Annotated in this window: 96 protein-coding genes and 3 pseudogenes (2 of these 99 only partly in view); 34 read left to right on the top strand and 65 right to left on the bottom strand. The window is 41.4% G+C overall.

The features are described 5' to 3' along the window. A protein-coding gene (locus ACQY3F_RS04105; protein WP_428353699.1) for a helix-turn-helix transcriptional regulator crosses the window boundary here: on the bottom strand, positions 1-9 show its 5' end (the start). 1035 nt of this gene lie to the left of the window's left edge; the window shows 9 of its 1044 coding nt (coding positions 1-9); its start codon is at positions 7-9; its stop codon lies off the left edge, out of view. Between the two features lie 272 nt (positions 10-281). On the opposite strand from ACQY3F_RS04105, the gene ACQY3F_RS04100 reads away from it, so the two are divergent. Beyond that, a complete protein-coding gene (locus ACQY3F_RS04100; protein WP_428353697.1) occupies positions 282-2513 on the top strand; it encodes a hypothetical protein in 2232 nt (743 codons plus the stop codon). A gap of 152 nt (positions 2514-2665) precedes the next feature. Next, positions 2666-5347, top strand: coding sequence for a hypothetical protein (locus ACQY3F_RS04095; protein ID WP_428353695.1), 2682 nt, complete (start codon positions 2666-2668; stop codon positions 5345-5347). Between the two features lie 1433 nt (positions 5348-6780). On the opposite strand, the gene ACQY3F_RS04090 is transcribed toward ACQY3F_RS04095, so the two are convergent. The 4 genes from ACQY3F_RS04090 to ACQY3F_RS04075 form a co-directional block, all read right to left on the bottom strand. Then, positions 6781-7077 (bottom strand): type II toxin-antitoxin system RelE/ParE family toxin, encoded by a 297-nt coding sequence (locus tag ACQY3F_RS04090; protein WP_428353693.1) that lies wholly within the window; start codon positions 7075-7077, stop codon positions 6781-6783. After that, a complete protein-coding gene (locus ACQY3F_RS04085) occupies positions 7065-7337 on the bottom strand; it encodes a CopG family ribbon-helix-helix protein (protein ID WP_428353691.1) in 273 nt (90 codons plus the stop codon). Before ACQY3F_RS04085 ends, ACQY3F_RS04090 begins: the two co-directional genes overlap by 13 nt. Before the next feature lie 409 nt (positions 7338-7746). Then, complete coding sequence (locus tag ACQY3F_RS04080; protein WP_428353689.1) at positions 7747-8592, bottom strand: IS3 family transposase; 846 nt, start codon at positions 8590-8592, stop codon at positions 7747-7749. 33 nt (positions 8593-8625) lie between these two features. Beyond that, a complete protein-coding gene (locus tag ACQY3F_RS04075) occupies positions 8626-8922 on the bottom strand; it encodes an ISAzo13-like element transposase-related protein (RefSeq protein ID WP_428353687.1) in 297 nt (98 codons plus the stop codon). Between the two features lie 79 nt (positions 8923-9001). On the opposite strand from ACQY3F_RS04075, the gene ACQY3F_RS04070 reads away from it, so the two are divergent. After that, positions 9002-10198 carry an ISAzo13 family transposase gene (locus ACQY3F_RS04070; RefSeq protein WP_428353685.1) on the top strand — a complete coding sequence of 399 codons (1197 nt, stop codon included), beginning with the start codon at positions 9002-9004 and terminating at the stop codon, positions 10196-10198. A gap of 18 nt (positions 10199-10216) precedes the next feature. On the opposite strand, the gene ACQY3F_RS04065 is transcribed toward ACQY3F_RS04070, so the two are convergent. The 11 genes and pseudogenes from ACQY3F_RS04065 to ACQY3F_RS04015 form a co-directional block, all read right to left on the bottom strand. Continuing rightward, positions 10217-11143, bottom strand: a complete 927-nt coding sequence (locus tag ACQY3F_RS04065; protein WP_428353683.1) for an ISAzo13-like element transposase-related protein — start codon at positions 11141-11143, stop codon at positions 10217-10219. A 43-nt stretch (positions 11144-11186) separates the two neighbouring features. Next, the gene (locus ACQY3F_RS04060; RefSeq protein WP_428353682.1) at positions 11187-11462 is read right to left on the bottom strand and encodes a hypothetical protein; all 276 of its coding nucleotides are present in this window, start codon (positions 11460-11462) and stop codon (positions 11187-11189) included. Beyond that, positions 11459-11962, bottom strand: a complete 504-nt coding sequence (locus tag ACQY3F_RS04055; RefSeq protein ID WP_428353680.1) for a transposase — start codon at positions 11960-11962, stop codon at positions 11459-11461. Before ACQY3F_RS04055 ends, ACQY3F_RS04060 begins: the two co-directional genes overlap by 4 nt. 22 nt (positions 11963-11984) lie before the next feature. Next, entirely contained in the window at positions 11985-12242 is a 258-nt protein-coding gene (locus ACQY3F_RS04050) for a hypothetical protein (RefSeq protein ID WP_428353678.1), read from the bottom strand. A gap of 275 nt (positions 12243-12517) precedes the next feature. Next, the gene (locus tag ACQY3F_RS04045; protein WP_428357602.1) at positions 12518-14272 is read right to left on the bottom strand and encodes a putative transposase; all 1755 of its coding nucleotides are present in this window, start codon (positions 14270-14272) and stop codon (positions 12518-12520) included. 38 nt (positions 14273-14310) lie between these two features. Then, positions 14311-14775, bottom strand: a complete 465-nt coding sequence (locus ACQY3F_RS04040) for a hypothetical protein (RefSeq protein ID WP_428353676.1) — start codon at positions 14773-14775, stop codon at positions 14311-14313. A 174-nt stretch (positions 14776-14949) separates the two neighbouring features. Next, positions 14950-15135, bottom strand: a complete 186-nt coding sequence (locus ACQY3F_RS04035; protein WP_428353674.1) for a hypothetical protein — start codon at positions 15133-15135, stop codon at positions 14950-14952. A gap of 482 nt (positions 15136-15617) precedes the next feature. After that, entirely contained in the window at positions 15618-16979 is a 1362-nt protein-coding gene (locus ACQY3F_RS04030; RefSeq protein WP_428352972.1) for an IS1380 family transposase, read from the bottom strand. A gap of 267 nt (positions 16980-17246) precedes the next feature. Next, positions 17247-18215 (bottom strand): hypothetical protein, encoded by a 969-nt coding sequence (locus ACQY3F_RS04025; RefSeq protein WP_428353672.1) that lies wholly within the window; start codon positions 18213-18215, stop codon positions 17247-17249. Between the two features lie 390 nt (positions 18216-18605). Next, positions 18606-19957: pseudogene (locus ACQY3F_RS04020) on the bottom strand (magnesium transporter). A gap of 200 nt (positions 19958-20157) precedes the next feature. Next, a complete protein-coding gene (locus ACQY3F_RS04015; protein ID WP_428353670.1) occupies positions 20158-21735 on the bottom strand; it encodes a SulP family inorganic anion transporter in 1578 nt (525 codons plus the stop codon). 274 nt (positions 21736-22009) lie between these two features. Between ACQY3F_RS04015 and ACQY3F_RS04010 the strand changes: the two genes are divergently transcribed. After that, the gene (locus ACQY3F_RS04010) at positions 22010-23371 is read left to right on the top strand and encodes an IS1380 family transposase (RefSeq protein WP_428352976.1); all 1362 of its coding nucleotides are present in this window, start codon (positions 22010-22012) and stop codon (positions 23369-23371) included. A 301-nt stretch (positions 23372-23672) separates the two neighbouring features. Then, on the top strand, positions 23673-24158 hold the full coding sequence (locus ACQY3F_RS04005; protein WP_428353668.1) for a CinA family protein: 486 nt from the start codon (positions 23673-23675) through the stop codon (positions 24156-24158). A gap of 993 nt (positions 24159-25151) precedes the next feature. Here the strand turns inward: ACQY3F_RS04005 and tnpA are convergent. The 6 genes from tnpA to ACQY3F_RS03975 all read right to left on the bottom strand — a co-directional run bounded on the left by tnpA (position 25152) and on the right by ACQY3F_RS03975 (position 30955). Further along, a complete protein-coding gene (gene tnpA, locus ACQY3F_RS04000) occupies positions 25152-25592 on the bottom strand; it encodes an IS200/IS605 family transposase (protein WP_428353666.1) in 441 nt (146 codons plus the stop codon). Between the two features lie 84 nt (positions 25593-25676). Continuing rightward, positions 25677-26147: a Uma2 family endonuclease gene (locus ACQY3F_RS03995; RefSeq protein ID WP_428353664.1), complete on the bottom strand. Its 471-nt coding sequence runs from the start codon at positions 26145-26147 to the stop codon at positions 25677-25679. 265 nt (positions 26148-26412) lie between these two features. Further along, positions 26413-26814, bottom strand: a complete 402-nt coding sequence (locus ACQY3F_RS03990) for a hypothetical protein (protein ID WP_428353662.1) — start codon at positions 26812-26814, stop codon at positions 26413-26415. Between the two features lie 279 nt (positions 26815-27093). Further along, positions 27094-29346, bottom strand: a complete 2253-nt coding sequence (locus tag ACQY3F_RS03985) for a polysaccharide biosynthesis tyrosine autokinase (RefSeq protein ID WP_428353660.1) — start codon at positions 29344-29346, stop codon at positions 27094-27096. Positions 29347-29795: 449 nt separating this feature from the next. Next, positions 29796-30200, bottom strand: a complete 405-nt coding sequence (locus ACQY3F_RS03980; protein WP_428353658.1) for a hypothetical protein — start codon at positions 30198-30200, stop codon at positions 29796-29798. 41 nt (positions 30201-30241) lie between these two features. Further along, entirely contained in the window at positions 30242-30955 is a 714-nt protein-coding gene (locus tag ACQY3F_RS03975) for a polysaccharide biosynthesis/export family protein (RefSeq protein ID WP_428353656.1), read from the bottom strand. Positions 30956-31051: 96 nt separating this feature from the next. Between ACQY3F_RS03975 and ACQY3F_RS03970 the strand changes: the two genes are divergently transcribed. Beyond that, entirely contained in the window at positions 31052-32413 is a 1362-nt protein-coding gene (locus tag ACQY3F_RS03970) for an IS1380 family transposase (protein WP_428352972.1), read from the top strand. Positions 32414-32739: 326 nt separating this feature from the next. Here ACQY3F_RS03970 and ACQY3F_RS03965 read toward each other — a convergent pair. The 10 genes and pseudogenes from ACQY3F_RS03965 to efp all read right to left on the bottom strand — a co-directional run bounded on the left by ACQY3F_RS03965 (position 32740) and on the right by efp (position 44321). Beyond that, positions 32740-33189 (bottom strand): annotated as a pseudogene (locus ACQY3F_RS03965) (low molecular weight protein-tyrosine-phosphatase). Between the two features lie 548 nt (positions 33190-33737). Continuing rightward, positions 33738-34532, bottom strand: coding sequence for a hypothetical protein (locus ACQY3F_RS03960; RefSeq protein WP_428353654.1), 795 nt, complete (start codon positions 34530-34532; stop codon positions 33738-33740). A gap of 14 nt (positions 34533-34546) precedes the next feature. Then, positions 34547-35857: a hypothetical protein gene (locus ACQY3F_RS03955; protein WP_428353652.1), complete on the bottom strand. Its 1311-nt coding sequence runs from the start codon at positions 35855-35857 to the stop codon at positions 34547-34549. Next, positions 35854-36477: a hypothetical protein gene (locus ACQY3F_RS03950; protein WP_428353650.1), complete on the bottom strand. Its 624-nt coding sequence runs from the start codon at positions 36475-36477 to the stop codon at positions 35854-35856. The genes ACQY3F_RS03955 and ACQY3F_RS03950 overlap by 4 nt, the downstream gene beginning before the upstream one ends. Before the next feature lie 586 nt (positions 36478-37063). Beyond that, positions 37064-37951: a hypothetical protein gene (locus ACQY3F_RS03945; protein WP_428353648.1), complete on the bottom strand. Its 888-nt coding sequence runs from the start codon at positions 37949-37951 to the stop codon at positions 37064-37066. Continuing rightward, the gene (locus ACQY3F_RS03940; RefSeq protein ID WP_428353646.1) at positions 37948-38856 is read right to left on the bottom strand and encodes a bile acid:sodium symporter family protein; all 909 of its coding nucleotides are present in this window, start codon (positions 38854-38856) and stop codon (positions 37948-37950) included. Before ACQY3F_RS03940 ends, ACQY3F_RS03945 begins: the two co-directional genes overlap by 4 nt. A gap of 587 nt (positions 38857-39443) precedes the next feature. Beyond that, entirely contained in the window at positions 39444-40133 is a 690-nt protein-coding gene (locus ACQY3F_RS03935) for an SDR family oxidoreductase (protein ID WP_428353644.1), read from the bottom strand. 193 nt (positions 40134-40326) lie between these two features. Beyond that, positions 40327-42687, bottom strand: coding sequence for an outer membrane protein assembly factor BamA (bamA, locus tag ACQY3F_RS03930; RefSeq protein ID WP_428353642.1), 2361 nt, complete (start codon positions 42685-42687; stop codon positions 40327-40329). Positions 42688-42735: 48 nt separating this feature from the next. After that, positions 42736-43713 (bottom strand): EF-P lysine aminoacylase EpmA, encoded by a 978-nt coding sequence (gene epmA, locus ACQY3F_RS03925; protein ID WP_428353640.1) that lies wholly within the window; start codon positions 43711-43713, stop codon positions 42736-42738. A 38-nt stretch (positions 43714-43751) separates the two neighbouring features. Further along, a complete protein-coding gene (efp, locus tag ACQY3F_RS03920) occupies positions 43752-44321 on the bottom strand; it encodes an elongation factor P (protein ID WP_428353639.1) in 570 nt (189 codons plus the stop codon). Between the two features lie 1475 nt (positions 44322-45796). On the opposite strand from efp, the gene ACQY3F_RS03915 reads away from it, so the two are divergent. From ACQY3F_RS03915 to epmB, 3 genes are all read left to right on the top strand, one after another. After that, positions 45797-47764 (top strand): FG-GAP repeat protein, encoded by a 1968-nt coding sequence (locus ACQY3F_RS03915; RefSeq protein ID WP_428353638.1) that lies wholly within the window; start codon positions 45797-45799, stop codon positions 47762-47764. A 229-nt stretch (positions 47765-47993) separates the two neighbouring features. Beyond that, entirely contained in the window at positions 47994-48560 is a 567-nt protein-coding gene (locus ACQY3F_RS03910) for a hypothetical protein (RefSeq protein WP_428353637.1), read from the top strand. Positions 48561-49098: 538 nt separating this feature from the next. Then, complete coding sequence (epmB, locus tag ACQY3F_RS03905; RefSeq protein ID WP_428353635.1) at positions 49099-50091, top strand: EF-P beta-lysylation protein EpmB; 993 nt, start codon at positions 49099-49101, stop codon at positions 50089-50091. A gap of 63 nt (positions 50092-50154) precedes the next feature. Here epmB and ACQY3F_RS03900 read toward each other — a convergent pair whose 3' ends face one another. The 12 genes from ACQY3F_RS03900 to uvrD all read right to left on the bottom strand — a co-directional run bounded on the left by ACQY3F_RS03900 (position 50155) and on the right by uvrD (position 62110). Continuing rightward, on the bottom strand, positions 50155-50628 hold the full coding sequence (locus ACQY3F_RS03900; protein WP_428353634.1) for a discoidin domain-containing protein: 474 nt from the start codon (positions 50626-50628) through the stop codon (positions 50155-50157). A gap of 322 nt (positions 50629-50950) precedes the next feature. After that, positions 50951-51349 carry a CBS domain-containing protein gene (locus ACQY3F_RS03895; RefSeq protein ID WP_428353633.1) on the bottom strand — a complete coding sequence of 133 codons (399 nt, stop codon included), beginning with the start codon at positions 51347-51349 and terminating at the stop codon, positions 50951-50953. A 74-nt stretch (positions 51350-51423) separates the two neighbouring features. Further along, complete coding sequence (gene nqrM / locus ACQY3F_RS03890) at positions 51424-51606, bottom strand: (Na+)-NQR maturation NqrM (protein ID WP_428353632.1); 183 nt, start codon at positions 51604-51606, stop codon at positions 51424-51426. Continuing rightward, complete coding sequence (locus tag ACQY3F_RS03885) at positions 51603-52616, bottom strand: FAD:protein FMN transferase (protein WP_428353631.1); 1014 nt, start codon at positions 52614-52616, stop codon at positions 51603-51605. Before ACQY3F_RS03885 ends, nqrM begins: the two co-directional genes overlap by 4 nt. 406 nt (positions 52617-53022) lie before the next feature. Next, positions 53023-54243, bottom strand: coding sequence for an NADH:ubiquinone reductase (Na(+)-transporting) subunit F (gene nqrF, locus ACQY3F_RS03880; protein ID WP_428353629.1), 1221 nt, complete (start codon positions 54241-54243; stop codon positions 53023-53025). A gap of 12 nt (positions 54244-54255) precedes the next feature. Beyond that, complete coding sequence (gene nqrE, locus ACQY3F_RS03875) at positions 54256-54864, bottom strand: NADH:ubiquinone reductase (Na(+)-transporting) subunit E (RefSeq protein WP_428353627.1); 609 nt, start codon at positions 54862-54864, stop codon at positions 54256-54258. Further along, the gene (locus ACQY3F_RS03870; RefSeq protein ID WP_428353625.1) at positions 54864-55544 is read right to left on the bottom strand and encodes an NADH:ubiquinone reductase (Na(+)-transporting) subunit D; all 681 of its coding nucleotides are present in this window, start codon (positions 55542-55544) and stop codon (positions 54864-54866) included. The genes nqrE and ACQY3F_RS03870 overlap by 1 nt, the downstream gene beginning before the upstream one ends. A gap of 9 nt (positions 55545-55553) precedes the next feature. Then, positions 55554-56429, bottom strand: coding sequence for a Na(+)-translocating NADH-quinone reductase subunit C (locus ACQY3F_RS03865; protein ID WP_428353623.1), 876 nt, complete (start codon positions 56427-56429; stop codon positions 55554-55556). After that, positions 56422-57624 (bottom strand): NADH:ubiquinone reductase (Na(+)-transporting) subunit B, encoded by a 1203-nt coding sequence (locus ACQY3F_RS03860; protein WP_428353621.1) that lies wholly within the window; start codon positions 57622-57624, stop codon positions 56422-56424. Before ACQY3F_RS03860 ends, ACQY3F_RS03865 begins: the two co-directional genes overlap by 8 nt. Further along, positions 57624-58973 carry a Na(+)-translocating NADH-quinone reductase subunit A gene (locus tag ACQY3F_RS03855; RefSeq protein WP_428353619.1) on the bottom strand — a complete coding sequence of 450 codons (1350 nt, stop codon included), beginning with the start codon at positions 58971-58973 and terminating at the stop codon, positions 57624-57626. The genes ACQY3F_RS03860 and ACQY3F_RS03855 overlap by 1 nt, the downstream gene beginning before the upstream one ends. Positions 58974-59158: 185 nt before the next feature. Continuing rightward, positions 59159-59764, bottom strand: a complete 606-nt coding sequence (locus ACQY3F_RS03850; protein WP_428357601.1) for a Uma2 family endonuclease — start codon at positions 59762-59764, stop codon at positions 59159-59161. A 180-nt stretch (positions 59765-59944) separates the two neighbouring features. After that, positions 59945-62110, bottom strand: a complete 2166-nt coding sequence (gene uvrD, locus ACQY3F_RS03845; RefSeq protein WP_428353617.1) for a DNA helicase II — start codon at positions 62108-62110, stop codon at positions 59945-59947. Between the two features lie 456 nt (positions 62111-62566). On the opposite strand from uvrD, the gene ACQY3F_RS03840 reads away from it, so the two are divergent. From ACQY3F_RS03840 to ACQY3F_RS03760, 17 genes and pseudogenes are all read left to right on the top strand, one after another. Further along, positions 62567-62785, top strand: coding sequence for a YgaP family membrane protein (locus tag ACQY3F_RS03840; protein ID WP_428353615.1), 219 nt, complete (start codon positions 62567-62569; stop codon positions 62783-62785). A 186-nt stretch (positions 62786-62971) separates the two neighbouring features. After that, positions 62972-63499, top strand: a complete 528-nt coding sequence (locus ACQY3F_RS03835) for a YihY/virulence factor BrkB family protein (RefSeq protein WP_428353613.1) — start codon at positions 62972-62974, stop codon at positions 63497-63499. A 43-nt stretch (positions 63500-63542) separates the two neighbouring features. Further along, positions 63543-64739: an ISAzo13 family transposase gene (locus tag ACQY3F_RS03830; RefSeq protein ID WP_428352931.1), complete on the top strand. Its 1197-nt coding sequence runs from the start codon at positions 63543-63545 to the stop codon at positions 64737-64739. Positions 64740-64751: 12 nt separating this feature from the next. After that, a pseudogene (locus tag ACQY3F_RS03825) lies at positions 64752-65165 on the top strand (YihY/virulence factor BrkB family protein); the annotation flags it as partial. 60 nt (positions 65166-65225) lie between these two features. Continuing rightward, positions 65226-65519 (top strand): hypothetical protein, encoded by a 294-nt coding sequence (locus tag ACQY3F_RS03820; RefSeq protein ID WP_428353611.1) that lies wholly within the window; start codon positions 65226-65228, stop codon positions 65517-65519. A gap of 285 nt (positions 65520-65804) precedes the next feature. Continuing rightward, on the top strand, positions 65805-66179 hold the full coding sequence (locus tag ACQY3F_RS03815; RefSeq protein ID WP_428353609.1) for a type II toxin-antitoxin system RelE/ParE family toxin: 375 nt from the start codon (positions 65805-65807) through the stop codon (positions 66177-66179). A 3-nt stretch (positions 66180-66182) separates the two neighbouring features. After that, entirely contained in the window at positions 66183-66455 is a 273-nt protein-coding gene (locus ACQY3F_RS03810; protein WP_428353607.1) for an addiction module antidote protein, read from the top strand. Between the two features lie 529 nt (positions 66456-66984). Next, a complete protein-coding gene (locus ACQY3F_RS03805; RefSeq protein ID WP_428353605.1) occupies positions 66985-67479 on the top strand; it encodes a low molecular weight protein-tyrosine-phosphatase in 495 nt (164 codons plus the stop codon). Beyond that, positions 67476-67859, top strand: coding sequence for a Dabb family protein (locus ACQY3F_RS03800; protein WP_428353603.1), 384 nt, complete (start codon positions 67476-67478; stop codon positions 67857-67859). Before ACQY3F_RS03805 ends, ACQY3F_RS03800 begins: the two co-directional genes overlap by 4 nt. Before the next feature lie 9 nt (positions 67860-67868). Next, positions 67869-68588 carry a dienelactone hydrolase family protein gene (locus tag ACQY3F_RS03795; protein ID WP_428353601.1) on the top strand — a complete coding sequence of 240 codons (720 nt, stop codon included), beginning with the start codon at positions 67869-67871 and terminating at the stop codon, positions 68586-68588. Between the two features lie 517 nt (positions 68589-69105). Next, complete coding sequence (locus tag ACQY3F_RS03790) at positions 69106-69825, top strand: rRNA pseudouridine synthase (RefSeq protein WP_428353599.1); 720 nt, start codon at positions 69106-69108, stop codon at positions 69823-69825. Positions 69826-70824: 999 nt separating this feature from the next. Then, on the top strand, positions 70825-71115 hold the full coding sequence (locus tag ACQY3F_RS03785) for a hypothetical protein (RefSeq protein ID WP_428353597.1): 291 nt from the start codon (positions 70825-70827) through the stop codon (positions 71113-71115). Between the two features lie 182 nt (positions 71116-71297). Next, a complete protein-coding gene (locus ACQY3F_RS03780; RefSeq protein ID WP_428353595.1) occupies positions 71298-72638 on the top strand; it encodes a dockerin type I domain-containing protein in 1341 nt (446 codons plus the stop codon). A 272-nt stretch (positions 72639-72910) separates the two neighbouring features. Continuing rightward, entirely contained in the window at positions 72911-74620 is a 1710-nt protein-coding gene (locus ACQY3F_RS03775) for a proline--tRNA ligase (RefSeq protein WP_428353593.1), read from the top strand. A 57-nt stretch (positions 74621-74677) separates the two neighbouring features. Continuing rightward, on the top strand, positions 74678-75244 hold the full coding sequence (gene efpL / locus ACQY3F_RS03770) for an elongation factor P-like protein EfpL (protein ID WP_428353591.1): 567 nt from the start codon (positions 74678-74680) through the stop codon (positions 75242-75244). Between the two features lie 73 nt (positions 75245-75317). After that, on the top strand, positions 75318-75518 hold the full coding sequence (locus ACQY3F_RS03765; protein ID WP_428353589.1) for a hypothetical protein: 201 nt from the start codon (positions 75318-75320) through the stop codon (positions 75516-75518). Between the two features lie 114 nt (positions 75519-75632). After that, positions 75633-75800 carry a hypothetical protein gene (locus ACQY3F_RS03760; protein WP_428353587.1) on the top strand — a complete coding sequence of 56 codons (168 nt, stop codon included), beginning with the start codon at positions 75633-75635 and terminating at the stop codon, positions 75798-75800. 157 nt (positions 75801-75957) lie between these two features. Here the strand turns inward: ACQY3F_RS03760 and ACQY3F_RS03755 are convergent, their stop codons facing one another. From ACQY3F_RS03755 to ACQY3F_RS03710, 10 genes are all read right to left on the bottom strand, one after another. Next, positions 75958-76734, bottom strand: a complete 777-nt coding sequence (locus ACQY3F_RS03755; RefSeq protein WP_428353585.1) for an alpha/beta fold hydrolase — start codon at positions 76732-76734, stop codon at positions 75958-75960. Continuing rightward, the gene (locus ACQY3F_RS03750; RefSeq protein WP_428353583.1) at positions 76727-77155 is read right to left on the bottom strand and encodes a secondary thiamine-phosphate synthase enzyme YjbQ; all 429 of its coding nucleotides are present in this window, start codon (positions 77153-77155) and stop codon (positions 76727-76729) included. Before ACQY3F_RS03750 ends, ACQY3F_RS03755 begins: the two co-directional genes overlap by 8 nt. Before the next feature lie 73 nt (positions 77156-77228). After that, the gene (locus tag ACQY3F_RS03745) at positions 77229-77543 is read right to left on the bottom strand and encodes an H-NS family nucleoid-associated regulatory protein (protein ID WP_428353581.1); all 315 of its coding nucleotides are present in this window, start codon (positions 77541-77543) and stop codon (positions 77229-77231) included. Positions 77544-77654: 111 nt separating this feature from the next. Next, positions 77655-78515: a DUF2914 domain-containing protein gene (locus ACQY3F_RS03740; protein WP_428353580.1), complete on the bottom strand. Its 861-nt coding sequence runs from the start codon at positions 78513-78515 to the stop codon at positions 77655-77657. Between the two features lie 268 nt (positions 78516-78783). Then, a complete protein-coding gene (locus ACQY3F_RS03735) occupies positions 78784-79461 on the bottom strand; it encodes a transaldolase family protein (protein ID WP_428353578.1) in 678 nt (225 codons plus the stop codon). 24 nt (positions 79462-79485) lie between these two features. Next, positions 79486-81579, bottom strand: a complete 2094-nt coding sequence (gene pta, locus ACQY3F_RS03730) for a phosphate acetyltransferase (RefSeq protein ID WP_428353576.1) — start codon at positions 81577-81579, stop codon at positions 79486-79488. A gap of 404 nt (positions 81580-81983) precedes the next feature. Then, positions 81984-84284 (bottom strand): acyl-CoA dehydrogenase, encoded by a 2301-nt coding sequence (locus tag ACQY3F_RS03725; protein WP_428353574.1) that lies wholly within the window; start codon positions 84282-84284, stop codon positions 81984-81986. Between the two features lie 219 nt (positions 84285-84503). Further along, positions 84504-86816 (bottom strand): 3-hydroxyacyl-CoA dehydrogenase NAD-binding domain-containing protein, encoded by a 2313-nt coding sequence (locus tag ACQY3F_RS03720; protein WP_428353572.1) that lies wholly within the window; start codon positions 86814-86816, stop codon positions 84504-84506. After that, the gene (locus tag ACQY3F_RS03715; protein WP_428353571.1) at positions 86813-87955 is read right to left on the bottom strand and encodes a thiolase family protein; all 1143 of its coding nucleotides are present in this window, start codon (positions 87953-87955) and stop codon (positions 86813-86815) included. The genes ACQY3F_RS03720 and ACQY3F_RS03715 overlap by 4 nt, the downstream gene beginning before the upstream one ends. Next, a complete protein-coding gene (locus ACQY3F_RS03710) occupies positions 87952-89391 on the bottom strand; it encodes an alpha/beta hydrolase (protein WP_428353569.1) in 1440 nt (479 codons plus the stop codon). The genes ACQY3F_RS03715 and ACQY3F_RS03710 overlap by 4 nt, the downstream gene beginning before the upstream one ends. A gap of 75 nt (positions 89392-89466) precedes the next feature. Here ACQY3F_RS03710 and ACQY3F_RS03705 point away from each other — a divergent pair, with 75 nt between their 5' ends. Next, positions 89467-90663, top strand: a complete 1197-nt coding sequence (locus ACQY3F_RS03705) for an ISAzo13 family transposase (RefSeq protein ID WP_428352931.1) — start codon at positions 89467-89469, stop codon at positions 90661-90663. Between the two features lie 2406 nt (positions 90664-93069). On the opposite strand, the gene ACQY3F_RS03700 is transcribed toward ACQY3F_RS03705, so the two are convergent. Next, positions 93070-93300, bottom strand: a complete 231-nt coding sequence (locus tag ACQY3F_RS03700) for a hypothetical protein (RefSeq protein WP_428353568.1) — start codon at positions 93298-93300, stop codon at positions 93070-93072. Positions 93301-94143: 843 nt separating this feature from the next. On the opposite strand from ACQY3F_RS03700, the gene ACQY3F_RS03695 reads away from it, so the two are divergent. From ACQY3F_RS03695 to ACQY3F_RS03680, 4 genes are all read left to right on the top strand, one after another. Continuing rightward, on the top strand, positions 94144-95148 hold the full coding sequence (locus ACQY3F_RS03695) for an IS630 family transposase (protein WP_428353111.1): 1005 nt from the start codon (positions 94144-94146) through the stop codon (positions 95146-95148). An 8-nt stretch (positions 95149-95156) separates the two neighbouring features. Then, positions 95157-96116, top strand: a complete 960-nt coding sequence (locus tag ACQY3F_RS03690) for a GlxA family transcriptional regulator (protein WP_428357599.1) — start codon at positions 95157-95159, stop codon at positions 96114-96116. A gap of 473 nt (positions 96117-96589) precedes the next feature. After that, complete coding sequence (locus tag ACQY3F_RS03685; RefSeq protein ID WP_428353567.1) at positions 96590-98761, top strand: hemerythrin domain-containing protein; 2172 nt, start codon at positions 96590-96592, stop codon at positions 98759-98761. A 191-nt stretch (positions 98762-98952) separates the two neighbouring features. Continuing rightward, positions 98953-99717, top strand: a complete 765-nt coding sequence (locus ACQY3F_RS03680; RefSeq protein WP_428353565.1) for an AAA family ATPase — start codon at positions 98953-98955, stop codon at positions 99715-99717. Between the two features lie 100 nt (positions 99718-99817). On the opposite strand, the gene ACQY3F_RS03675 is transcribed toward ACQY3F_RS03680, so the two are convergent. The 5 genes from ACQY3F_RS03675 to ACQY3F_RS03655 are packed head-to-tail and all read right to left on the bottom strand — an operon-like array spanning position 99818 to position 104486. Next, positions 99818-100651: a quinoprotein dehydrogenase-associated SoxYZ-like carrier gene (locus tag ACQY3F_RS03675; RefSeq protein ID WP_428353564.1), complete on the bottom strand. Its 834-nt coding sequence runs from the start codon at positions 100649-100651 to the stop codon at positions 99818-99820. 20 nt (positions 100652-100671) lie between these two features. Continuing rightward, the gene (locus ACQY3F_RS03670; protein ID WP_428353562.1) at positions 100672-101319 is read right to left on the bottom strand and encodes a response regulator; all 648 of its coding nucleotides are present in this window, start codon (positions 101317-101319) and stop codon (positions 100672-100674) included. After that, positions 101316-102662 (bottom strand): ATP-binding protein, encoded by a 1347-nt coding sequence (locus ACQY3F_RS03665; protein ID WP_428353560.1) that lies wholly within the window; start codon positions 102660-102662, stop codon positions 101316-101318. The genes ACQY3F_RS03670 and ACQY3F_RS03665 overlap by 4 nt, the downstream gene beginning before the upstream one ends. Beyond that, positions 102650-103531: a quinoprotein relay system zinc metallohydrolase 2 gene (locus tag ACQY3F_RS03660; RefSeq protein ID WP_428353558.1), complete on the bottom strand. Its 882-nt coding sequence runs from the start codon at positions 103529-103531 to the stop codon at positions 102650-102652. Before ACQY3F_RS03660 ends, ACQY3F_RS03665 begins: the two co-directional genes overlap by 13 nt. A gap of 58 nt (positions 103532-103589) precedes the next feature. Then, the gene (locus ACQY3F_RS03655; protein WP_428353556.1) at positions 103590-104486 is read right to left on the bottom strand and encodes a LysR family transcriptional regulator; all 897 of its coding nucleotides are present in this window, start codon (positions 104484-104486) and stop codon (positions 103590-103592) included. A 206-nt stretch (positions 104487-104692) separates the two neighbouring features. On the opposite strand from ACQY3F_RS03655, the gene ACQY3F_RS03650 reads away from it, so the two are divergent. The 3 genes from ACQY3F_RS03650 to fdhF are packed head-to-tail and all read left to right on the top strand — an operon-like array spanning position 104693 to position 109608. After that, positions 104693-106378 carry an NAD(P)H-dependent oxidoreductase subunit E gene (locus ACQY3F_RS03650; RefSeq protein WP_428353555.1) on the top strand — a complete coding sequence of 562 codons (1686 nt, stop codon included), beginning with the start codon at positions 104693-104695 and terminating at the stop codon, positions 106376-106378. A gap of 12 nt (positions 106379-106390) precedes the next feature. Next, complete coding sequence (locus ACQY3F_RS03645; protein ID WP_428353554.1) at positions 106391-106828, top strand: DUF29 domain-containing protein; 438 nt, start codon at positions 106391-106393, stop codon at positions 106826-106828. Positions 106829-106833: 5 nt separating this feature from the next. Further along, on the top strand, positions 106834-109608 hold the full coding sequence (gene fdhF, locus ACQY3F_RS03640; protein WP_428353553.1) for a formate dehydrogenase subunit alpha: 2775 nt from the start codon (positions 106834-106836) through the stop codon (positions 109606-109608). Between the two features lie 404 nt (positions 109609-110012). Here fdhF and ACQY3F_RS03635 read toward each other — a convergent pair whose 3' ends face one another. The 5 genes from ACQY3F_RS03635 to ACQY3F_RS03615 form a co-directional block, all read right to left on the bottom strand. Next, on the bottom strand, positions 110013-110144 hold the full coding sequence (locus ACQY3F_RS03635) for a hypothetical protein (protein ID WP_428357597.1): 132 nt from the start codon (positions 110142-110144) through the stop codon (positions 110013-110015). An 85-nt stretch (positions 110145-110229) separates the two neighbouring features. Further along, a complete protein-coding gene (locus ACQY3F_RS03630) occupies positions 110230-110595 on the bottom strand; it encodes a YigZ family protein (protein WP_428353551.1) in 366 nt (121 codons plus the stop codon). 47 nt (positions 110596-110642) lie between these two features. Then, positions 110643-111776 (bottom strand): methyltransferase, encoded by a 1134-nt coding sequence (locus ACQY3F_RS03625; protein WP_428353549.1) that lies wholly within the window; start codon positions 111774-111776, stop codon positions 110643-110645. A gap of 150 nt (positions 111777-111926) precedes the next feature. Beyond that, positions 111927-113519, bottom strand: a complete 1593-nt coding sequence (locus tag ACQY3F_RS03620; RefSeq protein ID WP_428353547.1) for a protein adenylyltransferase SelO — start codon at positions 113517-113519, stop codon at positions 111927-111929. 353 nt (positions 113520-113872) lie between these two features. After that, a protein-coding gene (locus ACQY3F_RS03615; RefSeq protein ID WP_428353546.1) for an FAD-dependent oxidoreductase crosses the window boundary here: on the bottom strand, positions 113873-115343 show its 3' portion. It continues 194 nt past the right edge of the window; 1471 of the gene's 1665 nt are visible here — the last part of the coding sequence; its start codon lies off the right edge, out of view — the gene reads right to left on this strand; it ends in the stop codon at positions 113873-113875.

The following is a 115343-nucleotide window of genomic DNA, read 5'->3' as shown; positions in this document are numbered from 1 at the left end:
AATTGGCATTGATACCACCTTTAATTAATGAAGCTAAATGATAGTTTAGAGCAGTATATACTAAATTCATAAAGTTGGGACGTAGGGTCAAACTACTATATCAAGTTTAAGGTATACTTATATAAAAAGTTCCGTCAAATAACTATACAACGTTGGCATCGGACATAGGTGCCCTCAAAATTCTGCACCCCCTTTGCAATTGATACTGAGTTAATCGCGTGGTTTTTATTGACTTTTGTATTATTGAAATGAATCAGTAAGTATATATTGTGGAGTCCGTCATGAAATTCAGTATCTTAGAGGCATCATCTGCTTGTTCTCCAATATTAGTCAGCGGTGATTCGCAGACTGAGGATATTAATTGCTATCGATGGTTACATCGCAGCCTATTCGCTTTTATCCTTTTATCCTTGCTTTTTTCACCAGTCGTACACAGCTCAACTACATCCACCTTATTTGAGGCGGTGGGGAAAAGTGCGGCAAATGAGGTTGGTGGTGCTGCTGCTGGTTGGGTTTTAGGTGCTTTGGGTTTAACCAGTGGGAATGATAGCAGCGAAATTGTGAAGCAACTAAGCGAAGTTAACAGTGATCTCGTTGAGATCGAAAATACATTAAAAGATATCGATGCGGAACTCGTCAATATTCAAGATGCCATCGATCAGCTAAACTGCGATGCGGTCAGCAGTAATACGAACGATGCCCGTGCCTTGATTGACTCCCTTGCCAGTGATTATATGAGTTTCGTGGAAACCTCGTCGGGCAATGGACCGGATGGCAATCCACCTGCACTGCCACCTACAGCATGTACCACCGAACAAAAGGACCCTAGCGATTGCCTGGAAAATTGGGCAAACGCGGTATTAGATGACGCCACCGAAACCAGTGGGATACTGAATGCAGTCAACCAGATCAATCAGGCGTTAATTACCGTAGGTTCCGCTCAAGGCGTCATCGCTGCCTGTCTTGATTCCAGCGTACTTCCACCACCGACTGCCGGTGAATTCGACGACACAAAGTATTACGATCAGGTCGCCAACCTGATCAATTTTTATTACAGTTACCAGACTCGGGGACTGCTTCTGCTAGTCGAAGCCTATCATTTTAAAGCCTGGCTAAATGCCGGCCAACCAGCCGGACAACCGGGTAGCGTCCCTGATGCTACGACGGACATTTGTACTTTAGCAACAAAAGGTTCTGTAATTACCAACTGCAACAATGCGATTGTCGACACCAATTCGGTCTACAGTAATCTGCAGGAACAGTTCGAGCTGGGTGGCGCGCCCTATACCAACACCAACACCCTGCTCCAATACGACGCCGATGTCGGTGTGTCTAATGCTTCTGCAACATTGTTCGTACGCTCTCTTGAGGCATTTACTGAGGTGGCCGGGAACGATTGCTCATCCCCTTTGACCTCGGCGGATCCTTGTGGAGTAACTGCAGGTATAGCCGATTTGGGCTTCAGCAAACAGGTAATGTTCTCGGGTTATACTGAATGGACCCCAGCAAACGCTGCGCAACTTGCAACAGCCCTCGATGCTCAGAATTCTTCGCAGACGCCAGCAGATTATCTCAATTCCATTGGCTTTCAGAACATGGCGGATAAAATCGTCTTAACCCCAAGCACGGCCGAAGCTAACATTGGTCAAGTCGGCTCAATACTTGAACCCGTCAATCCCAATGTAATGTTTTGTTTCATGGATACGGGAATATTAAAGAGCTTTTCATCCCAGCCGTTTTGCAGCAATGATGCTGCCGTGAATCGATTGGTCACAAAAACCGGAACGATGGTAGCGGAATGCGGATCAACCCCTTTCACATTTGACATTTTAGGAACTCACCCATCGCTGCCGGAAAACCGAAACCAATTCTATGATCTAAGGGTTGTTCCCTTTTCGGGTGACCCTTGTCGTAATGAATTTGAACTGGCTCCTGGCTGGTGGCCCCCTGCTAATGGAGAGCAGTATCGGTGGCCGGTCATCGCCGTTGAGAATTTGAAATGTACTAGCAGTCGTTCCCCAAAGAACCCTGGCGGAGCTTTCACGCTATGCGGCAGTGATTTTGACGCTTGGTTCAATGTTCAGGTGCCGATTGCTCCAACTGCCACAATTTCTCAAACTTTGAATGCAGCCGATTTTCAAAGCAGTGATACTTTATCCGTGAACGTTTCTATAAAGAATAACGTTCCGCTATACGATTTTTATTTGGGCGGGATTCTGCCAGATGGTAATACCATGTTCTTTGTAACAGCCTTGAATCCGCTGACGCTGGCCGAAGGTTTTCTGGATGATCCTGCAACTTTCCACCCTCTAAAATTATCGACAGACGTGATTCCATTGGGGGTAAAAGTATATTTGATAAATTTACTAGCTTATACCTTTATTGGCACCGAACCCATTGGGAATCACCAGATATTCTCAGCCATCACCTGGGCTGGCGCTTTTTCCGACGGCAGCATGGATGATCAGGACATTATTGCGCTTGATCTTGACACGATTACCTTTATAAAGTAAGGTTAGGGCAAGTTTTGGGCATATAGTGAGTATAGGGATAAGTAGTACTAGTAAATGGCAAGTGTAGGTATCTTACTGTAAAGAAACTATACTTTTGATACCGCTATAGTCTTATCTACTGTTACACCATTTCAAATATAGAGGATATGTAAATGAAAAATATCATAGCAACAGCATTATTAACTATTGTAATTGCTGCAAGTAGTGTAAATGTTGCATTTGCAGCTAATGGTTTTTACGATATTCATGAAAAAAAATTATCAATAAATAGCCTTGAATATCAAGGTCAATCTTATCAAGTTGTTCTCCTGGATAATGGAGGTTTTAATTTTTCTATACTTAGTGTTGATTTAGCAAAAGAGCGTGGAACTGGTGTCTACATAATCGATACTGGGGAGCTTTTTATTGATGTTGAATACAATGGAGAGATGTTTGATGTAGTGCTTAAAAATATAGGTGATTTTTCTTTTGTGATAAAAGAATATCACAAGATCCCTACAGCAAAGGCTGACGACGACATCCGACATGTCTGCCCGTTGCCCAATGTGCTTATCGATATGGAAACGCTTCTAGGGGAGAGGGAGACAAAAAGCCGCTGCGTCAATACAAGAGTGGCAAATCGGCTGGTGCAGCAGCTTGGGTGGGCCTACCGGCCGACCTTGCCATCGGCTGTCGGTGCAGCAGTGGGGCCCGCGGGTGACCTTGCAACCCAGCTGATGCTGACAGCGGCGAAAATGGCAGGTGCCAAGGCTGGCGGCTTAACTGCGGGTTGGGCTCTCAGTGCGCTTGGCTTCACCACAGGTGTGGGTAATACCAACCAAGTACTTGGCCAGATATCTGGCGAGCTGCAAGGGATTAACCAAACGCTGGTAGAAATGAACCAACAAATTGCGAATTTCACCGCAGCGACCCGTGCCCAGACTTGTAATGATTCTATTGACGCTTCTAATAATGCTCGCAGTTTGATCGATGGACTGGCGGATGATTACCAAGACTTCCTAACGACGGCGAGTGAGGCAAAAGTGATTCCACCGCTGACAAACTGTCTCATCCCGGGTTCCGCGTTCTGTGTTGAAGACTGGGCAAACGCTGTTCTCGACAACTCGTCCACGACGACCGGGATCATGAATGCGTTATTTAAGATCAATAATTCAATGACTTCGCTTTCCTCCATCGACGGGGTGATTGCGACTTGTCTCGACCCAAATGTTCTGCCCTTGCCGGTAGGGGGCGAAGACGACCAGAACTACTATGCCAGTGTTTCATCGCTCATGAATGCATTCTATAATTATCAGGCTCGTGGGTTGATTCTACTCGTCGAGGCCTACCAATTCAATGCCTGGAAGGCTACGGGTGAACAGGGTGGCGACCCGGTGACAGACCCCTTTATCGCCGATGATCTCTGCTTGACACCTCCGAATTCGATGGTGGCGCTTGCTTGCCAAAAGACGGTATCTAGTGTGGCGACGGTGCACCAGAATCTCGTGCGGCAATTTACCATGGGAGGGGTAGGATACTCAGACGAGGATGTTTATATCCACTATCGACATGATTCGCCTATCCCACTTATTTTCGTGCGCTCCCTCGAAGACTTCACTGCTGAGGCGTATCAGCAGGGTACGGGTGAGTCCTGTTCGAGCCCCCTTAGCTCTAATGCTCCCTGTGGCATTACTGTTGGTAATCCGTCTCCCGGGGGAGAGTTTTTCTTTGATGTCACCTACGAATATCAGGATGAGTGGCGTCCCGTATCCTCAGTGGAGTTCGCGGATATCCTAAGGTTCTCGATCGGCCAGACACCCGCAACCTTTCTCGAAGTTGTTGGTTTAAAGAATCCGCAAGACAAGCTCATATTTCATCACGACTTCTTCGCGAATAAGATGGCAGCTCCTGATTTTAAAACATTTAATCAAGACGTAACCTGCTTTGCTGATCTCGATATACCCCAGACCCCACTTTCAATACAGCCCGTTTGCGAGCCAACGAGCTTCAGAAATTACTGGGATTTGAAGCGCCAAGGAGTAGAATCTTGGTTTGAACAGAACCCTAATATCCCGACGTTGGGAACACGCAATGGATTCTATGACTTCACGACGAATATCAATAGAAATGCTTGGCACTTCGTTTCATACCCTGGCTGGTCGCCACTAATGTACCAAAGCCCAAACGCGCAACAGTTTCGTTGGCCAGTCATTGCCGCGGATAGGATCTCGTGTACCAAGGGGCGATCTGCAACCAATGTTGCTGGCGCCTACACACGCTGCGCGGATGATCTCGATATCTGGCTAACGCAACATGTGCCAGGACCTACTGTGAATAATGGCCGGCAGCCAACGTACCATTATATTGGGGAGCAACCTTGGAGCACTTTTGTTCCAGGTTGGGCAGATCTAACAGGAGAGCAACTTACAGACGGCGTGATACCCGCTATTGATGGAGATCGTGAGAGTGATGAATGGGTTGCTTTTAAATTTTCGGTTACGGGAATCCCCCAGACGAGCGTAGCGTTCGATTTTGGTAGTGAGACTGATATCGGCCTCATCAGTGTCACTTACTATGATAAGAGCGGTAATGATAAGGGCGGTAATTTAGGACCTGATCGGGTCGAAATTTTCGTTAGTAACGATGGAGGGGTTACCTACCCAACTGATCCTGTCGCAGTGTATACCGACTTTGAGCGTGACAGCCAAGACCCCAACGTAGGTACGTATACTGCTTTTATTTCAGTAAATATAAAGAATGCTACCGCTATTCGAATGGATTTTTATCAGGGTGAGACTACCCCTGACACTCTTAGTAGAACAGTTTTTCTTGCTGAGGTGAACTTCTATGAGTAAATCATGGGGTTGGCCAACTTGAAATAGCAGAAAGAAAGTAAAATGAGACAATTATACTTCGCGCGGTCACGACTGCAGATTTCTAACGGCTGAGTTTTGCCGATAACTACGTTGCTGAAACCGTTACGTAGCCAGCTATGGGAGCGGCCGACAAGGCTGCAAATCTTGAAGGGTGAAAGTCCCTTCACCGTCAGTTGCCCGATAACGGACGGTTAGTATATCCCCTGTTCAGCGAGGTAACAGACTGAAATATGCGGGGAAGTAAAAGCCCTGACTGCCTGGAGTTAAAGCATTCTGCGGTAGGAGCAATTTGGGGGGCGAGCAAATCTACGGGCTGGAACATTAGAGAATGACTGCAGCCTCGAAAACTACGCCACACAGAAGTTGCAGTGTGGGTTTTGCCAAGCGCCGACCGGCTCATAGCACCGGGAAGGCCGTTGTCTTATGGGAAGAAACGGGTAAATGCACCATAAGAGCAGTCGGGGTAGGGGTCCTTGCACGCAGAGAAAGATTTGTAGAGATAACGTCGGGAAGGTCCTAGTTCCAGCAGGGTTTGACAGCAACCTGCAAAGACCTTATGTTCAAGGATAATTCCGTAGGCATAAGGAGGATTTAGGATTGTCGCATGAGTTCGTATGAGCGATGAAGGTAGGGTAACTCCTGTCGACGAGGTACTTGATGCCTTGATGTGAAAGGTAACACCTTGAGCATGCAAAGGGGCTCTGGGCACTTGATAGCCTTTTGAGTACTCGGACAATGTAAGGCCGAGGAACATAGTAGAGGTAACCTTGGAAGCAAACTAAGAAATAGAGGGGCGTATGTGGGTCAACACTTAAGTTTCATGTTCTTTAGAAAGGCGACCGAAGGTATAATCAAGGTCAGAATCGGACTCGGACTCGGACTCGGGAAAACCGACCGTCCGGGATCGTAGGGGGGGGCTTGTGGAAACGTGATGTATGGCTAATAGCTATTTGCTACTAATCCGGAAACAGAGGATACCATGGATAAACTATTAGCCTAAGCTTGTGTGCGCGCCACATTTCTACCCCGACCGCCAGTTTCAGCGCCTTGCTATCGACAAAAATCAGCTCACTATACAACCGCATCCGTGACCGCGCGAAGTATATCAAGATTTTTATAACTTGGCATTCAACCAGCCAAGTTCTGCTTCTGCGTAGTTTGTGGCGGAGAAAATAAGCCAGTTGCTTGCCAAGCTTTGGATGTGAAGCAGGCTGGTTAATTCATGGTTCTCCTGTAGGTCTCAAGGGGTAACTCCGACCCCTTGAACTTTATCGGTGAAACTCATCGGCGTTCTGAATCTATTGATCTATTCCAGGAATTAATAAAAGATTACCTAAAAAATAATAAGCGTCTCGACATTGCACTGCAAAGTTTTCACACGAGGAAGAAGGCAGGAATGAGGGGGAATATGGCTATTGATAACCTGCTTCTTTCTGATGGCGGAAGGCAAGTATATAAACGATATCAGATGGTATCTCGTAACGATAAAGTGCCACGTAGCCAGAGTCACCGAAAGGTATGATTAATTCGCGAAGTTCTGGAAGTTCATCAAAGGGCCTGCCTATTTCAGGTTCTGATTCCAAAAGTAAGAATTGTTGTTCAATTGCAAGTGCAGCTCTTTTCATTGTCTGATGATTTTTCTCAGTTAAAAACTGTCTACAATTCTCTAATCCCAGTGCTGCACCTTTGGTTATAATTACTCGTGGCATGGAGGTATTTCTTTGTTGTTTTCTGTCCCCCAGTCCTTTAACCAGCCTCGTACTTCTTCACCAGTCAGGTGTTCTCCTGTTTCCTGATAAACCTTCCATGAAGCCAGCGCGTCTTGTTTAAAGCTTTCTCGCGACTCTTCACGAATAACGTAATCCCGGATGGCTTCCTTCATAATCCAATGTGCTGAACGGTGACGCAAATCGGCAAGGTGCTGAATACGATGTTTTAAATCATCATCAAGTTTAACGGATGTAGCCATATAAAAACCCTTATTATTACTAGGTAGTACCTTTTAATACTATAGCATATAAAATCAATGGAATCCTATGACCCTTTCCTTTGGTTTTTATTTTATTATTGTTCCCTGTTCTCTCTGTAGCAGGGAGTATCACTCCCATTCTCGATTCTATAAAGCCCATTCCATTACAATTATCGGTGAAACTCACCAGCATTCAGAGTTCGTTAATCTCTATTCCGCTAAATGTCAACCAACCTGTCGCATTATTGTGATATAAAACTTGCTGTGCAAGTACATGGGGGCTTTGCCCCCAAACCCCCAAGGTATTTTTACAACGGTAATGATATAATTCCATTACGGTACAGGCTGAGGAGCCGATGACCGTCAACGGTAATAGGCGGCCCATGTCGCCTTTTGCTTTATTGTTCGCTTAAGCTACATTTTTCAACTTTAATTCGTTTTCTTCCGAGTTAATATCATCCTTGTCAGGGTTCAGAAAAACAGTCTTTATGGGACTTAAATTCCTTGTATTACGCCCATTCCAGCGCTCAGGATGACGCACCTTCGCTTGTTCAATAACTTTCTTTCTGTTCTCCAGTATTGCCCTATCTAAGCCATTATGACGTTGATTAGGTGTTACAAATTTAATCGCGCTGTGTTGGTGTTCATCGTTATACCAATCCACAAATCCTTCCACCCAATCTCTTGCTTCTTTTAAACATGTAAACGGATCTTCTGGGAAGGTATAATGATATTTGACGGTTTTAAATAAGGACTCCGAATAAGGGTTGTCGTTGCTAACGCGCGGCCGGCTATACGAAGGACTGATGTCTAAATCAATCATTTTTGCTCTCAATGTTGCACCTTTCATCGGGCTTCCATTGTCAGAATGAATCACCAACTGGTTTTTATCTATTTTTTCTCGGCAGGCAATATCTTCTATCAAATCAGCGGCATGAGCACTTGATTCACAATCATGAACCTGCCAGCCGACTGTTTTCCGGCTGTAAATATCCATCACCATATACAAATAGTAGTATTGCCCCTTTACCGGGCTTAATAAATAGGTAATATCCCAGGAATAGATTTCATTGGCTGCAGTCGCTTTTAGTGACCGGGGTTTCTTACGCTGAGCTGCTGTCCCTTTATCTCTGTGTTTAAGTTGATTATACTCTTTCATTACTCGGTAAAATGTTGATTCTGATGCAATATATTCACCGATGTCTAATAAAGTAGGCACTATTTGGTAAGGGGTTAATGTGCTATATTCAGGCAAATTAATAACCCTTAGGGAGATGGAAAGAAATAATCATCCAGAACAACCAGGAGAAATGGTCAAAAACCATTTCTCCAACGATGGCATTCGGTCAACAAACTGATAATACGTCTTCATTGCTTTTTTACCTACCTTTACTCCTGTTTCATATATTTTTTCTGTTAATTTAACAATAGGTGCTTTGCCATTGTAGGTCATACTTTTGGCAAATTTTAAAGTTGTTTCAACTGTATCCATTATGTCGCCACTAATATGATTTTCATAGGCTCCCCATACTCGTTCAATTGGGTTATATTTACTATGATAAGGGAGATGGAAAGAAATAATCATCCAAACGAAGTAAGCTTGTGTCTCAATAATTTATAATAATGAATTCTGAATTTATTCTCACACTAGGCAGATAAGCTTGTTGATATTAACAGATAGCATTATAGGTTGGATTATAAATACAGCCCATCGTTTAAAAGGCTCGGTACGTCGTATATTCATGGCTGAAACGGTGGAGCTACTAGGCTCAGGTGGTGCAAGTATTGCTGAAGAAAAACTAGGATGGAATAGAGGCACTATCCGAAAAGGACAATATGAACTTGAAACTCAGCCCATAGAAGATAATTTTTCAGCGAGAGGGCGTAATAAAAGTGAAGAGCATTTTCCTCATCTACTTGATGACATAAAAAAAATTGCTGAACCGGAGTGTCAAACGGATCCCTCTTTTAATTCCTGTCGATTATATACCCGGCTAACGGCTAAAGAAGTTAGAAAACGTTTACTGGAGATTGATTATTACGATGAAAAAACATTACCTTGCTCAAAAACTATCAATACAAAATTAAATGACCTGAGTTACCATCCAAAAAAGGTACAAAAAACAAAGCCTCATAAGAAAATCAAGGAAACGGATGCAATTTTTGAACAAGTTCATTCAGTCAATGGAATGGCAGATATCAACCCAAAAGAGATTCGTATATCAATTGATGCCAAAGCAAGAATGAATATAGGAAATTTTTCACGGGGAGGACGAAATCGGGTTTTAACAAAAGCAGAGGATCATGATTTAGATGTTAAGGAAAAGTTAACTCCTTTTGGTTTTTATCTGCCTGAACATGATGATTTTTTCCTTTTCTTTACAGCAGGCTATGCCAGCAGTGATTTCATCGTTGACCGATTGGAAGAAATTTGGCCAGAAATTCAAGAAAAATATGGAGTAGATATTCTGACAATTAACGCTGACAATGGTATGGAGAACAGTAGCTCCAGAACTCAGTTTATAAAAAGGCTTGTGGAGTTTGCTGAAAAAAGCAACATAAAGATAAAACTGGCCTACTACCCTCCTTATCATAGTAAATATAACCCAATTGAACGAGTATGGGGAGCCTATGAAAATCATATTAGTGGCGACATAATGGATACAGTTGAAACAACTTTAAAATTTGCCAAAAGTATGACCTACAATGGCAAAGCACCTCTTGTTAAATTAACAGAAAAAATATATGAAACAGGAGTAAAGGTAGGTAAAAAAGCAATGAAGACGTATTATCAGTTTGTTGACCGAATGCCATCGTTGGAGAAATGGTTTTTGACCATTTCTCCTGGTTGTTCTGGATGATTATTTCTTTCCATCTCCCTAAGGAGGGTAGTAGGCCAGTTTTATCTTTATGTTGCTTTTTTCAGCAAACTCCACAAGCCTTTTTATAAACTGAGTTCTGGAGCTACTGTTCTCCATACCATTGTCAGCGTTAATTGTCAGAATATCTACTCCATATTTTTCTTGAATTTCTGGCCAAATTTCTTCCAATCGGTCAACGATGAAATCACTGCTGGCATAGCCTGCTGTAAAGAAAAGGAAAAAATCATCATGTTCAGGCAGATAAAAACCAAAAGGAGTTAACTTTTCCTTAACATCTAAATCATGATCCTCTGCTTTTGTTAAAACCCGATTTCGTCCTCCCCGTGAAAAATTTCCTATATTCATTCTTGCTTTGGCATCAATTGATATACGAATCTCTTTTGGGTTGATATCTGCCATTCCATTGACTGAATGAACTTGTTCAAAAATTGCATCCGTTTCCTTGATTTTCTTATGAGGCTTTGTTTTTTGTACCTTTTTTGGATGGTAACTCAGGTCATTTAATTTTGTATTGATAGTTTTTGAGCAAGGTAATGTTTTTTCATCGTAATAATCAATCTCCAGTAAACGTTTTCTAACTTCTTTAGCCGTTAGCCGGGTATATAATCGACAGGAATTAAAAGAGGGATCCGTTTGACACTCCGGTTCAGCAATTTTTTTTATGTCATCAAGTAGATGAGGAAAATGCTCTTCACTTTTATTACGCCCTCTCGCTGAAAAATTATCTTCTATGGGCTGAGTTTCAAGTTCATATTGTCCTTTTCGGATAGTGCCTCTATTCCATCCTAGTTTTTCTTCAGCAATACTTGCACCACCTGAGCCTAGTAGCTCCACCGTTTCAGCCATGAATATACGACGTACCGAGCCTTTTAAACGATGGGCTGTATTTATAATCCAACCTATAATGCTATCTGTTAATATCAACAAGCTTATCTGCCTAGTGTGAGAATAAATTCAGAATTCATTATTATAAATTATTGAGACACAAGCTTACTTCGTTTGGATGATTATTTCTTTCCATCTCCCTTAGTATGTCTTGCCTAATAACATCTGATAACTTGTTGTGCGCAGGAGAATCATTGTAAATTCTTTGGTCTTCTGATAATTTCTTCCCCTGGTTCCACCGTTGATAAGTACGAGATGCAATGCCAACAAGCTCACAAGCCAGATGCTGTCTTGCGCCATTTTGTACCGCCTCGTCAATGAATGCACAGTATTGCTTGCGATCTGGGTAGGAGATCAAGCGACCTCCTTTTCCCCCCAGATCGCTTGGCACTTTTTTGATAATACCAGTAAGGCGGCTGTTTCAGAGAGCGCTCTATCCTTGCGATTGAGCTCTTTCTGTAAGCGTTTGTTTTCTTGTTTAAGTTTCTTTTGTTCTTGCCTGGAAACAGAATTAGATGCTTGCTTTTCTGATAAAAAATCTGATTTCCACTCCTTCACATGATGCGGGTAAATTCCATTTTCTCGGCAATATGAGCTAAGCTGCTCGCCGTTCAGGCTGTGGCAGTCCATTACGGCCTCAAGACGTTGTGCTTTAGCCCAATCCTGAGGGCTTTTTTCTTTTGACATACTTGTTTCGGGTTTCTCTAATTTATTCTTCTTGGCTAAGTGGATCCATCTTTGAAGTGTTGAATAACCAATACGTAAATCATCGGCAATAGTGTTAAGCGTTTGATCAGATCGTCTGGATAATGCTTTTTCTACAGATTGTACTTTGAATTCCTGATTATATAATGCCATTTCTGTCTCCTAAAATAAAATTTTACAGGCGACAGGTATGTTGACATAGGGGGAATTCGGGGCAGATAGTGTCGCCAGTGACTTTGTCGGATACCGTGAGACCAATGCACTCACAGTCTTCCAGTCGAATGGCAGATCCCCGTTTTGATAAGGCATCCACTTCAACCCGCAGAACGACCAAGGCTTTTTTAGTCCCTATATCAATAGAGTGGTCAATAATGGCAACCCAGGGCTTAGTGACTGTCTGTACTTGAGTTAGAATCCCTAATCCTAAGCGCAAACTCCAGTTGATCACGGAGGTGAAATGAGGAATCCCGCCAACTGCAGTGTTTGTTTTTGACTTAAACAACTCGAGAATACGTGGAACACTACGATAAGAAACAACGGCATTCAGTGTCAGTAAAATACAAAGAACACGAGTTTGATCTGCATCCTTTATATCAATGAGTTGCGAACTATTTCCTACCTCGGCAAGAGCGGTAGATTTAGCCTTCTTTGCGTCTCTCTTTAAATTCAGACATCTTGATTCAGACGAAACTAATTTGAGACCATTTCCTAATTTTTTGCGGATGAAGTCAGCTCATAAATTAAGCGCAGATCGGTTCCTGGATAATTGAGTTCCGTTTGATTGAGTTGTTCAAATAACTTTTCTATTGCTTTATTACTTGCAGGTCGGGAAGTACTATGCACACGTATCCGAAGTTGTTTTTTTACTTCATCGGGTAATATATCTGCTTCTGTCACAAACAGCGTTTGTAATAGTTGCCTTGCCATCGGAAAATCGATTGTCGGTGAGGTTAGCAGAGCGGCCATTGCTGTTTCTGCCCGATAAGCGATCATGTTGACAGTATCTATCAGCCGCTTTTTCCCTGGCAGAAGCTGTTCGAACTTATCTTCGTCTCTCAACTCTTGCCAGGTAATGTGTTTGGGCGTTTGGCTTAGTTTTTCCTTGATGGTTTTTAGTTCATTTTCATAATGCTCTATTTCTTCGAGTAATTCTGCTCGTTTTCTTTCCCATTTCTTGTATTTCACATCTTCCGTTTCATCTTTTTTAATCACCGGATGAAGTTCCATCGCTGCAAATCGAGATAGACGGTAATTGAGTTTGGATTGTATCGAATTACGCTGTCCTTCCTGTTGGCGCCTATCAGGGTTGACCACCTTTTGGGTATCGGATAGTGGCTCTATTCCATGCTCCTGTAGCATATCTAGCCCATAGTGGTGCTTCATATATCTAAAAAAGTTCTCTTGGCACCACCGGCTAAACATTCGCCCAGAAACAGCCGTCAACTCTAGTTCATAGGCTGTGGTAATAATACTGGTTTGGTGACCAGAATCAGTCAACTTGCGCACTTCTCTCATCCACATCGCCTGTTTTTTGGTTCCAACCAGACTGCCTCGTTCGGCGAGTTTCATGATGACTTTTTCACCACTCGGTAGTGTGATCTCCTGACTGGAAAAATTGTCCAGTGGCCAATTTTCGGTGGGAAATTTATGATAGGTCATGCAAGCGACACGATGCTTGTCCCACATCTTTCTAAAGAATGCGGGGCTATAGCCTTCTCTATCAAACACCAGGATAAAACGACAGGCTTGTTTGTTTTGCTGTAATGCTTGTGCACTCGGTTGATTCGGAATGTCTTTGAGTAATCGGGGGACGATATCTTCTTCCAGCGTTTTTAGTAAGCCCGGATCCACCGTTTTTTCAACGACAAAGAAGGGACGCCCCGTACCATCATTAACCCAGTAGTCGGTGATACCCCGTAAGCAGAGTTTTTCGCGTGAAACATGCCGTTTGGGAAGTTTAGTCAAGTGTCCATGATAGACACGGACATGACCATCTATGTAGAGTGTTCCTGCTGCCTCTGGTTCATTTTCCATCCATTGTCGACTGAGGTCGGCCGCCCAGCTTTCAACTGATTCTGGATCAGACAGTCCTTTTACTTTGGTTCTTAAACAGCGCACTTCGGGAACCCGATCCAGGCCAAGTAGTTTGCCGAATTCACCCGGTGCATGCTCGCGAAGTTGTTCGGCATTTTTGATGCGACATAGTCCCATAAAGGCGAGTAGCAATAGGATATGAAAGGTTTGATAATAACCTGTCAGTTTGCCAAGGTGGTGCTCAATGTCATTTAATAAGCCATTGCTAAGTAACGCGGGCAATGCACATAACACACCGCCTTTAGGAACATCTAAACAGGATTCGAATTCGATTGAGGCTCCCTTTTCCTGCTCACCCAAAGCCGCCTGGATTCGCTCTTCTACTCGAGTGCAGGCCGTACCGAGTGACTCGGCTGCACTGGCATCAATAATATCACGGGCTGATTTGGTACTGCCATCATTGGGGTCTATTGATACGGCAGACTTTTTTTTAAACGTCCATCACTGATCGCCTTGCGAAAGGTATCTGCCCGGATGCCTAATTCTTTAGCGGCTTCGTTAGGCGTCATACCTTGATCCAGATATTCCTGAGCTTGCTGCAAAACCTCAAGCGTAAAGAGTGGTCCTCCCTTGCGAGTCGGGCGAGGTTCAAAAAACGAATCAGCCCCTTTTTCTCGTAGTTGCCTTAATGAGCGCATAACACTACTTTTAGAGACACCAAAGGTTGTAATAATATCGATTGAACGACAGGAGCCGGTATTGATGAGTTGAGAGGTGTGAAGTCTAAATAATCTCTTATTGTCAGCCTGGTGAGAATAGATCGGGATACCGCCGAGGAAATAAAACCACTCATCATTTCGGTTATCAACACTGACCTGACCATTTATAATAGTCGTACCCTGAGGAATTATTGGGAGCATGAGTTGCTGCATTAATTGAATACCTCGTATGATATGAGGGCTTAGTTTAACCTAAATGAGTACCGTTTTCATTTCTTTAGCTGAAAATATCAATCATTTGACAATAATTCCCTAACCCTTTAATTATATTGCCTAGTTTAAGTTTTAATGGATTTCTTTCAGGATAGCGAATCAAGATGTCTGAAATTAAAATCGTGTTTTTTTTACCTCAAGTGCCTGTTGTCTTAACTCACGATTCTCTTGCTTAAGCTCTGCTATTTTTTTCAGGTGACGCTGTTTAGTTTTTTTAAATTCCCGAATTTCATAGCGGCATTCGATGGTTGTGCGTTTCCAGTTATCACGGCTGTGTAATATTTTTGATAGTTGAATCATGGATTGGGGTCTTCCCATTCTCTATTTTTTGGGGTTTTCACCCCTTAAAAAATACTTCAAATTAGATTAACTATAATCCATAACATGATAACAATAAAGGAAATTATAATTTTATTCTGGCAAAGTTAACCCTTCTAAATATTTGTAAGTGATTGATTATTTAATACGCGGGAGAAATTAGAGAGCTGAATTGGGACTATATGTCGTCTTTTTAATCGGATTACATTTTTCAAGACATTGAATAATACCTAAATCCTGCAAGCCCATATTTTGACTCTCATTAACCTGTCTAGCTAAGTGGTTATTAGGTTTTTACTGCCGCTTTGCCAGCCCTCTTTGTCCAACCGATCAAAATATCCAGATTTAAATCATAAATAGAGGAAATTTTTTGTATCGTATGGATATCCCCCGAGCCCAAGGCAATAAACACCCTGCCAACGTGCCATGACCTTTTAATCAAAGTGACTTAACTTCGGTTAATGTTAAGCGAGTAACCCCACCTTAACCCAATCATCCCATTCCTGTGGATAGAGCGGATCTGCAGGTGTTCTGACTCTCAGCTGATTATTGCCTGTGAGTAATTTTCCAGCCACCCGAATCAGATAAGTACGAAGTGTATCCGGCTCCCATTGGCACAACGTTTTGTTGCCACTCAATTGAGCCATCCAGCGCACGGTATTGTAGGCAAGAACGGCGCAATGAAATAATGCGGCATTAGCCAGAAATTGATTCGTTCTGATTTTACCTAAACCCATTTGTGATTTTGCTTCTTCAATCCATGTTTCGCACGTCGCTCGTTCACCATACTTCTTATGTGTTTGCCAAGGCGATAGAGGTTCAGTTGTTACATAACAAAAATAGTCATATTCTGCCGTATCCCAAAGCTCGGACTGAGGTCCTGTCACTTGTTTAGGTTGCTTTATCCTGACCGCGACAAACTGACGAGAGCGAGACCAGCCACCACAACGATATTGAAACTCGCTCTGCTCCCAACCGGGTCGGCCTTGTATGGCTGTCCAGGCCTGTTTGGCCAGCAATGCGTTCAAATTCTTAAGTTTAACCTTTATTAGATACCCATGCCCTCTGGTATCGAGAAATTCAAGCAAATCACCGACAAAATAACCACTGTCACCGCGAAAAATAATGCGCATCCGATTGGGCAAGTGTGCAAGTAACTGTTTGGTAAATTCTACAACACCATTGCTTGTAAAGGCATTGCCTGTCCGGAACCAGGCTTGTAAAATTTCTTTTGTTTCCGCTAGAAAAGCGAGTTGTGGATGGTATGAACGGGCACCTTTCTTTTTGGGGTTGAAGCCTTTGGCACTTCCTTCTTGTCGACCACAAACGGTGTCCACAGTTGAATCGACATCGACCCACTGGACGGATTGTATGCCAGTTTTCGATTTTCCGGAACGAAGCAATCGCCGCCAGTGTTGACCACGCAAAGTATGCGTGAGCGTTTCAAACTGGCTTATCTGCCTATCACTTACTTCTTTAAAGATCCGTAAAATTGTGGTTTCAACAGGAATCTTTATCCAGCCAGCTACTTTGCGCAGTACGCTATCTGCCCATACGGTCGTCACCTTTGCCATTGATGTTGCTCCCCCCATCATGCCAACCAACGTCAATAGAACCACATCAGATAAGTGATGGTCTGCATTTTCACCCCGCCGATGTGGAACGCTTTGTTTTACGGTTTTTTCAAAACCTATCCTGTCTAAATATTTCACGACGGGAATCAGTCCCGCCTGGCTTGTCAATCCATGTGCTGTAGATGTCATTTTTACCGTTCGGGTACGGTTTCTTACGTGAGATGAGGATTTTGATACTTTAGAGGGCTTCATTAAAACAATGAGATAGTGAAATCAGGAAAATGATATTATATCATTGTTTAATAAGGAGTTTTGTGGATTATTATGTATAATGCTTGCAGGATTTAGGTAATATATATTTAAAATTTAAATGCTATATTTCGACAGCCTAGGCCTGACCCTGGCGTTGCTATTAGTTTAAAATTGATAAAGCGGCTTAAATTGAAGGGGTAAGGCGCCTGGAAACAAATATTGGGCGATTATTTGTTTCCAGGCGCCTAAGTGAGCAGTTACAGAAAATCAGTCTGATCCAAGAGCAACTGCAGTAGAAACACCAACAGCACCAGGGACTCCCCCAATAACTCCACCAACAGCATCTGCTATTAATATTTTCCACCATTTAATCCGCAACTGTGTTCCATCACCACCTTGCTCTTTTGGCGCCCATAATTTAGCGCTATGTCTAGCTATTGAAGCAATTGAATAAAAAACTCGTAAATCGTTAGTTGTTAATTGTCCTACTGTAGGCTTTACCAATATACGTGTAGTAGGATCAGGAAATGTGGGGCCTGATACTACTGGAGGAAAGGTGTAGCTATTTGATATAGATTCCTCAAAATCGCGTATCCGGGATATCAATACAGGTAAAGACATCTCATCGTCAGGCAAAATATTGAAGAATTCGGTTAAAATTTGCTTACCTCTATCAGTAATAGCCCCGCCACCGTGTAGTTTTGCTATTGCTTCTTCAGGAGAAAGCTCGATGCCATCCAATGTAGTTGTTAATTCAACATTGAAGTAGTCATTGGTCAGTTCAAGTATATTACTGTGCAAAATATCAATTTCACGCAATCCATTGTCAACTATTGGCTCTCTAACACCGTCTAGACCTATCAAAACAAAGCGTACACCATCATTATGTGCTCTACCAACCCATTCCATAGGATTTTCAGGGTTTGATATGTCAACATATGGATATGGATTACGTTCAATTAAAGTAGGGGTAAACGACAACCCTGCTTCTGATTCTGTTCCTTGCATATCTACACGAAAATGGGTGGGAGAACCATTAACAGAGAGACATTGAAGATTTAAAATTTTAGTAGCGGTATTGTAGTTCGGTATTGAGGGGCAAGTTTCAGAATAAGCCGTTGTTACGGTTAATAACAATGGCAGAATAGCCAAATATAATATGTTTTTCATCTCAGCATCCTCGATTGGCTCTATTTCACATAGAGCAATCTTAATTAAATTAATGAATTTGCTCATAAATGGTTAACCCCATTCTGAGAGTAACTATAAATAAGCAAGTTTAATCAGACCTTATCATAATATGATTGAAAATACTGTTAAAGCTATTGCACTCCACATGATTTTTGAACACCACCGATGCTAAAAACATCCTTCTTTCCAACAAGGTGCTGTATTAGGAGGCTGTCTGAGAATAGAAAGCCTACTGCGGAAAAGATGATTTTGGTCAAATCCCCCGATTATTTTCGTTAAAGAGCCCGCTATTCTCCTGTAATAATCGAAAAACTTGAGTCAAAATAGCTTTCCCTCGCTACGGCTTCTATTCTCGGACGGCCCCCTAGAGTGTAATAAAATCACGTTCTTAGAACGTGGATATTTAATTTTCCTGTAGGGCAGTAACAGAGTCGTCTAAATTAAGATAATTTCAGCCAGACCTAAAAATACAAAAAAGCCGATTGCATCGGTAGCGGTGGTTAGTAATAACGGCGATGCAATGGCAGGGTCTCCACCAAATTTTTTAATTAATAAGGGTATAGTGAGCCGATTAAACCGGCGATGGCTAAATTGACGATAACAGCTATGGCAATCACGACACCTAATAGTGGCTGGTGAAACCATATCAAAGTCAGGATGGATACTGCGCCTCCCATAATGAGCCCATTGATACTACTCATTTTCATTTCCCTTAGAACCACCGGGTAAGCGCTTTGCCAGTCAACCTGACCCAGGGCGATTTTTCTAACCGTTACCGTGACTGCCTGGTTTCCCACATTGCCACCTAATGCGGCAACTATCGGCATAAGGACGGCGAGTGCCACGATGTGCTCAATCGTTTCAGCAAACACATTCACTACCATTGCGGCACAAGTTAAGGCCACCAGATTAATCAACAACCAGTGTAATCTTGCCTTACGTGCGGAGTCTAAGCTCTCCTCTTCAGCATCTTTATCTGCCCCGGCCATTTTCAGTGCCTGGCTATGTTCCTGGGTACGAATTAAATCGTAGATATCTTCGAACACTATGCGACCTTGCAGTTGCTCTTCCTGATTGATCACGGCAATGACACTCAGCTCATATTCTTCAAATAACTGGATAACTTTTTCTATCGGCGTGGTGTCATGAATGCTCAGCGGTTTATGGTGGTGTACTGCCGCCCGATCAATGATTTCCTGCATGGTGTCCCGGTCAGTAAAGAGTAATAGATCAGTAAAATGCAGTACTGCCACCAGGTGTTGGTCAGCATCGACGACAAATAATTTAAAAATCGGGCTATCCGGTTCCTCTATTCTAAAGTTGCGGACTTTTTGCTTCACTTTTGCCAGGGTATCTTTTAACTCTGCTGTGACCATTTCCATTTGCATATAGGCCCCGGCCTGGTCTTCTGGAAATTGTGAAAGTTGGTGAACCTCCGCTTGTTCGTCAGGCGCTAGCAAATGATAGGTACTCTTGGCGTAATTCTGATCATACTGTCTGACGCGTTGCAAAAAATCGGTCAGGTCATCACTGGTTAGGTGCGAGAGCGCAGTTGCCATCTTTTTATGGGGTATACGTGAAAAAGTTTCTTCAAAGATATGACTGGGTAATTCAAAGAGTATTTTGCACAATGTTTCTAATGGTAATAGTGCTATTTCAGTAAAAAACACACCCACATCAGCTTCATACTGCTGGAGTAATTTTTTGGCAATTTTCCCTGGGTTTTCTGCATCTTTCGGTAGGCCATGAATTTGATGGTTATTAGAATTATCGTCAGTTGTCAGCATAGTATTGTTTGATTATTATTTTTGTTTATATACTTCGCGCGGTCACGGAAGCGGATTCTAGCGGCAGGATTTTTGTTTGTCATTAGTGCGGTAGCAGTAGGCGCATAGCTGGCTACGAAACGATTGCTACAGTGCTAATGACGGACAAAAAGATCAGCAAAGTTGGATGATGTGTGTTTCCAGGAGCCTAATTATAGGCTCTAATGTGCACCGATAACGGCCTTGTCAGGGTCTGGCAATTGATCTTCACTAAACCCACACATTTTAACCTCAATATTCTCACTCTTAGCCGTTTTCAGGAAATCCACCAGAGTTTCCTGAATATCATGATCAATAAAACTGGCATGAGAAGCATCAATAACCAGTATCGAGTTTTGCTGAACTTTATTTAACAGTTTTCTTAATAATGCCTTATTCAAAAATGATACGTCTTTATTGAGTGACAATGTAGCATATTTATCCCCAGTCTCTAGAGTAATGGATTCGTGATAATTTGACCTCATTACAAAAATCATACCAATCCCTATACCAATAACTACACCCAGTAATAAGTCAGTAAATAAAATGGCTGTAACGGTTAATAAAAAAGGTAAGAATTGATTCCAGCCTTGCGCATACATAGAGAAAAATAGCTGTGGTTTGGCTAATTTATATCCCGTTTGTAATAAAATAGCGGCCAGACACGCAAGTGGAATCAAGTTTAAGGTCTGAGCAATAAACAGGATACTAAGCAATAAGAAAATACCGTGAACAAAACTGGATATACGCGTACGACCCCCGGCATTAATATTAGCTGAACTGCGCACAATAACCGCAGTAAGGGGTAAACCTCCAATTAAGCCGCTAAGCAGATTACCTACCCCTTGTGCTTTTAACTCTCGGTTTGTTGGGGCAATACGTCTTAATGGATCCAGTTTGTCTACGGCTTCCAGGCTTAATAAGCTTTCCAGACTTCCGATTATTGCCAGAGTCATGGCAATAATATAAACATCAGGCCGAGCGAGAAAGCTGAAATCAGGAAAGGTAAATAAATTAATAAAATCGGGTAGGCTATCGGTTATAGGCAGAGAAACCAGATGCTTGCTCGAAACCGCATAGTCTGGGAACCATTGTAAGGCTGCGGCATTAAAACCGATCCCCCAGGCAACTGTCACTAACTGACCAGGTATGTGTTTAAGTACGCTTAAACGTTTAATAAAAGCGGTGTCCCAGAGAATCAGGATTATTAATGCCCCCAGGGTAATTGCAGATGCACCGGTCGAGATAGATGCGAAGGCATCAAATACATTATTAAAACTTTCAGCCGCCGTTTCATCCATATAGCCTTCATCAGCTTCGAAATTTTTATCATAACCAACAGCATGAGGTAATTGTTTGATAATCAGAATCAAACCAATTGCAGCTAACATCCCTTTAATCACAGCTGAAGGAAAAAAGGCACCAATCACTCCCGCGCGAAGATAGCCAAAGATTAATTGAATAACCCCGGCTAAGGCGACACAGACCAAAAAGCCGTTATAACTACCGAGTTGTTCAATAGCAGAAAATACAATAACCGTTAAGCCAGCAGCCGGACCAGAAACACTGAGTTGTGATCCGCTAAGCCAAGAGACGAGAAGCCCGCCAATGAGCCCTGCAATAACCCCAGAAAACAGAGGAGCTCCAGATGCCAGGGCAATCCCAAGGCATAAGGGGAGTGCAACAAGGAAAACCACTAAACCCGCGGCAATATCCTGCTTTATATAAGACTTGTAATAATCAAAGTGTTTGTGAATCATTTTTATCTCTTGTCGTGAAGGTTTTTTCTGGCAGATATTATGGCATTATTAACATTTCTAGTGGAGTGTAGTTTATTAGAATTATCGGTACAAACCGCATTCAGAAATAACTGCTGACTTATTCAAACCATCCACTTTCTTCAATGTTTATACGAATGCCGGAAGAACTTTATAATACCTAAATCCTGCAAGCATTATACATAATAATCCACAAAACTCCTTATTAAACAATGATATAATATCATTTTCCTGATTTCACTATCTCATTGTTTTAATGAAGCCCTCTAAAGTATCAAAATCCTCATCTCACGTAAGAAACCGTACCCGAACGGTAAAAATGACATCTACAGCACATGGATTGACAAGCCAGGCGGGACTGATTCCCGTCGTGAAATATTTAGACAGGATAGGTTTTGAAAAAACCGTAAAACAAAGCGTTCCACATCGGCGGGGTGAAAATGCAGACCATCACTTATCTGATGTGGTTCTATTGACGTTGGTTGGCATGATGGGGGGAGCAACATCAATGGCAAAGGTGACGACCGTATGGGCAGATAGCGTACTGCGCAAAGTAGCTGGCTGGATAAAGATTCCTGTTGAAACCACAATTTTACGGATCTTTAAAGAAGTAAGTGATAGGCAGATAAGCCAGTTTGAAACGCTCACGCATACTTTGCGTGGTCAACACTGGCGGCGATTGCTTCGTTCCGGAAAATCGAAAACTGGCATACAATCCGTCCAGTGGGTCGATGTCGATTCAACTGTGGACACCGTTTGTGGTCGACAAGAAGGAAGTGCCAAAGGCTTCAACCCCAAAAAGAAAGGTGCCCGTTCATACCATCCACAACTCGCTTTTCTAGCGGAAACAAAAGAAATTTTACAAGCCTGGTTCCGGACAGGCAATGCCTTTACAAGCAATGGTGTTGTAGAATTTACCAAACAGTTACTTGCACACTTGCCCAATCGGATGCGCATTATTTTTCGCGGTGACAGTGGTTATTTTGTCGGTGATTTGCTTGAATTTCTCGATACCAGAGGGCATGGGTATCTAATAAAGGTTAAACTTAAGAATTTGAACGCATTGCTGGCCAAACAGGCCTGGACAGCCATACAAGGCCGACCCGGTTGGGAGCAGAGCGAGTTTCAATATCGTTGTGGTGGCTGGTCTCGCTCTCGTCAGTTTGTCGCGGTCAGGATAAAGCAACCTAAACAAGTGACAGGACCTCAGTCCGAGCTTTGGGATACGGCAGAATATGACTATTTTTGTTATGTAACAACTGAACCTCTATCGCCTTGGCAAACACATAAGAAGTATGGTGAACGAGCGACGTGCGAAACATGGATTGAAGAAGCAAAATCACAAATGGGTTTAGGTAAAATCAGAACGAATCAATTTCTGGCTAATGCCGCATTATTTCATTGCGCCGTTCTTGCCTACAATACCGTGCGCTGGATGGCTCAATTGAGTGGCAACAAAACGTTGTGCCAATGGGAGCCGGATACACTTCGTACTTATCTGATTCGGGTGGCTGGAAAATTACTCACAGGCAATAATCAGCTGAGAGTCAGAACACCTGCAGGTCCGCTCTATCCACAGGAATGGGATGATTGGGTTAAGGTGGGGTTACTCGCTTAACATTAACCGAAGTTAAGTCACTTTGATTAAAAGGTCATGGCACGTTGGCAGGGTGTTTATTGCCTTGGGCTCGGGGGATATCCATACGATACAAAAAATTTCCTCTATTTATGATTTAAATCTGGATATTTTGATCGGTTGGACAAAGAGGGCTGGCAAAGCGGCAGTAAAAACCTAATAACCACTTAGCTAGACAGGTTAATGAGAGTCAAAATATGGGCTTGCAGGATTTAGGTACTATATAATTAGTGTTTAATTTTAGCAAAGTATTGTCCTTAGCTTTACTATTAATAGCAAGCATATGAATACCAATCTAAATCTAGCTTCTGAAAAGCTGGGGAACTATTTAAGTAAGACACAGGCGCGAATCGCAACCGCTGAATCCTGTACCGGGGGTTGGTTGGCGGAATGTATTACCGAGATCGCAGGCAGTTCAGCCTGGTTTGACCGAGGTTTTATTACCTATAGCAATGCCTCTAAAATCGATATGTTAAATGTTCAGAGCAAGGCTATTGAAAAATTTGGTGCTGTCAGTGCCGAAGTTGCTAGTGAAATGACTCAGGGAACATTGCAAAATAGCCTAGCTGACTACGCCATCTCAATTACCGGGGTTGCAGGGCCGACAGGCGGTAGTGCTGAAAAACCCGTAGGAACAGTGTATATCGCGTGGCAAAAAAGATTTCAACCAGCACAAGTGACTCTAAAATATTTTAGCGGAAGTAGGCAAGAAATTCGTCGCCAAGCTGTTTATACCGCTCTAAACCTAATACCGTTCAAGGATAAATAGGTCCTGCTTTAGCTGCATCGTGTAAAACAATACGCACCGACAGTTGTTAATTAACTTTAACCTAGCTGTTACCATATAAGCCATATGGGTAATATAATAACTCAGGCCATATCCCTTACTTTACAAAAAAAATAAGGGATACAACCCAACCCAAGATATTTCATATTAAATAAAAAACTCAAACTAACCGTATTAGGCTAGCGTTATTGATACCACTTTTTATAAAGTGGAAAAATTGAATCCACTTCGAATCACTAGGAAATAAGCAACCATAACCGTATAATACAAAGCATAAAACCCTTTCTCAAAAACTCTAGCCAATTAATTTAAACGAGAAAATGATAGATTTAATATTTGATGTATTACCCCAAATTCATGGCGGTGGAAATCATGGTGGATTGGGCGCAGTAAAAGGCCTAGAAGCTTTTTTAACTTTCCTGGAATCACTCTCGACAAACCAATAGGGTCAGAAACTAATACTGCTTACTTAACAAAATATTATTACTAATCAATAGCTTGAAATTATAAAAATATCAGTTATGATTGTTGCCTTTTAATATTGGATAAATAATCAGCAACTTATAATAGGTATGTCCCTTCATGATTTCATTATGCCAATTGTACGGCGTTGATTTTAGTGCCTTTCAAGAAAATGCTAATATTGTCTCTTTAATCTATATCTTATTGAAATAATTGATTAATTCTGTCTTAAGTAAGCAGCATTAGGGTCAGTATCGATTGAAAATTAAAATAACCAAATGCCTGCTATGGGTCGTTAGTGATCATTAACCTGCCTTAGCCTGACTACCGAGGGAAACATTGATAAGATATCCTTGCCTTAATAAACTCGGAATTTACCAGGCACTCAAGGTTAGTACCTGATAAAAACTCGCCCTATAATGTCAGCCCAGGCACTAAACAACCACCCGCTTAAAGACGGGTGGGTTAGAGAGTTTGGCGACTGAAAGTCGAGATACAGGGCGAATAGCCCTGTTATTTTGGTTCACCATACTCTGCCTTAAAATTATCATTCGGATTTGCTTCAAAATGATGCTCCAAATAATTGGTAACCATTTCTTCGCTCATTTGCCCTACCGTGACACAAAAATACCCTCTTGCCCAAAAATGCTTTTCCCAATAACGCTTTTTCAATACTGGATACTCTTCAAAAAGTTTTCTTGCACTTCGCCCTTTTATCCTTCGCATTATCTCGCTAGGAGCCATGTTTGGCGGCGCTGAAACCACTATATGCACATGATCCTTACTAACAACTCCTGACAAAATCTTAATTTCAAATGCTTCACAGGTCTGCCTAACCAACTCCCTTACTCGCAAACTAACATCCCCACTTAACACTTGGTATCTATATTTTGTAACCCATACAAAATGGTATTCGATGTTGTAAACTGTATGATTGCCATAGCGATATTCCATTTCTTAAATTATAGCATTTGAGATAAATCTGTTCGCCTGAAAGGCGAAGGTTTTAACCTTACGAATGGAAAATAAAGACTAATCTTATATACTCACTGGGAAATTCTTAGCTATCTTTGAGTGCTCAATCTTTCCTTCTTGTACAAAGAAACTTATATTTCCAAAACTGTCACATACCCAGAATTCCTTTGCGCCTTGCTCAAAATAAATTATTTTTTTTTCATTAATCTCTCGTTTTGTATTTGAAAAAGATAGTACTTCTATGCAAATTTCAGGAGCTATTGAACACTCGACTTCATTTTCTATTTTTTCAAGCAAACTATCTGATGCCCAGGCAACATCAGCAACTTTTGTCCCTTGTTTTGTTTTAATGGCACATTCTGCTAATGCCTCCCCGCCTGTTATGTTCTTATATAGATGCCCTATAATTTTCCCCTGAAGGATTGAATGATTAACTTTGACGGGGGTCATCAATACTTTACCTTGACTGTTAAGCTCTATTTTAAAGGGAAGGTTTTTTAAATTTTGATTTTCACATACTTCTTGCCATTGCATATAAAATTACCTTTTAATGTAAATCAAAGAAACCATGCGACCACGGGGCTCAGCCAACTTGATTTTGCGACTTGTTTACTCACTTGTTCATTCCTTTCGTCAGGCTAGAAATTTGAGAAAAGGAATGAACATGACACACTTAAGCACGATGGAGCGCGGATCTTTAGTCCGTCTTTTAAAATGTAGGCTCAAGAGACTGTGAAAGTATTCTGCGTTACCCTTCAAACGTTGGGGTTCGTGCCTCACCCGCAACCTACACTGATAGTTAGCCTGTCAGTTTTAATATCCCTATGACCAGTCCGCCTATACCTAGCAACATACCAAAGCTCCAGCGCATTTGAAGTTTTATTTCTTGATGTATATCCATTATTGCCTGGCTTTGTTTTTCTAGTTGTTTGTCTATCTGATCCAGCCGTTTATCAACTTGCTCAAAGCGCTTATCTACCTGCTCAAAGCGTTTATCCACCTGCTCAAAACGCTTTTCCATTTGTGCAAAGCCGGTTAACATCAGCTCCCGTTGATGCTTTAATTCTTCTTCCACACGGGTCGTTCTTTCACGCAATTCTAACTCATAACGCACATTAGCATTTCCAACTTCAGGTGTTGCTAGGATGGATTGTCTAATTAACTCCTGTATTTGTTCTATGTCTTCTTGTGCTAGTGCCATTTTTATGTGTCCTACATTAGTGTTCAGACTCAATTGATGTTGAACTTACTTCAACCTAGAAAAATCAGTTGCTCACGGTTTCTAGCACAAGCTCTTGATCCCACTGCACTTCCAAAAAATGCCTGCTTAACCTACGGGTGAAGCTAAGATTTTTTGAAAGTATTATATTAATTCAATATCTTGCACTATAAATTCGCGCTCAACTGATTTTTCTAGGTTCAATAATATTACATTTCATGGGTAAAACCGAATTATTTGATTTATCCGTAACATTGAAACCTACTTTTGATAATCATACTGATAAAAATATTTACCATACCCATACCCCGAAGAAACAGCACGTACATCGTTAAAAATACAGCCTTTAATCTCTATATCATTCTGTTTTAGCCGTTTTACGCTTTGTTCTAGTTCTCTTAATGGGTGCTCACCTGACCTTATCACCATTAAAGTTGCGCTTGCCATACGCCCGATAATACTCGCGTCGGTAACGGCTAATATGGGCGGGGAATCGATAATAATATGATCGTATTTCTGCCCTAGTTCTTCAAGCAATAATCCAAAATTCTCATGTAGTAATAACTCAGATGGATTAGGAGGAATTGCCCCGGTCGGAATAAAGTCTATCTTTGCAGGCTCTATTCTGTGTATTGCAGTAGAAGGTTTAATAACATTAGAAATAAGATCTGATAGACCATTTTCCCGACTGATGCCAAACACTTTATTCAGAAGACCTTTACGTAAATCGCCATCAATTAATAATATTTTCTTTCCAGAACTGGCTAAAACAATGGCCAGATTAGAGGAAACAAAACTCTTGCCCACCCCAGGGCTAGGGCCCGTAATCATAATAATATTGTTCTTTGCTTCCAGAAATGCAAAATGCAGTGTTGTACGTAGGCTACGTAAACTTTCTATGGCCATATCATCTACATCTTCCAAAGCCAGAACAAGGGGGGGGCCAAAATAGGTTTTATTTTTTTTCAGTTCTCTATTTAACTGTAGCTGCTTTTCACTATGCAGAACCGAGGCATACACAGGCACATTAAGTTGCTTTTCAATGATATCAGGATCTTCTATTCCGTGATGCAAAGCCTTACGAAGAAACACTAAAGCAAGGGCTAACAATAGGCCTATAAAAAAAGCGATCATAACAATATTTCGCTTAATGGGCTTAATTGGATTAGATGGCATGATTGCATAATCAATGACTCTTACATCGCCCACTGTGCCCGCTTTGGAAACCTTTATCGTTTGTAAATTGTTGAGCATGGTGGAATACAGACGGGCATTAACCTCAACATCTCTCGAAAGTCTGAGTATTATTTGTTGTGTCTCTGGTAGCTCGGATATTTTGTTATTATGTTTTTTTAATTGCGATTTCAATCTATCAATTTGCTTGTCTATAGAGACGATAACAGGATGAAAAGGAGTAAAACTGCCGCGTAATTCATCCTTCTTTTGCTCTAATAGGGTTATCTGGGCATTGACACTTACAACTCCACTTAAGATGCTCTTTGTTTCTATACCCAAATCTACAGAGCCTTTTTCCAGGCGGTATTCGTTTAATGCATCGGTTGCAATCTCTAGCTGGTTTTTAATGGTGGGCAACTGCTTTTCCAGAAACTCTAGCGTATTCTGTGCTTCTACTGATTTTTTCTCTACATCCATGCGCACATAGATTTGGGCGACTTCATTTAATGTTTGCATTGCATAAGCTGGCGAGGCAGAGTTCATGGTGAAACTGAGAATTCCGAGACCCTGCCCCTTTTCTGCTACGGACAAACTCCCTATCAATCCCCATATTGCACTTATATGTGATTGCCGAAGTAGAGTAAAGTGAGTTCCTGAACGCGCTTTAAGGACAGAGACAAATAAGCGCAGTGAATTATTTTCTCCGGTAATTTTTTTATCGACTGGTTTTCCAACTTCGCCATTAACAATAACATTTCCGGCACTATCTACCAGTTCAAAATACCCTTCTTTTCCGGCAATCAGCGTTAATGCTCTGCCTATCCAGCTATCAGGTACATCTAGCGTATCGACTTTAATAACTTCACCACCCCAGGCATATTCAGATAAATTAAGCCAGGGAGATGCGAGTTTATCTAAATTCTGGGCAGCAAAGCTTCGAGCCATTGCCCGACCAATAACCGGAAAATACTTAGGATAGCTTACAACTTCCAGATTCAATCTATCGACAGTGGCACCCATCACCATTCTGGATTTGATTACTACCATTTCAGCCCCGACAGGGACATATCCGTACCCACCTCCCCCCATGCCTGAAAAAGGGTCCTGCGACATCATGGATGATCTCGTAGGCTCCACCTGTAACATGGCATCTGCTTGGTAAATAGGTACTTGTAATATTGCTTTAACAATCCCTATTACAACAGCAATAGCCGTTATAGATATAATTAATCCTTTATTTTCTAATAAGGTTCCAATTAACTCTCTTAGATTTATTCCCTCATCATTAAATTGATCATTGTCAGGTGTCTGTTCAATTTTCGAAAAATTATCAACCATATTTTTTAATTCGCTTTTGAATGTGTTTTAGATTTTTGCTTAGGGAGATAGAAATAAATAATCGTCCAATTTTTGAGGCTGAGAAACAGCTTCAATGATACTTCGCCACGTATCATTATATCAACAGCTATCTGGGGCGCAGTGCCTTAGAGGCTGTGAAAGTATTCAATATTATGCCTACAACGACAGGTTTCGTAGGTTGGGGTGAGCTTGCGAACCCCAACAATCAATGACTTACTTAGCCTCGGTTGTTGGGGTTCATGCTTCACCCCAACCTACGCATAATACTTTCACAGTCTCCTTAGCCTGCATTCCTTGGTTCAACAGCAGGCTAAAGCACTGCGCCCCAAGTCCTAATAAGTGCTAAAAGTTATTAGTTATAGGTAGCGGAAAGTGAGAATATTTCTCTATCAAAAATGACAGTATTATTTTAGCTGGCTCGATACAGGTTAATTAAGTATACCCTGAATACTTCTGACTAAATTGACAGTCGGTTGAACCTGGCCGATAATTTGATTCCAGCGTATTCCTTCCACGCGGTCAATAAAAATAATGTCTCGAGGTTGTAGTGGAAAACGTTCTGCTAAAAGTAATACATCGGGAGATTTTGAATCCAGATGAAAAATTTTGGGCTTGCCAAGGTCTGTTCTAAAAATAAATATTCTCGCTGGATCAGAGGCGACAGAATTCGCACTTCCTGCCTCACTGAGTGCCTCATTTAACGTCATTCTACCTTTATTCATAAAGACACTGCGCGAACGCCCAGCACCGACCAGACCACCTAATCCTGTATCGCCTAAAATAAAGACCTTATTAAATTGCCTATCAGGTACGCTCAAGACATCGCCATGCATCAGGGTCACATTCTGGCTAATATCCCCACCTTCATACAGCGCTAATAAATTAACCGTGTAGGTTTTACCTGCCCGGTTAAGGTAATACTACGTTGATCTGATTCTCCGGTAACACCACCAGCATTATTTATGGCTTCCAGCACCGTTAAAGGAATATCTTTAACCAGTTGAATGCCAGGCTGATTCACTTCGCCGACAATATAGGCCCGCTGACTACGATAGGATGCTACCCGCACATCAAGCTGCACACGTTCTATATATTTAGAGAGTTTACGGCTGAGTTCTGCCCTGATTTCCTCTACGGTTTTTCCAGCGGCTTTTATATTACCGACATAAGGATAATAAAAATTACCGTCTTCACCGACCACATTCCCTGCAGACTCCGCCGAGCGAAACGAGCCCGCTGGTATGGTTAGTTCTGGATGCTCCCAAACGGTAATGCTTAAGATATCTCGCGCACCCACACGGTATTGCCCTAAATTTTCTTTTAGCAGAGAGCCTTTTGTTGCTTTAGAGCCAATTCGGTAATCAAAATAAAGATTCGATACATTGTCTGGCCCCAGACTATAGTTATTAAAGTTTTTTTCTAAATCTATAATAACCTGAGACGTAATAGTCTTGATATTCAGCCTTTTTAAAATCGCTTCATTATTTTCCTTAGTCGGCATGTCGATACTGGACTCATCAGAAAACGGGTTCATATGCATACCTGGAATGACTGAGCAGGCTGCCAATCCATGAGTAACAAATATCACCTAAATCCTGCAAGCATTATACATAATAATCCACAAAACTCCTTATTAAACAATGATATAATATCATTTTCCTGATTTCACTATCTCATTGTTTTAATGAAGCCCTCTAAAGTATCAAAATCCTCATCTCACGTAAGAAACCGTACCCGAACGGTAAAAATGACATCTACAGCACATGGATTGACAAGCCAGGCGGGACTGATTCCCGTCGTGAAATATTTAGACAGGATAGGTTTTGAAAAAACCGTAAAACAAAGCGTTCCACATCGGCGGGGTGAAAATGCAGACCATCACTTATCTGATGTGGTTCTATTGACGTTGGTTGGCATGATGGGGGGAGCAACATCAATGGCAAAGGTGACGACCGTATGGGCAGATAGCGTACTGCGCAAAGTAGCTGGCTGGATAAAGATTCCTGTTGAAACCACAATTTTACGGATCTTTAAAGAAGTAAGTGATAGGCAGATAAGCCAGTTTGAAACGCTCACGCATACTTTGCGTGGTCAACACTGGCGGCGATTGCTTCGTTCCGGAAAATCGAAAACTGGCATACAATCCGTCCAGTGGGTCGATGTCGATTCAACTGTGGACACCGTTTGTGGTCGACAAGAAGGAAGTGCCAAAGGCTTCAACCCCAAAAAGAAAGGTGCCCGTTCATACCATCCACAACTCGCTTTTCTAGCGGAAACAAAAGAAATTTTACAAGCCTGGTTCCGGACAGGCAATGCCTTTACAAGCAATGGTGTTGTAGAATTTACCAAACAGTTACTTGCACACTTGCCCAATCGGATGCGCATTATTTTTCGCGGTGACAGTGGTTATTTTGTCGGTGATTTGCTTGAATTTCTCGATACCAGAGGGCATGGGTATCTAATAAAGGTTAAACTTAAGAATTTGAACGCATTGCTGGCCAAACAGGCCTGGACAGCCATACAAGGCCGACCCGGTTGGGAGCAGAGCGAGTTTCAATATCGTTGTGGTGGCTGGTCTCGCTCTCGTCAGTTTGTCGCGGTCAGGATAAAGCAACCTAAACAAGTGACAGGACCTCAGTCCGAGCTTTGGGATACGGCAGAATATGACTATTTTTGTTATGTAACAACTGAACCTCTATCGCCTTGGCAAACACATAAGAAGTATGGTGAACGAGCGACGTGCGAAACATGGATTGAAGAAGCAAAATCACAAATGGGTTTAGGTAAAATCAGAACGAATCAATTTCTGGCTAATGCCGCATTATTTCATTGCGCCGTTCTTGCCTACAATACCGTGCGCTGGATGGCTCAATTGAGTGGCAACAAAACGTTGTGCCAATGGGAGCCGGATACACTTCGTACTTATCTGATTCGGGTGGCTGGAAAATTACTCACAGGCAATAATCAGCTGAGAGTCAGAACACCTGCAGATCCGCTCTATCCACAGGAATGGGATGATTGGGTTAAGGTGGGGTTACTCGCTTAACATTAACCGAAGTTAAGTCACTTTGATTAAAAGGTCATGGCACGTTGGCAGGGTGTTTATTGCCTTGGGCTCGGGGGATATCCATACGATACAAAAAATTTCCTCTATTTATGATTTAAATCTGGATATTTTGATCGGTTGGACAAAGAGGGCTGGCAAAGCGGCAGTAAAAACCTAATAACCACTTAGCTAGACAGGTTAATGAGAGTCAAAATATGGGCTTGCAGGATTTAGGTATTACATTATACTGCACGCGGTAGGTGACGACTGGGAGTTTTATAAAGATTGTGCGAAGTATATTAAGGGCTAAGCTCATTAAATAAACATCAGCTTAATTCAATTTTATTGACCCAGTCTTCAACACCCTTGTCAATTAACTGAACAGTTTTTTCAAACATCTTACGATCCTTGCGATAAGGATCAGGTATTTCAAAGCCACCCCACTCACCTAGTCTAAATACTTTCCCTTTAGCACTGGGTTGGTTCTGTTCAATAAGTTCTTTATGTGCTGACTCCATAACCAGAATAAGGTCAGCTTTAAGAATCATATCCTGATTTATCTGGGCTGCCTGATAGTCAGAGATATCTATGGCTAGCCTTAACATCAGTTCGCAAACCGTTGCATCTGGGGGTTAACCCACCAGCGCCCCAAGTCCTGCCGACTGTATGTGGTATTTTTTTTTGCCTCTGTTATTCAATGCATCTTTTAACAATGCTTCAGCCGCTGGGCTGCGACATATATTGCCTATACAGACAACAAGTATATTTTCAAACAAGTGTGAATATCTCTTACGTTGATCTTAAAAAGGAAACAGTGCCTTCATTAACCCGCCACACTAGTCATCAAGAAACAATAGATAGCATAGGCATCAAAAACCTGAAAAATTAGTTAACTTCATAGTTTATCAAACACCATCATAATTCACAATTTTAGTATTACCTTCGGGCGTGATTAAAAGTGAAGTAATCGTAGCAAGCAGAGCTGTAGAGCGGACTTCAGTCCGCAATTCATGCTGAAATATAGCGGACTGAAGTCCGCTCTACAATAATGCAATTCATCACTTTTAATCACACCCATTCCCTGTAGAAATAGATAAATAAATTATCTATTTATCACATTTGGGGCGCAGGCTTTAGCCCAAATGTTTTAGTGTTCCATGTAGGGCGTGGCTTTAGCCCAAATGTTTTAGTGTTCCATGTAGGGCGTGGCTTTAGCCCGCCTTTAAAAACCCATAGTCTAAAATGGCGGGCTAAAGCCGCGCCCTACGGTGTAGAATCCTCCATCACAACAATGACAATTATCCACCATTGCCATCACCAGAAATCAGACGGGTGGTAAACCAAACTTATCGCTGGGAGGCGCTTTACGCGCTTTACGTTTAAGCTCCGCTTTCTGTTTGGCGATAAACTGTTTTACACCACCGGCAGAGTTAAAATCACTCGCATTAACGTTGCCGTATACCCAGCGAAACTGGCGGCTGGTTTTATCGCTATCCATGGTAAAGGTATAGCTACTATTCAACTGACCGTCGTCTGAAACTACCTCAATCTCATCCTTTGTTTCCTGATCAATTAAATGCAGTTTTTTCAATATCTTTTCAGGCAGCACTCCATCCTTGTAGCGAATTATTCCACCTTTTTTGTTCGATGTCAGTCCAACGGCATTCCATTTTAAGGTGACTTCTGCACCAGGAACTATACTTACAACTGTTATTACCCAGCTATCACTTTGCGCACTGCGATCTCTTCTTTTTTTCAGGCCGCGATAATCACTATGAAACTCCCCGGAATGTTCTCCCCAGTTTTCTTGAATAAATAACACCGCTGCTTTGGAGTTGGCCATTGAAGCATAAGGGCGAATATCATGTTTGTCATAGCCATCACTACTTTCAGCCAGTTTACCCAATACCGCCCGGTTAATGCTCTTATAGGTATTCCCAGTGACATCATCATAAACAGAGACGCTATTACTTAAATACCATTGTTTTTTTAGCTGGTTAAGGTTTTTATCAGCTTTATCCTCTGCAGGTTTGCCTTTACTGATCGCCAGGCCGCTTAATGTGACCAGTGTCACTGCTGTAGCCAGGGCGATCAGTCGTTTTAAATTAAGTTTTTTCATTTATGATTACCTGTTTATTTACTCTGCGCGAACAGAAAGACCACGGGTTTGTTTAGATCCAGAAAACCTATTTTGAATCCCTCACTAAACCTTACAAAAAACCCCTCCCCTGGTGCGATCTCTCTAGGCATACCCGGTGTATTCGCAGCAATGGCAAGGTAGCCATTGTGAATGCCCTCCCCGGTTTTATATACGTAGGCAGAGTTGTCAGAGCCTTCAAAAAAGGGAGCCACTTCAGTTAGTGTACGAGCTGGGCTTGGCGGCGATTCAAACAGCGTTAAACTCCAATCCATCGCCGTTGGAAATGGATTTGAGAACATAACTCTAATATCGGCAGCAGGTGTGGTTAAACCAGCCAGCATGGTTTGTAGGTCAGTGGACTGTACCGCTGCTACATTATCTCTACCGAAGAAACCTGCTCTTGGATCAGCTTCTACCGGGGTTTGTGTGGCGGCATCACCTATTGCTGTGGGTATAGTCCAGGTCTTGTCGGCATCTTTAATAATCCAGTAACCATGACCTTGAATCATAATCTCTGTTGCAGCCATTTTTACATAGGCATTCTGATGCCCTTCATAGTCAGCCCCATTCTGCCTGTACATCACCCAGTTAGTGTCATAAGTTCCCAAATCAGGGGTAAAAATTAAACCAATATTAGCAGAGGTATTGCATTGTAGCCCAATCATGGTCCATTCATTGGCTTTTAGCGTGCCGCCTTTATAACAAGAAGTAATGTAATAAGAATACGCTCTATCATTAGTATTTCCATTCACCATTAACAGTGCACCGCTACTAGAAATACTAATATCTCGAGCATAGTCGGGTTCAGACAGCGGGTCTTGCTTGGTAATGGTTACATCAGGCGATGCTGGGTTAGTATTGTCGGAATACAGCTCAACCATACTGCCAACATAGCCAAGAGCTGCCAAGCCTCTAGACTGAGAAACGTCACCCCCCAAAGTACCGGGAAAATTTTCGAGTTTGGTAGCTGCAGGAGTCACTATATTTGTGATCTCAGCCGCATAGGCTCCTGGTCCTGTATTTCCACCCATATATAGAATTCGGTCTACAGTCAGGGATAAACTCACACCCAGATTGTGATTATCTGCCGAGGCGTCGATTACGCCGGCAGTACCAGTAACAAAAGTGAACGTTAGAAGTGCTGTGCCTGGGTTTAACACATTAGAAAAATAGACTTTCCCCTGATCAGTGAAGGCACCATCAAACTTTGGTGCCGACGCAACAAATTCAACACCGTTTGAAGTTACCGCTGTGCCGAACTCATCACCTGCATTTTCGCCGACAACGGCATCCCGGAATGTCAAGGTGCTGTCGGTGAAATTCCAGGTATAAAGATAAACCTTCCCAACATTAGCATTCCCCCCCCCACATCATAACCTGGCGAACCAATAAGCATAAGAGCAACGTTGCCCTCACTTCGAATGGAGACCACAAAACCAAACAAAGCGTCATTCTGAAGGTCGGGCGTTCCGGCTGGATCTTCTGGGCTACCAGCGGTGGTATTAAGCACCCAGGCATCGCTTATCAGGTTATAAAAGAATATTTTTCCATGAAAAGCCCCCCCTGTATCTTTTGCCTCCGGTGCACCCACTACCAACAAGCCTTTTGTGGTCGATACAGAGGCCCCAAAACTTCTGAATTTCGCGTTAGTACAAGGCCCCTCATCTATCGTGCTGTGTTTGTCACCTGCATTCCCAGCACCATCTCCCCAAAGGTTTGTAGAATAATCATATTTATAGACAGCTACTTCACATTCATCTGTATCACCAACAAAACCCCATTCTTCGCTGATGGCAACACTATCCCCTCCATTAGCCAGTAATATTTGCTCTGCTATCACGGGCGCTGCCCGAGAAATCCCGGTTATGCTCAATATTAAGAGACTAAGTATTAGCTTTATCCATTGTTTAAATAATATATTCATTATTAGGCCTCTTTTATCTATCGACGCTGGCGGGTTCTCGCCGAGGAAGCCGGCGGACAGGGGTTTGGCGCACAAAGACTAGGGGGTAAACCGAAATCAGCTTTTGCATCCCTGGTCTTTGCCAGACTCCCTAAGACTAACAGGGCTGGAGCAGTGTATGCCGCTTTTTTTTATAAAGCCACGGCGAGTAGCAGAGACGTCCGTGGGTTCTGAATTTTGAGGATTTTCATCCATAATTGAATTCCTTGGTATTAAATTAAAATTTATTTTAATTTGTAATTACTCAGACAAGCTGAGAGAAGTTACAGCAAAATAAACACTGTAGGATGGGCAAAGGGGCTTCATCCGTGCCCATCAACGATAGCATGATGGGCACGTCGTGCCTCCTTTGCCCATCTACAAAAACGCTTGTTCCATCAGGGTATTTTTTATCAAGTACCTGCTTCTCTGGTGTCTGGCTGGAAATATACAATCTCATTTAGTAACTACTCAGATACGCTGAGTAGTTACATTTTTTAGTCTATTGTTACGAGCCTTAAGTTGTTATATTAATTTTAACATAAGCAATACCCATTGTTTAATACAATTACCGGGGAACTGTGCTATGCACCACAATATGACTATACACCTCCGGCAGACGCTCCAAACTCCAGGGAATCGTAACTTTATACATCGGAACAGCCTCCGCCAATGCACAACGTAATAAAAAGTGCTGCGCTTTAAAAAAATCTAGGTCAATAAAACCACTAAAGTGAAAAGCTTTGTACTTTTCTATGCCTTTTAGCTCTTCTATATTGATGCTCGCATCCACCGCTCCTTTTTCCAGCACATAGCCTGCATAGAGAGGTTTTGCCTGACGCGCAACATTGTCCACCTGATAGCCCAGCACTTCAGGCTCGCGATAAGGCCGGTGAAAAGGATAAGAGGCGACAGCATAAAAGGTATTATCCTCAGCGTAGATCGCCAGTGAATCATCAGAATATAAGGCATGCCCTTGCTGGATAAAATAGTCTGTCAGGGTAGACTTGCCACCAAATGATTCAGCCGAAAAGAAGATCGGCCGATCGGCCACTTCAACTGCACCTACATGTAACATTTCATAACGTTTTTCCAGAGCAAATTTCAACGGTAACACGGTATGGCAGACCCAGAAGCGTAAACGCTCAGGGGTAAATTGCGCTAGCGGCTGATAGTACATAATTGAATGATCGATAGACCAGAACAAGATAAGCACATCGTCTATCTCTAATGCCCATTGGCTACCCGGCGCCACCGACAATGCAAACTCGGTTTTTGCCAGATACATCGCCTTACGCCCGGACATGTCTATCCAGCCAGAATTCACAACAAACTGGCTCTGGAGTGTGTTTTCTGTCGCTTTTGTAACCTTGATGGTTTCTAGCTGGGAATCGTAATCATCATCCTGCAATAATGACTCATCGGTAAAAATAATATTAAAGTTAAAGGCGATCATTGAGAGACAACCCTGGTCTTCTGCCGCCAATAAATGGATAGCGTTGAGCCGGAAACATTATGCCAGATACTAAATATCGCACCTGGCAATGCGGCAGCTGCAGAAAAATATTGCATGGCAAGGGCAACGCTTAAACCCGAATTTTGCATACCCACTTCTATACTGACGGTTCGACAGGTAGCCGTGTCATATTTGAATAACCTTGGGATAAAATAACCTACTGTCATACCCAGTAAATTATGTAAGGCAACGGCAATCAGAACAGGCATTGCAAGACTTGCAATATTTTGTTGATTAAGTGCGACGATAATCGCAATAATCAATACAATAGCCAAGCTTGAAAAAACAGGAAAAATGCCTTGTACCCGATGTATAGAACGCGCAAAAAATGAGTTAATGGCTGTCCCTGATAGCACCGGGATAAATACGATCAACAGGATACTGCGCATCATATCCAGCACAGGAACCGAAACACTCTGGCTCAGATAGACATAGCTTAATAATGGCATAGCGACCACAGCGCATAGAGTTGAAGCCATAGTCATTAGTATGGATAAGGCAACATTGCCATTTGCCAAATAGCAAATCACATTGGAGGCCGTTCCACCGGCACTACAACCCACCAGCACCAGGCCGATAGTATGCGCCTCGGAGAGCTGCAAGGCATTTGCCAGCAGGTAGGCAAACAAGGGCATAAACAGAAATTGTATGCCGATGGTTAATAAAATAATCAGCGGCTGCTGCAAAGCCTGTTTAAAATGCTGCCAGCGGAGTGTCATGCCCATAAAGAACATCACCAGAGCTAATAAAGGAATAATCGCACTCTTGCTAGCAACAAATATAGTGGGATATAAATAGGCTATAAAAGATAAAAGCAAAGCACTGATAGGAAACAAAGCAATCAATTTATGTCTACCCTCTTAAAACGCGACAGCTATCATCATAAAGAACATGAGATAACGAAAGGTTGGCATCCTTCAGGGAAAGCCAAAAGTAGTTAACATTCACAATAACAAGCCCCTCTTCAGATCACCGACCCCAACCTAATAAAATCAAAAGCATAACAATTCATCAAAGATAATAAGGTGAGACTAAAATAGGTATCATATTGTTTTCAGGATGATCAAGTTATCTGATCTTGGAAACTGTCCACGAAAATTGACAACATCCTTCATATTCCTATCGCTATGAAAGCACTGAATAGCTCCGTGACTCGTACAAAGTATTTTCGTGTCTTTCGTGTCTTTCGTGTCTTTCGTGTCTTTCGTGTCTTTCGTGTCTTTCGTGTCTTTCGTGGACAAAAGTGTATACAAGGAAATGGAGGTAATGAAAGGTTTAGTCTTTTCCTTCATTAGCTTCATGTTCTTCATGGTAAAAAATAGTCGCGATTGATGCGCTTCGTTCCTCAGCAGCATCCTACGAACTTCATGGTAAAAAATAACATCTTAAATTCGGGATCCAATTTATTATTCATGATTGTATCAATTCAAGTTTACCAGGGCATCGGCATACCATTATATTTAATAAAACTGCCTGTTTGTGCCATTTTAAAATTTTCGATCACCTGGCGCATACCGCTAATACTTTCATCCACCTCTATAAGCCCATGCGGGCCGCCCATATCAGTTCTTACCCAGCCAGGGTGAAAGATAATCACGCCGGTTCCCTGCTCTCGAAAATCAAACGACAGGCTTTTCATTGCTGCATTTAACGCAGCCTTGCTGGAGCGGTAGATATAACTGCCGCCACTGGTATTATCAGTCATACTGCCCATTAAGCTGCTTAGAGCAATAAACATGCCTTGCTTACTTAAGGCCAGGTTGGCTGCAAAGACTTCAGCCAGCTTTATAGCGCTGAATACATTGACTTCCATGGCAGTGTGCCAATGCTGATAATCGATAGAACCCAAACCATAGTGCTCACCATAGACACCTGCATTAGCTATCAATATATCGATGGCGACACCGTTTAGTTCTGCTGCAAGACTGTCTATTTGCGGGTGGTTCTGGACATCAAGCTGGACTATACGAATGAGCTTAGAGCTGCTTGCCAGTTGCGCCAATGCGCTGGCTTTTTCAGGATTGCGACAACAGGCAATAACTTGCCAGCCTGCCTGTGCATATTGGCGCGTAAATTCCAGGCCCAGGCCCCGATTTGCGCCGGTGATTAATACTGTTTTCATAAGCTTTATTCTATAATCTGTTTATTCCCCGTAGGCTGGATGAGATTTTTTATTGCGCAGCATTAAAAATCGAAATCCGACATGTCGGGATGCTTCCAAATGTCGGATTTCGTTATCTGCGCTACGCTTGATAATCTCATCCAACCTACATAGCTAGACCTCATTTCAAACCATTAATTCTGCTCCGAGTATTCTAAAACTGCGAGCCAAAACTAAACTGGAAAGATTGTATTTCATCGCCTTCCTTTTCATTCAGGGGTATTGCATAACTGACCTGCAAAGCACCGAAGGGTGATAACCATTTAGCCGCTATCCCTGCCGAATATCTAAAGTCAGAAAATGAAAAAGCGGGCGTCACCGTGATCAGTGAACCATCAGCTTGCTCCTGTGCTATAGGCCCTTGAATGGTTCCAATATCAAAAAATGTCATTAAACGTACTGATTCCACATCTGCCATAAAGGGTATGGGAAAAATAAGCTCGGTATTAGCCATGATTTTAATATTACCACCATAGGGCCTGGGTTCAGAGCCATCATTTAGGTCACAGGTCGCATTACAATGATCTCGTGGCCCCAGAGTATTATCACGAAAGCCTCGAACCGAGTTGACGCCTCCGCCAAAATAGTTCTCAAAAAATGGCAAACTTTCTGTTCCCCCATAGCCATTACCATAGGCGGCTGAAGCCATCAGCTTTAACACCAGGTCTTTTGCGATAGGGAAGTAATGCTGGTCTTTGGCGCTCAGTTTATAATAAGTTAAATCACTACCCGGAATGGTCACTAAGCCTGATAAACGTTGCTGACTCCCTACGGTTGGAAAAATGGGCTTATCCAGCGTATCTCGAACCCAGCCGATACCAATAGGAAAGTTTAAAAATTTACTTCCATTCGCTTCGATCCAAACAGGAAGTTCGGGCGGTGCAAAATCACCTTGTTTTAAGGTGGTATGTTTAATATCGAAGGTCGTCGTAAAGCGCTGATTCTCATTAATAGGAAAACCAAAATTTATCCCACCACCAATCACATCGATTAAATAGTTAGAAATGTTCGCTGCCTGCGCATCGGTTTTCTTATACAGGAAGTTATAACCCAGGCTTACTCCGTCACGCGTAAAATAAGGGTTGGTAAAAGCCAGGCTATATAAGGTTGAAACATCACTTTTATTAAAATTAACACTGACCCGCTTACCCGAACCAAAGATATTATCCTGTGTAACACTGGCATTGTAGATAATCCCCTGGGTTTGTGAATAACCGATACCGGCCATTAAGTTACCCGAGGACTTCTCGGAGACTGAGAAGTTTAAATCCAGTTGATCACGCGTACCAGGGACTTTAGGGGTTTCTATTCCCACATTTTCAAAATATCCCAGGCGGTTTAAACGTGCTTTAGATCGCTCGATTTTAAGTGAAGATGCCCAGGCACCTTCCATTTGACGCATTTCTCGACGTAATACCGCATCACGTGTCTTGGTATTCCCATGCATGCTAATGCGGCGCACATAAGCCCGACTAGCAGGGTCGATAAAAAAAGTAATATCGACTATTTTTGTGTCATTATGAATATCCGGCACCATATTGACATTGGCAAAGGCATAGCCCTCTTCGCCTAAACGATCTGAAATAGCTTTAGACGTCAGTGTTGCATTTTTACGCGAAAATACTTCGGTAGGCCCTACCTGCATTAACGCAATAAGCTCTTCCGGATCTACCACCAGATTACCACTGAGCTTAACGCTACCCAAAGTAAATAAATCACCTTCTGCTATATTCACCACCACATAAATATCCTTTTTGTCGGGAGTGATAGAAACCTGGGTAGACTTTATATTAAAGTTTATATACCCACGATCCAGATAGTAAGAACGTAGACGCTCTAAATCTGCAGATAATTTTTGCTTGGAATATTGATCATCTTTAGTATAAAAAGACAACCAGCCGGTAACGCTTAATTCAAAATTCTTTATTAAAGCCTTTTCAGAAAAAACCTTATTGCCAATAATATTCACAGATTTAATTTTCGCAACCGAACCCTCTGAAATATTAATATTGATACTCACTCTATTTCTTTCCAGTGGCAGTACATGGGTATCAATTTGTAAGCTGTATTTGCCATGACTAAAGTATTGACGTCTTAATTCCTGCTCAACTTTATCCAGTATTTGTCGATTAAATACTTTGCCCTTAGCCAGGCCTATGCTATTTAGCGCCGTTATCAAATCTTCCGTTTTCAGATCATCATTACCTTCTATTTCAATTTCTGCGATCGAGGGGCGTTCCTCCACTTCAATCATAAGCACATCACCTTCACGCCCCATAGAAATATCCTGAAAGAACCCGGTTTTAAATAAGGCTCTTATAGCAGGTGCTATATTTTTATACAGCAGTTCTTCACCGATATTTACGGGTAGGTAATTAAAGACGGTTCCAACGGATATCCGCTGTAAGCCGGTAACACGAATATCCTGTACGATAAAGCCTTGCTCTTCACTGTGTACAACAGAAGAAATAGTGGCCAGGAGTAGAAATAAAGAAACGAAAATTTTGAATTTCATGTACACATTAATAACAGGATAAAATCCGTAAAAAACAACAACCGGGTATCAAGCATTTTTAATAGGAAATGCTAAAACCTCATTGATATGATCTTTTTGACTGATGATCATTAATAAGCGGTCCAGACCGATGGCAATACCAGAACAATCTGGCAGGCCACTTTGCAAAGCCGCTAAAAACCGCTCGTCTGCCTGCACTTTTTCAGCGCCATTTCTCTCGCGAAGTAAAATTTCCTGCTCAAAACGCGCGCGTTGTTCTCGCGGGTCCGTTAATTCGCAATACCCATTAGCGAGCTCTATGCCATTAACAAAAACTTCAACCCTGTCAACAATCAGAGGGTTTTCAGCATTCAGGCGTGCAAGCGAGGGCAAACAAGCCGGGTAATCATAGATCATGCACACACCGTATTGAACTAATTGCTGTTGCACAACATGACTAAATAAAAAGTCTAGCCAACTGGAATGATCATCAGCACATAAACGAATGGCATCAGTAACCCCCAGTTTTTCAGCAGCGACTCGATAGCTCTCCAGATCAAATTGCAGTGCATCTAAGCCCGTATATTGCAGGAAAACATCAGCATAAATAAGCCGTGTTGCTGGCTCTGGAAAACGTTCCTCGGGTAACAAGCGGCTTAATAACAACTCGGTATCGTCCATTAATTGCGGTAAATCATAACCTACCCGATACCATTCCAGCAGACTAAACTCTGGATTATGCAAACGCCCTGACTCGCCATTCCTAAAGGCTTTAGTGATCTGATAAATAGAGCCAGTTTGTGCCGCTAACAGACGCTTCATGGCAAATTCTGGTGATGTTTGCAGATATAAAGCCGACTGCTTAGCGGACAACTGCGCAGTAGAAAAAAATTCTAAATAGGGATCAGTGCCTATCGCCTGGCAAAGTATCGGTGTCTCAACTTCGAGAACATTTTCAGCATAAAAAAAACCTCTGATTGCATGCAAAACTTGCGCTCGTAAGCGAATAAGTTCTAGAGAGCAAGCAGGTTGCCAGGCATGTGTCATTGATCGCTAAACAGCTTTACATCCTAAATATCAGCGACTTATGCTTTTGCCCTAGAGACATATTCACCGGTGCGGGTATCCACCTTAACGACTTCACCCATTTGCACAAACAGAGGCACACGCACTACTGCACCCGTTTCCAGGGTAGCCGGTTTACCGCCTCCACCTGAGGTATCACCTTTTAAACCGGGGTCTGTTTCTGTTATTTCCAGTTCCACAAAATTAGGCGGAGTGACGCTAATCGGCGCATTATTCCATAAAGTTAGAATACACATCGCCTGATCTTTCAACCATAATTTTGCATCAGAAACGGCATTTTCATCCGCTTGATATTGTTCAAATGACTCGGGGTGCATAAAATGGAAAAACTCACCGTCGTGATATAAATACTGCATATCCAGTTCAACTACGTCGGCAGCCTCTAGTGACTCACCTGACTTGAAAGTACGTTCAATCACTCGTCCATTTTTCAGGTTTCTAAGTTTAACGCGGTTAAAGGCTTGTCCTTTCCCTGGCTTAACAATCTCATTCTCGATAATAGAACAAGGATCGCCATCCATCATTAATTTTAATCCGCCTTTAAATTCACTGGTACTATAACTGGCCATTTATATCTCGGTTGCTTGTGTGATCCCAGGAAATTCAGTGGTTTATGGTCACTAGCACAAACTTTTAATGCCATGCTCAAGTGATTTTCCCAGGATGATTTAAATTTTCGTTATTATACCTTGCATCTAATACATACAGAAGAATAATGCTTATTTAACGGATCGATTGTGTTCTACCTAATATATCTAATGTAGCTACATTATAATTTCATAACCACTCTTTTTGTTTCCCAGCGCTTAACGTATGTCATAGACCTGGGGAGTAGGCTTTAGCCTACATGAATTCAGGTGACGCATACAATTCATACACCGTGTAGACTAAAGTCTACTCCCCTTTTTTTCATTCTTATTTGAAAATCACAAAAAATACCAGGAGGCCTTGTGCCACATAAAGTTCAGTTCGTAGGGTGCTGCTGAGGAACGAAGCGCATCTATCGCGAATGATGCATCATTATATTAACATTTGGATTACGGTTTTGCGTAGATAGATATACTGAATTAGGGCGTATTTTATAGACTTGGGGAGTAGGCTTTAGCCTACACAAATTCAAATAATTCAAGTAATTCATGCGATTCATGTCATTCATACAACTCATGAACCGTGTAGACTAAAGTCTACTCCCCTTTTTTCAATCTTATTTGAAAATTACAATAAACACCAGGAGGTCTTGTGCCGTATAAGGCTCAGTCCGTAGGATGCTGCTGAGGAACGAAGCGCATCTATCGCGAATGATGCGCTTCGTTCCTCAGCAGCATCCTACCTATTTTAAAAAACATGATGCATCATACTATTAATATTTGTGTACGGTTTTGCGTAGATAGATATACTGAATTAGGGCGTATATTATAGACTTGGGGAGTAGGCTTTAGCCTACACAAACTCAAGTAATTCATACAATTCATACACCGTGTAGACTAAAGTCTACTCCCCTTTTTTCCATTCTTATTTGAAAATCACAAAAAATACCAGGAGGCCTTGTGCCACATAAGGTTCAGTTCGTAGGATGCTGCTGAGGAACGAAGCGCATCTATCGCGAATAATGCGCTTCGTTCCTCAGCAGCATCCTACCTATTTTAGTCTCTCCTTATTATCTTTGGTGAATTGAGTTGTTGCTTATATAGGTGTTATTTACGTATAATTACAGAGATATGAGGCTTAAATAAAAGGTGCCTTGGTAATTATGCTACAAAAACATTGTTTTTAATGGAGTTGCAATTCAATGACGATAAAAAAATCTAGCGAGATAACATCAACTTTGACTAAGGACAAAGTCAGCAGCGGACGACGCGACCTTATTAAAAAAGCGTGTTATACCGCCCCAGCAATGGTTGCACTTGGCTTATTGGGAAAGTCTCAAGGTGCACAAGCCGCGTTTGGGCTGCCGCCTAGCCTGATTCCTACGGGTGCGCCTAGTTCAGCTAGACAACGTAGATCATCACGTGGTTAAACTTTTTTCGTTAGGGAAATAATCAAAATGAAATCCAAAATATTAAATCTTTTAAAAATTGGTTTATTACCGGCTTTGTTTATATCCCCTGCATTGCAGGCAGCGCCCAATATTGCAGAGCAAATATTACCTAACAATGGTGGTGATTCGGTTGCGATCAGTGGCCAATGGGCATTTGTAGGCGATAAAGATATTTGCCAGGTTTTTGTCTACCAGTTTGACTCTGTTACCAATCTGTGGGGTGATGGCAATGGCAATGCAGGGGATTTTTATACAAGATTGCTCTTTAATAGCGGAAGCTGTGACTTAACAACTGCGGGTGTTGGTACCTCGATTTCTGCCGCCGGTAATTTAGTCGTGATAGGGGCGCCGGATGCAGTTGGCTCGGGTGGCGGCATATTCGGCTCAATTTTCTTTTTCCGCTATCAACCAGGCGCTACAGGTACGGCATCCAGAAGAGGATGGAAACGGATTCTTAATGTTAAATTACCCTTGGCTGAGAGGCAGCGACTCTCAAGGTATGGGGCTTCAGTGTCAGTAAGGCTTGAACCAGGCAGCCCTCATATTGCCACGCTAGTGGCTGCTGCGCCACTGTATGACAAGGGCCAAGGTGTAAACCCAGATGCCGCTGATATAAATAATAATGAAGGCAGGGTTTATATTTCCAGGCATAATGATTCTACCGGCACCACAACCTTATTAGGGGCAGAAGATGGTGAGAATATCGGTGATCAATTTGGCACGTCTGTTACCTCAAATGGTGACGAGGTCCTGGTTGGCGCTCCTTTTCATGATACGGGTCCCTCAGGTGCGAACATAGATGCGGGTGCAGCCTACCTGTTCGAAACGAATACCCTAGCTTTAATACAGAAAATTGACAGCTCATCTGCAGGTCAACAGCTTGGACTTGCGGTATCACTAACACCGGGAACTGACAGTGTGATGCTACTCGGTGGTGATGGTGCCGTGGATGGAGCTGTTCGGCTCGACCTGAATAGTGGCACTGGGCTGTACGAAGTCCAGGATAATATTGCTAACACTAAAGGCGGTGATGTCTCCCAATCTAGCGGTGTTGCAGGATTAGGGTTTAAAGGTGAAAAGGTAGAGCTCTATTTTAACAATCATGACACATCGGTAGCAGACTGGTCAGTTACCAAGAGTGAAGTAGATTTTGGTCGGGACATTAGCGTTGATGGCACTGACCTTCGTGTCTTGGTCAATGGGCACAACAACGATCGGGCTTATGCCTATTACACTGCTTCTTGTTACCACGGTGGCTCACTCAAAGCCAATGAATGGACCATGATTGGTTTGCAGTGTGATGTCAGTTCGGCTGGTGCCGGCGGCGCAGCAACTATTGATGAGATTTTCACACCCGACCTGGGTACCTATGGCGATACGGGCGAATGGGTGATGTATAAACAAGTGGACAATTATGAAGGCCACCAACCTGGTTATGTGATAATGGCATCAACTGAAACCATGATTCAAGGTCATGGTTACTGGATTATTAAAGATGCCGACAAGACCTGGACTATACCCACAGCAATAGGTGATGCCGCCACACAAACCCCGGTAGAAGCTGATCCAAGAGCAGGTTTCTTCGGTAGAGAAAATGTGGCAGCGGTACAGTCCACTGACCTACTAACCATGCTGAGTAGTTTAACCACACCTACTGCCGATATTAGAGTTATGCTCTCAAATCCATTTCCAATAGCGATGGATTGGAGCCTAACGCTGTTTAAATCAATGGGGCCAGCTCGTACACCAATTGAAGTGGCTCCCTTTTTTGAAGGCCTCGATAACTCTGCCTACGTATATAAAACCGGGGTGGGCATTCACAATGGCTACCTTGCCATTCCAGCGAATACACCGGGTATGCCTAGAGAGATCGCACCAGGAGAAGGTTTTTTTGTAAGGTTTAGCCAGATATTCAAAGTAGGTTTTCTGGATGCAAACAACCCCACGGCCTTTCTGTTCGCGCAGAGTAAATAAACAGGTAATCATAAATGAAAAAACTTAATTTAAAACGAATGATCACCCTGGCTACAGCAGTGACACTGATCACATCAAGCGGCCTGGCGATCAGTAAAGGCAAACCAGCAAAAGACGCTACACAGAAACATAATAATCAGCCGGTAAAGCAATGGTATTTAAGTAATATAGCGTCTCTGTTTATGATCCTGTCACTGAGCAGACCCATAAGAGTATTAACCCGGCAGTATTGGGAAAACTGGCTGAAAGTAGTGATGGTTATGATAAACATGATATACGCCCTTATGCGTCATTGGCCAATTCCAAAGCAGCGGTGTTATTTATTCAAGAAAACTGGGGAAACCGTTCAGGCGAATTTAACAGCAACTATCATGGCAGTAAACGCCAGAGTGATAGCTGGGAAATGACCGTTTTCAGTACCGTAAAAGAGGGTAAAGTCACCTTAAACTGGAATGGCTTGTTTGAATTAACCCCGACTAATGCCCATGGCCGCCTTACGTATGCTGAAAACAAGACGCTGGATAGCCGCACATTGAAGCGCCTGCAGTTGATTGATCTGGAAACACTGGAGGTCATCCCGGCAGTATCAGCTGAAGGTGAATTAAACAGCTATGAGTTCAGTATGGGTGCCGATAAAACCAGCCGTCAGTTCCGCTGGGTACTGGGTCCTATCAACGCCAGCCATTTTGATCCGGCCAGTGGTGCAATGAAATATATCAAAGAGCACCAGCCAGAGGTCTTGCGTCAGCGTCGCGGGATAAAGAAAGGCGGTAAGTTTGGCCTTCCTCCCAGTTAATAACAATTTTATTAACGCAATAAAAAGGCAGCCCACGGGCTGCCTTTTTTGTTTCCCGGTTTCATAAGACAGGGGAGTAGGCTTTAGCCTACTTTGAAAGCCTTTCTAACTATGTAGCCTATATGATATCAATGTAGGGTACGCATTGCGTACCTTTCAGGAATACGGTATGCGGTGCATACCCTACATAGTATATACCCCACATTAAGTGTGAGGAACGAAGCGCATCTATCGCGAATGATGCGCTTCGTTCCTCAGCAGCATCCTACCTATTTTAGAAAACATGATGCATCATTATATTAACATTTGGATTACAGCTTTGCGTAGATAGATATATTGAATTAGGACGTATATTATAGGTCTGGGGAGTAGGCTTTAGCCTACATAAATTCATGCAACTCATGCGATTCATGCGTTCATACAACTCATACACCGTGTAGACTAAAGTCTACTCCCCTTTTTTGAAAATTATAATAAATACCAGGAGGGCTTGTGCCGCATAAGGTTCAGTATATAAACATATTAATTTCGCTTAGTTATGACTAGCCCCCCACTTAGCTGGCAACAGGAATTGGCCGCAGCTTATTGTAAACCAGAGGATCTACTTAATTTTCTTGAACTTGACCCCGGTCATTACTCGCGCTACGCCAAGGATGATTTCTCTATGCGGGTTCCGGCTGGCTACGCGGCTTGTATGGAAAAAGGTAATTTAAACGACCCGTTGCTGAAACAGGTCTTACCGATTGCAGATGAATTAACTAACCCTGATGAATTTCAGGATGATCCTGTCGGTGATTTATCAGCGCTGGTTCAGGGCTGCATTATCCACAAATACCAAGGACGGGTCTTATTAATAACGACTGGTGGCTGTGCTATCAATTGCCGCTTTTGTTTTAGGCGCAATTTTCCGTATGCTGACGCGCAACTTAACAGGCAAAAGGAATTAATCGCTCTGGATTATATTCGCAAAGATTCCAGTATCAATGAGGTGATTTTAAGTGGTGGGGATCCACTACTATTAAGTGACCAGAGATTAAATGCGCTGATTCAGAAAATAAATGCTATCTCACATATTAAGCGTATTCGGCTACATACTCGTCTACCCATTGTATTACCCAGCCGCATTACGCCTGAATTAATTAAGCTATGCAAAAATTCAAGCGTTCCCATTATTATGGTCACGCATTGTAATCATGTGAATGAACTGAGCAAACAGGTGACCATTGCCTGCCTGGCGTTAAGGCAAAATCATATTACTTTATTAAATCAGTCGGTGTTGTTAAAAGGCATTAATGATAATGCTCTGCAATTACAATCCTTAAGCGAACAACTTTTTGCCAGTGGTATCCTGCCTTATTATTTGCACTTATTAGATAGAGCAAAGGGAACAGCACATTTTGAAGTCACGCAAGCGGATGCTGCTAAAATACACAACAAGCTACAACAGCTATTACCGGGCTATTTAGTCCCTAAGCTGGTGAAAGAACAGGCGGGAAAGGCAGCGAAAACATTGATAATGATGCAGGAGTAAAAAAGCTTTAGCTTTTTTAGCAATAGCTAAAGCTATTGCACTCCAGAACAGATACAGCTTGCTCTACGCCAGACGTAACTGAGCGAGTGAAGCAAAGGCTTTAGGGTTATTAATATCCGGAGTGATATTTAATTCCAGCTCGGTAACTGCAGCAAGCTCTACGCTAAAGTCTTCGGTCTCGCTTGTTGCTCCTGATGGGCTAAAGTTCCATTGCTGGCGGACAATTTCCTGAAAGGACTGACCATTGTCAGATGAACAGCGTACTTTGAATTCTTGTGTGCGTTCTATGCTAGTTTCAGCAAAGCTTAAGAATATGCGAGTAAGTTTCTGTGGCTGGCTAAACATCAGCCTTATTGTTTGCTTTCCAGGCTCTGCTGCACGCCAACCTGTAGTGTGGCCAGCTAACAATGCAGACTCAATGGGAAAAGCAATATCTTCAGAGCTAATTTCTACTTCTGCGATTTCTTCAAGGTCTAACCAGTTACCTTCCGGCTTAGCTAGTTTATTTGATTCTGCAGTGATAATTCGTTTACGCATAAAGCTTTACCCTTGTGATTTATATTATAGTTTAGGTAACTACTCAGCGTATCTGATAGTTACGAAATTAGATTGTATATTTCCAGCCAGGCACCAGAGAAGCAGGTATTTGATAAAAAATATCATGATAGAACAAGTGTTTTGTAGGATGGGCAAAGGAGGTACGACGTGCCCATCATGTTTTCGTTGATGGGCACGGATGAAGCCCTTTACCCATCCTACAGTGTTTATTTTGCTATAACTACTCAGCTTGTCTGATTAGTTACTAGTTTAGAAGGTATTCTGGCTTAGATTTTAAAACCTAAGCCATTAATAAAAGACTCTATAATTCCGTACTCGCTAATGCGCGCAGTATATCAGTACGGCTAATAACACCGACTAAATCCTGATCTCGGTACACAGGGTAAGATCTCACTGAAGTGTTCTGAAATTTTTCTGCCAAATCAACAATACTCATTTCAGCTTCTACTTTCACCACATCCACAGTCATATACTCGGTAACCTTACCTACACTACTCTGATTATAAGCCACTTCTAAGATCATTTTAAGCGCATCTTTCTCAGAAAACATGCCTATGATCTTGTCATGCTCGTCAAATACGGGCGCACCGGTAATTTTATGATCGAGTATTTTTTTAATTGCATCTATACCCGTCATTCCTTTGTTTAATTTAATTAACCGAGTGGTCATATAATCTGCAACTGTAATTTTTGCCAACATAGCCTTCTCCTGCTTATTATTTTTTTTAATTAAATAGAACCAATAACCGTACTACCTCGGCCGTGCACAGTATATCAACCTGGCTCGGCTTCAGCTTCCATCTTCTTTCTTTTATCACACTTCTTTAAACAAAAGCAATTACCGGCACCTGTCCCCCCGCATGAACCCTTGATTGCATTGCGACCAAAAATAACACCAATTGCCATCACCACAATGACTGCTAACATAAATGCGAATGTCACTAAAAAATAAATCATTGTTCTACCTTTGTCTGTTCAGAAAATAAAGGTGTTGCATGCTCAACAAACCCCTGATCTGTTTTAATAATAAAAAGCACTGCCAGGTTTTGTTCCTCAGCTAGCTTATATCCTTCGTCCGGACCTAAGACCATCAATGCTGTAGCCCAGGCATCAGCTTTCATTGTAGTATCGCTTAAAACCGTCACAGATGCTAATTTATGTGTGACTGGATAGCCTGTTCTTGGGTCTAGTGTATGTGAAAACCGTTTGCCGTCTTGCTCAAAATAGTTCCGATAATCACCCGATGTCGCCATTGCTATGTCTGTAATCGCCACAACTCTTTGCAATTCCCGCTTTTCGGTATTCGGCTTTTCTATCGCGATATGCCAGTTTTTACCTTGTAAATTCTTTCCTTTTAAGGATAGCTCACCTCCAATTTCTACCATATAGTCGGTGACGCCTTGTTTATCTAATACATTTGCAACTTCATCAACGGCATAACCTTTTGCCAAAGCAGACAAGTCAATACTAGCACCCTCAATTGATTTACTCAGTGATAATAAGCGAGTATTTATAATCAGGTTTTGATACCCGACTACCTTGAGTAATTGTTGAATTTCTGTTTCTGTAGGTGCCTGGTAAATCATCTTATCCGGACCAAAGCCCCACAAGTTCACCAAAGGGGCGACAGTAACATCAAATGCTCCCGCTGATAATTCACTAATTTCATGCGCTTGAAATAAAACCTTAGCGAGTTCAGGCGATATAAAGGTTGCCCCAGTATTGCTCGAACTATTAATAACAGATATTTCTGAGTCGCTAATATAGGTAGACATGCGTTGATTAATCTCATCCAGACGCTTCTGGACAAGTATTTCTAATCTATATGTTTTGACACCTTTGGGTAGATGACTCGCTTTAACCGAGAAACTGGTTCCCATGGTAGGGCCAGAAAAGTTAAAGGGATATTTCTCGACACTGGCATTATTAGCACAGCCTGATAACAAAAAAACGAGAATTAAGCTCAAGCTTAACCCTCGTTTTGAGATACTATTTTGCATTTTTACTATTTTCTTGGAAAATATTCACTTCTAAATTATAGCCCGGGCACTGCCCCAATGTTGTTGACTTAAGTCCTCTCTTGCTGGAGAGGGTTGGGTGAGGAGAATAAAATCATGCATTGATAATCTCCTCATCCCAACCTTCTCCCTCTGGAGAAGGAGATTATTCTTAAATTAACAGCCTTGGGGCATTGCCCACCCTATAAGCTTAGGTACTTGAAAAAAATAATCATCCATCTGCTAGTTTTTTTGTTCGCCATCAACAATAGCAACAGTTACGTAGCTTCTTGCTATGCGCCTATTGCTACAGCACTGATGACAAACAAAAATCCTGCCCAAATATTGGACACTTATTGTTTTCCAGCCACCTTATTTAACCACCGAAGTCATCTAACATGATGTTTTCTGGCTCTACGCCATTTTCTAACAACATATTAATCACCGATGAGTTCATCATGGGAGGCCCACACATGTAGTACTCACAATCCTCTGGTGCAGGATGGTTTTTAAGGAACTCTTCAAACAGAACATTATGAATAAATCCAGTATATCCATCCCAGTTATCGTCTGGTAAGGCGTCAGACAAGGCACAATGCCATTCAAAATTATCATTTTCAGCCGCTAGCATGTCTAAATCTTCTACATAGAACATTTCACGCTTGCTACGCGCACCGTACCAAAAAGTGATCTTACGATCAGTTTTTAAAGACCGTAATTGATTGAAAAGATGAGAACGCATAGGAGCCATACCCGCTCCACCACCAATAAAGACCATTTCAGCATCCGTCTTTTTAGCGTAGAACTCACCATAAGGGCCAGATATGATACATTTATCACCTGGTTTCAGGTCAAAAATATACGATGACATAATACCTGGTGGTACTGAGTCAGGCGCACCCGGAGGTGGTGTTGCAATCCGCACATTCAGCATGATTTCCTTTTCTTCAGGATAAGAAGCCATCGAATACGCACGTAATGTATCTTCTTTTACGTCAGAGGTATAACGCCATAAATCAAATTTATCCCAGTCTTCACGAAACTCTTCTTCGATATCAAAATCAGAATATTTAGCAATATGCGGTGGACATTCTATTTGAATATATCCCCCTGCTTCATAGTCAATGACTTCACCACTAGGCAATTCCAGGACCAGCTCTTTAATAAAAGTTGCAACGTTGTTATTTGACTTAACGGTACATTCCCATTTTTTAACACCGAATACACTCTCTTCAACTTCAATGTTCATGTCGTGCTTAACAGCAACCTGACAAGATAAACGTTCACCATCTGCTGCTTCACGTTTAGTTATGTGACCTAACTCAGTGGGTAGTATTTCGCCTCCTCCCGAATGAATTTTCACCTTGCATTGCGCACACGTACCACCACCACCACAGGCTGAAGGTACAAATAAGCCAAAATCGGCTAATGCGGTTAATAATTTACCGCCCACAGGGACATGTATCTTTTTCTCACCATTGATAAGAATTTCAACATCCCCAGAGGCCACTAATTGACTTTTTGCACCGATAATAACAAATACCAGTGCAATCACGATAACCGTGAAAATAATAATCCCTAATGCAATCTCTAGCATTACTATACCTTCTTAAAGTTGGATTCCAGAGAAAGCCATGAAGCCAAGTGACATCAGACCCGCGCTAATAAATGTAATTCCAAGACCTTCCAGGCCTTTGGGGATATCACTGTATTTTAGTTTTTCACGAACACCCGCCATCACTGTGATAGCCAACATCCACCCAAAACCACTACCGACTCCATAAACAACACTTTCTGTAAAGTCGTAGTCACGCTCGATCATAAATAAGCTACCGCCTAAGATGGCGCAGTTTACTGTAATCAATGGTAAGAATACGCCTAATGCATGATACAAGGCAGGAAAAAATTTATCTAAAACCATTTCCAAAATTTGTACCAAGGCTGCGATCATACCAATACAGCTTAATAACGCTAAAAAGCTAAGATCAACACCGGTGATACCCATCCATGCCAAAGCATCTTCTTTTAGCAAGGTATGATATATAACATTATTAACCGGAACCGTGATGACTTGAACCACCATCACTGCAATACCTAGCCCAATCGCAGTCGAAATCTTTTTCGATACCGCAAGAAAGGTACACATTCCCAGAAAGAATGCCAGCGCCAGATTTTCAATGAAAACGGCTTTAATAAATAAACTAATATAAGCTTCCATTAGTGATGCCCTCCTTCACCATGAGCAATAGACAGTATTTTAAAATCAGGCGCTTCATTTTGATCCGGTTTCCATTGACGGAAAACCCAGATAATAAAGCCGATAATAAAAAATGCGCTCGGTGGTAATAACATTAATCCATTTGGATCGTACCAGCCACCATCTTTAGTTAAGGTAAAAACATCAATACCCAGTAATTTACCTGAACCAAATAACTCCCTGAAAAATGCAACAATAATCAAGATCAAGCTATAACCCAAGCCATTACCAATCCCATCGATAAAACTCGCCATCGGCGGGTTTTTCATGGCATAGGCTTCTGCACGCCCCATCACAATACAGTTAGTAATAATCAAGCCGACAAACACGGATAATTGCTTACTAATGTCATAAACAAACGCTTTTAGGACTTGATCAACCACAATAACCAAAGAAGCAATAATCGTCATTTGTACAATGATACGAATACTCCCTGGAATATGGTTACGAATTGAACTAATTGCGGCACTCGAACATCCGGTGACAGCCGTTAATGCGACTGCCATAATCAGTGATGTTGACATTTGCGATGTAACCGCCAATGCCGAACAGATTCCCAATACCTGCAAAGTAATCGGGTTGTTGTTGACCAGTGGATCGATCAGTGTTTTCTTTGTTTCGTTATTCATAACGGCACTCATAATAACCTCCTACCCTTTAGTTTTTACTTTATCTAAATAAGCCGCAAAACCTTCTTGGCTCATCCAGAATTTTACAAGATTAGTGACCCCTACACTGGTAAGTGTAGCCCCTGCTAAACCATCAACCTGAAATTCAGAGCCGGGTTTAGATGTATCCACCAGACCTTTAATTAAGCCTAATGCAACTGCACCTGATTCATTATAGACTTTCTTGCCTGCCCATAATGCACGCCAGTTAGGATTAACAATCTCAGCACCCAGTCCAGGAGTTTCACCTTGATCATAAAAGTTAATACTCTGTACTGTTTGCCCATCTGCGTCTAAGGCAAGGAAACCATACATAGTCGACCATAAGCCATAGCCATGTACAGGTAAGATAATTGATGTAATTGTCTCACCGTCTTTGACTAAATAAACTTTAGCAATTTTTGCCCGCCTTTTAATGCCTGCAATATCCTGACCTCTGCTTAACACAACATTTTGCGCTGCATCTTTCGCCGCTTTCCGCTGGTCATATGCTGCAACATCGCCTTCTACATAGTCACCCGTCGCAACATCCACTAATTTAGCTTCAATTTGCTGGGCAAAAGCATTATGAATATCAGTGTCTTCTTGCAGCAAGCCAGCAACATCAAGAATATTCTTCTTCATGTCCATGGCTTTATTTTCTATCTGCAAGGGACGTAAAGCCACCGCAGCAAATGAAACCAGAATCGCACACACGAAACATAAGGCTAAAGCAACAGAGACAGTTTTTTCCAGGCTATCATTATTTAAAGCTAAAACTTTATCTTTATACTTTAAAAATTTCTGATAATGTTCGCAATTATCCAGTTTTTCGCAAAGCGGCCCCAGATATTTACATAGTTTATTTTCGTTAGGCATGACGTTTCATCCTTCTCTTAATATTTGCCTGAACGACAAAGTAATCAATTACAGGTGCAAACATATTAGCAAATAAGATTGACAGCATCATACCCTCTGGAAAAGCTGGGTTAACGACACGCACTAATACAACCATGACACCGATTAAAGCGCCAAATATCCAGCGCCCTTTATTAGTCATTGCCGCAGACACAGGGTCAGTTGCCATATACACCATACCAAAAGCAAAACCACCTAAGGTCAAATGCCAGTAAAAAGGCATGGCAAACATAGGGTTAGTATCGCTACCGATAATGTTAAACAATAAAGACGTCGCGACCATACCCCCTAGCACACCCCCCATAATACGGTAGGATGCAATACGCGTGTACAGCAGAAATGCCGCACCAATCATGATCGCTAACGTTGATGTTTCACCAATTGAGCCAGGTATAAACCCCATAAAAGCCTGAAACCAGCTATATCCAGCAGCATTAACTGCATCGATACCACCTTGTGCAGCAATACCCAAAGGCGTTGCCATGGTGTAGCCATCGACACCTACCCAGGCAGAATCACCGGAAATGGCTGCCGGATAGGCAAAGAATAAAAAGGCACGCCCCGTTAATGCCGGGTTAAGAAAGTTTTTACCCGTACCACCAAAGACTTCTTTACCGATAACAATACCGAATGAAATACCTAAGGCAACCTGCCATAAAGGCATATCGGGCGGTAAAATCAAGGTATATAACATTGAAGATACCAGGAAACCTTCGTTTATTTCATGTCCACGAACGGTCGCAAATAAGACTTCCCAAACACCACCGACCGCGAGTGTCACAAGATATATGGGTAAGAAAAATAAAGCGCCGTATACAAAGTTAGAAATGGGGTTCATCGGGCTATAGCCGAAAAGCGCCATAGGGATACTGCGCCAGTCTTGTGCCTGCTCCAAGCCCATTGCCTGCAATGCTAAATTAGCCTGATAACCGGAGTTATACATGGCCATTAAAACACAGAAGAGTGTCGCAATAACCACAAAAGTCATGGTCCGCTTCAGGTCATTACCATCACGCACATGCGTTGTACCCCGTGTCACATCAGAGGGGGTGTAGATAAAAGTATCTACCATCTCATATAGACCGTAATACCTTTCTAGCTTGCCGCCTTGGGTAAAGACCGGCTCGATACTATCTAATAAACTTCTAGCATTCATTAGCCTTCCTTCTCGATTTTAGTTAAATTCGCTCGCAGTACTGGGGCAAAATCGTGCTTGCCTGGATCAACGAATGTGTATAAAGACATATCTTCTTCATCTAACTCTAGGCAACCTAATAACTGCGCCTGATCAGTATCACCTACTACCATCGCTTTTAACAAAGGCGTAGGAAGAATGTCTAACGGTGTCACTGACTCAAAAACTCCGACCGGCACAATAGCTCTATTCGAACCATTTTTATCGGTGGTCAAAGGAAATAAGCGTTTAGAAGCACGATCACGGCTTGAAGTATAAACATTCATCGCCGAATACTTATCCTTGCCTGCCACTATCCAGCCAAATAATTCACGATCACGGCCTTCGCGTAGTACAGAAACCTGATTGCTGTAGCAGCCTAAATAGGCAGCCCATGCAGTCGCTTCATGACCATATAATACAGAACCGGAAATAACCCGATTTTCATCATCATTTAACTCGTTCTGCACTAGATCATCAGTATTTGCACCTACACGAGTACGCACTAAACGAGGTTGTTTTACTGCTGGACCAGTTAATGCAACCACTCGTTGCACATTGAGTTTACCGGAAGTAAATAATGCGCCTATCGCAATAACTGCCTGATAATCTATATGCCAGACTGTTTTATCTATATTTACTGGGTCTAGTAAATGAATATGTGTACTAGGCAACCCGGCGGGATGCCCTCCAGAGAATTCGGCGATTTCTAGCGCTGTATCACCAACAGGAATATCAGCCCCCGTTGCCTTACAAAGATAAGTCTTGCCCTGTGTTAATTGAGCAACAATAGCCAGGCCGTTAGTAAAATCCGCACTGCGATCATTAATTATCACCGCAGGATCAGCCGCTAGAGGACGAGTATCAATGGCTGTAACAAAGATTGATTGCGGAGTGCTATCGAGCATAGGAACTTTGCCATAAGGGCGCGTTCTAAAACTAGCCCAAAGACCCGAAGCAGCAAGGTTTTCTGTGATTTTTTCAGCAGTCAAACTAGAGAGATCAGCAGCAGAATAAGCCTGAAACGACTCTTCCTGCTTACCTTTTAATTCGATTACAACGGATTGCAAAACACGTCTTTCACCACGATGAATTGCTTTAACTGTACCCGCGCCAGGTGCGGTAAAAAAGACACCAGGGTTCTTTTTATCTTCAAAAAGAGCCTGGCCTAATTTAACCTTATCACCTTCTGCGACCAGCATTTTGGGCTTCATACCCACATAATCCATTCCCAAGATGGCAACAGATGAAACCTGATTACCCTCTTCAATGGTCTGTTTGGGTGCTCCCGTAATCGGAAGATCCAAACTTTCTTTTATAGTAAATTGCATAGTTATTAAGCCTGTTTCCCAGACAAGTTGAGATTCACCCTCTTAATTCTCTAGGTAAACGAAAACAAGAGGCACTTCAATACGTAAAACTTTTATATTATCCCATAAAAGACTCTCTTGCTCAATCAGAGTTCTGCTAACGAAACAAGATTACCACCCTACTCACAAATCCATGAATTCTGATATTACTCGGCAAAAACCTCCTGCAAATCAATTTTTAAATCGGGAAAAACCTGAGGACTTGCATAATCTTCTTCTGCATACATCGCAATTAATTGATATTTTTCGGTACTGGCATCCATAACAAACTGGTGCACAGCTTTTTCATAAGGGTAAACCATCCAGTATTCTTTAACGCCACTTTCCTGATACAACGCATATTTAGTTTGCATTTCTTTTTTGGAATTACCGGGGGAGAGAATTTCAATAATCCAGTCAGGCGCACCTAAGCACCCTTGTTCAGTAAGTTTTTCCGGGGCACAAATTATTGATAAATCGGGCTGAACTACTGAATATATATCCTGGTCGGCTTGTATGGATTTATGCTGATCATATAATCGCACATCGAAAGGGGCGGCAAAGGCATGACATTCTTTATCTTTAAAGTATTGAAACAACAAACCATTTAACTGCCAGGAAATACTCTGATGCTTAACATTCGGTGCTGGCGACATCAGCATAACCTTACCCTTTATTAATTCAACCGCTTTATCCAGCTGCCAGGTTAAATAATCTGCATAATTATAGGTTGCTTCTAAATCTAATTGAGATAATTGTGTGATTTTTATCATCATTTAAGCTCCATTTCTTTAAAATAACTAAGGCAACTCGCAATTAATAAACCACCAGCATTACTAGTAGGTTATTAATTGCGTGTTACCTAAAAGAATATCCATCGCCATATTTATAGCATAATGCTTTCAGCAATAAGCAGCGCACAAAATAATATTTATACTGCCAAACCAGCTGTTTTATAAGCTATCTAACTTAGCATAAGATAACATCAGCCATTTCATTCCTGCATTAGCAAAATTCACTTGCACTCGCTCCTGAGCACCATCGCCATCAACTTGCAAAACCACCCCTTCACCAAATTTTTCATGCCGCACTCGCTGGCCTAATTGATAACGCCCACTTGTGCCAGGCGTGACTTTTGCTCTATTATTTACTACCACCGGTTTGCTCACATTGGCACGTATGCGAATTTCCTGACATTGCTCAGCAGGAATTTCTTTTAAAAAACGCGACGGGCGCGGGTAGTTTTCTTTACCATATAAACGCCTGGATTCGGCATAAGTGATAAACAGCAACTTCATCGTGCGAGTCATACCGACATAGCATAAGCGGCGCTCCTCTTCCAGGCGTGCAATATCATCCACTGATTGCTGCGAAGGAAATAAACCTTCTTCCAGCCCCACCATAAAAACCAATGGAAACTCCAGGCCTTTAGCTGAATGCAGCGTCATTAACTGCACACAATCTTCAAAATCATCTGCCTGGGCATCGCCCGATTCCAGAGCTGCATGCGCCAGAAATAAGTCTAACTCAGTAAAATTCTCTTCATTGTCTTCATCATAATCAAATTGACGAGCAGCATTAACCAGCTCTTCCAGGTTTTCTACCCGCGCTTCGCCTTTATCCCCTTTCTCTTTTTTATAGAATTCAATTAAGCCACTTTTCTGGATAACATTTTTTACCTGCTCATAGAGTTCCTGCTCTTCTATCTTTTCACCTAGACCATTAATCAATTGCACAAAGCCTTTTAAGGCATTTTCTGCACGCGGGGTAAAATGCCCTGCTTTTAATAATTCCAGCATAGACTGCCATAAGCTAATCTGCTTTGCTCTGGCTAACTGGCGTATATCCTCTAAAGTCTTTGCACCCACACCACGGGTAGGCGTGTTGATAATCCGCTCAAATGCCGAGTCATTATTTTTATGCGCCATCAAAAAAAGATAGGCCAGGGCATTTTTAATTTCCATGCGATCAAAGAAGCGCAAACCGCCATAAACCCGGTATGGCGTACCTGTGGCCATAAGCTTTTCTTCAAACTGGCGAGATTGCGCATTTGAACGATATAAAATAGCGATATCCGAGCGAAGATTGCCTTCTGCTACCCATTTGCGAATCCGCTCTACTACAAAATAAGCCTCATCCTGCTCGTTGAAAGCTGAGTACAATGAAATTAAATCACCATCACCATCATCGGTTCTCAACTCCTTACCCATACGTCCGTTATTACAGGCAATCAGGGCATTAGAGGCTTTAAGAATATTCCCCGTAGAGCGATAGTTTTGTTCTAATCGAATCAATTGATGATTAGGATAATGCTTTTGAAAACTATACATGTTTTCAATTTTTGCCCCGCGCCAGCCATAAATTGACTGATCATCATCACCCACGACAAATAAATTATCCTGCCCTTCTGTCAATAAACGTAACCAGGCATATTGCACAGTATTAGTGTCCTGAAATTCATCGACATGCACATATTTAAAGCGCGCCCGGTAAAACTCAAGCAAGTCAGCATTATCACGTAAGGTTTCATGTGCTCTTAACAGTAACTCAGCAAAATCCACTAGCCCCGAGCGTGAACATAAGTCTTCATATGCCTTATAGATGACTAAGAGTTGTTGCTCATATAAATCACCACTTTCCTGAACATGGGCCGCACGGATACCTTCATCTTTTTGTGCATTAATAAACCAGACTACCTTCTTGGGTGGCCAGCGGCTATCATCTATATTCATGGCTTTCATCAAGCGCTTTATTAAACGTAATTGATCATCTGAATCAATTACCTGAAAAGTATCGGGTAGCTTAGCTTCTTTATTATGCTGACGTAATAAGCGATGAGCCAGGCCATGAAAAGTCCCAATCCACATGGAGCGCGCAGAAATATTTAACAAGTCCTCTACGCGCCCGCGCATTTCTTTTGCTGCTTTATTCGTAAATGTGACCGCTAATATATTATGCGGAGAAATATGTTCAACCTTAATTAACCAGGCAATACGATGCACTAATACTCGTGTTTTACCACTGCCTGCCCCTGCCAAAACCAGCATAGAGCGAGACGGAGCAGAGACTGCTTCACGTTGCGCATCATTTAAAGAATCAATTATTTCCGCTACTTCCATTTTCTAACCTGTTTATTAAAGCTACGAGCAGAACGTTGCTTCAGCCCGCCTTTCTGAAAGTGTGAAAATAACGGGATGAAGCAACGGCCTGCGAATACGATGATGTGAAAAAATATATTATACCTGAAGCTAAATATGACTTTTTAATGGATATACTTCACACAGCCCGGTTGCGGTTTTCTGGTGGCTTATATTTTCCGATAGAGGCCTTACTGAAAGGGTGGCTTAATGCTATCCGACTGTTTCAGCGTCCCTATATCAAGTACGGGACAGGCTTTGCTCTCGACCGGAATCAACTCGCTATAAAATCCGTAACCGTCACCGCGCGAGTATACGTTTAACTAATTTTTTTCATCCTACACTTGCACAATTTTATTAGGTCTGTATATTTATTAGAGTTAAACATTGACTTTGAGTCTCTCCCTTATAATTAGAATAAAAACTAAGGTAAATACTATGAACTTTGATTTTAAACGTATGCTGAAATTCGAAATTAACGTCGGCAGCAAAGAAAAGCAAATGCGCGTCTATGCAGGTGCAGCTTTATTATTTGTCTCTTTATTTCTAGCTTCAGTACCCTTATTACTCATCGGACTTATTGCGGTTGCAACAGGCTATACAGGGTTTTGCCCGGTTTATGCAGGCATGGGGAAATCCACTGTAGAATCAGAATAAGATAGACGTTGGGCAAACTCACATAAGTGACGCGCCCAACTCACATTATCATTCCATCTCTCCGTACAACCCCGTCATTCATAATACATACCTATATTGAGCTCATAGCAAATAATACCTTCAAGGCATCTACTGCAAAATAATAATTTTCTGATTTTTTCTTGTTTAATAAAAGATAGGCTAATTATGTACCAACAATTTTTAGATTATTTTCGTGAAGGCTTATGGCTTCAGCAACCTGAATTAGAAGAACAACAATTAAAGACGCACGCCATACGCTATCTTAAAATTTTCACCCTCTCCATTCAGACTTTTATACAAAACAATGGTTCCTTAAGAGCGTCAGCCTTAACACTCTACACGCTTTTATCCATAGTCCCTGTCATCGCCATGCTGTTTGGCATAGCTAAGGGTTTTGGTTTTGAGCAATTATTAGAACAACAACTCTTAGACCAATCATCCGAACAAAACGCCCTTATCGAACAACTTTTTGGCATGGCAAAAAACATGCTGGATTCAACAAAGGGCGGCGTTGTCGCTGGATTTGGTGTGGCAATTCTGTTTTGGACGGTACTTAAAGTCATCAGCAATATAGAAGAGTCATTTAATCATATCTGGAAAGTAGAGAAATCTCGCACAATGGGACGCAAGCTAAGGGAGATGGAAAGAAATAATCATCCAAACGAAGTAAGCTTGTGTCTCAATAATTTATAATAATGAATTCTGAATTTATTCTCACACTAGGCAGATAAGCTTGTTGATATTAACAGATAGCATTATAGGTTGGATTATAAATACAGCCCATCGTTTAAAAGGCTCGGTACGTCGTATATTCATGGCTGAAACGGTGGAGCTACTAGGCTCAGGTGGTGCAAGTATTGCTGAAGAAAAACTAGGATGGAATAGAGGCACTATCCGAAAAGGACAATATGAACTTGAAACTCAGCCCATAGAAGATAATTTTTCAGCGAGAGGGCGTAATAAAAGTGAAGAGCATTTTCCTCATCTACTTGATGACATAAAAAAAATTGCTGAACCGGAGTGTCAAACGGATCCCTCTTTTAATTCCTGTCGATTATATACCCGGCTAACGGCTAAAGAAGTTAGAAAACGTTTACTGGAGATTGATTATTACGATGAAAAAACATTACCTTGCTCAAAAACTATCAATACAAAATTAAATGACCTGAGTTACCATCCAAAAAAGGTACAAAAAACAAAGCCTCATAAGAAAATCAAGGAAACGGATGCAATTTTTGAACAAGTTCATTCAGTCAATGGAATGGCAGATATCAACCCAAAAGAGATTCGTATATCAATTGATGCCAAAGCAAGAATGAATATAGGAAATTTTTCACGGGGAGGACGAAATCGGGTTTTAACAAAAGCAGAGGATCATGATTTAGATGTTAAGGAAAAGTTAACTCCTTTTGGTTTTTATCTGCCTGAACATGATGATTTTTTCCTTTTCTTTACAGCAGGCTATGCCAGCAGTGATTTCATCGTTGACCGATTGGAAGAAATTTGGCCAGAAATTCAAGAAAAATATGGAGTAGATATTCTGACAATTAACGCTGACAATGGTATGGAGAACAGTAGCTCCAGAACTCAGTTTATAAAAAGGCTTGTGGAGTTTGCTGAAAAAAGCAACATAAAGATAAAACTGGCCTACTACCCTCCTTATCATAGTAAATATAACCCAATTGAACGAGTATGGGGAGCCTATGAAAATCATATTAGTGGCGACATAATGGATACAGTTGAAACAACTTTAAAATTTGCCAAAAGTATGACCTACAATGGCAAAGCACCTATTGTTAAATTAACAGAAAAAATATATGAAACAGGAGTAAAGGTAGGTAAAAAAGCAATGAAGACGTATTATCAGTTTGTTGACCGAATGCCATCGTTGGAGAAATGGTTTTTGACCATTTCTCCTGGTTGTTCTGGATGATTATTTCTTTCCATCTCCCTAAGTGATTATCTATCAGTCATGTTACTTGCTCCAGTTCTGTTAATTGCAGCCAGCAGTATCAGCATATTCGTACAAACTCAGTTATCTTCACTTATTAGTGCCATCGCCTTACCTGGCACTCTAATCGCTTTAAAGCTACTTAGCTATTTACCCATACTTATTTTATGGAGTTTATTTAGTTTCGTATTTATTTTTATGCCTAATACCACGGTAAATTTGCGTTCAGGCATATTTGCAGGGGTTTTTTCTGGCACCCTTTACTTTATAGTGCAATCTCTGTACGTTTCCTTGCAAATAGGCGTGTCTAGTTATAATGCCATATATGGTAGTTTTGCCGCCCTACCGTTATTCCTGGTTTGGTTACAGGTCACCTGGATCATTGTCCTTATCGGTTCCCATTTATCTTTTTATCACCAAAACATAGCTTTATACCAATATAATCTACATATAAAAAATCTAAATTTCGTGTCTAAAGTAACGCTCGCCCAGCGCATTATTCATAAAATTATCGAACGCTTTAGTCAATCAAATGTAACGCCTTATACTGCCGAAGAACTGTGCGTGCAGTTGCACCTACCCATTTCAATCGTACAACCCATAATATTAGAGCTAGCCACCTGTCAATTGTTATCTGCAGTTGAAATATCAGATAACCCCACACCAAGATACCTACCCGCACGAGATACAAAGTTACTGAATGATGAAGCTATTTCTGAAGCTCTAGGTAATAATGGAGAGTCTTTGATATTGTCGCATTAGCAAAATCAGTTGAAGTTACACGATTACCAATCTGTTGACTTCTCTAGCGCTCAAAAAGTCTAGTCAATTTAACCTAAAAACCGCAGTTGAACGCTAACAAAAACTCTAAGCATTGGTATATAAAACATAATGGTCGTAACAACTTATCATTTGCAGGGTGAGCAGACTCAGAATACCTGACCCCAGCCTAATAAAATCAAAAGCATAGCAATTCATCAAAGATAATAAGGTGAGACTAAAATAGGTAGGATGCTGCTGAGGAACGAAGCGCATCTATCGCGAATAATGCGCTTCGTTCCTCAGCAGCATCCTACAAACCGTAATAAGTATCATACTGTTTTCAGAGAGATCAGGTTATCTGAGACTCCGCTTCACGGTTTTCTGAATAAATCTGAGTTTGATAAATGGTTTAGTGTTTTAAAAGATTCATCTGTTAAACAAAAGGTCTTGGCCCGGCTTGCTCGTATTGAAAACGGGAACTTTGGCGATTTTAAGAAGGTTAGTAGTAATTTATTTGAACTACGTTTTTTCTTTTCTTCTGGGATACGTATTTATTATACGATCCATAATAAGCTTGTTTTATTGCTATCAGGTGGTGACAAATCTAGCCAAAGCAAGGATATTGACACAGCAAAGCAAATACTTAATGAACTGGAATAACGCATGAAAACTAATACATTTAATATTGCTGACCACTTAGAAACTGAAGATGATATTAAAGGCTTTTTAAAAGAGGTTGTTGCAACTGGTAGTACAGAAGATTTTATTCATGCCTTAAACATTGCAGCTAAAGCAAAAGGCATGAGTGAAGTTGCCAAAAAAGCAGGCGTTACCCGGGCAAGCCTTGATAAATCCCTTTCTGAAGATGGCCAGCCTCGCTTTGAAACTATCAATAAAATCATCAATGCTTTAGGCTGTAAACTTGCTGTTACTTAACCATCCGGCGTTATTTAAGCGCTTCCCTGCGCTTGTTGGTTAAAGTAACCCTACTAAGCAACCCCACTTTTTAGCGAGGTCTTGGCTCCTTGATCCAGGCTTGCTATATATTCATTTAACGCTTCCCGGCTTACCATTCTACGATCACCAATTTTAAACGAGCGTATAACACCTGCGTTCAGCAATTGATAAATAAATCTGAGCGCGAAATACTGGGTTACAACTATTGCCAAGGGCTACGGCCATTACTTACTAACTGTGCATTGTCTTGCGCACTCAGATTTCTCACAAGCCCCCTGCTCATCTAGGTTTAAGCCTGATTCCCCGCCCTACTCAAAACAGCCCCACTCCAGCCCTGATTGCTTCCTCAATATTGAATTCTGTATCTAGCATATAACCTAAACGCGGCTTGAATATTTTTGCCTTTCAATTTATTTTTTATACATTAGAATAGAGTCATCTTACTGGTATGCGCATTAGCACTGTATACCAACACGTATATATAACAGTCACAGATATTTTGGAAGATATGAGTAATAAAAATCAAGTAAAGATACTTTTCGTTTGCATGGGAAATATTTGTCGATCTCCTAGTGCAGAAGGCGTATTTAATAAGTTAATCAAAGAAAAAAAATTGCAAAAAAGCTTTTCAATTGATTCCGCAGGCACCCATGCCTACCATATTGGCGACTCCCCTGATTTACGTTCACAGAGGGCCGCAAAAGAACGTGAAGTCGATTTAAGTAAAATTCGTGCCCGCAAAGTGATAATGGGTGATTTTGAAGATTATGATTACTTATTAGCTATGGATGAAGATAATCATGCCATTATGATGGAAGCGTGCCCAGAAGAGCTTCAGCACAAAATTAAATTATTTTTGGAGTTTGCACCGCATTTAGATACAAATGAAGTACCAGACCCCTACTATGGCGGGGCATATGGCTTTGAAAAAGTACTGGATTTAATTGAGGAAGCCTCAACTGGATTTTTGGGACATTTAAAAAAATCAGGAGAAATTGAATGAAAAAGTATTTAACTAGTTTTTTCTTGCTAGGCTTGTTTTTCACAGCCACTATCACCCATGCACAAGAAGATCAGCGCGTTAGCCATGTTGTTGTGGTCTGGTTAAAGGAACCCGGTAATGCACAAATGCGTGAGCAGTTTATTGAGGCCAGTCGCGCACTAGAAACTGTGCCAGGAGTCCTTTCTCGTCATGTAAGTGCGGTGATTCCAAGTAACCGTCCCAAGGTAGATGATACTTTCGATGTAGCAGTCACTGTAACTTTTAAAAATTCTCAGGCACTTAAAAGTTATATGCAAAACAAGAAACATAAAGACATGCTTAATAAGCGGCTAAAACCCTTAGTGAATCGCATAGTTGTCTACAATTTTGGCAATATTTAGACACTTATCATGGCAATCTTTTCTAATACTGTAAATTATTTAGATGGCGACACCCTTTTACAAGCTTTCTTTGCCTACGACGATGCCATAGACGAGAGAAAGCCGGCAGTATTAATTGCTCATACCTGGGGTGGTCGTGATGAATTCGTTAATAATAAAGCCAAACAATTAGCCAAGTTAGGTTATGTTGCTTTTGCTCTGGATATGTATGGTCAGGGAATCCTGGGTACTAGCCCCGAAGAAAACGCGGCTTTAATGCAACCATTTATCGATGACCGGCAAAAATTGCAGCAACGTATCAATGCCGCTCTCTATGCAGTTAGGCTATTGCCCTGGGTTGATGACTCTAAGGTTGCGGCTATCGGCTTTTGCTTTGGTGGACTCTGTGTTTTAGATTTAGCGCGTATGGGAGCCGATTTAAAAGGTGTGGTCAGCTTTCATGGCTTATTAAATGAACCCCAAAGCAAGACAACGCAACCTGTTGTTGCTAAAGTCCTGGCTCTGCATGGTCATGATGACCCGATGGCATCGGACGCTCTGGTCTCAACTTTTTGCCAGGAAATGACTGATTTGCAAGTCGATTGGCAATTACACCAGTATGGTAATACCGTGCATGCATTTACTAATCCTCTCGCTAACGCCCCTGCTTTAGGCACTGTTTATAAAAAAACCGCCGATACACGTTCCTGGCAAAGTATGAAAAACTTTCTTGCAGAGATATTTGCCTAAACAAATATGTTATAAAAAGCACTTAGGGAGGAGGAAATTAATCATCATCCAATTGAAAAATATAATCTATAAATATCATTGGTTATAAATTTTTTTGGATGATTATATTTTTCTATCTCCCTCAGGCCTTTACAGTAAAAAAGCGTTACCCACATCTCCCCTTGATGCATTATTCATCACACATAACTACCACTAAAAACACCCAGAAATAACACTACTGCATACGAATTGAAACATCGGCAAAATTTCAGGCTTACAAACTAGAGCTCAATAATACCCGAGCCTGACCTGTCTTTTGACTTCACGGGCGTGTTAGAAAATCAGTTGCGTAGCCCACTGTTTTCCTAACACGCCCATGAAGCCAAAATACTGCGCCATACTTTCGAGTATTATTAAACTCTCATTCCTTAGCTGAAGGATATTGGTTATTAGGAACTTTTTAAAGAAAAGAGATTATGGATAAGATATTGATAAAAAATATATTAAGTAAAAGCTTAAGCTTACAAGTGGTCATTTTATGAGCGAAGCAATACGTCTTGATAAGCACTTAGTCACATTAATTAAATGTTCCCGTGGTGAAGCCCAAAAGTATATTGAAGGGGGCTGGGTCTTGGTTGATGGCGTGGTAGTGGATCAGCCGCAATTTAAGATACTAGAGCAAAAGGTTGAATTACACGAGGATGCGACTTTAACCGCTGTCTTGCCACGTACTATGTTGTTAAATTTACCTGCAGGATTTGATCTCAGCTCACCCATAGCACCGCTAAAACTGATTACACCTGAGACGCATACGCAAGATGACCGCTCTGGTATTCGCGTACTTAAACGCCATTTTGCAAGGCTTACACCGACAGTGCCTATTGAACCGGGAGCTACGGGCTTAATGGTTTTTTCTCAAGATGGCAAAATCGTGCGTAAACTGGTTGAGGATGCAAAATCCAACGAGCAAGAATACAGTGTTGATGTCAGCGGAGAAATTGAGCCCGATGGCCTGCAAAAACTAAACGACAAGATGAAGCAAAATGGCTGGTTGTTGCCTGCCGCGAAAGTCAGCTGGCAAAGTGAAACACGGCTGCGTTTTGCTCTAAAAAATATCCATTCAGGCCAGATTAAATTTATGTGTGCAGGCGTAGGTTTAACCGTAGTCGCGATGACGCGCTTGCGTATTAGTCGTGTTTCTATGGGTAAATTACTACCAGGAGAATGGCGTTATTTACCTGAAAATCTGTGGTTTTAAGCTGCTACGGTAATTGAACATAGATCATATTTACCAACCCTTTGCCGATAACAAGGTGGGCATAAAAGCGTTGCCCACCCTACCAAACTACATAATCCTAAAAACCTCAGTTGAACGCTAAAAAACACTCTAAGCATTTGAATATAAAGCATAATGACCGTAAAACTTATCACCTGCAGGGTGAACAGACTCCGCTTCACGGTTTTGTGAATAAATCTGAGCGCGAAATACTGCGTTACAACTATTGCCAAGGGCTACGGCCATTGCCTGCTAGCTGCGCCTTGTCTTTCGCCCTCAGATTTTCCACAAACCCCCTGCTCAACTGAGGTTTCTAGGATAATGGCAACGGGTAGCACAATACTTTTAGCTTTGATGAGGTTTGGATATTGTAGATCAAGTTTAATACGAAGACGTTGACGATGAAAAGTAAATGCTGAACGATGTTCTAGGGTAATCTTACGAAAAAAAACATAGATAGGTTTTTAAAATGACAAGAACTATTAGTGCAGTAAAGAACAAGTATAAATTAATTGCTATATTGGTTCCCCTTGTTCTTATAAAATATTTTTTGCCTCAACATGATTTTTTTCATATTTTCTCAGGATTTTTGGTCTTGCTTTTAACAAGTATCAACTTAAGCTATTTAATAATATTTGGACATAAGCAGTTTAAAGTTATATTAATAACGTTCTTTATCGCTGTTCTGTTGCTTTATGTGACAGTACAAGTGTCTCGAGCACATTCTTTCGTCTCCTTTACAGCGGAATTTCTTTGGTCTATGGGAATTAAGGGTAGTTGACAATGGGAATGCAGCAGTTTGATTATTTTTATACGTCTTCAGACCTGTTGTTAGGGATAACATTCCTTGTTGTTATCTGGAAATTATTGGGATTACAAATGGGTTCTATTTTCTCCAAGGTAATGCTTTTATTATTTAAGTATGCGTTAATCATACTCTATTTTTTATGCATTTTTTTTGTACTACAACGGGACTTACCCGTGTTTAATCCTCCTTATCAGCATTTGTACAATATGATGCCGATACTTTATTTGCAATTATGCGTGGCTTTTATCGCGTGTTTGTTGCCTATTTATAGTAAAAGCCAAAAAGACCTGAATAGCTCATTAAATTTTGCCAGCTATCTAAGCTTTGCGATTATTGTTTTTTATGCATTGGTTAACTATTCGCTTATTCAATTTATTCCTGACTCCTGGACAAAATTTTTTGATGTTTTTATGCCCACTTTTTCTTTTTGTGTGTTGTGGGTTTATGTCAAAAAAAATAGCTAACATCATCAATATAGGTCTCATTTTTCTTTGTTTTGGGATGACCGAAAAAATTATATTTCAGCTATTTAACATTGCTCATTGGGTACAACTGATTGAAGTATTATTGTCTGGTATTATGGTGTTATTTATTCCTTTAACGACTCTTTTTTACCTCAAACATTTCAATAAATTGATGTTGAGATTTGGTATTAAATATGAAGGTTAGATGCCTAACCTTTTTATCTGTGATGATGTTTTATTCCTCTATTGTCGTTGGGGAGTGGGAGTGCGCACCTGCTCTGAAACCCGATTTAAATAACGATGGAATTGTAAATTATATTGATTTATGGATGGTCGGGCATAGCTTTAGCACTCCTTTAGACCCCACTCGTTATACTAGAAATTCTGATATCAATTGCGATAAGCAGGTTAATGACATTGACTGGGACTTTGTAAAGAAGGCTTACGGTCAGTCGTATCCAATTTACAGAGAGATCAACGCTTTTAGATTTTCTTCACAGGGAGAAGAAAAATATCATGTTGGTACGGAGGCATTAATTACCTTTCATGTAGAACCGGATATTTACACAGATGAGAATGATTTTATACCGATTGCTGAAATCAAAGTGACCCAAAATATCCCTGATAATTTTGAACTAAAAGAAGAAGTGCTTGATAAAACCTTCTATATAAACGCAGCTGACCCAGCTTCTGCCAAAGGTGTTTTTCCTGTCAGATTTATACCCAGAAAAACGGGGAAATATCAAATTGTCACCCGTGCCGAAACGACAAGGCATAAATACGTTTATACTGATACTAAATCTATTAATGTATTGTCTGAAAAAAAAGCTGGCTTAAATGTTACGGGGGCTATAAATTATGCTCAGACCTGGTGTGCGGATGAAGGCAATTTAAAATCGTATTTATATATCCAGGCCAAAGTTTTAGGGAAGGATGTAAAAGATGTTAATCGAGTGATAATTAAAGATGTAGGCTCAGCATTAAAATATGATATTTATAAAGAAAACCTAGAAAATCAGCCTTTCACTAAAGAAAAATATTCGGGTGGAAGAATATTTATTACCCCTGAATTTGTCAAAAAAAGACATTGTAAGTCAGCCTACCTGGAAATTATTTCACGTGACTATACTGTGACTAGTGGGCCTTTTAAATTTTGTGCTAAAACTTATAAAGCACACACAAAAGTATTTGATTGTAATAATGATCTTTCCCTCGCACTTAAAGACAATGTCTCAAGCATTCAATTTGAAAAATATTTGCATGGCATAGCGGCTAAAATAATTTTTCATCAACCCGAAGTACAGCTTTACTTTATAGAGCCTAAAAATCCGTCTTCTCCTAAAGAATGGGAAATATTGCACAAAAAAATTCAAAGCCTGGCAATGCTGCGTTCAATTTCGAGTAGCCAGAGTTATGACCGACAGAGAAGTGAACCCTATTACAGATTGGAAATTAGGTATAAGCCTAAAGCAGACTTCAATTTCGTAATGGGAAAGGAATATCAACCAAGTGAGTCAAACTAAAGAGAAATATATCAAGAGAAAATTAGAAAAATTAGGGTCAAGGGAAAATTAGGAAAGGAAAATTAGGGTCAGGTCCCGAATTGAGAATTTATTGACTAATAAGCTACAAAAGAGATTAGTCAGCAATAGTTCGTAGGCCATAAGTAAGTTCCAATAAAATATCTTGTTTTTTATACCTTAAAATCTGCTTTTTATCGTATTAGAAATAGCTAAACTGTTAGCCCCTAGGTAAAATGGTGTTCTTTTTATTTATACATACCTCATAAAGATACATGCGCACCTCACAATTTCCCCTGAGTACTGTTAAAGAAACCCCTGCTGACGCTGAAATTGCCAGCCATAAATTAATGATTCGTGCGGGACTAATACGCAAGCTGGCTTCAGGTCTTTATACATGGCTCCCCTTAGGCTTACGCGTACTGCGCAAAGTTGAACAGATCACACGTCAGGAAATGCAAAAAGCAGGTGCGTTAGAAGTCCTTATGCCCGCATTACAGCCTGCAGAGTTATGGCAGGAAACCGGACGCTGGGAAAAATATGGCCCGGAATTAGCACGCTTAAAAGACCGCCATGACAGGGACTTTTGCTTAGGCCCTACGCATGAAGAAATTATTACTGATTTGGCGCGTAATGAGCTAAAAAGTTATAAGCAACTGCCTATTACTTATTACCAGGTGCAAACAAAATTTCGCGATGAAATCCGCCCACGCTTTGGCATTATGCGCTCACGTGAATTTATTATGAAAGATGCCTATTCATTTCATCTCAGCAAAGAATCCTTACAGGAAACCTATGATATTATGTACCAGGCTTATACCAATATATTTAATGGCCTGGGGCTTAATTTCCGTGCGGTAATAGCTGACTCTGGCTCGATCGGCGGTGCTGTTTCTCATGAATTTCATGTCCTGGCTGATTCTGGGGAAGATGCTATTGCGATTTCTACGGATAGCCAGTATGCCGCTAATGTGGAAAAAGCTGAAGCTATTATGCCTTCCGGCGAGCGTGCTAGCGCAAGCCAGGCGCTCACTTTAGTTGACACGCCAAACCAGCATAGCATTGAAGAGCTCTCTTCTTTCTTGAATATTTCGGCACAACAATGCCTTAAAACACTGATTGTTCGGGGTGAGGATGAATCGTTGATAGCACTCTTGTTAAGAGGCGATCATGAACTTAATGAAATTAAGACGGAAAAGATAGATGGCATTATTACGCCACTTGAATTTGCAACTGACACTGAAGTTATCGACGCTTGTCAATGCAAGCCCGGATCAATAGGCCCTATCGGCTTGAACATCAGAATTATAGCTGATCGTAGTGTGACAACTTTGGCTGATTTTGTTTGTGGAGCAAATCAAGACGGTAAACATTATACAGGCACTAACTGGGAAAGAGATTTAGCTCTACCAACAGAAGTTGCAGATTTGCGCTCTGTCGTTGAAGGAGACCCCAGCCCGGATGGCCAAGGTACATTAAGCATCGTTCGTGGTATAGAAGTAGGCCATATCTTTCAACTGGGAACAACTTATACTGCAGCGATGAAAGCCAATATCATTAATGAGACCGGTAAAAGCGAAACCATGACCATGGGTTGCTATGGCATAGGAATTTCACGTATCGTCGCTGCTGCTGTAGAACAAAGTCATGATGATAATGGCATCATCTGGCCCGATAAATTAGCACCTTTCACCGTGGCTTTATGCCCCATGAATATGCATAAATCCGAACGTCTGCGTGAGGCTGCAAATAAGCTTTATCAGCAACTCTGTGATGCCGGAATCGATGTGTTGTTTGATGACCGTAAGGTACGTGCTGGCTTTATGTTTTCTGATATGGAGTTAATAGGCATTCCACACCGTATAGTACTCGGTGATCGAGGCCTGGACAGCAACACGGTCGAATATCGTGGACGCACAGACAGTGAAAACCAAGAAATTGCCTTAGACCAGATTGTAGCTTTTATTCAAGCAAAAACTAACTAAACCAATTAGATATGGTGGGCAGACTCTATGTCCACCTTCTTCAGATAAGGAATTAATATGCCCAAAGCTAGTGAATTAAAGCGCGGAATGATTATTGAAATCAATGAGATTCCCCATGCAGTCAAGCAAGTTGACTCACGAAGCCCCTCCTCACGTGGCGCATCTACACTCTATAAAATTCGCTATACAAACCTTAAGAGCGGTCAAAAACTGGATCAGTCTTATAAAGGTGATGACTTTCTAAAAGAAGCCGACTGTATACGCGTCAAAGTTCAATATTCCTATAATGACGGTGAAAGTTTTGTGTTTATGAACTCTGAAGATTACAGTCAGTATTCATTGAATGAAGATGAACTGGATGGTCAGACAGCATTTATCACTGATGGCCTGGAAGGCATTACCGCCTTGATAGTAGATGGTAATATTCTGGGCATAGAACTCCCTGCCTCAGTTGATCTGGAAATTATTGAAACAGCTCCAGGTATTAAAGGCTCTTCTGCTACAGCAAGAACCAAAGCCGCAGTTTTACCTACCGGTATTGAAGTTCAGGTACCTGAATATCTGGAAACAGGGGAAGTGATTAAAGTTAATACAGTGACTGGGAAATATATGTCGCGTGCGTAAAGCATGCAGATGGTAATAACAGGGGAATTATTATTGTTATTACCATGAAGATCATGAAGGACTTGAAGAAACCATGTTCCGGAATAATATCGCTTTATCTTCCTTCATTAACTTCATGCCCTTCATGGTGAAAAACAAAGATAAGATTACTTGTTTACTTACAACAGCCGCAGTATTACCCACCGGTATTGAAGTTCAAGTATCCGAATATCTGGAAACTGGGGAAGTCATAAAAGTGAATACCGTGACCGGGAAATATATGTCCCGTGCTTAAAACATTCAGGTTGTAATAACTGGGAATCATTATTGATATTACCATGAAGATCATGAAGGACTTGAAGAAACCATATTCCGAAATAATATTGCTTTACCTTCCGTCATTAACTTCATGACCTTCATGACCTTCATGGTAAAAAACAAAGATAAGATTACTTGTTTACTTACAACAGCCGCAGTATTACCCACCGGTATTGAAGTTCAAGTATCCGAATATCTGGAAACTGGGGAAGTCATAAAAGTGAATACCGTGACCGGGAAATATATGTCCCGTGCTTAAAGCATGTAGATGGTAATAACAGGGGAATCATTATTGTTATTACCATGAAGAACTTGAAGAAAGCGTATTCGGGAATAATTCCGCTTGCTTTCCTTCATTATCTTCATGTCCTTCATGGTAGTAAAATAAAATTTAATTTCTCAGCTAAAGCCTCCACCTAGTCACTCAGAAACTCATCTACTGCATCACAAAACGCTTCTGGCTGTTGTGCATGTAGCCAGTGCCCTGCTCCAGCTATCATTTTAATTTCAGCATTAGGAAATAATTTATTAACACTATCCTGATCAATGTAGTTGGAAGTTTCCCCTGCCAAAAATAAAGCCTTATCCAGATAGGCCTCAATACCCTGAGTATCAGGAAATGCAATAATATTATCTGCAGTACGGGCAAAAATATCTAAATCAATACGCCAGGCGTATTTACCCTCTTTTAATACCAGATTTTGCAATAAAAATTGCCTAAAGCTTGCTTCAGGTATAGCTGTTGTTAGTAAGCTATCCGCTTGTTTGCGGTTGCTTAATTCTTCTAAGGGTAATTCTTGGAGTGCCTGAATCAGATCAGCAAAACTATGCCGATAACTCACAGGTGCGATATCAGCGACTATCAGCTTATTGATTCGTTCGGGGTGTGATAAAGCTAGCCACATTGCTGCTTTCCCTCCCATACTATGGCCTAGAATATTTGCTTTAGCAATTTTCTGGGTATCAAGAAAAAGCTCTATATCTGCTGCCATACTTGGATAATCCATTATTGCATCATGCACAGAATCACCATGATTACGCATATCAAGCAGATAGATATGTAAATTTACGGCTAATTTTCGCGCAACCTGACGCCAATTTCTTGATGAAGCAAAAAAACCATGTAATATTATTAAAACAGGCGCATTCGCTTCACCATATTCTTCATAAGCCAAGGGCATTGCTTTATTCATAAGCCTGACCTGACAGCGTTGCTACTAAAGAACGGCTACTACCGTGATTACGGTGTTCACATAAATAGATACCCTGCCATATTCCGAGATTTAGACTACCCTGACTAATCGGTATATTTAGACTAACGCCTAATATACTACTTTTTAAATGTGCGGGCATATCATCATCGCCTTCATAATCGTGTTGATAGTAAGGCGCTCGTTCAGGGACAAATTTATTAAAATGACTTTCAAAATCAGCTCTGACCGTGGCATCTGCATTTTCATTAATAGTTAATGAAGCAGATGTGTGCTTAATAAATAAATTAAATAGCCCACATTCTATTTGATTAATATCTGGAAACGCTTGTAAAACTTCATTTGTTATTAAATGAAAGCCTCTGGGCCTTGCTGTTAGCTGGAATTCTTTTTGTATCCACATAATCCTAGAAAAATAATAAACATAAAAAAAGCGACTCTAAGGGTCGCTTTTTAAACTGCAGTACTCTAACGAATTAAATCAGGAATTCAGACTTATCCCGTCCTGCTTCATTAAGTGCGCGCATCCATCTAGGCATTACGCCACGTCCAGTCCAGGTTTGACTAGCATCATCAGGGTTTCTATATTTAGCCGCAACTTTTGCACCTTTACGTTTTGGCTTTTTGCCTGCATCATGGATTTCTACTGTAACCCCTACTGAATCAGCTAATGCCCTAATCTGTGCAAAAACCTCTTTTCGCTGACTAGCCTGCTTATTTTTTAATGCGGACTCCGCATTTTCTATCATTGCCTGTAATTCATTGACAGATAAATTGTTTAAATCAGTCATATTATTTAACCTTTTAAAATACTATTAATAATTATTTAATGAATATCATTTTTCTTAAAAATATTCATTGCAAATTAACTATAACAAATATAATGAAAATTACTATTATATTTATCTCTTTTCGACTGAAAAATCAATTTTATTTAATACATCACCTTGCTGGGTAGTAATTCGGACTTGCCACTGGCCTGTAGAATTATAAGGAAATAGTTTACTGGTAGAAATTCGCCATCTATTGCCTCTGATATTAATTTTACGCTTATACATAGATTCACCGTCTTTTAACCATTCATGAAAAACTGTATTTCCCTGCATATTAGTCACTTCGGTGAAATAAGTGACACTATATGCTTTACTGGTATCGACAAGAATGGGTAATTCAATGCTTCCAAAAGGCTCCAACTTATTAATGCCTTCTGCAAGTTGAGCTCGGCTAATATTAGGATTTAAATCAATAGCATTCTGTTTTGTATTTTCCTCAATGATTACGGATTCAACTTGTTTGTTAGCAGTATTCTCTGCTGACTTATCTATGGTCGATTGATCTGTTTGTGGTTCAACAAGGGCTTTATTTTCGGGAACCTCTGCCACAGTTTCTGTCACGACATCAACAGCTGGTTTGAGATTGGATGTTTGATTTGTAGCAGGTGCAGAGATAATTTTTTCTACAACTACAGGTTCTTGAATAACACTATTTGTTGTGTTTGCTGACATGAGTTTATCAACAGAAGCTTGTTTAACGATGTCTTGATTATCAGACTTTGCTTCTAAGGGGGAAACTTTTTTTGAATCGCTATTATCTGTACTACTAAAATAATAAGCGGGAAGAATAACTAATACTAGTAGAACGAGCAGGGCATAGGATATTTTTTTAAAATTCCACTCCGATATCATTTCAAGCTCAGGCTCTTCCATGATTCGTCGTTCAGTTTTTGATTTTACTTTGATAGAGAAATTTTTATCTGCTTTCATAGGTTATTTAACAGCGCAGTGGCTCTTTTTGTATCAGTTACTATTAACCTAGAAAAACCAGCAAACTTCTACAAGAAAACAAACGCTAGTCGACTATGAATTTCTTTTGCAACATGCTGCTGCGTCTTGCACACATTACTCAAAGGGTAGTCCATTTGTTACTAAATCGCCTTCCTACTAATAGCTAAGAAAATAGTGTTTATGTAGTTATCCATCAACCGCGCGGCCTTCCATGGCCGGTAAAATCCTACATCACGGTTTATAACACTTAGCTGTTATATGACAATTTATCACCAAAAGCAGCTGACCAGTCTTTATTAAACTTCGCTACCGCAGGTTGTACAGCCGGAAAATTAACCATTTGCTCGATCACGTCAACAGGCAAGGTAATCGCACCACAACCCGTTGCTAAACAGTCCAATACCTGTTGCGTTGATTTAAAGCTCGCTGGTGTAAGAATCGTTGGTAAATCATGGACATTCAATAAGTGCTGAATTTCCGCACAAACACCTACGCCATCATTATTCAGTGTATCAATACGGTTGACATAAGGTGACATAAAATCAGCACCATTGAGTGCCGCTAAAAAACCTTGCTGTACTGTATAAATAGCTGTCGCTAAAGTACGAATATTAGTTGAGCGTAGCTTTTTCATTGCTGCTAGGCCAATAGGGGTAGTAGGGATTTTTACGGTAAGATTTTTATAAGGCATCTCTGAGAGTTTATGCGCTTCCTCTACGATACCATCAACAGTGGTGCTTAATGCCTGTACAAAAAGTTGCGTATCTTCACCTAAAACTTCAACGATAGCAGGCAATACAAAATTTACTCCTGTACCAGCACCGGCCATAATTGATGGGTTAGTTGTTACACCTGCCACAGGTAGATATTCATTTATTTCAGCGATTTTTTTTACATCAGCTGTATCAAGTAATAATTGGAACATATTGCTTATATCCTCTATTTTAGTTTAGTTTTCAGATTGAGATTGTATGGCTGTCATCACGACTGTATTAACAATATCGGTTACAGTACAGCCTCGACTTAAGTCATTTACAGGTTTATTCAAACCTTGCAAAATTGGTCCTATTGCTACTGCCCCAGAGGAGCGTTGCACAGCTTTATAAGTATTATTACCCGTATTAAGGTCAGGAAAAATAAATACATTAGCCTGCCCTGCCACTTCACTATCGGGTAATTTTGTCCTGGCAACTCCGGCATCAACTGCTGCATCATATTGCATAGGACCTTCTAATTTTAATTCCGGATGAGCCCGTTTTGCGATAATTACCGCCTGACGAACCTTATCCACCGCCTTTCCTTTGCCTGATTCTCCGGTAGAATAAGACAGCATTGCCACACGCGGAGTTATATTATACATGGCTGCGGTCTGTGCTGCACTAACAGCTATATCCGCTAACTGTTGGGCGTCAGGATCTGGATTAACCGCACAATCCCCATAAACTAAGACCCTATCTTCAAGGCACATAAAAAACACACTGGAAACAATGGATGTCCCGGGCTTAGTTTTTATGATCTGGAAAGCAGGGCGTATCGTATGTTGCGTCGTATGAACCGCCCCAGAAACCATTCCATCTGCATGGTTTAGATGCACCATCATGGTTCCAAAGTAACTAACATCCGACATAATATCATAAGCCATATCATAAGTTATACCTTTCTCTTTTCTAAGATTAAAGTAGGCTTCCGCGTACAACTCTCGCAACTCGGATTTAAGCGGGTCAATAATGATAATTTCGTCTAAATGCAGACCTAATGCAGTAATTTTCTGTTGAATTTCGCTAATATTACCTAAAATTGTGATTTTTACAATATTCCTTAATAATAAAATTTCTGCTGCGCGTAATATTCGTTCTTCATTTCCCTCGGCTAACACAATATGCTGGATATTTGCTTTAGCACGCTGAATTTGCTCGTATTCAAACATTAAGGGGGTGACTCGTTCGGAATGCTTTCTTGTAAGCCGCTGACTTAACTCATCATAATTTAAATTCCTTTCCACCAGTCCCAACGCCAAAGCTATTTTTCGTTCATCCTGCGGGTATATTTTTGCCCTGACTTCCTTTATCTGCATTGCCGTAGTTAACGTGTCCAGATCAACTGATAATACCGAAAACGGCGTATCACCCAATCCTGCTATTAAGGATATTACCTGATCATCCGTCTGTTGCTTTCCGGTCAGTAATAGACCAGAAATTTGCGGATAATTTGTTGAAGGATAAGACATTAAACAAGCAAGAATGATATCGGCTCGATCACTAGGTGTAATAATTAAGTCACCTTTTTCAAGATGTTCTAAAAAAGCGGGCACCTGCATGGCCGCAATTTTAAAGTGCTTGACTGGTCTATTCAGCGTTTGCTGATCTCCAGATAAAATCCTGGCATTTAACTGGCGGGAAATATTCCCCATACTCAGCATATTCAGTGAGGGTTCACTAGGAACGATGTAGATGGGAAAAGTACACTCAGGCTGATGACTAAAACGTTTACGTAACTCTTCCACTTGCTGGGCATAGACGCCATTAATAACAGTGGCGAGTAAATCACAATCAAATTCTATCAGTGCATGTTTTAGCCGGTTAACCGCATCAATAATCTGAGAATTATTACGTCCATGTCCTTGCACTACTGGCATAATCAGGCAGCCCAGATTATTAGCAACCTCTGCATTAAAATCAAATTCAAAAATTGAATCATTGCCCATATAGTCAGGCCCCACACATAAAACATAATCACATTGCGCGGCAAGCATGCGATATTTACTTATAATTCGCTGCAGTAATTCATTGTATTTATCACGGTTAATTAAGTCTCGAGCCTCTTCGATTTGGCAGCCATACATAGACTCATAAGGCGTATTAATATGGTATCTTTGTCTGATTAATTGTATTTGCTCATCTTTTTCTTCACTGGTGCAGATAATAGGCCGAAAAAATCCGACTTTACCTGAATAACCCAATAGCATATCCATCATAGCCAGCATAATGATAGATTTACCACTGCCCTGCTCAGCACCGGTGACATATATATTCTGTTTACTCATTAGTTAGTCAGTTTTTAGGAGAGACAAGTAGAAAATCGTGATGTATAACGAAGTATTGAATTAATCGATAGGTACGCATGCTGAGAGATACTTCGCGCGGTCACGGATGCGAATTTCTAGCGGCTGAGTTTTTACCGCTAGCTACGTTGCTGAAACCGTTACGTAGCTAGCTATACGCCAGTTTCAGCCTCTTGCTATCGACAAAAACCAGCTCACTATACAAGCGCATCCGTGACCGCGCGAAGTATAGCAAGGACGTTTAGGAATGCTCACGAAATAACTTAGGCAACTTGAAATAATGAGCAAAAACCAGTCAATATACCTTTCAAATATTCAGGTTATTATTCTAGCATTACCGCGTCGTATTTACGCTAGGTTTTTTTATAAGTAATTCGCTCCCTAATCTAATTTTTAGAAACTCCGCCGGTTAGTTCTTCAGCATCGAAATAATCTACCCTAATTGCTTCTGACCTAGCTTCGTCGGCAGCCGTTAATATATCCACTTCAGCCTGGGTGATTATATTTTTATCCAACGCACTCTTAAAAATAGATTCACTATAACCTTTTTCTAACTGCCCTTGTTTCACAGCCGCATGTAATTTGGCTTCTACAGGTGCTGCTAATAATACCGCTTTAAACGCGATCTCAATCCTGCCGGTAGCATCCTTCGGATTGTCATTGATATAAATGCCTGCAGTCAAACGATCTCGAACCGGACTATCATTTAATAGCTGCTGAGCAAGTTGCCCAACTAGTGCATCTTGTGGAGGTGCAAAAGGCTTCCCCAATGGAAATAAAACCGTGCGTATTAACAGTGCTGAAGTACGCATAGGTAATAAGCTGAATACTGCAAGTAAAGATTGCTGCGCATGGTATAGGCTATATTGGCAAGCCCAATTCAGCAGAGCTAAATCATCTGTTTGCGAACCTTGATCAGCAAAGTGCTTAAGCGCGCAGGAACATAAATATAAGTGACTTAGCACGTCAGCAAAACGGCCTGAAATTCTCTCTTTACGCTTTAAACTGCCCCCTAGCGTTAGCAGTGCAAAATCTGCGGTCAGAGCAAAACTGGTGCTCATTCGAGCTAGTTGTTGATAATAGCGTCGTGTATTTTCATCTCCAGGTGTCGCGCTAAATCGCGCATTGCTCAGCCCAAACCAAAAGCCGCGCCCGAAATTAGTCATAAAGAAACCGATATGTTTGATTAATACAGCGTCGAAATCCTTTAAGGCTTTGTGCTTGTCGACTTCGTTCAATGCAGCCATTTCGCTTTGAATAAAGGGGTGACACCGCACCGCACCCTGACCAAAAATCATCATTGTGCGTGTTAGTATATTTGCCCCTTCAACAGTAATACCCACGGGGATTGTTTGATACAGCCGACCGATATAGTTTGACGGCCCTAAACAAATACCCGAACCTCCCTGTATATCCATACCATCATTGATAACCCGGCGCATTCCTTCAGTTAACTGATATTTAATAATAGCCGAAATAACCGATGGCTTATGCCCTTCATCCAATGCCGCACAAGTGACTTCGCGGGCTGCATCCATTAAATAAGTCGTACCCGCCATACGCGCCAGTACTTCTTCTATGCCTTCAAAAGCACCGATAGGTAAATTAAACTGGGTACGCACACGCGCATAGGCACCGCTATTGCGACACACAAATTTTGCGGCACCTACACTCAGTGCAGGTAATGAGATTGCTCGCCCAGTCGATAGGCATTCCATCAGCATTTTCCAGCCTTGCCCCACCTGATCAGCGCCACCAATAATCCAATCTATAGGGATGAATACGTCTTTACCCCAGTTTGGGCCATTCTGGAAAGCTGAATCCAGTGGAAAATGACGCTTGCCGATGGATACACCCGCTGTGCCTGTTGGAATCAAGGCGACTGTGATCCCTAGTTCTTCTTGATCACCTAATAAATGTTCCGGATCGTATAATTTAAAAGCTAAGCCTAATACAGTTGCTACTGGCCCCAGAGTGATATATCTTTTTTCCCAATTCAAACGGATACCTAATTGTTCCTTGCCTGCAAATTCAGCATGACAAAGTATGCCTGTATCCGGCATTGCCCCTGCATCACTTCCGGCCTGAGGCCCAGTTAATGCAAATGCAGGTATTTCTGTCCCCACAGCTAATCGAGGTAGATAATGGTTTTTCTGTTGTTCACTACCATACGCTAGTAACAATTTCGCCGGCCCTAAGGAATTAGGCACCATAACCGTCACTGCTGCCGAAGCACTGCGACTTGAAATTTTCATGACTATCTGGGAATGCGCATAATCGCCAAACTCCAGACCACCATATTGTTTGGGGATAATGATGCCGCAGAACTTATTCTGTTTAATAAAGTCCCAAACTTCAGGGGGCAGATCACGACGCTTATACGTAATATCCCAATCATCCAACATGGCACACAACTCTTCTACCGGACCCTCGATAAAATCTTGCTCAGTTTGACTTAAACTCGCTGCAGGTAAATCCTGTAGTTTTTGCCAGTCGGGTTTACCGGTAAATAATTCAGCATCCCACCAGGTATCTCCAGCTTCTAATGCCTCACGCTCAGTTTGCGACATGCTAGGTAGAGACTTGCGCATTTTATTAAATAATGGGCGTGTCAGCAGGTTGCGACGTATCGGTGCAAAACCTACGCTAATCATCACGATTATAAAAAACAAAATAAATTCTGACATAGTTGCTCCTGAGTTTTAGGTTTTCTGCTTTTTTTCTTAACTATTTCTGCCTTTAATAGATATATTCTTATTCTGTGGGGAGCAGGCTTTAGCCTACACAAAGCATAATATCATTTAGAGCATTTTTCAGTAGATTTGGTAAAAATCTTCAACTATTTTCATAGCAAAAATAACAGTGCCTTATGTAGGCTAAAGCCTACTCCCCTAGTTTTAAATGAATTAATTTCTAAGCGGTTTTCCGGTTTTTAGCATATGCTCAAGTCTTGCCAGGGTTCCAGGTTGTTGCACAAGATGGATAAAGCTTGCAAGCTCCAGATCCAGCATATTCTGCTCAGTCAGAGGCTGCGTAACGTCTGTATCACCACCACTTAAAACAGTTGCTAATTGTTGCGCTATTTGCACATCATAGAACGAAGCTTTACCTGACTGATGCAGTCCATCTATTGCAATAGCAAGAGCAGACCAGGCACTTTTACCAGGGAGGGGATAAACCGGCTGTTCAGGTACCTGATAATCGTTCACCATCGCTAATGCGCGGGCCTTAGCATCCGCCAGCAGGCGAGATTTATTCATACTAATACCGTCTGAGTGAGCCATAAATAATAATTCTTTAGCCTCCTGAGCCGATTTGGACACTTTAGCTAGCCCTATGGTTTCAAAAGTTTGTGCAATCGGCGGCATAGGGCCTCCGGGACGTTTGGGAAGGTTTAGCCAGCGGCCTAATAATTCCTTACAGCCTCCCCAGGCAGGAACCAGCCCCACTCCTACTTCCACCAGCCCCATATATAACTCGGCATGTGCCTGTATAGCATCGCAGTGCAACAGAATTTCACAGCCGCCGCCTAATGCCAGTCCTGAAGGTGCTGCAACCACTGGGAATGGAGCATATTTCAAGGCTAAAAAGGTATTTTGCCCTAGCTTCACTATGGACTTGACTGTATCCCAATCACCACCAAGAATGGCCGGAGCTAATAGGGTTAAATTTGCGCCTGCTGAAAAATGCTCACCTTCATTATAAATAACCAATCCTTTATATTCAGCCGATATTTTAGCGATACTTTGCTGAATCAAGCTCATGCTATCAGGGTCCTGAGTATTCATTTTGCTATGAAATTCCAGGCAAACAATACCATCGCCAATATCCCACAGGCTAGCTGATGCATTTTCCAGAAGCGCCGATTTTTTTAATTTAATATCGCTAAGTAATAATACACCGGCTGCCCTTTGTATAGGCTGATAACTACCCGATATATCCTGGTATTGTGGAATACCTGATTCGGTACGGTATAAGCTTTTTCCATTAGCAATAAGGCTAGGTAGACTGCTTTTCTCTGCCTGGATTTTTTGCATAAACCATTCGACACCTAAGCGATCTAAAAGTTCAAACGGCCCATAACGCCAGTTATACCCTAGCCGCATGGCACTATCTACAGCTTCAATATCATCGGCAATTTCAGGAATTAATTCTGCTGCATAACTCAAAGTTTGCGACCATACCCGCCAGGCATATAGACTGAGTTTTTCATCAGCTTCTAAGTAGTGACGTAAACCCGCAGCTTTACGCGATACCCCTTCTATTTTAAAGCGTTTGCTCAAGTGATAATCACCCTGCTGTAAATCGATCGACTGTTTTATTTTTTTACCGCCTTCAATTTTTAGACGATAAAAACCGCCTTTCCCTTTACGCCCGATATAGCCCCCTGCAATCATGGTTTGCAGAATTTGCGGTACTTCGGTAATCGCGTGTAAACGGTCATGCGGATTTAATACCTGTTTAAAGTTATTCAACACATGCGGCATTAAGTCTAGTCCGATAAGGTCCAGCAGACCAAATATACCTGTTTTAGGAATACCAAACAGGCTTAATGCAGCATCACACTGCTCGACACTTAACTCAAGCTCAATGGCTTCCAATACCGCTGTCTGCATCCAGAAGGTACCAACCCGATTAGCGATGAACCCTGGCGTATCTTTACAGAGTACATTGCCTTTACCTAAGTTAACATCGGCAAAATCACTCACTGCTTTAAATAAGCCCTGATCCAGGTCTGCTCCTGCTACTAACTCCAGTAAACGCATATAACGCGGGGGATTAAAAAAATGCGTAATCATAAAGCGCCGCTTAAAGCTATCTGACTGGCTGGCGGTTAAGATATTCAAAGGTAAGGTTGAAGTATTTGATGAAATCAGCGTATTAGGCCCACAGATACTATCCAGTTTTTTATACAGGTCCTGTTTGATCTGCGGGTTTTCGATGACAGCTTCAATCACCCAGTCAACCTCAGATAACTGCTGTAAATCATCCTCTATATTGCCCGCAGTGATTAATCGTGCATTTTTAGGATGCATAAAAGGAGCAGGCTGAGTTTTTAACATTTTTGCTATGGCCCCCTGTGCTATGGCATTACGTGAATGATCACCTTTTGCCACTATATCCAGCAGATACACAGGAATACCAGCATTTGCGATATGTGCAGCAATCCCACTTCCCATCACCCCTGCTCCGATAACAGCTACTTTTTCAATCTTCATGACACTGCCTCCAATATTGTAGCAATGCCTTGACCCCCTCCTATACATTGAGTTGCCAGCGCGTAGCGTTTATTTTCCCGCTGTAATAAACTTGCAGCCTTACCGGTAATTCTGGCACCTGTTGCACCTAAAGGGTGACCTAGGGCAATTGCACCCCCATCGATATTTAGCTTTTCTGCAGCGATAGGTAAATCCTGCAATACCGCTAGACTTTGAGCAGAAAAAGCCTCATTCAGTTCAACGATATCCATATCGGCTAAAGATAAATTTGCCCGCTGCAATGCTTTTTGAGTGGCCGAAACTGGACCTATGCCCATAATTTCAGGCAGACAAGCAGAAACGGCTATCGACTTAATACGCGCTAATTTCGCTAGCCCATGAGCATTCGCATAATCTTCACTACATACCAGCACTGCAGCTGCACCATCTGTCAATGGTGAAGAGGTCGCAGCGGTAACACTGCCCTGTTGCGAAAATGCAGGTTGAAGTTCTGCCATTCCTGCTGCACTGGAATCGGGACGTAAACAAGTGTCCTGATTAATTTGCTCACCACGATGCGATACGATGGGTACAATCTCATCAGCAAACAATCCTTGTTGTTGCGCCATATATGCTTTTTGCTGACTCAAGAGAGCAAAAGCTTCCTGATCTACGCGTGAAATCTGATATTTTTTTGCCAGATTTTCAGCTGTTTCCCCCATATTAATATAGGCTTGTGGGTAGCTTTGATACAGTTCTGGGTTTGGTAAATAATTGAACCCTCCCATAGGTACGCGACTCATCGACTCCACACCTGCGCACACGAAGGCTTCACCTGCATTCATTTGAATAGCACCCGCAGCGAAATGAATTGCCTGCATGGATGAGCCACAAAAACGATTGATAGTTACCCCAGCTATGCCAATAGGTAGCTCAGCCAGGTAAATGATCAGTCGTGCCATATTCATGCCTTGCTCACCTTCAGGAAAAGCGCAGCCCAGAATGAGGTCTTCAATATCATTTGCATCTATGCCCGATTTTGCAATTAAGGCCTTAACCACTTGAGCTGTCATAGCATCTGCTCTAACAGTCATTAATGCACCTTTATTTGCAGGTGTGAACGGCGATCTTGCATAGGCTGCTATTACCACGTTTTTCATGTGACTATCTCCTGTATTGGTATGGTTTGTACTTGTATATCTGCTTGTTGCAGAAGGTGGCGCTGTAAAAATCCATCTATCAAGCTCCATATGTTGGCGCTATTCTCCATTAATATGCCATGCCGATCGGCATTGATGATATGTAATTTCTTATCGCTTGCGCCAAGTTTTTCATACACTGTGTCGGCGCTTTGAATAGCAACAACTGGATCCTCATCCGCATAAATAAGTAACGTTGGGGTTTTAATATCAGGTAAAAGCTTTTCTAAATCTTGAATTAACATGCGCAATTCGTATAAAGCTCTGACCGGGGTATTGTGATAATTAATTTCCGGGTGTTCAGGTGTGTTTTCGATAAACGGTTTGACGCCTTCAAACGATGATACCCAACGTACAAAAGTATTAGTATTATGCACCAGAGGAACTAGCATAAAATTCAAGTTCACAAATTTAATAGGGACCGATACAGCGATGACTCCCAGAATTTCACTATGCGCTTCTGCTGCAAGTTTCAAACCTAAAGCACCCCCCGTAGAAAAGCCAATGACAAACATTTTTGAACAATGCGCCTGAAGAATACTAAATCCTTTTTCTACGCTTTGATACCATTGCTGATAACTCAATTCACGTAAGGCGTAGGGTGAAGTACCGTGGCCCTGAATCCTTATACCCAGCACAGTAAATCCTTGCTGCGCAAGATAATGACCATAGTCACGCACTTCAGCCGGACTAGCTAATAGGCCATGAACTAATAAAACACCATAGCCGTTCGGCTCTTTAGCCTGAATAAAGAAAGGGGCGGGATCTGCTGTGACTGACTCCAGTTGCTCAGTTATGGCATCACTGGTTTTAGGTGTGAAACGTTGCTGTTCAAAGGTCAGGTTGAGTTGCTCATCTTCAAAATGCCAGGCAGCCAACTGGCAGGGATCCATTTTATGAAAGTTACTCTCTGCCTCTAAAACATGAGTACGAATAGTACGTAGGGGTTGCGCTTCGTTGTTATACACCGCAATAGGGTTTTCCAGGCGAATCTGATCAAAATCATGATCGGCTAGTAATTTAGGTAAAAAGTGATAACACCCCTCTTCTTCACTAATCAATTCGGTTTCTTTGGCAATACAGATAAACTGTTCGAAACGCGAATTAGTCCCATAAATCAGGTCACCATAGTCATAGGGATTTAATAAACTACGGTGTAAATAAATGTCAGTTTTTTTCTGTAAAGTTTTAATCGCTATATACAGAACAGTATAAAATTGATGTTTAGAAATCTGTAGGCGATTGGCACTGATCAGGCTCATAATGAGCGTAGAAGCTAAATGACTGAGATTTATGGTTACATTGGCATAAATTCTTTGCATATACTGATTGCGCGCACATTTGGCATTATTGACAATATAATAACCTAAGGGAGATGGAAAGAAATAATCATCCAAACGAAGTAAGCTTGTGTCTCAATAATTTATAATAATGAATTCTGAATTTATTCTCACACTAGGCAGATAAGCTTGTTGATATTAACAGATAGCATTATAGGTTGGATTATAAATACAGCCCATCGTTTAAAAGGCTCGGTACGTCGTATATTCATGGCTGAAACGGTGGAGCTACTAGGCTCAGGTGGTGCAAGTATTGCTGAAGAAAAACTAGGATGGAATAGAGGCACTATCCGAAAAGGACAATATGAACTTGAAACTCAGCCCATAGAAGATAATTTTTCAGCGAGAGGGCGTAATAAAAGTGAAGAGCATTTTCCTCATCTACTTGATGACATAAAAAAAATTGCTGAACCGGAGTGTCAAACGGATCCCTCTTTTAATTCCTGTCGATTATATACCCGGCTAACGGCTAAAGAAGTTAGAAAACGTTTACTGGAGATTGATTATTACGATGAAAAAACATTACCTTGCTCAAAAACTATCAATACAAAATTAAATGACCTGAGTTACCATCCAAAAAAGGTACAAAAAACAAAGCCTCATAAGAAAATCAAGGAAACGGATGCAATTTTTGAACAAGTTCATTCAGTCAATGGAATGGCAGATATCAACCCAAAAGAGATTCGTATATCAATTGATGCCAAAGCAAGAATGAATATAGGAAATTTTTCACGGGGAGGACGAAATCGGGTTTTAACAAAAGCAGAGGATCATGATTTAGATGTTAAGGAAAAGTTAACTCCTTTTGGTTTTTATCTGCCTGAACATGATGATTTTTTCCTTTTCTTTACAGCAGGCTATGCCAGCAGTGATTTCATCGTTGACCGATTGGAAGAAATTTGGCCAGAAATTCAAGAAAAATATGGAGTAGATATTCTGACAATTAACGCTGACAATGGTATGGAGAACAGTAGCTCCAGAACTCAGTTTATAAAAAGGCTTGTGGAGTTTGCTGAAAAAAGCAACATAAAGATAAAACTGGCCTACTACCCTCCTTATCATAGTAAATATAACCCAATTGAACGAGTATGGGGAGCCTATGAAAATCATATTAGTGGCGACATAATGGATACAGTTGAAACAACTTTAAAATTTGCCAAAAGTATGACCTACAATGGCAAAGCACCTATTGTTAAATTAACAGAAAAAATATATGAAACAGGAGTAAAGGTAGGTAAAAAAGCAATGAAGACGTATTATCAGTTTGTTGACCGAATGCCATCGTTGGAGAAATGGTTTTTGACCATTTCTCCTGGTTGTTCTGGATGATTATTTCTTTCCATCTCCCTAACACACGCTCCTTCCAGTTTTTAGGAGCCGTTCGCATATTGAATACATCATCCAGCTCAAGAATATGCGGCGCTACCTTGTCCATCATATAATGTGTGTTCTTACCCCAGACACAACAGGGATCGACGGGATTGCCCATACGTATATCCATATCCGTATCTTTAAGCATAATATTACTTTCTATTAATAATTCTTCAGACTGGCGCAAAGTCATGCCTTTAGAAAGCATCTCTACGCTTTTAAATAACAGGTTTTCCGATGCTCGAATCGGGTAAAAGGTAATATTAGAAGGCACTATTAAGGTGGGCTTAAGTGCTGAAGCCATCAATTCATCGAGATTTTCAAATTTAAGCAAATCTTGCCAGTGTTGCAAGCGATCCATATTCCTTTCTTTAAAAGCGTAACGAATCGCTGCTTTCAAAGCCTCTACGCCTTGCCCTAGCACAGCAGGCCCAGTATGTTGTTTACGCCTATTCCCTGCTATGCGTGAATAAATGCTGTAATGTCCTTTTTTATCAATCACGCGGCGATCTTTCACCATACCGCCTTCAGGAAAAATAATCACTTTACGGCCGCGTAATATTTGCCCAGCTAACATGGCAAATAAACGTGGATGATTATGGGGAAAAACACCGACTTCTTTCAGATAATTGGATAAGAAAGTGGTTTCATCAAAAAACTCACCCGAAGCTATCGCACAACTAAAAGCGCCGGTTTTTTCATACAACAGGAATTGCGGAATAAAGGTTTCAAAACGGGAAAAATGGTTAAACAGAAAAATATCACCTTGCAGGGTCTGTTCATCGGCAAACAATTCAAGATTAACACTGAGCAGTTTTTTTACCGCACCAAATAACATAACCGAGCGCTTATAATATCCACTATCGATATCAGGCCACTCTTCAGGGTATTGCGTCTGTTTCATGATAACCTTCTTTTCCGATAACTGAGGCACCTGGAAACAAATAATCATCCATCCTTGCTGGTCTTTTTTTCCGTCATCAGCCCTGTAGCAATAATTACGTAGCCAGCTATGCACCTATTGCTACAGCACCGATGACAAACAAAAATCCTGCCCAGATATTGGACGATTATTTATTTCCAGGTGCCTAATAAATAAGTATCAACTCTCATGATCCTAGAAAAATCAGTTGAGCGCGAATTCATAGTGCTAGAAAACGTGAGCAACTGATTCTTCTAGGATGATAAGTCGAAATAAATATTCGTTACTTACAGCATAGTTTGAAGCGCTAAAAATATCCAGTTTGTGTTTCGAATTAATAATTAACTTCAATACATGCTACTCAACTGAAAAAAATTGGGTAAGGTTTCTTGTTTAGACTTTTTTCAAGCCCAGTCCCTGATTAAAGTAAAGAGTATTAACAAGAACTGAAGTTTCTTAGTTTTGAACGCATAAGAATATTAGTGATATCTTATTTAAGATAATATTATCATTTACCAATATAGTCTAGGCTTCTTTTAAAAACCAATATTTATTTTAAAAACAACAGGTTAACTATGAATGAGATAACTTCTCAATAATCAGGGGCATTGTTAAAAAAGCACCATCAACACCTGTCCTCTATTCTTTTCTCTAGGCTAATTTTCTCACAAAAAACACATTTATTACCTGACAGGGTTTTTGGCTAAAAAGTAAAAAAATACTCTTTATTGAGCTACCGCTTATTTCCACCCAGCCTGTTCTTTTCAGTGCCCTGTGTGCAGAGTTATTCCGCTCTTAATGACAAGCTAAAGCTGATTTTTTATATCGCTTCACAACTGATCTCAGCGATCAAAATTGACGTTTTAAAACCAATGATATACTCAGACATCTTGATTCGCTATCGCGGATGCGATTGTATAGTGAGCTGATTCTTGTCTATAGCAAGCCTGCCCCGTACTTGGTACGGGGCGCTGAAATTGCTCATAGCTAGCAACGTAGCTATCGGCAAAAAATCAGCTGCTAGAAACCCACAGTCACGACCGCATGAAGTATAAGCAACTGTGGCGGTTATGAGTGAACCTGGAAAAAGCAGTTGAGCGCGAATTTATAGTGCAAGATATTGAATTAATAGAACAGTTTCAAAAATCTTAGCGTCACCTTTAGCTTAAGGGAACATTTTTTGCAAGTGCGGTGGAATCAAGAGCTTGCGCTAGAAAACGTGAGCAACTGATTTTCTAGGGTGAAGCACGCGAACCCCAATTTTGTGCTTTGTCTTGTAGTTCCTCGCCATTCTTTAGCATCGAAACGACAGCTATCCACTTCAATCATCAGCAGCATATTAGAAAACATCGTTACAATAGGCGGCTATGAGCAGCTATAGAAAGCCCTGTTGAAACCTCCTTGATAAGAGGCTGTATTAACGACTTCCAGTTCCCTGTCTATTAGCCTAAGGGTGTACCTGTATGATGAATCTGGCCATACCAAATTTTTTGGTTATGAAACGTACCCAGTACATTCATCAACTCAATTATTTTGTTATGGTTTTCTACTGATTCCTTAGACTTAGAAGAAGTCTCTGTACGAGCTAAATGGCTGATTTGAAAACGCATAGAACGCTCAATCAAATCTATATCTTTAATTGATAATTCAAATTTTCTATTATAAGTAGTCATAATAATATCCTCATTATTAAAGTAGCTTACGCTGACAAGCCAATGCTAACAATTAGGCACCTAGAAACAAACAATCATCCAACTTTGCTGGTCTTTTTGTTCGCCATTAGCACTGTAGCAATAGTTTCGTAGCCAGCTTGCGCCTATTGCTACAGCACTAATGACTAACAAAAACCCTAGCCAAGTATTGGACGCTTATTTATTTCCAGGTGCCTTACCCTTCCTTCTGCTTAAGTCGATTTTGTAACACTTAATTCTGCACCCGTAATAATGGCGGCTCTGCTGTTTTTATCTAAAAATAACGTGTGCGAATAAAATGTACGCCAACCCTTGCATTAGCACAATGACATATTTAGCGCATTTTCGGACAAAAGGTTTTATTCATGCTCTTTAAACCTAGAAAAATCAGTTGCTCACGTTTTCTAGCACAAGCTCTTGATTCCACCGCACTTCCAAAAAATGTCCGCTTAACCTATGGGTGAAGCTAAATTTTTTTGAAAGCACTGTGAAACCAATATCTTGCACTATAAATACGCGCTCAACTGATTTTTCTAGGTTAAATAATGGGGGCAAATTAGATTCTGGCTTAAATTGAGGGAAAATTGACATTGCGCAATAAGCATTTGCGGAGGATGATATTAAACCATCACAACAAGGATGTATCTCTCGTTAAGTTTCAGTTTATCTTTATAAAATGGATATGACAATGAATACACCTTATTCGATAAGGCCCATAGGCATAGTGGCATTTCCAGGGGTAGAGGTTCTAGATATTAAGTACTTACGCAAAATTAATTTAACGAAAAAAGGTGTCATAATAAACAATTATTTTGCTGACTCTAAATGTTTGTGCTCTATATAAAACACCTACTCCCAGAAGAAATTACTGCTTTAAATGTGATGCATAAAAACCATCCACTTCATTTAAGTAGAAGTCGAGCTCATGCTATTTTATTAAGTTTCAAAGAGCATTCTGTTCCCATGATTTGTTCTATTTATAACGTATGCCGCCAAACTGTTTCCACTTGGTTTTCTAACTGGGAAAAGAATGGAATCGATGGATTGGTTGACTGTCAGGGAAGAGGACGGCGAGGTATTTTAACTGAAAAACAACAAATAAGCTTAGTCCAGAGAGTTGAAAAATCTCCTAGATCATTAAAATCAGTACTAGCAAAATTTGAAGAAGATCTAGGCATTTCAGTTAGCATTGATACTATAAAACGTATTTGTAAACAAGCTGATCTTGTTTGGAAACGAGTTAGAAAATCCTTAAGGATAAAGCGTAATCAAGATAAATTTGATTTGGCAACCGATGAAATAAAAGAATTAATACAACAACATAAAGAGAATGAACTTGATTTGTGCTACTTTGATGAGTCGGGGTTTACACTAGAACCCTGTGTTCCTTATGCTTGGCAACAGTCAGGTGAGACGATTGAAATACCAAGCTCAAACAGCAAGCGTCTTAATGTATTAGGTTTTGTTAACAGAGATTGCAGGTTTGATTCTTTTGTTTTTGAAGGGAGTGTAAACACTTCGGTTGTTGTGGCTTGTATTGATGAATTTGCTAAACAGATTAAAAAACCAACAACTCTTATTATTGATAATGCATCGACTCATACGAGTAATGAATTTAATGAAAACCTTGAAAGGTGGAAAGAAAAAAACCTATCCATTTACCGTATACCGCCATACTCACCCGAGTTAAATATTATCGAGATTATATGGCGTAAAATAAAATACGAATGGCTTCCTTTTTCAGCTTATGAATCCTATGCCTCTCTTCAGGAAGAATTATTTAAGGTGCTGTCTAATATTGGAAAGAATTACAAAGTAGAGTTTGCATAAAAGGTTAAATTAATTTTGCATGGGTACTTACAGGTCCACATGAAGTTTTTACCTGGGCCAACATAATTTTACAAAAAGAAGGTATTATTCAAGAAGCTGCATATCCACTCACGATATTCGCGGAACAACCCGGTCCAGTGACAACCTTATCAGGTTTGCAGATTATCGCTGAGCAAAGTTTTAGTCAAATAAACAAAAACTACGATACTTTACTGATTCCAGGTGGCGATCCAGAAATGGTTTTAGCCAACACAATGCTTATAGAATTGGTTAAAGACATGGTTCCCCATCTTCGCAGGCTAGTTTCGGTTTGCACCGGTGCTTTTCTATTAGCGGAAAGTGGGCTACTTGACGGCTGTAAAGCAACAACACACTGGAACTACTGCCACGAGTTCAGCGAGAAATATCCCAGAGTGAAACTCGAACCTGATCGAATATTTATTAAGGACGGTAGTATCCTCACTTCCGGAGGCATTACTTCAGGTATTGATCTTGCCTTAGCGATGGTGGAAGAAGACTGGGGACAGAAGTTAGCATTAGCAGTCGCACAATTTCTGGTTGTATATCTTCAACGACCGGGTGGACAATCCCAGTTCAGTAGCTATCTTGCGCGAGAGGCATCAAGCCGGAGTGATCTTCGTGAATTACAGTCATGGATTTTACAAAATCCAGAAGAGGATCTGAAGGTCGAAATACTCGCTGAACGCATGGCGATGAGTTCGCGGAATTTTTCTCGACTATTTCTCTCTGAAACGGGCTTAACGCCGGCTAAGTTCGTGGAGACGGTGCGCATTGATGCTGCCAGGAACTTGCTGGAATTGACAAAGTTTTCTATTGAAAACATTGCAGATAGTTCGGGCTTCAAAGATACAGAAAACATGCGGCGAGCATTCTTACGTCAACTCAGCGTAAATCCAAGTAATTACCGTAAACGATTTGGCAACCATAGGCTCGATAATGTGCAATGACAGTCAGGTAACACGCAAATAAACCTGCCCACTAAAAAAAGGGTAAGTAACTGCAACGCTTGTTCCTAAGCTCTGCTTGGGAATACATGTTCGAACAGCTCTGCTGTGAGAGGGTTCAGTAAGCAGAGCTTACTTTTCATGCGTTCCCAAACAGAGTTTGGGAACGAGAGTGCATACACTTTCGGTCTATCCTTATCATATTGGGTAGTTTATTTGTGCGGGTTACCTTAGTAAGGTGTGATTAAAAGTGAAGTAATCGTAATAGGCAAAGTTGTAGAGCGGACTTCAGTCCGCAATTCATACTGAAATATAGCGGACTCAAGTCCGCTCTACAATAATGCAACTCATATTGACTTCACTTTTAATCACATCCACCTTAGTAAGGTTTTTGAAGGGTCTAAGTTTACTAACTTTTTAAACTTGGCTTTGTTGATTCAAGCTATTTAATCTATTTAGAATTGAGGCAAAGTATCATGAGAATTTTATTACTTTCATCCGCATTTTCCGGACTAACCCAGCGGTTTTATACTGAACTAGATGACGCCGGTTATATCGTTTCTATTGAATTACACCATAGCAATATTCCGGTTCTTCTAGAAGGTGTAGGCTTATTTAAACCGGACTTAATTATCTGCCCTTTTCTAACCCAGAAAATTCCAGCTGAAATATATGAAAATTATAAGTGTTTGATTGTTCACCCTGGAATAGAAGGTGATAGAGGCGCGTCTTCACTGGATTGGGCGATTCAAAATGGCGTGACGGAATGGGGCGTGACCCTGCTGGAAGCTCAGGAAGAAATGGATATGGGCGATATTTGGGCAACAAAAACCTTTCCCATGCGCAATACTACCAAAAGCAGCTTGTTTAATCGTGAAGTGACCCAAGGTGCTGTGGATTGTTTATGGGAAGCACTAATCTATTTTGATGCGCCGGATTTTAAACCTAGAGCACTGAATTACAAGAACCCTAAAGTGAAAGGCCAGCTACAGCCCACCATGAAGCAAACAGACCGTGCTATTAACTGGAAAAAACAAAAAACCGATGAGATCTTAAAACACCTTCATGCAGCTGATGGCAGTCCAGGTGTTTTAGATGAAATTTATGGACAGCCGGTGTTTTTATACAATGCTCATAAAGAAGAAAACTTAAAAGGAAAAGCCGGGGACATTATTGCAACGGCGAATCATGCCGTGTGTCGAGCGACGATTGATGGCGCTATCTGGATCGGTCATTTAAAACCCAAATTAGCCTCGGGTGAAAAAGGGATTAAATTACCTGCGGCTTTAGTGTTAGAAGAGTATTTATCGCCTGCGAAAGGCTCAACTTCAATGTTAGACCGTTTATTTTCTAAACCGGTTAAAAACATCGACATTGATTACACCAAAGAAGGCCAGCAATTTCCCTGTCAAGAAGTCTGGTATCAGACGGAAAACAGAGTCGCTTATATACATTCAGCGTTTCACAATGGCGGTATGAGCACTGAGCAATGTGGATTGTTACTCTCTGTTTATCAGCATGTCACTACCTTAGATATTGATGTCATTGTCTTAATGGGAGGGGAAGAATGCTGGTCTAATGGGATTCATCTTAATCATATAGAAGTCGCTGATGATCCGGCTGAAGAGTCATGGCTTAATATTAATGCCATTGATGATTTAATTCTGCAAATTATCACCACGCTAGATAAAGTAACCATTTCTGCTGTTGCGGGTAGTGCAGGCGCTGGTGGAGCGATACTCGCTTTAGCGACAGATAAGGCATTTGCCAGAGAAGGCGTTATTTTAAATCCCCACTATAAAAATATGGGGGAGTTGTACGGGTCTGAATATTGGACGTATTTATTACCGAAACGAGTGGGTGAGAAAATGGCCGACACCTTAACCGACAAGCAAAGGCTCCCTATCAGTGCCAAAAAAGCATGGCATATTGGTTTTGTTGATAAAGTACTGGATAAAAGTCATACAATTTTTGCTGCGCAAATAAAACATTTAGCCAGCACCTATGTTATAGATAAAGCCTTGTTACAAAAAACCTTGGCAGAAAAATCTGCAACGCGTTGTTTTGACGAGGCCAAAAAAGCATTGGCGTCATATCGGCAATTTGAATTGAAGCAAATGTACGCTAATTTTTATGGCAATGATGCCTACCACCAGGCGAGAAAGAACTTTGTTTTTAAAGTCAGTGATAAAAAGACACCCGAAAATATTGCTTTGCATCGGCAAAAAGATTACCAAGCTAATAAAACAGCCCTTGCAAGTACCAGTGATTTTGGCTGGCAGGCACTCTACGAAATTGGTGATGAAATAATGGATGTCCAGCATAAAGGGTTATTTGATTTGGCCGAAGCACTGATAACTGCTGATAATAAAAAGGACTTACTGAAAAATATTCAACTTATCTACCAGCATGTTGAAGAGCATTTTCAGACTGAAGAAACGGAAATGAAACAACTGAATTATCATGCTAATAAACAGCATATAAAAGAACACCATAAGATGTTAAAAAAATTAACTACTTTAGAGCATAAAATCAATGATGGCCACTGGAATCAACATAAAATACAAGGCTTTGCACAGAAATGGGGTGAGCATATTATTGATGCCGACATGTCTTTCAAGCAATATAAAGAGCAGCAGCAAGGTTAATCCTAAAAACCGCAGTTGAACGCTAAAAAACACTCTAAGCATTTGAATATAAGACATAATGACCGTAACAACTTATCCCCTACAGGGTGAACAGACTCCGCTTCACGGTTTTGTGAATAAATCTGAGCGCGAAATACTGCGTTACAGCTATTGCCAAGGGTTACGCCATTGCTTGCTAGCTGTGCCTTGTCTTGCGCACTCAGATTTCCCACAAAACCCCTGCTCAACTGCGGTTTCTAGATTTATATAAACTTATTGTGAAAACAAAATACATTTATATTATGGGTTCAGCATCGGGGGTAGGTAAATCAACTATCTGCGAATACTTATTAGCACAATTATTGCTTGATGGTTTTCAGCCAGAGCAATTAGCCTATATCAAACCTATGACGCAATGCACAGACAAACAAGCAGTAACCGTTTTTTGCGAGCGTAAAGGTATTAGTCATCAAGGTCTTGGCAATCTGGTGTTTAAAAAAGGCTTTAGCAAAGACTTTATTGATGGTTTAACTAAAAGCTCTGCTCTGCTGATGGAAGATATATTAGCGGAGATTGATCGTATTAGCGAAAACAAGGATATTGTTATTGTAGATGGAATAGGAGGTCCGAGCACAGGCAGTATCGTCGGCGTATCCAATGTGGACATAGCACTTTCACTAGAAGCTCCTGTGTTGTTTGTTGGCACAGCAGGTATCGGAGCCGCTATTGACGATACAATTTTAGCAGTTAGTTTTATGCAGCAACAGGGGATTAAAAATATCGCCTTGATCTACAACAAACTTCAGCCCTCAGAACTTATCAACACTAAGAACTATGTAAGCAGGCGCTTAAGCGAATTATTACCTAATATTCCAGTTCTCGGCGTTTTCGCCAACCACATGCCACTGGAGGCTAAAACCATACAAGAGCCTGTCACAAGAATAAGTCAATGGTTAAATTCCCAGTCATTAACCTAGAAAAATCAGTTGCTCACGTTTTCTAGCACAAGCTCTTGAGGGGTCGCGGGACACGGAAGCCACGTGTCCCGCAAGCTCCATACGGCTACATAGCCTTAAATCAAGGCGAAACTGTATAGGCTTTAGTATAGGTTTTACCTGACTGGCAAACACTACGACTCACAGGGCTTTCACAGGAAGTATCGGTAAATTCTGCCTTTAACTCACCTTTTTCTGAGGGTACAAAATAAAACCGAAAGTTAGGATCACTACTGATGGCTATATCTGTCTTAGCTGTCAGAATGGGTTTATCATTAAAGGTGACTTTGATCTGTTTGATAAAATGCGCCCTACGGGTAAACCGCGTTACCTGATCCATTTGCATACCCGTCACATTCGGATGGCTGATTAATAACTGCGCCATCGTAGGTTTGCCATTCTGGATATTTTTATCCAGTCTAAATTTCATTTTTCCCAGGCGTTGCATGGCCGCATCATAATCTGCGCCTATCGGTGCTGAACACCCCCCACTGGCTTTGACAAATTTTTTCACCATATACAATTCACCATTATTCATTTCAGCAATCGCACGAATATAGCTATAGGTGTTAACACGTACGCGCATGGCAATATCCGCCTTGCCGCTATCTGGTGTAAATTCAAATTCTCCAACTAAAGGGACTGGATTTTTATCAATCAATAATAAAATCCGTTTAATGTATTTTTCTTTAGTCTGGAGCAGACTAGCTGTCACTTTAATGGGCACTAAGGCAGGATCTTCTGCACGTTTAGGTGTCGTCAGCTGGATAATAGCATCGCCTTTCTGAATGGTTTTACCGGCAAAAAATTGTTGTTTTAATACCTGATTCCAGGTAGTCTCATCTTTTGCAGCATAGGCTAGGTTGGGTAAAACTAATGCCACCAGTAAAAATAAACAGTTTTTTGATAATTTCATAACACACTTTATATAAGAATTTAATGATTAACTACGCCAGACAATAACGCAATATGGGTCAGCTCTGCAACTGTTTCCACGTTTAATTTTTTCTTTATCTGGGTACTATAATTAGCAATGGTTTTATAACTCAGACACAATTCTTCGGAAATTTTATGTGCGGTTTTACCTTTAGCCAGTAATAAAAAGATATCAAACTCCCGATTTGACAAAGTATCCATGATCGTTTGATGATCGACAGGTGGCGCATTATTCCCCTCGGACATGCCATGCGTTAAGCCTTCTTCTATATAAGTCCCGCCTTTTATAATATGCTGAATAGCATCAATCAACATATCTGCTGCGCTATTTTTACTAATAAAGCCTTTTGCGCCAGCCTTGATCGCCTGATTAATAAAAACCTGCTCATTATGCACACTGAAAACCAGAATTTTAGCATCACTATCCCGTGCACAGATACGCCGAATGGCTTCTAGTCCGCCTATGCCTGGCATAGAAATATCCATTACCATAATGTCAGGTTGCTTAGCTTTGTATAGCTGCATCGCCTCTTCGCCACGTTCGGCCTCAGCAATGACTTCAACTTGATCATTGGTTGCCAAAAGCATTCTAAATCCAGCACGCACAACGGCATGATCATCAACCAGTATCACTTTAATTTTCTTCATTGTGGAATCCTTGCCATAATCGTCATGCCTTGTTGTTTTTGTGAGCTGACTTTCAGCTCCCCCCCCAGCATCGTTATTCGCTCACGCATACCGCGCAAGCCAAACCCCGATTTAATTTTTTCCATATCACACCCTTGACCGTCATCCTTTACCCCTAAATAAATTTGCTTATGTTTAATATTAAGCTCGATTAAAACATGCTGCGCTGCCGCATGACGTACGATATTGGTTAAGCATTCCTGTACCACGCGAAACATATGGATGGTTACTTCCTGCGGCAATGTATCAATACTAGCCGAGCACTTGAGCGATACGCTTAAATCCGGGTTTCTCTCCTGCCACTGCTTGAGCATATTATCTAATGCGGCTTTTAAGCCCAGTTCTGTCAATATCAAAGGATGCAGTTGATACATCATAGAGCGTACTACTTGTATCAAATGATCGCAGATTCCGCTTATCGATTGGGTGATTTTCACTGTATCAGACTTGGGATGCCCTGCTGTCACGGCCATGACTTTGATGGCTGTCAACGATTGCCCTAATTCATCATGTAATTCTTGCGCAAGGTGCTGGCGCTCCTTATCTTGAATATCCAGCAGGTGCTTTGTTAAAGCACTATTTTCCTGTTGCGCGAGCCTTAATTCCGCTGTCATATGATTAATCGCATTAGCAATACTGTCGTATTCCAGGGTATTAAATTCGGGTAACTGGTATTGATAATTGCCTTTTTCTATGGCTTTTAATCCGCCAACTATTTGTTCTATCGATTTAAGCGAGCGATTAAACGCAAGGTTAACCGTAATAAATGCCAGCAAGGTAAATAACAGCAAAGAAATAAAGTAAACGACGGTTTCTCGCCAGACTTCAGTAATTTCATCCAGTGGATTGGGCTGAATGGTTAATATAATCTGCTGATCATCGGCGCTAATAAACGGGTATTCTGTGTGCGGATACGAGCTACCGACTAATTTGATAAACCAGCGCGGAGGTATTTCCTGTTGCTCATCCAGATAATTTTGTTTTACCAGATTAACTACTTTGCCTGAACGTTTTTTTAACTGGATATTCAAATGCCGAATAGCATTCAGCGCACTCAGGGAACCTAACTGGGTAATCCAGGCTCTATTATTCAAACTACGTGCCGTATTATTTTCATAACTTAATTCAATAAGCTGCACAGCCAGCTTAACCGAAGAGGCAACTTCATCATTAATTGCATTGCGTGCCTGCCAGATTGAAACTGAACCTCCTAGTAACAAAATACAAATAGCCGATAAAAAAATCCTTAGATTTATCTGGTAGCGTAAACTTTTACGCAACTTACGCCCTTTTAATCTTCCCATTCTAGTTCAGCATAAGCACTACTAAGATTTTTTTTATGGAAATCATCGAATAACTGCCATTGCTGTTTATCCGGGTAACTCACAATTTGCAACACATCTTCCATAAAAACACCCTGCTTAATTTTACTGCGAATCACTGTTGCCAAGTATTGTAGATATTTTTTTTCTGGCTGCATGCTCTCTGGCCAATCGCGCACAATTGGGCCATGCCCTGGTATAACCACCTCAAATTGGCGTTTTTCTAATTTATTAATTTCTACTAACCAACCTTTTAAACTGCCGTCTAATACCGGTAAGTGACCTATGAAAAATAAGTCTGATAACCAAAGAGTATTGGTTTCCTTATCCAGTACACTTAAATCATTATCCGTATGCGCAGTCGGGTGAGCTGTCAATATGATGATACGTCCACCTAAATCCAGTTCAAGTGCATTTTCAACCGTCATTGTCGGGGCAACAATATCGTCTTTAGTTAAGCTAACACCCACCTGCTCTTTAGAACGTGCAATATAAAAAGGGCCACGTTCAGCCATGGCTCTGCCGAGTTTTTTATGCCCAATAAATTTTATATTCGGTAGGTTTTTAAAAGCGCTATTGCCAAAGATATGATCTGGATGCACATGAGTATTAATCACATAGCATATCGGTACTGAGGTGATTTTATGTATGCTCTGTTTTAATTGCTCTCCTTCTGCAGGCGAACCGCCGCTATCAATCACAGCAACACAGTTTTCGCCAACAATAAAGCCTATATTGGCAATGGCATCGTGATTATGTACATCGGGTAATTCTATAAGCCCCTGATGTACATAGATACCCAGAGCAACTTGCTTAATATTAAAGGCAGCCCAAACCGAAACTGTACTCAAGGATAAAATGATTAGCAATACTAAACGCACACGTGTACTCCATAAAAAAGGCAATAAATTACAGCGAACTTTCTTCCATGCATAATTTCAGAAAAGCTTTGGTTGCTCGAGACTGCAAGGAGGTTTTAGGTGCAATAATATTTAATTGCCAGGTGAGTCCCTCTTGCGGTCCAATTCTGCGCGATACCAGCCCCTTGGTTTCATTCTTTAAAGCTAATGATGAAGAAAAACCGATGCCTAGCCCTGCTCTTACTGATTCTTTAACCGCAGATACACCCGTTACTTCGATATTAACCGGAGCAATGATACCTGCAGCTTTTAAGGCATTCTCTACAACTTGCCGCCCACCCGAACTTTGTTCGCGCCAAATCACCTGGTGCTGAGTAAACACCTCTAAAGGGACAAAGTCCGTATATTGCGTGGTTAACACATGATATTCTGGCAATACCAGAACGACTTCATCTTTCTGCCAGGGGATAATCTGATAATTGCTGGGTAACTCGACACCTTGTAATGAACCTTCAATAAAGCCCAGATCAAGACTATATAAATTATCCAGCGTACCTGCGGTATCCAGCGTTTTCATAAAGACCTGCACGCCTGCATAGTTAGTCTGTAATTCAACCACGAATCTTGGCAGGTAATAGCTGGCAATTGTCATCGTTGCACCAATACGTAATACACCGGTGCTTATTTTTTGCAGACTACGGACATACTCCAGAGCCTTGCTATAGCAGCTATCCATTTTATCAGCATAGCGTAACAAGCCCTCACCTGCCGCTGTTAATTTAATCTGATGGCCTTTGCGTTCATATAATGGCTCACCTACAAAAGTCTGCAATAATTTTAATTGGCCTGAAACTGCTGGTTGTCCAATATTTAAATGTTGCGCAGTTAAGGTGATACTTTTTAGTCTGGCGACTACGGCAAAGGTTAATAAGTGCTGGGGGTTCAATATCCGTTCCTGAATTAATAAGCAGTCAAATTAGCAATTTAATGATAGTATCACTTATCTTGATACACATCTAAAGAAAAGATTACTTGAACAGAATATGACAGTTTTGTTAAAGTGGATTAAATTTGCCGGATTAATAGAAAAGTACATTTTTGGCGCATAAAATAGCTATCTTCAAATAACGCATAGAATTGGGGGAAACACGAGTGGCAGTCATTAGCATAAGCCCGGATCAAATCACCAAGAAAAAACGCAAAGGCCCTAAAGGTCATGCGGTTGATCTTACGGCATTAGAACAAGTTCAATCACTCTTGGCGAATGAATCTCGCCAACACGATTTATTGATCGAGCACTTGCATAAGATTCAGGATAAATATCAACACATATCCTCTAAGCATCTCGTTGCACTTGCACACGAAATGAACCTATCCACCGCTGAAGTATTTGAAGTCGCTTCTTTTTACCATCACTTTGATATTGTCAAAGAAGGTCAAACACCCCCACCTGCTTTAACGGTTAGAGTCTGCGAATCGCTCTCCTGCTCTATGGCAGGATCAAATGAACTTACCGAAGCTTTAGCTAATGGCTTAAATTCAGAGCAGGTTAGAGTACAAAAAGTCCCTTGCATCGGTCGTTGTCAGCATGCCCCCGTCGCTGTCGTTGGCCAAAAAGCCATCGATAATGCAACACCTGAAAGGGTGACCACGGCAGTCAATAATAAAGATATTAAAGCGGAGATTACTGATTATATCAGTATGCCGCAATACCTAGCCGATCAAGGCTATCAAGCGCTGAAAGGCGTTTTAGACGGCTCTATCGATCACGAAAGCGTGATTAAAAAAATGGAAGACTCAGGTCTACGTGGCCTAGGCGGCGCTGGATTTCCTGCGGGTAGAAAGTGGCGTATCGTCAACAGTTTTGCTGGGCCACGCTTAATGGCCGTTAATATAGACGAAGGTGAGCCAGGGACTTTTAAAGATCGTCATTATCTGGAATCTGACCCGCACCGTTTTCTGGAAGGAATGCTCATTGCCGCGCTTTGTGTAGGCTGTGATGAAATTTATATTTACCTACGCGATGAATATGCAGGTTGTCGTGAAATCCTGACGCAAGAAATTGCCAACTTACAAAATAGCATGCCAAAGGGATTACCGCCCATTCATTTGCGGCGCGGCGCGGGTGCCTATATCTGTGGTGAAGAATCAGCCATGGTTGAGTCAATCGAAGGTAAGCGTGGGATGCCACGTTTAAGACCACCATTCCTTGCAGAAGTTGGCTTATTCGGTCGCCCTACTCTGGAACATAATATGGAGTCGGTTTACTGGGTACGCGATATAATCGAAAAAGGCCCCGAATGGTTTACTTCCCACGGTCGACATGAGCGCAAAGGTTTACGCTCATTTTCAATATCAGGGCGCATCAACAAGCCTGGTGTGCATTTAGCGCCAGCCGGTACGACTATGCGTGAACTTATTGAAGAGTTCTGTGGTGGTATGTTGGAAGGCCATGAGTTCTACGGTTATTTCCCCGGTGGTGCATCAGGTGGAATATTACCTGAATCTATGGCCGATATTCCGATGGATTTTGATACTTTAAATGAGCATGGCTGTTTTATCGGCTCGGCCGCAGTTGTGGTCTTCTCCAATCAGGACAGTGCTAAAAAACTCGCTATCAATGCTATGAAATTCTTTGAAGAAGAATCCTGCGGCCAATGTACACCTTGCCGCGTAGGGACAGCAAAAGCCGCTGTACTGATGGAGCAGGAAAACTGGGATACAGATTTACTCGAAGAGTTATCTTCAGTCATGGTCGACGCATCCATTTGTGGTTTGGGTCAAGCTGCACCTAACCCATTACGTTGTGCTATCAAGTACTTTCCACAAGAAATATGATCAGGTACGCTGATGAATAATTACGACACTGATTTTTATGGCTGGACACAAGAACAGGCTGCTTTACTGAAAGCAGGTAAACTTGTTGACCTGGACATTGATAACCTACTAGAAGAAGTCGAAACCATGGGACGGTCTGAAAAACGCGAATTAGATAGCCGGTTAACTGTTTTGCTAGTTCACTTACTTAAATGGCAATATCAACCTATCCGTCGTGGTCGTAGTTGGCAATTAACCATTAAAGGTCAGCGTATCAATTTTTCAGAAACCTTATACGAAAACCCGAGTCTCAAACCGCAACTTGGTGATATTCTGAAAAGAGCTTACGCAAAGTCTATCGTCAAAGTATCTCAAGAAACGGCGATAGAAGAACAGGTTTTTCCGGGCTCTTGTCCCTGGACACTCGCTCAGATTCTGGACGATAAATATTACCCAAATGCAGGTGAATAAATACTATGGCTGCTAACCCAGACACACTAAACGAACCCATGATCAACTTCACTCTTGATGGCGAAGAAGTTTCTGCTTTTGCTGATGAAACAATCCTGCAAACTGCAAAACGTTATGACAAAGAAATCCCCCACCTTTGCTACATGGAAGGTCTACGCCCTGATGGAAACTGCCGCGCCTGCGTCGTTGAAATTGAAGGTGAAAGAACCTTAGCGCCTTCTTGTTGCCGCTCCCCTGCAGCGGGCATGAATGTGCAAACCAGCAGTGAACGTGCTGTTAAATCACAAAAAATGGTGCTTGAACTGCTTAAATCAGATATGCCTGAGCAAGGTGAATCGCCTTATACAATAAACTCTGAATTAGACCAGTGGATTAAGAAACTGCAGGTCGGTAAACCCCGGTTTGAGTCACGCGCTCAACCTGCTGCGGATTTATCTCATCCTGCCATCGCGGTAAATATGGATGCCTGTATTCAGTGTACACGCTGTTTACGCGCTTGCCGTGAAGAGCAAATGAACGATGTTATCGGTTTCGCTAACCGAGGAGCGCATGCCGAGATTGTATTTGATATTGCCGACCCTATGGCTGCCAGTAGCTGTGTTGCTTGTGGTGAATGTGTACAAGCCTGTCCAACCGGGGCGTTAATGCCCGCGAATAATGTCGGTCTGCAAGTAGCAGATAAAACCGTTAACTCCACCTGTCCTTATTGTGGTGTTGGTTGCCTAATCAAGTATCATGTCAAGGACGACAAAATCCTGTACACCGAAGGCCGTGATGGCGATACTAATAAATATCGTCTGTGTGTCAAGGGACGTTACGGTTTCAACTATATTCACAACCCACTACGTTTAACCAAACCTTTAATCAGACGCGAAGGTGTCGCAAAAACTGCGGAACTATTAGATCCTAACGATCTGGATAAGGTATTCCGTGAAGCGAGCTGGGATGAAGCACTGGACTTTGCAGCAGGTGGTCTGAAAAAGATTCGCGATGAGAAAGGCAAAAAAGCATTAGCCGGCTTAGGTTCAGCCAAAGGTAGTAATGAAGAAGCTTATTTGTTTCAGAAGCTGGTTAGAACCGGGTTTGGGTCAAACAATGTCGATCACTGTACGCGCTTATGCCATGCTTCTTCTGTTGTTGCCTTATTAGAGTGTTTAGGCTCAGGTGCGGTTTCCAATCCGGTTGAAGATGTAAAACTAGCTGACGTCGTTATTATCATTGGCTCAAACCCGACAGTAAACCACCCTGTTGGCGCAACCTTTATGAAAAATGCGACCAAAACCGGCACCAAGATCATCTTGATCGATCCGAATCGTACGGCGATAGCAAAATATGCATCGCATGTCCTACAGTTCCGACCCGATACTGATGTCGCTCTACTTAACGGCCTTATGCACGTTATTCTTGATGAAGGTTTGCAAAATGATGAATACATCAAAAAGTATACCGAAGATTTTGAGTTTATGCAGGCGCATTTAAAAGAATATAGTCCAGAAAAAGTAGCGCCTATTTGTGGCATTGATGCCGATACTTTGCGTGAAGTAGCACGACTCTATGCATCGTCAAAAAGCTCGATGATTTTATGGGGTATGGGTATTTCACAACATATCCATGGTACCGATAATTCACGCTGCTTAATTGCTCTAGCGTTAATGACCGGTCAAATTGGTAGACCAGGTACAGGCTTGCACCCACTAAGGGGACAAAACAATGTACAGGGCGCATCTGATGTAGGTTTGATTCCTATGGTTTACCCGGATTACGAGCCTGTGAATGATCCTGCCAATCAAGCTAAATATGAAAAACTCTGGGATACCAAATTAGACCCACAACCCGGTTTAACTACCGTGGAAATGATTCATGCGATTTTAGATGATAATATATTTGGTATGTTTGTCGAAGGTGAAAACCCGGCCATGTCAGACCCTAATCAGAATCATGTACGTGAAGCATTCGCTTATCTGGAGCACTTAGTTGTTCAGGATATTTTCTTAACTGAAACTGCAGGCTTTGCTGATGTTATTCTGCCAGCCTCTGCTTTCTACGAAAAAGATGGGACTTTCTCTAATACTGACCGACGAGTGCAAATGGGTCGCCAGGCTGTTAATCCACCAGGCGATGCAAAACAGGACTTATGGATTCTACAGGAAATCGCTAATCGCCTGGGTTGTGGTTGGACTTATCAAGGCCCGGAAGATGTGTTTAATGAAATGCGTCAAGCGATGGGCAGTATTGCCGGAATGACCTGGGATAGATTAGAAAAGGAAGATTCATTAACCTACCCACTGGAAAATGTTGGCGACCCAGGTGAACCGATTATTTTTACTGACGGCTTCCCAACAGAATCAGGAAGAGGCCGGTTTGTGCCTGCATCGTATATTCATGCGGACGAAATGCCAGATGAAGAATATCCGTTAATTTTTATCACCGGTCGTCAACTTGAACATTGGCATACTGGTAGCATGACTCGCCACTCCCCAACTCTAGATGCCATTGAGCCAGATCCGGTGATTATGGTTCATCCGGAAGACATACAAAAACTAGGTATCGAAGCCGGTGACATTCTTACGATTGAATCCAGACGCGGAAAAATTGCAGCTTATGCACGTGCCGATATAGGCATCCAGAAAGGTAGTCTATTTATGGCTTTCTGTTATAACGAAGCCAGTGCCAATTTAATAACCAATGAAGCATTAGATCCTTCCGCCAAGATTCCAGAATTTAAATTCTGCGCAGTTAAAGCCACTGCGGGTGGTATTATCGCAACGCGTATTAATTAAGTGTTATTAATGCCGCGCCTTTTGGCGCGGTAATTTTTATAGATTGCTGCTAAAGAAATAATTATAAACTCCCGATTAACCTACGGGTGAATCTAAGATTGTTTGAAAGTATTATATTAATTCAATATCTTCAGACCACCTGAACTCTAGGATAATAACTAGATGCCAATGATTGATATGTAGGTTGGCGCTGAGCTTGCGAAGCCCAACAATCACTGTGCAATACCATGTTGGGCTTCGTATACTCAGCACCAACCTACCCACTTTAGTATCATCTAATTATCTTGTGAAAACGGTAAGCTTTTGATTTCTTTATGTCGAGATCAGGAGCTCTGATCTTGCACTATAATTCACGCTCAACTGATTTTTCTAGGTTAAAGGCATGTCAAACACTCTCTTTGATTTTATTCTTTATTAATTTTCTCGCTTGGAAATATCTGCAAAAATTCATTACTTTGAATTTCAGGTAACTGTGCAATCAACCTAACGTGTTCGGTAAATTTCTTGCTAATAATTTTTCCTGAGAATTTTTTCAAAGTATATTCGAATAATTGTAGCTGATTATATTCCAGGACAAATGTCAATTTGATTAGTTCTATATATTCAAAAACGTCTGCAGCTTCAATGGCTTGCTTTGCTGTATTTCCATAGGCGCGCGTTAGGCCTCCTGCTCCTAATTTGACCCCGCCAAAGTAACAGTACGACTACGCATAGAACATTGATCAAATCATGCCCTTCTATGTATTTAAATATGGGTTTACCGGCGGTTCCTGATGGTTCTCCTGCGTCGTGAAAACGGCAAACGAGACCTTTCTCTGTTTTAATACGATAGGCAAATGCGATATGGTTCGCAGATGCATGCTCCGATCGTAAAGCCTTTAAATATGCGACCGCATCTGCTTCACCACTACAGGGGTAAATTAAGCCTATAAAACGTGATTTTTTAATATTCTCTTCTACTAAGGCTGGAACTTTAATACACTGCATTCTAGTTACCCGTCAGAGCTTGCTTAATCTGCGCACAGAACATTTTCTTAATTTGCAGCTTTAACGATAATAAATTTCGTATTGGATGCGACAAGCTCGACCTTAGAAAAATACTTTTTCAAACTTGACTGGTATCCCAGATGACGGTTGCCAATAACCCAGAGTTCACCGCCTGAACGCAGCACCTGTTTTGCCTGTTGAAACATGCGCATGGCAATATGGCTACCTATCGCTGCTTGCTGGTGGAAAGGTGGGTTGCATAACACGAGATCAACTGAATCTGGCGCAAAGTCGATTAATGCATCTGTTGCTGTAAATGTCGCTTTACGACCGTTAAAGGCACACTCGAAATTCTGCCGGGCCGAAGCCACAGCCATAAATGATTCATCAATAAAATGTAGCTGCGCAGCAGGATTATTATTTGCAAAAATCAGTCCAACCACACCATTTCCACAGCCTAGATCGATTACTTGCTGGTATTGATTTCCTTCCGGTAAATGCTGCAGAAAAAAGCGAGTGCCTATATCCAGGTTTTTATGCGAAAAAACATTGGCATGATTGCTAATCTGAAAATCAGTGTTTTCCAGTTGATACTCTACAGGATAGGGGTTTTCTGTAACCGGTCGCTGTTGATCAGCTTGTGCATAGATTAGGCGCGCTTTTTTAACCGCTTTTGAGGGTACCGTTTCACCCACCAGTCGTTCAACTGTTTGCCAGATCGAAGCGGATAAGTTTTTGACCATACCTGCAACTATAAGCTGGGTATCCGATGTAAAACTATCCTGTAAGCGGATCAATAGATCGTCAAAATACGCTAATGTTTTCGGTGCTTTAATCAGAATAAAATCGAATTTCCCGGCAGGTATTTGCAAGCTGTTAAATAGTTGCACCGAATCCTCAGCTAACTCGTTTAATGTCAGATTTTCAATGGTAGATTTCTGCGCGATAAATGAATCTGATACGCAACTCGGTCGAACCGAATGTAAAGCAACAGCTAAAGCACCGAAACTATCATTAATTATCAACACACGCGGATTTTCAACTAACTCTAATTTGGGTGCAACATCAGATAGTAAATACTCATCCGCCGCATCCCAGGCTCGGAGTTTATTGTTTTTTTCCAACGGGAAACGTTGTAATTGAAATTGTCCTTGAGCAGTTTGCATATAAGTTTCTGACATTCTAATTATTTGTTCGCCCTGATAATTTACTCATCATTTTATTTACCATGAAGGACAAGAAGATCATGAAGGGAATAATCCTTAAATACACAATCAACACACTTCTTCATGGCCTTCATTATCTTCATGGTAAAAACAAGATTTTAGTTGTCAAGAACTACAAGACAACATCGAACAACCCGCTTTAGTTCGAGCCCAATCCGGTCGTTTTTCTGCCCAGGTCTGGTATTCAGGTAGTTCATCATAGGGATGGCGTAGTACCTCCAGCAATTCATTCACCATACTATTATCGCCCTGCTCTGCTTTATCTATGGCTAACTGGGCTAAATAATTTCTCAACACGTACTTAGGATTGATAGCGTTCATTGCTTCCTTTCTACGCACATCATCCGTTTTATCTTGTTGTACTCTGGCAATATATTCGCGTAACCACTTTATTATTTGTGTTTTAATCCCTGCGCTTAATTGCTCAGGCTTATAATAAGCTTCTAGCAATTCGGCGATTAACTGCTCATCGCTTAAGGCTATTTCTGTAGAAATATTCGCCAGTTTCCGATAAAAAATTGTCATATCGGTTTCTGTTAACACTAATATCTTTAATAGATCATCCTGAAGCTTTTTATCTGTCTCTGGCTCAAACACCAGTATGCCTAACTTTTCATTGAGCATATTCTGGTAAGAATCTACAAAATTTTTGCTATACAGATTGAGCGCATTTTGTAGTGGCTCAACTTGTTCTATCAAAGGGTATATGGCATTTGCTAGCTGGTTTAAATTCCATGCAGCAATCTGCGGCTGATTACCAAAACGGTAACGCCGCTGCTCCCTATCGGTGGTGTTCGGCGTCCAATCAGGATCATAATTCTCTAGCCAGCCATAAGGGCCATAATCGATGGTTAAGCCTAGAATCGACATATTGTCGGTATTCATCACCCCATGCACAAAGCCTACGCGTTGCCAATGTACTATCATTTCAGCTGTCTTGGCACACACTTCATTAAACCAGTTCTGATATGTCGCTACGCTGGGTTCACCCAGATGGGGAAAATCCGTGCGGATGGTGTAATCAACAAGTTCACGTAATAAAGCAACATTTTGCCGCGCGGCATGAATTTCAAAACTACCAAAACGGATAAAAGAAGGCGCAACCCGGCAAACGACCGCACCTTTTTCCAATTGTGGATTACCACTATAGAACATATCCCGCACCACCTGTTCGCCCGTAGTTACCAGGCTCAACGCGCGCGTCGTGGGCACACCTAAATGGTACATCGCTTCACTACATAAAAATTCACGTACCGAAGAACGTAAAACCGCCAATCCATCCGCTGTACGTGAATATGGGGTTAGCCCGGCACCCTTTAACTGCATAGCCCAGCGCTCACCTTTTTGATTGCGCACTTCGCCTAAATTAATCGCTCGGCCATCACCCAGTTGCCCAGCCCAGTGCCCAAACTGATGCCCGCCATAACACATGGCATAGGGTTGCATGCCGATTGTTAACTGGTTACCAGAAAAAACCTGAGTGAAATAATCGCTCTGGCATTCAGCTTCGGATAAATCAAATAATGCCGCTACTTCTTTCGAATATGCAACTAATTGAGGTCCGCATACTGGAGTAGGTATCACTGCAGAATAACAGGCATCCTCTACTTGTCGAGGATGTTCTCCGGTGGTTTTATCAGCGGGAAGTTCATCGACGAAACGGTTATCAAACTGTAAATGATCAAGTTTATGTTGCATATTGATTTTGGTTGAGTGCAGAAATAATTCAGGATTATTCTGAAAAAGTTGGTTTAATCTAGAAAAATAAGTTGAACGCGAATTTATAGTGCAAGATATTAAATTAATATAACACTTTCAAAAAATGTCCGCTTAACCTCAGATAACCTGATCTCTCTGAAAACAATAGGATACTTATTACGGCTCGTAGGATGCTGCTGAGGAACGAAGCGCATCTATCGCGAATAATGCGCTTCGTTCCTCAGCAGCATCCTACCTATTTTAGTCTCACCTTATTACCTTTGATGAATTGCTATGCTTTTGATTTTATTAGGCTGGGATCAGGTGTTCTGATCCTCTAAAACTTACAACCATTACACCTGGTACTTTGCCTGATAGGTTTGCATACCTCCGGAAAGAATTCTGGCTTTATACCCTGATTGAAATAACAGTCTATAAGCATAATAAGCACGCTGACCCACACCACAAATCAGCCAGACCTCTTTATCAGCACTCAACTCACCTATACGCTTGCGCATTTCTTCTAGTGGAATATTGATTGCACCTTCAATGTGGTTCGTACTAAATTCAGCAGGACTGCGCACATCAATGATCTGCTGATCACTAGACTTTAATTGCGTCCAATCAGCCAAAGGCAAATCATCGCGCAAATTATTTCCGGCAATCATGCCAGCCATATTAATCGGGTCTTTAGCAGCGCCAAACTGCGGTGCATAACATAACTCGCTTTCTTCCAGATCATACACTGTGCCGTTTAATTGCATGGCCATGGAAATTACATCGACACGTCTGGCCACACCTTCATGACCAAAAGCCTGTACTCCAAGAATTTTGCCATCCGCTTTAGCATAGATTAACTTAATATGAATAGGATGTGCGCCAGGGAAATAGCCTACATGATTTCCCGGATGCAAATAAATTGCTTGGTAATCACTGATACCCGCGCGTTGCAGAGTTTTTTCGCTAGCCCCGGTCATGGCGATTGTATGATCGAATATCTGACATACAGCAGTACCCAAAACCCCTTTAAAACGCATGTTTCGCTCTAATTTCGGATCAAACGATTGTAATATTGCTCCCGCACAAATACGCCCCTGCCGATTCGCCGGTCCCGCCAGGGGTAATGAAAACCGCTGTTGCGTCACCAGGTCCTGAACTTCTACTACATCTCCCACTGCCCAGATTGATGCATCACTGGTCTGCATTTGCGCATTCACCTGAATCGCAGCACGCTCGCTAAGTTGTAATTCTGCCTGCTGTGCTAATGATGATTCAGGGAGTACGCCTATGGCTAATAAAACCATATCGGTTTCAATATGACCATTTGAATAATTAACTTCCAGTCCATTCTCTGTCTGTTTAAAAGATTCAACTGCCTGACCCAGTTGCAGTGTAATATTGTTATTTTCCAGACAATGTTTAACATAACTGGCCATATCTGTATCCAGAGGTGGCATGACTTGTGTGGCCATTTCTATAATCGTGACATCCAATCCCAGATGCGCCAGATTCTCAGCCATTTCCAGGCCGATAAATCCGCCGCCTATAATAACTGCACGTTTTGCTTTGGCAGCAGCGGCTTTTAATTTACGACTATCTGGGATGGTGCGCAAGCTATAAATATTTGGTGAGTCTATGCCCACCAATGGCGGCTTTATAGCCTTAGCCCCGGTTGCTAAAACCAGAGCATCGTAGGATTCTGTACGCGCAACTCCATCAAGCAGGTTGGTAACGCTAATCGTTTTATTAATTCTATCGATGGAGGTTACTTCATGTTGGGTATGCACCTGGATATTAAACCGGTCATTAAATACGTGCGGTTTA

This window comes from Methyloprofundus sp. (assembly GCF_965251085.1).
In the GTDB taxonomy this organism is placed as follows: domain Bacteria; phylum Pseudomonadota; class Gammaproteobacteria; order Methylococcales; family Methylomonadaceae; genus Methyloprofundus.
This window is presented reverse-complemented; position numbering and strand designations above follow the sequence as displayed.

Bases quoted from the DNA above. Each gene is read 5' to 3' on its own strand.
- ACQY3F_RS03995 (WP_428353664.1), bottom strand. From the start codon at position 26,147: ATGCAATGGCAAGAAGTATGTGAAAATCAAAATTTAAAAAACCTTCCC.
- ACQY3F_RS03945 (WP_428353648.1), bottom strand. From the start codon at position 37,951: ATGATCGCCTTTAACTTTAATATTATTTTTACCGATGAGTCATTATTG.
- ACQY3F_RS03735 (WP_428353578.1), bottom strand. From the start codon at position 79,461: ATGTTCCAATTATTACTTGATACAGCTGATGTAAAAAAAATCGCTGAA.
- nqrM (WP_428353632.1), bottom strand. From the start codon at position 51,606: ATGATTTATTTTTTAGTGACATTCGCATTTATGTTAGCAGTCATTGTG.
- ACQY3F_RS03810 (WP_428353607.1), top strand. From the start codon at position 66,183: ATGAAAACTAATACATTTAATATTGCTGACCACTTAGAAACTGAAGAT.
- ACQY3F_RS03765 (WP_428353589.1), top strand. From the start codon at position 75,318: ATGTTCCGGAATAATATCGCTTTATCTTCCTTCATTAACTTCATGCCC.
- pta (WP_428353576.1), bottom strand. From the start codon at position 81,579: ATGAGTAAACAGAATATATATGTCACCGGTGCTGAGCAGGGCAGTGGT.
- ACQY3F_RS03665 (WP_428353560.1), bottom strand. From the start codon at position 102,662: ATGGGAAGATTAAAAGGGCGTAAGTTGCGTAAAAGTTTACGCTACCAG.
- ACQY3F_RS03895 (WP_428353633.1), bottom strand. From the start codon at position 51,349: ATGTTGGCAAAAATTACAGTTGCAGATTATATGACCACTCGGTTAATT.
- ACQY3F_RS03755 (WP_428353585.1), bottom strand. From the start codon at position 76,734: ATGAATAAAGCAATGCCCTTGGCTTATGAAGAATATGGTGAAGCGAAT.
- ACQY3F_RS03790 (WP_428353599.1), top strand. From the start codon at position 69,106: ATGAGCGAAGCAATACGTCTTGATAAGCACTTAGTCACATTAATTAAA.
- ACQY3F_RS04100 (WP_428353697.1), top strand. From the start codon at position 282: ATGAAATTCAGTATCTTAGAGGCATCATCTGCTTGTTCTCCAATATTA.
- efpL (WP_428353591.1), top strand. From the start codon at position 74,678: ATGCCCAAAGCTAGTGAATTAAAGCGCGGAATGATTATTGAAATCAAT.
- nqrE (WP_428353627.1), bottom strand. From the start codon at position 54,864: ATGGAAGCTTATATTAGTTTATTTATTAAAGCCGTTTTCATTGAAAAT.
- ACQY3F_RS03675 (WP_428353564.1), bottom strand. From the start codon at position 100,651: ATGAAATTATCAAAAAACTGTTTATTTTTACTGGTGGCATTAGTTTTA.
- bamA (WP_428353642.1), bottom strand. From the start codon at position 42,687: ATGAAATTCAAAATTTTCGTTTCTTTATTTCTACTCCTGGCCACTATT.
- ACQY3F_RS03715 (WP_428353571.1), bottom strand. From the start codon at position 87,955: ATGAAAAACGTGGTAATAGCAGCCTATGCAAGATCGCCGTTCACACCT.
- ACQY3F_RS04005 (WP_428353668.1), top strand. From the start codon at position 23,673: ATGAATACCAATCTAAATCTAGCTTCTGAAAAGCTGGGGAACTATTTA.
- epmB (WP_428353635.1), top strand. From the start codon at position 49,099: ATGACTAGCCCCCCACTTAGCTGGCAACAGGAATTGGCCGCAGCTTAT.
- epmA (WP_428353640.1), bottom strand. From the start codon at position 43,713: ATGACACATGCCTGGCAACCTGCTTGCTCTCTAGAACTTATTCGCTTA.
- ACQY3F_RS03745 (WP_428353581.1), bottom strand. From the start codon at position 77,543: ATGACTGATTTAAACAATTTATCTGTCAATGAATTACAGGCAATGATA.
- ACQY3F_RS03855 (WP_428353619.1), bottom strand. From the start codon at position 58,973: ATGCAATTTACTATAAAAGAAAGTTTGGATCTTCCGATTACGGGAGCA.
- ACQY3F_RS03865 (WP_428353623.1), bottom strand. From the start codon at position 56,429: ATGCCTAACGAAAATAAACTATGTAAATATCTGGGGCCGCTTTGCGAA.
- ACQY3F_RS03800 (WP_428353603.1), top strand. From the start codon at position 67,476: ATGAAAAAGTATTTAACTAGTTTTTTCTTGCTAGGCTTGTTTTTCACA.
- ACQY3F_RS03860 (WP_428353621.1), bottom strand. From the start codon at position 57,624: ATGAATGCTAGAAGTTTATTAGATAGTATCGAGCCGGTCTTTACCCAA.
- ACQY3F_RS03625 (WP_428353549.1), bottom strand. From the start codon at position 111,776: ATGTCAGAAACTTATATGCAAACTGCTCAAGGACAATTTCAATTACAA.
- ACQY3F_RS03990 (WP_428353662.1), bottom strand. From the start codon at position 26,814: ATGGCACTAGCACAAGAAGACATAGAACAAATACAGGAGTTAATTAGA.
- fdhF (WP_428353553.1), top strand. From the start codon at position 106,834: ATGGCTGCTAACCCAGACACACTAAACGAACCCATGATCAACTTCACT.
- ACQY3F_RS03950 (WP_428353650.1), bottom strand. From the start codon at position 36,477: ATGAATATATTATTTAAACAATGGATAAAGCTAATACTTAGTCTCTTA.
- ACQY3F_RS03695 (WP_428353111.1), top strand. From the start codon at position 94,144: ATGTTTGTGCTCTATATAAAACACCTACTCCCAGAAGAAATTACTGCT.
- ACQY3F_RS04040 (WP_428353676.1), bottom strand. From the start codon at position 14,775: ATGCAGCAACTCATGCTCCCAATAATTCCTCAGGGTACGACTATTATA.
- ACQY3F_RS03645 (WP_428353554.1), top strand. From the start codon at position 106,391: ATGAATAATTACGACACTGATTTTTATGGCTGGACACAAGAACAGGCT.
- uvrD (WP_428353617.1), bottom strand. From the start codon at position 62,110: ATGGAAGTAGCGGAAATAATTGATTCTTTAAATGATGCGCAACGTGAA.
- ACQY3F_RS03750 (WP_428353583.1), bottom strand. From the start codon at position 77,155: ATGTGGATACAAAAAGAATTCCAGCTAACAGCAAGGCCCAGAGGCTTT.
- ACQY3F_RS04035 (WP_428353674.1), bottom strand. From the start codon at position 15,135: ATGATTCAACTATCAAAAATATTACACAGCCGTGATAACTGGAAACGC.
- ACQY3F_RS04095 (WP_428353695.1), top strand. From the start codon at position 2,666: ATGAAAAATATCATAGCAACAGCATTATTAACTATTGTAATTGCTGCA.
- ACQY3F_RS03840 (WP_428353615.1), top strand. From the start codon at position 62,567: ATGAACTTTGATTTTAAACGTATGCTGAAATTCGAAATTAACGTCGGC.
- ACQY3F_RS04025 (WP_428353672.1), bottom strand. From the start codon at position 18,215: ATGAGCAAATTCATTAATTTAATTAAGATTGCTCTATGTGAAATAGAG.
- ACQY3F_RS03900 (WP_428353634.1), bottom strand. From the start codon at position 50,628: ATGCGTAAACGAATTATCACTGCAGAATCAAATAAACTAGCTAAGCCG.
- ACQY3F_RS04085 (WP_428353691.1), bottom strand. From the start codon at position 7,337: ATGGCTACATCCGTTAAACTTGATGATGATTTAAAACATCGTATTCAG.
- ACQY3F_RS03795 (WP_428353601.1), top strand. From the start codon at position 67,869: ATGGCAATCTTTTCTAATACTGTAAATTATTTAGATGGCGACACCCTT.
- ACQY3F_RS03685 (WP_428353567.1), top strand. From the start codon at position 96,590: ATGAGAATTTTATTACTTTCATCCGCATTTTCCGGACTAACCCAGCGG.
- ACQY3F_RS03700 (WP_428353568.1), bottom strand. From the start codon at position 93,300: ATGACTACTTATAATAGAAAATTTGAATTATCAATTAAAGATATAGAT.
- ACQY3F_RS03870 (WP_428353625.1), bottom strand. From the start codon at position 55,544: ATGAGTGCCGTTATGAATAACGAAACAAAGAAAACACTGATCGATCCA.
- ACQY3F_RS03725 (WP_428353574.1), bottom strand. From the start codon at position 84,284: ATGTCAGAATTTATTTTGTTTTTTATAATCGTGATGATTAGCGTAGGT.
- ACQY3F_RS03775 (WP_428353593.1), top strand. From the start codon at position 72,911: ATGCGCACCTCACAATTTCCCCTGAGTACTGTTAAAGAAACCCCTGCT.
- ACQY3F_RS03835 (WP_428353613.1), top strand. From the start codon at position 62,972: ATGTACCAACAATTTTTAGATTATTTTCGTGAAGGCTTATGGCTTCAG.
- ACQY3F_RS03720 (WP_428353572.1), bottom strand. From the start codon at position 86,816: ATGAAGATTGAAAAAGTAGCTGTTATCGGAGCAGGGGTGATGGGAAGT.
- ACQY3F_RS03620 (WP_428353547.1), bottom strand. From the start codon at position 113,519: ATGCAACATAAACTTGATCATTTACAGTTTGATAACCGTTTCGTCGAT.
- ACQY3F_RS03970 (WP_428352972.1), top strand. From the start codon at position 31,052: ATGAAGCCCTCTAAAGTATCAAAATCCTCATCTCACGTAAGAAACCGT.
- ACQY3F_RS04075 (WP_428353687.1), bottom strand. From the start codon at position 8,922: ATGATTATTTCTTTCCATCTCCCTTATCATAGTAAATATAACCCAATT.
- nqrF (WP_428353629.1), bottom strand. From the start codon at position 54,243: ATGCTAGAGATTGCATTAGGGATTATTATTTTCACGGTTATCGTGATT.
- ACQY3F_RS03740 (WP_428353580.1), bottom strand. From the start codon at position 78,515: ATGAAAGCAGATAAAAATTTCTCTATCAAAGTAAAATCAAAAACTGAA.
- ACQY3F_RS03915 (WP_428353638.1), top strand. From the start codon at position 45,797: ATGAAATCCAAAATATTAAATCTTTTAAAAATTGGTTTATTACCGGCT.
- tnpA (WP_428353666.1), bottom strand. From the start codon at position 25,592: ATGGAATATCGCTATGGCAATCATACAGTTTACAACATCGAATACCAT.
- ACQY3F_RS04030 (WP_428352972.1), bottom strand. From the start codon at position 16,979: ATGAAGCCCTCTAAAGTATCAAAATCCTCATCTCACGTAAGAAACCGT.
- ACQY3F_RS03815 (WP_428353609.1), top strand. From the start codon at position 65,805: ATGCGCTTCGTTCCTCAGCAGCATCCTACAAACCGTAATAAGTATCAT.
- ACQY3F_RS04090 (WP_428353693.1), bottom strand. From the start codon at position 7,077: ATGCCACGAGTAATTATAACCAAAGGTGCAGCACTGGGATTAGAGAAT.
- ACQY3F_RS03850 (WP_428357601.1), bottom strand. From the start codon at position 59,764: ATGATAAAAATCACACAATTATCTCAATTAGATTTAGAAGCAACCTAT.
- ACQY3F_RS04015 (WP_428353670.1), bottom strand. From the start codon at position 21,735: ATGATTCACAAACACTTTGATTATTACAAGTCTTATATAAAGCAGGAT.
- ACQY3F_RS03980 (WP_428353658.1), bottom strand. From the start codon at position 30,200: ATGCATGGCGATGTCTTGAGCGTACCTGATAGGCAATTTAATAAGGTC.
- ACQY3F_RS04055 (WP_428353680.1), bottom strand. From the start codon at position 11,962: ATGGCATTATATAATCAGGAATTCAAAGTACAATCTGTAGAAAAAGCA.
- ACQY3F_RS03985 (WP_428353660.1), bottom strand. From the start codon at position 29,346: ATGGTTGATAATTTTTCGAAAATTGAACAGACACCTGACAATGATCAA.
- ACQY3F_RS04010 (WP_428352976.1), top strand. From the start codon at position 22,010: ATGAAGCCCTCTAAAGTATCAAAATCCTCATCTCACGTAAGAAACCGT.
- ACQY3F_RS03670 (WP_428353562.1), bottom strand. From the start codon at position 101,319: ATGAAGAAAATTAAAGTGATACTGGTTGATGATCATGCCGTTGTGCGT.
- ACQY3F_RS03805 (WP_428353605.1), top strand. From the start codon at position 66,985: ATGAGTAATAAAAATCAAGTAAAGATACTTTTCGTTTGCATGGGAAAT.
- ACQY3F_RS03960 (WP_428353654.1), bottom strand. From the start codon at position 34,532: ATGAAAAAACTTAATTTAAAACGACTGATCGCCCTGGCTACAGCAGTG.
- ACQY3F_RS03630 (WP_428353551.1), bottom strand. From the start codon at position 110,595: ATGCAGTGTATTAAAGTTCCAGCCTTAGTAGAAGAGAATATTAAAAAA.
- ACQY3F_RS03935 (WP_428353644.1), bottom strand. From the start codon at position 40,133: ATGAAAACAGTATTAATCACCGGCGCAAATCGGGGCCTGGGCCTGGAA.
- efp (WP_428353639.1), bottom strand. From the start codon at position 44,321: ATGGCCAGTTATAGTACCAGTGAATTTAAAGGCGGATTAAAATTAATG.
- ACQY3F_RS03760 (WP_428353587.1), top strand. From the start codon at position 75,633: ATGACCTTCATGACCTTCATGGTAAAAAACAAAGATAAGATTACTTGT.